Source organism: Streptomyces sp. NPDC088707 (assembly GCF_044752725.1).
Lineage (GTDB): Bacteria > Actinomycetota > Actinomycetes > Streptomycetales > Streptomycetaceae > Streptomyces.
In genome coordinates, this window is record NZ_JBIVLV010000008.1 from 173,015 (window position 1) to 287,831 (window position 114,817).

Genomic DNA, 114,817 nt, shown 5'->3' on the forward strand with positions numbered 1-114,817 from the left:
GTAACGGGTCAGCACGCTGGATTTCATGCCGTCGAGCGTAACGGCACGTTCCGGGCGATCTTCGCGCGGGTCTGCCCTCGCGGCGCGAGCGGCTACTTCTCCTCGAAGTCGTCCGCCGCGACCCGCAGCGGACGCAGCATCGCGAAGATCTCGGCGCACTCCTCCGCGTCGTACGCGCCGAGCCCGAACTCCATCTCCATCAGGTCGCGGGTGGCCGCCTCGACGACCTCGCGGCCCTTCTCCGTGATGGAGGCCAGCGTTCCGCGGCCGTCGTTCGGGTTGGGCCGCTTGTCGACGAGACCGGACCTCACGAGGCGGTCCACCGTGTTCGTCACGGACGTGGGGTGGACCATCAGCCGCTCGCCGATCTTGGACATCGGCAGCTCGCCGGCCTTCGAGAAGGTGAGCAGCACCAGGGCCTCGTACCGCGCGAAGGTCAGCCCGTACGGCTTCACGACGGCGTCGACCTCCGCGAGGAGGATCTGGTGGGCGCGCATGATCGAGGTGATCGCGGCCATCGAGGGGACCGGGCCCCAGCGCTTCTGCCAGAGTTCGTCGGCGCGGGCGATGGGGTCGAAGGGGAGACTGAGCGGCTTCGGCACGCGTCGACCTTACCGACTGGTCACATGCCGGTCAGCCCTGTCTCGCCTTTCGGTCGCCGACCGCCCCGGCCGGCCCGCGTCTCCGCCGTCGCCCCGGCGGCCCGCAGCTCGGCGGCGGCGGCGAGGAGGCAGACCGTGCCGAGGACGCCCGTACCGGCGACGACGGCGTGCACGGGGGCGAACTCGGCGGCGATTCCGGCCCCCGCCATGCCGATGCCCTGGACGGTCATCATGCCCGCGGTCATCAGGGTCATGGCCCTCCCCCGCTGCTCGTCGGGGACGGCGGCGACGAACCAGGCGTCGAGCCCGAGGGTGTACGCGCCGGTGGCGCCCGCCAGGAAGAGGGCGGCGGCCGCGAGGGGCACGCCGGGCTCGGGGGCGTACAGGAGGTAGGGCAGGACGCCGGTCACGGCGAGCGGCAGCACGATCCGGGAGCGGGTGGCCGCGTCGAGGAAGGACCCGGCGAACAGCTCGCCCGCGATGGTGCCGACGGGCAGCGCGCACATGAGGAGGCCGAGGGCGGCGGTGGAGACGCCGATCTCGTCGGCGTACGGGGCGGCCAGCGCCTCCGGGACGACGGCGAAGAGCGGCGGCACCCAGAACATCAGCATCAGGGCCCGCACCCGCCGGTTCCGCAGCACCGCCCAGGTGCCGGAGAGCCCGCTGTCCGCGGCCCCGGACGCCCGGGCGGGGCGGCGGACGGTGCCGAGCCGGAGCAGCAGCGCCGACACGAGGAAGGTGGTGGCGGTGACGGCGAGGGCGCCGCGCGGCGGGACGACGGTGAGCAGCACGCCGCCGACGGCGAAGCCGGTGAGGAGGGCGCTCTGGGAGACGATCCGCAGCAGGGAGCGGCCGAGGACGAAGAGGTCGCCCTCGCCGAGGATGTCGGCGAGGGTCGCCATGCGGGTGCCGTTGAAGACGGGCGAGACGACGGCGATGGCGCAGCGGAGCGCGAGCAGGACGGCGACGGGGGTGGCGGGGAGGACCATGAGCGCGACGCAGCCGGCGCAGAAGAGGTCGCAGACGACGAGGATCCGGCGGGGCGGGAGCCGGTCGGTGAGCCCGGCGAGCAGGGTGCCGCCGACGAGGTAGGGGAGGAAGCCGAGGGCGAAGGTGAGGGAGGAGAGGAGCGGGGAGCGGGTGAGGTCGTAGACGAGCACGGTGAGCGCGAGCTCGCTGACGACGACCCCGAGCAGCGAGAACAGATGCGCCACGAACACGACCCGGAACTCCCGCACCCGGAAGACGGCCCGGTAACCGGGGCCGGCAGAGACGGGGACGGGGGCGGGGCCGACCAGGGCGGGGGCGGCGGGGACGGGGGCGCGGCCGGCGGGGACGGGGCCGGCGGGCGTGCGGCCCACGGGTGCCTGACCGGTGGGCGCCGGACCGGGCGGGGGCGCGGGGGCGGTCGGCTCCGGTCCGGTACCGGGCAGCGCGGTGGTGGGGTCGTCGTGCTTCGGCATGGCACGCAGCGTGCCGTCGGCGACCGGGCCCGCCCTAGACTTTCGGACCCAGACGAATCTTCCGTCCCGTCTTCCGGAGGGCCCGTGCCGTACCACCTGCGTTTCGGCGAGGCCGACCCGCTGCGGATCCGGTTCGCGATCTCCCCGCTCTGGGAGACCCACTCCGCCGTGCGGGTCCTCGCCCGGCCCGGCAAGCAGGGCTACCACCTGCCGTGGATGCGGCGGATCGCGTCCGCCGCGCGGGAGCTCGACCTCGGGCCGCTGCATCTGCTGATGCCGCTGCACGGGCACAGTCCGGACTTCCTCTATCCACCGCCGCTGGGGCCCGCCGCCTCGTTCGAGGACGAGATGGCCGCCGTGCGGGAGACCGATCCGGCGCTGGCCCTCGACGACTTCGAGCGGGCGCTCGCGGAGACCCCGGGGGCGGCCGGGACGGCCGAGGGGCGGCGGCTGCTCGCGGATCCCGCCGGGGCGGTGCTGCGGCTGGCGGAGCTGCTCCAGGCCGCGTGGGAGGCGCTGATCGCCCCGGACTGGCCCCGGCTGCGGGCGCTCCTGGAGGCGGACGTGGCGTACCACTCGCGGCGGCTCGCGGAGGGCGGCCTCGAACGGCTCCTGGACGAGCTGCATCCGGCCTTCGCGTGGGACGCGGAGACCGCCACGCTGGAGGTCGCGTACCACGGCGAGCACATCCGTCCGCTGGACGGGCAGGGGCTCGTCCTGATGCCGTCGGTGTTCATCTGGCCGGACGTGGTGAGCGGTTTCGACCCGCCGTGGCAGCCGACGGTGGTCTACCCGGCCCGCGGGATCGGCGGGCTGTGGTCCGAGGCCGGGGACCGTACGCCGGAGGCCCTCGGACGGCTCCTCGGCCCGGTGCGGGCGGACGTCCTGTGCGCGCTCGCCGAGCCGATGGGGACGACGGCGCTCTCGCACCTCCTGGGCCGGGCCCCGTCCACCGTCTCCGCGCACCTCGCGGTGCTGCGGGACGCGGGACTGCTGACCTCGCGGCGGTACGGCCACCAGGTGCTGTACGAACGGACCCCGCTGGGGATCGCGGTGTCACAGCCCGGAAGCGGCTGACCGACATGTCACGATGACCCGGATCGTCCCGCCGTCCGTACGAAGCGCCGTGCTCGCCGTACCCGACCCTGGGGGGCCGGATGTCCCGCCGCACCGTCACCGCCGTGACCCTGACCCTCGTCTCCGCGCTGCTCCTGACCGGGTGCGGTGAGGGCGGCCCCCCGAAGGGCCCCGTCGGTCCGCCGTCCACGCGCGCCGAGACGACCCCCGCGAGCGGCTCGCCGTTCTGGGTCGACCCGGAGAGCGACGCGGCCAGGCAGGTGCGCCAGTACGAGGCGCAGGGCAGGGCCGAGGACGCGAGGATCCTGAAGCGGATCGCGGACCGGCCGGTCGCGGACTGGCCGGCCGGGGACGATCCCGTACCGGAGATCACCCGCGCGGCGCGGGGCGCGGCGGCGGAGAACCGTACGGCGGTGTTCGTCGCGTACAACATCCCGCACCGCGACTGCGGCCTGTACTCGGCGGGCGGCTCGCACGACGCGCAGGCCTACCGGGCCTGGATCGACTCCTTCGCCACCGCGCTCGGGGAGTCCTCGGCGATCGTCGTCCTGGAGCCGGACGCGGTGCCGCACATCGTGGACGGCTGTACCCCGGCCCAGCACCACGAGGAGCGGTACCGGTTGCTCGCCGGGGCCGTCGAGCGGCTCAAGCGGCAGCCCCGCACCCGGGTCTACCTGGACGCCGGCAACCCGGCCTGGATCGACGATCCGGGCAGGCTCGTGGAACCGCTGCGCCGGGCGGGGGTGGCCCGCGCGGACGGCTTCTCGCTGAACGTCTCCAACTTCCAGACGAACGACGCCGTGCGGCGCTTCGGCGCGACGCTTTCGGCGCTGCTGGGCGGCGCCCGCTTCACCGTGGACACCAGCCGCAACGGCGACGGCCCCCTCCCGGGCGACCGGGCGGAGGCCTGGTGCAATCCGCCGGGCCGGGCCCTCGGCGTACCGCCGACGGACCGGACCGGGGACGATCTGGTCGACGCGTATCTGTGGGTCAAGCGCCCCGGCGACTCGGACGGCCAGTGCCGGGGCGGCCCGGCCGCCGGCACCTGGTGGCCGGAGTACGCCCTGGGCCTGGCGCGCAGGGCGAAGTCGTAGGCCGCGGAGGCGGACTCAGTCCACCTGGATCCACTTCGCCTCGGACGGGATGCCGTTCGCGTCGGTGACGAAGAGCATGTACCAGCCGGGCGGCACGAGGGTCCGGTCCTTTGGTACGTCGACGGTGACCGTCGTCCCGTTCTGGCTCTGCGTCAGGCCGAGCTCCACCGAGCGCTGTTCGACGTCGGTGGTGTGGGTGACGGCACTGGGCCGCATGAGCCGGGCCTTGACGATCCGGCCGGCGTCCCTGGTCTTGAAGGTGGCGCGGCCGTTCTGGTCGAGTTCCTGCGGGCCCTCCCCCAGGACGGGCCGGTCGGCGCCCGCCTTGTGGAGATAGGGCGGGGTGAAGACCTCGACACGCTGCTCGAAGGTGCCGAGCCTGGTGTTGTCCTTGTCGTCGAAGAGCGGGTCGGAGCCGAAGGTGGCGACCCGGCCGTCGGGCAGCAGCAGCGCCTCGGAGTGGTAGTTGCGGCCGACGGTGGGTGCGGCGGCCGCGGTGAAGGCGTTGCTCCTCGGGTCGTAGAACTGCGCCTTGAGGATGTCGCTGCCGCCGCGGCCCCGGTAGTCCTCGGAGCCGCCGGTGGTGAGGACGGTGTCGTCGGGCAGCAGGACGCTGCTGAGGTAGCGGGTGCCCTGCGGGAGCGCCGGCCCGTCGGTGAAGACGGGGCTGTCCTGGGAGACGTCGACGATCGAGGTGCGGGCGGTCGACCTGGACGACTCGCCGACCCCGCCGCCGCCGAGGACCATGACCTTCTGGTGCTGGGCCGGGGGCAGGAGCAGGGAGGCGGAGGTCTCCAGCTGGTCGGGGTCGGTGAGCCCGCCGAGCTTGGTGAAGGTGTTCTTCCGAAGGTCCCACAGGCCCGGTTCGCGGCCCTTCCCGGCGGGCCCGTAGCCGGCGTTGGAGCCGGTGTAGAGGAGCTTGCCGCCCTTGGTGAGGAGGAGGGACGGGTAGGTGGGGAAGTAGCGGAAGGGGCCCTTGGACCACTTCTTGGTCGCGGGGTCGTAGATCTCGTTGTCGCCGGGGACGACGTCGCCGACGTCGTTGAGTCCGGAGACGGCGAGGACCTTGCCGTCGTCGAGGGTGACGAGGGTGGGGTACCAGCGGGCGTCCTTCATGGGGGCGACCGGGATGTACCTCTCGGCTCTCGGGTCGAACTCGTAGGCGCCCTTGATGCCCTGGAAGTCCTGCTTCTCGGTGGTGAGCTTCTGCGCGAGGCCGTAGACGTTGTCGGCGTCGTCGCCCTCGAGGCCGACGACCTCGTACTGCGCGGCCTCGGTGGTGAGGGCCTGTGGCCCCTCCTCGCGGGCCTCGACGAAGACCCGGGCCTCGGCGGCGGTGATCTTGGTCGTCCACGGCTTCATCTGGCCGCTCGCGAAGTACGAGATCTCGAACGCGCGCCGGGCCTTGGGGACGGTGACGTCGGCCTGGGAGACGTACTCGACCCCGGACGGCGAGCGGAAGACGGTGCCCTTCCTGAGGGTGACCGCCTTGTCGGGGCTCTCGTTCTTGACCCGCATGCCGCCGCCGGCCTTCTTGACCTCGCCGTCGAGGATCTCGTACCGCGCGGTGCCGCCGGCGACGAGCAGCCGGCCGTCGGGGAGCTGGGTGTGGCCGGAGCAGAAGAAGTCCACCGGGGTGGGGATCTTCTTGAAGGTGTTCTCGACGGGGTCCCAGAGGACGGTCTCGAAGGTCCCCGCGTCGAAGTTCTTCTGGCTGTTGCCGGAGCCGGCGATCAGCAGCACCTTGCCGGTGTGCAGCAGGGCCGCGTGGATGGCGTTGATCCGGTATCGGCCGGGGACCGGAACCTCGGTCCAGGAGCCGAACCGCCGCTGGTAGCCGGGCTGGGCGATCTTGTACGCGTGGTACTTCTCCTCGGCGAAGGAGACGGCGGCGGGGGCGTTGAGCGCCGCGAGGACCAGGACCGCCGCGCTGCCGAACAGGGTCTTCCTGAACTTCTTCGACGGCCGGTGGGCCATGGCTCAGTTCCCTCCGGTCGTCGTGGGGGCGGAGGTGGCGGGGGCGGTCGGCTGCGGGGCGGCGACCGCGGGGACGGCCTCGGCCCCTTCGCGGGCGTCGGCGAGACCGCGGGCCCGGACGCGGGCCCGGGCTCGCGCGCGGACGCGGAGCGCGCGGCGTCTGCCGAGGGCGGCGAGGACCCAGAGGGTGATCGGGGCGAGCGCGATGGCCAGGGCGAGGAGTGCCCAGGTGCGCATGGCCGCGTGGGTGTGCCCGAAGTGGACGGAGGCGGCGAGCGAGGCGATGAGGACGGCCGCCCAGAAGAGGTGGATACGGAAGGTCAGGATCCGGTCGGGGCTCGACTCACCGCCCTTGGGCGTGACGACGAAGCGGCCGCGGGTGCGGAGGACCGCCGAGCCGAGGGACATGAGGTAGATCGGGGCGGAGAACGCGGACATCGCCATGCCTGCGAGGCCGCCGGAGCCCTCGGGTTCGTGGGGCGAGACGTTGTGCCGCCGGTTCCAGAGGTAGAGGCCGATCTGGAGGGCGACGGCGTCGCTGTAGATCATCAGCCACACCGCGGTGGAGACCTGGGTGCCGGAGGCGCCGAACCAGAGGTAGAGGACGCTGCTGAGGATGCCGAGGAGCCAGTTGACCGCGGTCATCGGGTAGTAGGCGAGCATCAGGGTGTAGTTGAGGAAGCGGCCCGGCGGGGTACGGAAGGGCGCCTTCCAGTACTGCCTCACGATCGTCTCGTACGTGCCCCGGGACCAGCGGAGCTGCTGGGCGAAGAAGTCCGTCCAGGAGGCGGGGCCCTCGCCGACGGCGAGGACGTCGGGGGTGTAGACGGAACGCCAGTAGCGGCCGGTGCCGGGGTTCTTCCCGCGGTGCAGTTCGAAGCCGGTGGCCATGTCCTCGGTGACCGAGTCGTACAGGCCGCCGACCTGCTGGAGGGCGGAGATCCGGACCGCGTTGTTCGTGCCGACGAACATGGGCGCGTGGTAGCGGTTCCCGGCGCGCTGGATGAGGGCGTGGAAGAGGAACTGCTGGGACTCGGCGGCCTTGGTGACGAGGTTCGTGTAGTTGCCGTACACCTGCGGCCCGACGACGAAGGCGATGTCGGGGTCGCGGAAGTAGCCGAGCATCCGCTCCAGGAAGTCGGGGAGCGGGACGTGGTCGGTGTCGACGGAGGCGAAGTAGTCGTAACCGTCGCCGTGCACGGCGAGCCAGGCGTTGTAGTTGCCGTGCTTGGTCCGCGCCTTGTGGACGCCCTTCCTGCGGTTCCACTCGGGGACACCGGCCCGGGTGAAGTGGCGTACGCCCAGCTCGGCGCAGAGCGCCCTGGCCTCGGCGGAGTCGCCCTCGTCGAGGAGCCAGACGTCGAGGAGGCCGTCGTGCCGCAGCCGCGTGGCGCCCTCCAGGGTGCCGCGGACCATGGTGAGCGGTTCCTTGCCCGGGACGTACGTGGTGAGGAAGGCGACCCGGGTGCCCTTCTCCGCGTACACGGGTATCGGGTCGCGGGCGACCATGGTGGCGTGGGCGATCGCCGTGACGTTCACCAGCATGAAGAGGCAGATGAGCGCGATCGACACGAGCATCACGGTGTCGAGGTGGACGAGCCGGCGGTCGCCGCCCTCGCGGACGGTCCAGTGGCTGGGCCAGACGAGATAGGCCAGGAGCAGCGCCGAGAGGACCGGCGCGAGGCTCATCAGGAGGACGGCGCGTATGCGGTGCGGCTCCCTGGAGAGCAGACTCCGGTACCGCACCCGGTAGTTCTCGGGCTCGGGTTCCGTGAGCGGGCCGGCGAGTCGGCTGTAGGTGTCGTAGTCGTAGGCTCCCGGCCGCACGGCGCCTCCAGCTGCCTTCGAACGGATCGATATCCCAACGAAAGGGGCAAACGATCGGCGTGTCGACTGGAGTAGTCCGAGTGGGTTGGTCGAGCGGGTTGGTCTAGCGGGTACGGGCGCTCTGCCGCCGGAGCGTGTAGGTGACGGCCTTTCTGGCGACGGGGTTCAGCTCCTCCACGGCGGCCATCAGCGCGCCCAGCTGCTCCAGGGCCGCGAAGGCCGCCTCGGCGCCCGCCGGGTCGACGCCCTCGTACAGTTCGAGGCCGACGAAGGAGGCGCCGACCGCGCGGGCGAGCCCGGCGGGGTCGGTGAACTCGGCGAACGGGGTACCCGCGAGGACGCGGACGAGCACCTGCTCGATCTCGGTGATCCACAGGTCGAGACCCGCGACCGTGGCCGGCACCAGCCGGGGGTGCGCCTGCGCGCCGGCGAGCAGCTGCCCGAGGAAGGCGACATGGCCGGCCGCCCGCTCCTCCTCGTGCAGCTCGCGCCCGAAGGCGAGCAGCTCGGTGAGGCTGCCGACCGCGGCGAGCCGCTCGCGGTGCCGGGCGACCCGCTGCTCGGCGCCGTACCGGCAGGCCTCGGCGAGCAGGTCGTCGACGGAGCCGAAGTGGTAGAAGACGAGGGCCTGGTTCACCCCCGCGGTGGCCGCGATGGCGCGGGCGGAGGCCTTGGTGATGCCCTGCTCGACGAGGGTCCGCAGGGCGCCCGCGAGCAGCTTCTCCCGGGTCTCCTGGCTGCGCGCGTCCTGCCCCCGGGGCTCCCCCGCCCGCCGGTCCTTCACGTCCCCGCTCATGCCCGTACCTCCTCGCGCACCGGGCGCAGCCCCGCGCGCACCCCCCGGGATCGTAGGTCCATGTACTCGGCGACGAACGAACCCCGGTAGCCGAAGACGGGACCGAAGTACCTGTTCTCCACCCGGACGTCGATGTGGAAGCGGCCCGTGCGCTCGTCGAAGGACTCGCGCACCTCGGCACGGCCGCCGATCAGTTCCGGGACGCGCACGTCCAGCGGTCCCTCGCGGAAGCGGTGCTCGCCGGAGCGGATGAGGAGCGAGCCGTCGGGCTCGGCGGACAGGTGCAGATCGCTGGCGAGGTGCTGGTGGGTGCCGAGGTAGTCGAGGACGCAGTCGCGCTCGGGGCTGTGGACCATGGTGGCGTCGAAGCGGCGGGGGCCGCCGGGCAGGGCGAAGGTCCGGACGAAGGTGACGGTCTCGCGCCCGTAGGAGTCCGTGTACGGCACGTTCTCGATGGTGAAGGGCACGTCGCGGCCGGTGCGCGGCAGCAGGATGTTCCGCAGCCCGCCGACCGCGAGGAACGGCTTCACGAGGGCCCGGCCGTGCCAGATCCGGTCCATGACGCCCCGCCCGACGCACAGCTCCCCGCTCGCGAGCCCGACGGAGAAGCGCCGCCGGAGCTCGGGGTGCAGGCGCTCGAAGGCCGCGTCCCCCATGGCCGTGCGGAAGATCGAGGGCGCGGCGGAGGGCGCGGAAGGGGACACGGTCGCGGTCACAGCTGCTCCAGGGCGGCGAGGAGCCGGGGCTCCCGGGTGCGGGCGGGTGGGGTGCGCAGGCAGCGGCGGGCCGCCGGTGTGCGCGGCGAGGGCGGCACGAGCAGGGCGAGGCCGAGCCCGAGGACGGTGAGCGGCACGGCGGCGAGCGACACCGACCCCAGCGGCAGCGCGCTGGCCGCCCACGGCACGGCCACGAGCAGCACCCGGGCCAGGAGTTCGAGCAGCCAGCGGTTCCGGGAGCGCTCCGGGGTGATGCCCCGCTCGCACCAGAGCCGCAGCCGGTCGAAGGACCAGGCGGTGGCCCAGCCCATGAGGGGCCGGAACACGAGCCGGTCGGCGATGCGGCCGAGGCGGCCCCAGCGGGGCCGGTAGTCGTAGCCGGTGAGGAAGCGGACGCCGTCCGGGGTGGGGACGTAGCGCCAGTACCCGCTGCCCTCGGCGAGGAGCGAGAGCGGGTGCGGCGAGGCGAACCGGAGTGCGGAGACCCGGTCGCCGCCGGCCCGGTGGCGCTCCCCCGCGGAGACACCGGTGCCGGCGACGACCAGGAAGGGCAGGACGCGTGTCGCGTACCGGAAGTGCCGGGGCTCGCCCTCGGCGCGCGGAAGGTACGCGATCTCCGTGAACCGCAGGTCCCACCGCTGGTGGCGGGAGGGTTCCTGCGTGCGTTCCCAGAGCGTCTCCAGGTCCGCGCGGACCTGTGTCTCGATGTAGAGACCCATGGGGTGTTCTCCCGGCTCGTACGGCGTTTTGAGCGACTGCTCAAAACTGCCCCGCGGCTGAAGGTAGCCGATTTTGAGCAGTCGCTCAAGACGCATCTCCCGGCATGACGAAGCCCCCGGTCCCGCAGGGGGAACCGGGGGCTTCTCGTCGCACGGGCGGCGGACGGCGCACGGAGGACGCAGGGCGTAGGGACCGGCGTACGGAGGACGCACGGCGTACGGCGTACGGAGGACGCACGGCGTAGGGACCGGCGTACGGAGGACGGACGCCTGGGGCCTCAGCCCTCCAGATGCCGCTCCACCGTGGCGACCTTGCTGTGCAGACCGTCCGTGACACCGGGACGGATGTCGACCTTCATGACCACCGAGACGCGCGGGGCCCGCGCCTCGACGGCGGCGACCGCGCGCTTCACGACGTCCATGACCTGGTCCCAGTCCTCGCCCTCGACGGAGGTGAACATCGCGTCGGTGCGGTGGGGGAGCCCGGACTCGCGGACGACCCGGACGGCGTCGGCGACGTACGCGCCGACCTCCTCCCCCACGCCCAGCGGGGTGACCGAGAACGCGACGATCACGCCTTCACCGCGCCTTCGGCGGCCGCGGCGCGGGCACGGGAGGCGACGACCGCGTCCTGGGCCTCGCGCTTGAGCTTCCGCTCGGCGTAGAAGCCGCCCAGGGGGAGCACGGAGAGCACGAAGTAGAGGGCGGCGGTCCCGAGGCTCCACTTGGTCCGGTTCCAGGCGTCCAGCCAGAACAGGACGTAGAGGATGAACAGCACGCCGTGGATCGCGCCCATGACCGGCACCGCGTTGAAGTCCGTCGTCCGCTTGAGCACCGAGCAGACCAGCAGGAGCAGGAACGAGACGGCCTCCGGCGCGGAGACGAGCCGGAGCCGGTGGAGGGAGGAAGCGGTCTTGATGTCCACGGAGGGGGTCACCTTCGTTCGATCTTGTGAACGGATGCACAAGGGCCCGTCCATTGTGCACGCCGACTTTGCTGTCTCTTTATCCGGGTCCCCAGTACCTTCAGCGGGTGGCAACGTTCCGACTCCAGGGCAGCAAGGTGCTCGCCGTCTCCATGACCGGCGACGCCGTCAAGGCGAAGAACGGCTCGATGGTCGCCTACGACGGCCAGATGGCGTTCAAGAAGATGAGTGGCGGCGGTGAGGGCCTGCGCGGCATGGTCACCCGCCGGCTCACGGGTGAGCAGATGGAGGTGATGGAGGTACGCGGCCAGGGGACCTGCTGGTTCGCCGACCGGGCCTCCGAGATCAACCTCGTCTCGCTCCACGGCGACAAGCTCTGGGTCGAGGCGAGCAATCTGCTCTGCGCCGACGCGGGGCTGCGCACCGGCACCACCTTCACGGGTCTGCGCGGCGGGGCCACCGGCAACGGCCTCTTCACCACCACCGTCGAGGGCACCGGTCAGGCCGCGATCATGTCCGACGGCCCGGCGGTGGTGCTGCGGGTGACCCCGCAGTACCCGCTCCAGGTCGACCCCGGCGCGTACATCGCCCACCAGGGCAACCTCCAGCAGCACTTCCAGTCGGGTGTGACCTTCCGCACCCTCATGGGCGAGGGCGGCGGCGAGGCCTTCCAGATCCGCTTCGAGGGGGACGGTCTCGTGTACGTCCAGCCCAGCGAGCGGAACACGATCGGGGGGGATGTGTGAGCGTCGCACGCGCGGCCTCCGGGCCGCAGACGACGACGATGCCCGCACCTCCGCGCCGCGCGGGCGGAGAAGCGAACGAGGAGGACTGATGCCGTTCCGCGAGATCAACTCGAAGATGGTCGAGGCGACCGTCGTCCCCGGGCAGCGGATGTTCAGCCAGCGCGGCGCGATGCTCGCGTACCGCGGCGACGTCACTTTCACGCCGAACACGGCGGGCGGCCAGGGCGGCGTGATGTCGATGATCGGCCGCCGGGTGGCCGGCGAGGCGACGCCGCTGATGACCGTCGAGGGCAACGGCACCGTGATGTTCGGGCACGGCGGTCACCACATCCAGGTGATCGGGCTGACCGGCGACACCCTGTACGTGGAGGCCGACCGGCTCCTCGCCTTCGACGGCACCCTGGAGCAGGGCACCATGTTCATGGGCTCGCAGGGCGGGGTCATGGGCATGGTCCGCGGCCAGGTGACCGGCCAGGGCCTCTTCACCACCACCCTGAAGGGCCACGGCGCGGTGGCCGTCATGGCGCACGGCGGTGTCATCGAGCTGCCGATCACCCCGGGCCGCCCGGTCCATGTGGACCCGCAGGCGTACGTGGCCCACCACGGCGACGTACGGAACAAGCTCTCCACCGCGCTGGGCTGGCGCGACATGGTGGGGCGCGGCTCGGGCGAGGCGTTCCAGCTGGAGCTGAGCGGCAGTGGCGCGGTGTACGTGCAGGCCTCGGAGGAGAAGCTGTGACCGGTCCCGTGATCCACGACCCGACGACCCTCCCGTCGGACGACAACGTGAACCCGTACACCTTCTGCGTGGAGCTCAAGGGCTCCCAGTGGTTCCTGCAGAAGGGGAAGATGATCGCCTACTACGGGCGGATCGAGTTCAACGGCATCGGGCACGGCCGGCTGGACCGTCTGGTCCGGACGTCGTTCCACTCGCCGCTGCACGCGAGCGACTGGGTGGTGGCCGAGGGCAGCGGGAAGATGCTGCTGGCGGACCGGGCCTTCGACGTGAACTCGTTCGACCTCGACCAGGGCAATCTGACGATCCGTTCCGGCAATCTGCTCGCCTACCAGCCGACGCTGGCGCTGAAGCAGTCGATCGTGCCGGGCTTCGTGACGCTGATCGGCACGGGCAAGTTCGTGGCCGCGTCGAACGGCCCGGTGGTCTTCATGGAGCCGCCGATGCGGGTGGACCCGCAGGCCCTGGTCGGCTGGGCGGACTGCCCCTCGCCCTGCCACCACTACGACCACGGCTACCTGACGGGTGTGATGGGCGGCGTCCGCGCGCTGACGGGCATCGGCGGCACCTCGGGCGAGGAGCACCAGTTCGAGTTCGTGGGCGCGGGCACGGTCCTCCTCCAGTCGACGGAGATCCTGCTGGCGGACCGCGCGATCGGGGGACCGCCGGCCCAGCCGGGGGTGCCGGGGGGCCATGGATCGCCCGGTTCCGGCCAGTCTGTGCAAGGCTCGGTACCGCGACTTCCCGGCCAGCTCGGCGACCTCCAGCGCCGCTTCGGTCTGTGAGCGGTAGTCTGCGGAGGGTGACGTCTTCGAACGCACGCTCCCAGACTTCGTCAAGTATTCAACTTCTTAGGTAGAATCCATACATGGAGACCGAGACCGCCACCCCGTGGCTCACCGACGCCGAGCAGTGTGCGTGGCGCACATTCCTGGACGTCCAGAGGATGCTGACGTACCAGCTGGAGCGGGACCTCCAGCCCTTCGGCCTGACGATGAACGACTACGAGATCCTTGTGAACCTCTCGGAGTCGGCGGAGCGGCGGCTGCGCATGAGCGATCTGGCCGCGGCCACGCTCCAGTCGAAGAGCCGGCTCTCGCACCAGATCACCCGCATGGAGAACGCCGGACTCGTCCGGCGCGAGAACTGCGAGTCCGACCGCCGCGGACTGTACGCCGTGCTGACCGACGCGGGCATGGAGACCATGCACAAGGTCGCCCCGCACCACGTCGAGTCGGTGCGCAAGCACTTCATCGACCAGATCGGCCCGGACGCGCTCGGCGACCTGCGCGAGTCCCTGAAGCCGGTCGCGGACCAGCTGCGCGGCCGGCGCGGCAAGCCGTAGCGGCGGCCGCACCCGGCGGACCTGACGAAGTAGGGCCCCACCGGTCGTCCCGGTGAGGCCCTGATTCGTTCCCGTGGAGCCGGACGCCGCTCGGTTGCCTGGCAGACGCCGCTCAGTTGCCCGTCGGACGCCGCTCAGTTGCCCGTCAGGCTCGCGACCAGCTCGTCCGAGGCCGCGTACGGGTCGAGGTCGCCCGCCACGATCCGCTCCGCGAGCGCGTCCAGGCGCCGGTCGCCGTGCAGATCGCCGATCCGCTCCCGCAGAGCCGTGACCGCGATGGTCTCGACCTCGCGCGCCGCACGGGTCCGGCGGCGCTCCGCCAGGACCCCGTGCTCCTCCATCCAGGCACGGTGCTTCTCCAGGGCCTCCACGACCTCGTCGATGCCCTCGCCGCGCGCCGCGACCGTCTTGACGATCGGCGGCCGCCAGTCGCCGGGACCGCGTGCCTCGCCCAGGCCCAGCATGTGGTTGAGCTCGCGGGCGGTGGCGTCCGCGCCGTCCCGGTCGGCCTTGTTCACCACGTACACGTCGCCGATCTCCAGGATGCCCGCCTTCGCGGCCTGGATCCCGTCGCCCATGCCCGGCGCGAGCAGCACGACCGAGGTGTCGGCCTGGGAGGCGATCTCGACCTCCGACTGCCCGACGCCCACGGTCTCCACGAGGATCACCTCGCAGCCGGCCGCGTCGAGGACGCGGATGGCCTGCGGGGCGGACCAGGCGAGACCGCCCAGGTGACCGCGGGTCGCCATGGAGCGGATGTAGACGCCCGGGTCGGAGGCGTGGTCCGACATCCGGACCCGGTCGCCGAGGAGCGCCCCGCCGCTGAACGGCGAGGACGGGTCGACGGCCAGGACGCCGACCCGCTTGCCCGCCCGCCGGTAGGCGGAGACCAGCGCGGACGTCGACGTGGACTTGCCGACGCCGGGCGAACCGGTCAGGCCCACCACGTACGCGCCGCCGGTGAGCGGCGCGAGCGTCGCCATGACCTCGCGCAGCTGCGGGGACGCCCCCTCCACGAGCGAGATCAGCCGGGCCACGGCCCGCGGCCTGCCCTCCCGTGCCTGGGCGACCAGAGCGGGGACGTCCACCATGCGCTGAGCTCCTTGCCTGACCTTGCCGAGGTGACTTACTTGCCGGCGACGCGGACGATCAGCGCGTCGCCCTGACCGCCACCACCGCACAGGGCGGCCGCGCCGACGCCGCCGCCGCGCCGCTTGAGCTCCAGGGCCAGGTGCAGCACCACACGGGCGCCGGACATGCCGATCGGGTGGCCGAGCGCGATGGCGCCACCGTTGACGTTCACCTTCTCGGGCGTAACGCCGAGGTCCTTCATTGACTGCACGGCGACCGCGGCGAAGGCCTCGTTGATCTCGATCAGATCGAGGTCGTCGACGGTCAGACCCTCCTTCTTGAGGGCGTGCAGGATCGCGTTGGACGGCTGCGACTGCAGCGAGTTGTCCGGGCCCGCCACGTTGCCGTGGGCGCCGATCTCGGCGATCCACTCCAGGCCCAGCTCCTCGGCCTTGGCCTTGCTCATCACGACGACGGCGGCGGCGCCGTCGGAGATCTGCGAGGAGGTGCCGGCGGTGATGGTGCCGTCCTTGGCGAAGGCCGGGCGGAGCTTGCCGAGGGACTCGGCGGTGGTCTCCGCGCGGATGCCCTCGTCCTTGGAGAAGACGACCGGCTCGCCCTTGCGCTGCGGGATCTCGACCGGGGTGATCTCGGCCTCGAAGATGCCGTTCTTCTGGGCGGCGGCGGCGCGCTGGTGCGAGAGGGCGGCGATCTCGTCCTGCTCGGGGCGCTTGATACCCAGGCGGCTGTTGTGCTTCTCGGTGGACTCGCCCATCGCGATGTTCTCGAAGGCGTCGGTCAGACCGTCGTACGCCATGGCGTCGAGCATCTCGATGGCGCCGTACTTGAAGCCCTCGCGGGACTTCGGCAGCAGGTGCGGCGCGTTGGTCATCGACTCCTGGCCGCCGGCGACGACCACGTCGAACTCACCGGCGCGGATCAGCTGGTCCGCGAGCGCGATGGCGTCGAGGCCCGACAGACACACCTTGTTGATGGTGAGCGCGGGGACGTTCATGGGGATGCCGGCCTTGACCGCGGCCTGGCGGGCGGGGATCTGGCCGGCGCCCGCCTGGAGCACCTGGCCCATGATCACGTACTGGACCTGGTCGCCGCCGATGCCGGCCCGGTCGAGCGCGGCCTTGATGGCGAAGCCGCCGAGCTCGGCGCCCGAGAAGGACTTGAGCGAGCCGAGCAGGCGACCCATGGGCGTGCGGGCGCCCGCGACGATCACTGAGGTGGTACCGGTCGTTCCAGACATGAGGCACGGCCCCTAGGGATGAGGAGTGAACGAGGGTTTACCGCCAATGTACTGAGCGGCGGACCGCCGGGTCATCGGCCGGTCGGTGTGACGGCGCGCACGTTGCGTAACCACCGTCGCGGCGCTGCACTGGAGGCATGCTGACGCGAATCGACCACATCGGGATCGCCTGTTTCGACCTGGACAAGACTGTCGAGTTCTACCGTGCCACGTACGGTTTCGAGGTCTTCCACTCCGAGGTCAACGAGGAGCAGGGCGTCCGCGAGGCCATGCTCAAGATCAACGACACCTCGGACGGCGGGGCCTCTTACCTCCAGCTGCTTGAGCCGACCCGGGAGGACTCGGCGGTGGGCAAGTGGCTCGCCAAGAACGGCGAGGGGGTGCACCACATCGCCTTCGGTACGGCGGACGTGGACGGCGACGCGGAGGACATCCGCTCCAAGGGCGTCCGGGTCCTCTACGACCAGCCGCGGATCGGCTCCATGGGCTCCCGCATCACCTTCCTGCACCCCAAGGACTGCCACGGCGTCCTCACGGAACTGGTCACCTCGGCAGAGCCGTCGGCTGACCACTCCTCAGCGGAGCACTGACCTCCGGATTCCTGGCCCGGTAGAGTGGGCGACTCCGGGCCGGGGCCGGTCGGGGCCGCTCCGTGCGGCACCGTAGTCGGGATGTCAGGGTCGTCCGATCTGCCACGATTCCCCGGGGGTCCGTCCTCAGCCGTGAGGGGGCGGTGCTCGTTGGAGTTGCGACCAGGGTTGGGGTATCCCCTGCTCGAAGAGCTCGGGGAAGGATGGACCGCGCAGTGCGGGGCTACGAACGCCAGGAGAGCCACCGAGCTGAAGACGACCATCTCGCCAGGTTCGAAGCCGAGATGGACCGGCTGAAGACCGAGCGCGAGAAGGCCGTTCAGCACGCCGAGGACCTCGGATACCAGGTAGAGGTCTTGCGCGCCAAGCTCCACGAGGCGCGCCGCACCATCGCCTCCCGACCCGCCTACGACAGCGCGGACATCGGCTACCAGGCCGAGCAGCTGCTGCGGAACGCGCAGGCGCAGGCCGAGCAACTCCGCCAGGACGCCGAGCGCGAGCTCCGCGACGCCCGCGCCCAGACGCAGCGCATCCTCCAGGAGCACGCCGAGCACCAGTCCCGGCTCCAGGCCGAACTGCACAACGAGGCGGTCCAGCGCCGACAGCAGCTGGACCAGGAACTCAGCGAGCGCCGGCAGACCGTCGAGGCGCACGTCAACGAGAACGTCGCCTGGGCCGAGCAGCTCCGCGCCCGCACGGAGGCCCAGGCCCGCCGTCTGATGGAGGAGTCCCGCGCGGAGGCCGAGCAGGCGCTCGCCTCCGCCCGCGCCGAGGCCACCCGGCTCGCCGAGGAGACCAGCCGGCGCGTCGGCTCCGAGGCCCAGGCCGCCCGTGCCGAGGCCGAAGCGATTCTGCTGCGCGCCCGCAAGGACGCCGAGCGGCTCCTCGGCGCCGCCTCCAGCCAGGCACAGGAGGCCACGAGCCACGCCGAGCAGCTCCGCTCGACCACCGCCGCCGAGACCGACCAGGCCCGCCGCCAGGCCACCGAGCTCTCCCGCGCCGCCGAGCAGCGCATGCAGGAGGCCGAGGAGAAGCTGCGCGTCGCGCGCGCGGAGGCCGAGAAGGCCCTCAACGAGGCCAAGGACGCCGCCGCCAAGCAGCTCGCCACCGCCGAGTCGGTCAACGAGCAGCGCACCCGCACCGCGAAGACGGAGATCGCCCGGCTGGTCGGCGAGGCCACCAAGGACGCCGAGGCGCTCAAGGCCGAGGCCGCGGAGAAGCTGCGCGAGGCGACCGCCGAGGCGGAGAAGCTCGTCGCCGAGGCCTCCGAGAAGGCCCGCACGGTCGCCGCCGAGGACTCCGCCGCCGCGCTCGCCAAGGCCGCGCGCAACGCCGAGGAGATCCTCACCAAGGCGTCCGACGACGCCCGGGAGACCACCCGCAAGGCCTCCGAGGAGGCCGAGCGGATCCGCCGCGAGACAGAGGCGGAGATCGACCGGCTGCGCGCCCAGGCCGAGGAGCAGGCGGACGAGCTGCTCGGTTCGGCGAAGGACGACACCAAGGAGTACCGCGCCAAGACGGTCGAGCTGCAGGAGGAGGCCCGCCGGCTGCGCGGCGAGGCCGAGCAGCTGCGCGCCGAGGCCATCGCGGAGGGCGAGCGGATCCGCGGCGAGGCCCGCCGCGAGGCCGTCCAGCAGATCGAGGAGGCGGCCAGCAGCGCCGAGGAGCTCCTCACCAAGGCCCGTACCGACTCCGACGAGATGCGGACGAAGGCCGGCGCCGAGAGCGAGCGGGTCAAGTCCGAGGCCATGGAGCGCGCCCAGACGCTCCGGACGCAGGCCGAGGAGACCCTGGAGCGGACCCGCGCCGAGGCCGAACGGCTGCGCGCCGAGGCCGAGGAGCAGGCCGAGGCGGTCAAGGCGGCGGCCGAGGAGGCCGCGGCCGGGCTGCGCGCCGACGCCGAGCGGGCCGCAGAGGCCCGTCGTGCCGAAGCCGCCGAGGAGCTGACCCGGCTGCACACCGACGCCGAGGCGAAGGTCACAGCGGCCGGGGAGGAGCTCGCCGACGCGCGTGCCGAGGGCGAGCTGATCCGGCGCGAGGCCGCCGAGGAGACGGAGCGGCTGCGGACCGAGGCCGCGGAGCGCATCCGTACGCTCAGGGAACAGGCCGAGCAGGAGGCCGAGCGGCTGCGCGCCGAGGCCGCGTCGGACGCTTCCACCACCCGTACCGAGGCCGAGAACGCCGCCGGGCGGCTCCGCAAGGAGGCGGCCGAGGAGGCCGAGCGGCTGCGCTCGGAGGCCCAGGAGACCGCCGACCGGGTACGAGCCGAGGCCGCCGCCGCGGCCGAGCGGGTGGCCACCGAGGCCGCCGAGGCGCTGGCCGCCGCCCAGGAGGAGGCCGTCCGGCGCCGCCGGGAGGCCGAGGAGACGCTCGAGTCGGCCCGTTCCGAGGCCGGCCGGGAGCGCGAGCACGCCCGCGAGCAGTCCGAGGAGCTTCTCGCCGCGGCCCGCAAGCGCGTCGAGGACGCACAGGTCGAGGCCCAGCGCCTGGTCGAGGAGGCGGACGCGCGGGCGACCGAGATGGTCACCGCGGCCTCGCACACCGCCCAGGAGGTACGGGACTCGGTGGCGGGTCTGCGCGAGCAGGCCGACGAGGAGATCGCCGGGCTGCGCAGCGCCGCCGAGCACGCGGCCGAGCGGACGCGTTCCGAGGCGCAGGAGGAGGCGGACCGGGTCCGCGCCGACGCGTACGAGGAGCGGGAGCGGGCGTCCGAGGACGCCGCCCGCACGCGGACGCGTGCGCAGGAGGAGACGGACGCCGCGAAGGCGCTGGCCGAGCGGACGGTCGCCGACGCGATCGCCGAGTCGGAGAAGCTGCGGTCGGACACCGCCGAGTACGCGCAGCGGGTGCGCACCGAGGTGACGGACTCGCTCGCCGCGGCCGAGCAGGACGCGGCCCGCACCCGGGCCGACGCCCGCGACGACGCGAACCGGATCCGTTCGGAGGCCGCCGAGCGCGCCGAGTCGGTCGTCGGCGAGGCCCGTGCGGAGGCGGACCGGATCGCCGCCGAGGCGGAGCAGGTCCTGGACGAGGCCCGTCAGGCGGCGGACAAGCGCCGCAGCGACGCCGCCGAACAGGCCGACGCGCTCCTCGCGGAGGCGACCTCGGAGGCCGAGCGCCTCACCCGCGAGACGGCCGCCGAGGCCGAACGGCTCACCGCCGAGGCGGTCGAGCTCATGGAGACCACCGAGCAGGACGCCCGACGCCTCCGCGCCGAGGCCGAACAGGTCAAGGCCGACGGCGAGGCGCACGCGGAGGCGCTGCGGGCTGCCGCGGCCGCCGACGGCGAGCAGCTCCTCGACGAGGCCCGCAAGGCTGCCGACAAGCGCCGCAGCGACGCCGCCGAACAGGCCGACGCGCTCCTCGCGGAGGCGACCTCGGAGGCCGAGCGCCTCACCCGCGAGACGGCCGCCGAGGCCGAACGGCTCACCGCCGAGGCGGTCGAGCTCATGGAGACCACCGAGCAGGACGCCCGACGCCTCCGCGCCGAGGCCGAACAGGTCAAGATCGACGGGGAGGCGCACGCACAGGCCCTGCGGAACGCCGCCCTGGCCGACGGCGAGCAGGTCCTCGACGAGGCCCGCAAGGCCGCCGACAAGCGCCGCAGCGACGCCGCCGAACAGGCCGACGCGCTCCTCGCGGAGGCCACGTCGCAGGCCGAGCGCCTCACCCGCGAGGCGACCGCCGAGGCCGAACGGCTCACCCGCGAGGCCGCCGAACTCGCCGCTTCCGTCACGGCGGAGGCGCAGGCCGCGGCCGAGGCGACCGTGGGCTCCGCCCAGCAGGACGCCGAGCGGATCCGTACCGAGTCGGAGCGGCTCAAGGCCGACGCCGAGGCGGCGGCCGAGCAGATGCGCTCGGAGGCCCGCGCGGAGGCGGACCGGACGCTCGACGAGGCGCGGGAGGCCGGCGCCCGGAAGCGTTCGGACGCGGCCGAGCAGGCCGACCAGCTCATCGGCAAGGCCCAGGAGGAGGCGCTGCGCGCCACCACCGAGGCCGAGTCGCAGGCCGATCTGATGGTCGGCGCGGCCCGCAAGGAGGCCGAGCGGATCGTCGCCGAGGCGACCGTCGAGGGCAACTCGCTGGTGGAGAAGGCCCGTACGGACGCGGACGAACTCCTGGTGGGGGCACGCGGCGACGCGACGGCCATAAGGGAGCGGGCCGAGGAGCTGCGGAGCCGGATCGAGGGCGAGATCGAGGAACTGCACGAGCGGGCGCGCCGCGAGAGCGCCGAGCAGATGAAGACGGCGGGCGAGCGGGTCGACAACCTGATGAAGGCCGCGACGGAACAGCGGGCCGAGGCCGACGCGAAGGCCAAGGAACTCGTCTCCGAGGCGAGTTCGGAGGCGAGCAAGGTCCGTATCGCCGCGGTCCGCAAGGCCGAGGCGCTCCTCAAGGAGGCCGAGCAGAAGAAGGCCTCGCTGGTCGCCGAGGCCGAGGGCATCAAGGCCGAGGCCGAGCGGACGTTGGCGGAGGCTCGGTCCGAGGCGGAGAAGACGATCGAGGAAGGCCAGCGCGAACTGGAGGTGCTCGTGCGGCGCCGCAAGGACATCAATGCCGAGATCTCCCGTGTCCAGGACGTGCTGGAGGCGTTGGAGTCTTTCGAGACTCCGTCCGCCGGCGCCAAGTCCGCCGGAGCAGTGGGCGCCAAGGCGGGCGCGTCAGCGGGGTCCACTCGTTCGAGTGGCAAGCCCCAGGACGGCTAGCCACTCAAAAGGCTGGACATTCTCCAGATCAAACGGGCATACGCTCGATGACACGCCGCTTCGGCCCCTAGGATTCCCTCTAACACCTCACCGGTCTCATTCGACAGGAAACCCATGAGCGACACATCCTCCCCCTTCGGCTTCGAGCTCGTGCGGCGCGGTTACGACCGCGGTCAGGTGGACGACCGCATTACCAAGCTCGTGTCCGACCGCGACAGCGCACTGTCCCGCATCACCTCCCTGGAGAAGCGCATCGAGGAACTCCACCTCGAGACGCAGAACGCCCAGGCGCAGGTCACCGACGCCGAGCCGTCGTACGCGGGACTCGGCGCCCGGGTCGAGAAGATCCTCCGGCTCGCCGAGGAGGAGGCGAAGGACCTGCGTGAGGAGGCCCGTCGCGCCGCCGAGCAGCACCGCGAGCTGGCCGAGTCGGCCGCCCAGCAGGTGCGCAACGACGCGGAGTCGTTCGCGGCCGAGCGCAAGTCGAAGGCCGAGGACGAGGGCGTCCGCATCGTCGAGAAGGCGCAGGGCGAGGCCAACACGCTGCGCGCCGAGGCGCAGAAGGACGCGCAGTCGAAGCGCGAGGAGGCGGACGCCCTCTTCGAGGAGACCCGCGCCAAGGCCGCCCAGGCCGCCGCGGACTTCGAGACCAACCTGGCCAAGCGCCGCGAGCAGTCGGAGCGCGACCTGGCCTCGCGTCAGGCCAAGGCCGAGAAGCGCCTCGCGGAGATCGAGCACCGCGCCGAGCAGCTCCGCCTGGAGGCCGAGAAGCTGCGTACGGACGCGGAGCGCCGGGCCCGTCAGACGGTGGAGACCGCGCAGCGCCAGGCCGAGGACATCGTGGCCGACGCGAACGCCAAGGCCGACCGGATCCGCAGCGAATCGGAGCGCGAGCTCGCGGCGCTGACGAACCGCCGGGACTCGATCAACGCCCAGCTGACCAACGTCCGCGAGATGCTGGCGACGCTGACCGGTGCCGCGGTGGCGGCGGCCGGCTCGCCGATCGACGACGAGCGCCCGGCCGGTGTCCCGGCCCAGCAGTCCCGCTGACGCCCGTCACACGTACGCCTGTCACGCGTACGGCCGCCCCCCGTACGGCCGTCCGGGTCGTGACCGTCGACCTGACGCACAGCCGGTAACGAGTTCGTAGCGTTCCCCAGAACCCCCTGTCATTCCGGTGGCGGGGGGTTTTGCGCACCCGTAGGTTGGGACGCATGATCGAGCTTGAGGGCCTGACCAAGCGATACGGGGCGAAGACCGCGGTCGACCATCTCTCCTTCCAGGTGCGTCCTGGGGTGATCACGGGCTTCCTCGGGCCCAACGGGGCGGGCAAGTCCACGACGATGCGGATGATGCTGGACCTGGACAACCCGACGAGCGGGACGGTCCGGATCGACGGCAAGCACTACCGGGAGCTCGAAGAGCCGCTGAAGTACATCGGCGCACTGCTCGACGCCAAGGCCATGAACGGCGGCCGCTCCGCGTACAACAACCTGCTGTGCCTCGCGCAGTCGAACCGCATCCCGGAACGCCGGGTGGGCGAGGTGCTGGACCTGGTGGGCCTGACGCCGGTCGCGCGGAAGAAGTCGAAAGGTTTCTCCCTCGGTATGGGGCAGCGGCTCGGCATCGCTTCGGCGCTGCTGGGCGATCCCGAGATCCTGATGTTCGACGAACCCGTCAATGGTCTGGACCCCGAGGGAATTCACTGGATCCGCAATCTGATGAAGGCGTTGGCGGCCGAGGGCCGGACGATCTTCGTTTCCAGCCATCTGATGAGTGAAATGGCCCTGACAGCCGATCACCTGATCGTGATCGGACAGGGAAAGCTGCTGGCCGACACGTCGATGGCGGATTTCATCCAGGAGAATTCCCGGAGTTATGTACGGCTGCGCTCTCCGCAGCAGGAGCGGCTCCGGGACATGCTGCACGCGCACGGGTTCATCGCCGTCGAGGCGGGCAACGGCACCCTCGAGGTGGACGGGGCGACGACCGAGAAGCTGGGTGAACTCGCCGCCGAGAACGGGCTCGTCCTGCACGAGCTGAGCTCCCAGCGCGCCTCGCTCGAAGAGGCCTTCATGCAGATGACGGCGAGTGCGGTGGAGTACCACGCGCACGGCACCGATGTACACGGTGGCGCCCCGGCGCCCGGCCCCCAGTGGGGCACGACCTCCCAGGGAGCCTGAACGATGGCAGCGGTATCCGCGGTCCTGAAGTCCGAGTGGACCAAGATCCGGACGGTGTCGTCGACCGTCTGGACGCTGGCGAGCGCCCTGATCGTCACGGTGGCGATCGGCGCGGCGCTGTCCGCCGTGTTCAACTCCACCTTCGACGACCTCAGCGAGGTCGAGCGGGCCACCTTCGACCCGACTCTGGTCAGCTTCTTCGGGATGACCCTGGGGCAGCTGGCGATGGTGGTCTTCGGTGTCCTGGTGGTGGGGACCGAGTACTCCTCGGGCATGATCCGCACCTCCCTCGCGGCCGTGCCGCAGCGCGCGACCTTCCTCTTCTCGAAGGTCGCGGTGGCGGGCGGGCTCGCGTTCGCGGTGGGTCTCGCGACGAGCTTCCTCTCCTTCTTTCTGGGGCAGGCGCTGCTCGGCGAGCACCGGGCCTCGATCGGTGACGACAACGTGCTGCGGGCGGTGATCGGCGGCGGGCTCTACATGGGCCTCATCGCGCTGTTCTCCATGGGCGTGGCGGCGATGCTGCGCTCGTCGATGCTCTCGCTCGGCATCCTGATGCCGTTCTTCTTCCTGGTCTCGCAGATCCTGGCGGCCGTGCCCAAGGCCAAGGAGGTGGCCCGCTACTTCCCCGACCAGGCCGGATCGAAGATCATGCAGGTCGTTCCGGACGCCATGAACACGGAGGAGGCCCCGTACGGCCCGTGGGCCGGTCTGGGGATCATGGTGATCTGGGTGGTGGCCGCGCTGGCCGGCGGCTACCTGGTGCTGAAGAAGCGGGACGCCTGAGGGCTCGCGGGTTCGGGCGTCGGGGCCCCTAGGGGGACCCTGACGTTCCCCCCAAGACCGCCCGGAGGTCGTCTCCACTTCGCCGGAACCGTCAATGGCTGGATAAGCTCCTAGCTCATACGGGGGGCTCCGGCCGACGGCCGCCACGCCCCGACCATGGTGCGACCGACCTGTCGATGGGGCTGGAGAATGATCGAGGCAGTCGGCCTGACGAAGCGCTACGGCGCCAAGACGGCCGTGTACAACCTTTCCTTCCAGGTGAGGCCGGGTGTCGTCACCGGGTTCCTGGGGCCCAACGGGTCGGGCAAGTCGACCACGATGCGCATGATCCTGGGCCTTGACCAGCCCACCGCCGGCCATGTGACGATCGGCGGCCACCCCTTCCGGCAGCTGCCGAACGCGCCCCGTCAGGTCGGCGCGCTCCTCGACGCGAAGGCCGTGCACGGCGGGCGGAGCGCGCGCAGCCATCTGCTGTCGCTCGCGCAGCTCGCCGGCATCCCGGCGCAGCGCGTCGACGAGGTCCTCGGGGTCGTCGGCCTCCAGGACGTGGCCAAGCGCCGTTCCAACGGCTTCTCGCTCGGCATGGGCCAGCGGCTCGGCATCGCGGCGGCGCTCCTGGGCGACCCGCAGGTGCTGCTCTTCGACGAACCGGTCAACGGCCTGGACCCGGAGGGCATCCTCTGGGTCCGCAACCTGATGAAGAAGCTGGCCGCCGAGGGGCGGACGGTCTTCGTCTCCAGCCACCTCATGAGCGAGATGGCCCTCACCGCCGACCATCTGATCGTGATCGGCCGCGGGCAACTGCTCGCGGACATGAGCGTCACGGACTTCATCTCGGCGAACTCCGCCGACTTCGCCCGGGTGCGGACCCCCCAGACCGATCCCGGTCAGCGGGAGAAGCTGACGGCGGCCCTCGTGGAGGCCGGCGGCCAGGTGATGTCGGAGCCGGACGGCGCGCTGCGGGTGACGGGCCTGCCGCTGCCGCGGATCAGCGACCTCGCGCACGACGCGGACGTACGGCTCTGGGAGCTGTCGCCGCACCAGGCCTCCCTCGAGGAGGCCTACATGCGCCTGACGCAGGGCGCCGTGGACTACCGCTCCACCGACGACCGGCTCGCGCACCTGCAGCCGCCGGTCCAGCCCGGCCACCCGGGGTACGGGACGCCGCCGCAGCAGCCGGTACCGCAGGACGTGCCGCAGCAGGGCTGGTACGCCCCGCCGCCGCCCGGGCAGAACCCGTACGCGGGGGCTCCCGGCCAGGCGCCCGCACCGGGCCCGTACGCCCCTCCGGCCGCCCCGCAGCAGGCCGCCCCTCAGCCGAGCGACACCACCAAGGACGCCCGATGACCGCCCCCGCCCAGCACCACGCTCCGGCGCCGCACTCCTACGTCTCTCCGATCCCGGTCCGCAGGGCGACCCTCGGTGACGCCCTCGCCTCCGAGTGGACGAAGATCCGCTCGGTGCGTTCGACGCTGTGGACGCTCGGCGTCATGGTCCTGCTGATGCTGCTCATCGGCCTGGGGGTGGCGGCGATCGCCGCGAGCTCCGAGGCCCCGATGGGCGACGAGTCCGCGCTCGGCTTCGGCTTCTTCGGGATGCTGCCGGCCTCGATCTGCGTGATCACCCTCGGCGTGCTGACCATCGCCTCCGAGTACGGCACCGGCATGATCCGTACGACCCTGACGGCCTGCCCGAGCCGGGCCCGGGTGCTCACGGCGAAGGCGATCGTCTTCTTCCTGCTCGTCTTCACGGTGACGACGGTGGTCGCGGCGCTCGTGGGGGCGGGGCAGGTCGCCCTGGTGGACACGGCGGACGCCCCGACGTCGGGCGAGTGGCTGCGGGCGACGGTCGGCGCGGGCGCCTACCTCGCGATGCTCGGGCTGCTCTCGCTGGCGCTCGGCACGGTGATCCGGCACTCGGCCGGTGCGATCACGGTGATGATCGGTGTGCTGCTGCTGCCGCTGGTGGCGGCCATGTTCATGTTCTCCGAGGCCCTGAAGTCGGTCCAGGAGTGGCTCTTCACGTACGCGATCCCCTCGCAGATGATCGCGCTGTACGCCGCGCAGCCGCCGTTCGGTGACGACGGCCCCGCGGGCTGGGAGCCGCTGCTGATCATGACCGGGGTCGCGGGGGTCGCGCTGGCCGGCGCGTACGCCCTGCTCAACAGCCGGGACGTGTAGCGCGGCTTACCGGCCCGGCCCGGCCCGGTTTCCCGGGCCCGGCTTCCCGGCTCAGTACTTCGGCGCGTTCCTGGACCGCTGCACCTTGCTGGTGCGGCGGTCCTTCGCGTTCCAGCAGGCCTTGTGCCAGTGCCGCCGGTCGTCCACTCCCCCGTACTCCGGCCAGGCGACCACGTGCGGGGCGCCGGGCGGGATCTCCTGGTCGCAGCCGGGGCAGCGGTAGCGCTTGCCGGGCGCGCTCGCCCCGGCGACGAGGCGGACGAACCACTCCTCGCCCTGCCAGGTCTCGGTACGCTGCACGCCGCCGTACCGGTCGCCGTGGTCGCCCGGCTGCTGTTCGGGCTTCTCGCCGCCTCGGGAACGGTTGTGGCGCGGGGACACGGGCACACCTCACGGGGTCGGGGAACACGGACCGTTCCCTCAAGCCTACGGGCCGCGATGCGGTGCCCCGGGCCCCGTCCGCGACGGCTTAGCCGAAAATCGCAAGAACTTCATGAACGGCCGTTGCCTTTGGCACGTGTCAGACGTTGGTGCCAGTGCGAGGCGAGTTACGCGTCGGCCGCAGAGGAGGCACAAGGCGATGCGCGTGGGTACGTTCGTTCTGGCAGCCCAGTTCCCGGGCCAGGGACAGGGTGAGGCCCTGCACCGGGCGGTGCGGACCGCCGAGGTCGCCGAGGAGGCGGGCCTCGACTCGGTCTGGCTGGCCGAGCACCACTTCGTGCCGTACGGGGTCTGCCCCTCGGCCGTGACACTGGCCGCGCTGCTCCTCGGCCGCACGCGAAGGCTGCGGGTGGGCACGGCGGTGAGCGTGCTGCCGAACGTCCACCCCGTCGCCCTGGGCGAGCAGGCGGCGCTGCTGCACCTCACCTCGGGCGGCAGATTCACCCTCGGGGTGGGCCGCGGCGGGCCCTGGGTCGATCTGGAGGTCTTCGGCGCGGGCCTCGGCGCGTACGAGAACGGCTTCCCCGAATCGCTCGACCTGCTGCTGCGCTGGCTCTCCGAGCCCCGCGTGGGCGCCGAGGGAGAACGATTCGCCTTCCGCGAGGTGGCGGTGGTGCCCCGCGCCGACGAGCTGATCGGCGGGGACCCGGCCCCGGAGGTCGTGGTGGCCTGCACGTCGCCGAAGAGTGTGCGGCTGGCCGCCGAGCGCGGACTGCCGATGCTGCTCGGGATGCACTGCGGAGACGAGGAGAAGGCCGAGATGGTCGCGGCCTGGGCGCGCTGCGCGCGGGAGACCGGGCGGGACCCGGACGAGATCGCGCGGATCGGTTCCCACCACGTCTCGGCGGGCGTGGCCCAACTCGCGGACCGGGGCGCGGACGCGGCCGAGGCACTCGTGAAGGCGATGCCGGGCTGGCTGAAGCAGGGCCTCGACGCGCATGTGACGGTCGACGGCCGGCACCGGGCGATGCGGGACCCCGTGGCGTACACGGAGCTGCTGTGCGGGCTGCACCCGGTGGGCACGCCCCGGCGCGCGGCGGACCGGCTGGCGGCGACGGCGGAGCGCACGGGCATCACCCGCTTCGCCCTGCTCGCCGAGGGCACGGGCGACCTCGCGTCGACCGAGGAGAACGTGCGGCGGCTCGGCGCGGAGGTCCTGCCGCTGCTCGTCTGACCGTACGGCCGCCGCTCCTTCCGACCGTACGGACGGAAGAGCGAACCGTACGGACTCTGGGCGGGGCTGTGCTGCCGCTCCGGCATCTCCGCGCGGTGATGCGCGTCGACACGCATCGATCGCGTCTCCCGCGATGCGGAGCGGCAGCACCATGTCTCAGCAGTCGCGCAGTTCCGGCGACTGGTTCAGCAGCTGCCCCCGTACGGACGTGAAGCGGGCGAGCCGCTCGTCCACCGACGGGTCCAGCGGGAAGACCGCCACCCGGTGGCAGTTCTGGAAGGCGAGACGCACCCCGAAATGCCGCTGCAGCGCACCACGAATGGCGTCGCTCGCGAGCGCGCGCAGCAGCTGACCACGTGCCTGCTCATTCGGCGGCGGCGTCTGGTTGTCGGCGAACTCTCCGCCGTCGACCTTCAGCTGAGCCACCAGAGAACTGATCATCTCCCATGCGTAGGGCAGGGAGGTCCGGACGCAGTCGACGAAGTCGGCTTCGTCGACCTCGCCTCGCTCGGCCTGTTCCAACAGTGCCGGTGAGACGTCGAGCGACATGGGTTCTCCTCTCGCGACCCCGCGGACGGGGTCTTGCGGGCAGGGCGAAGGCCGGGCCGCCCGACACGCAGCGTGCACGGACGACGACCTCCAGCTTCCACGGTAAGCGCGCAGTCCTGCACGCACCAGGAGATGGGGAGCACAACCGGCTGATAACCGACGGGTGTTCGGCTCAGGATCATGCCCCGAGGGGGTCCGGGTCATGCCCGAATCGCGCGGAAGAGCGCCCGTCTTGTAGCGTTGGCGACCATGCGTCTCGTCATTGCCCGTTGCTCCGTGGACTACGCGGGCCGGCTCACGGCCCACCTGCCCTCCGCGCCCCGTCTGATCCTCATCAAGGCAGACGGCAGTGTCTCCATCCACGCGGACGACCGGGCGTACAAACCGCTCAACTGGATGTCCCCGCCCTGCACCCTCAAGGAGGGTGCAGACGGCGAGGCGGGCGTCTGGACCGTGATCAACAAAGCGGGCGAGAAACTGATCATCACGATGGAGGAGATCCTCCACGACTCCTCGCACAAACTGGGCGTGGACCCGGGTCTCATCAAGGACGGCGTCGAGGCGCACCTCCAGGAGCTGCTCGCCGACCGCATCGAGACCCTCGGCGAGGGCTACACCCTGATCCGCCGCGAGTACCCGACCGCGATCGGCCCGGTGGACATCCTCTGCCGGGACTCGGACGGCGCGACGGTCGCGGTCGAGATCAAGCGGCGCGGCGAGATCGACGGCGTCGAGCAGCTGACCCGCTACCTGGAGCTGCTCAACCGCGATCCGCACCTCGCCCCGGTGCGGGGCGTCTTCGCGGCGCAGGAGATCAAGCCGCAGGCCCGGGTCCTCGCGACGGACCGCGGGATCGGCTGCGTGGTCCTGGACTACAACGCGATGCGGGGCATCGAGGACGACAAGCTGCGGCTGTTCTAGCGGGACGGCGGTGGCGGTACGGGGACGGCCCCGGGTGCGGTGAACGCGCCCGGGGCCGTCCCCGTCTCCGTACGCGGGTGCCCTCCGCTCCGTGACGCCCGTCAGGCGGGCGTCCGGGTGCCGGTGGCGTCGCCGGGGGCGGGCGGGCCGCCGAGGGACGAGGACGCGGAGATGCTGGGGCTGTTCTCCTCCGCCGGCGGAGTCGTGGGCGGGGTCGTCGTCGCCGGCGGCGTCGTGGTCGGCGGCGTCGTCGAGGGCGGGGTGCTGGGCGGTGTCGGCGGCGTCGTGCTCGGCGGCTTCGGGCTCGACGGCCTGGTCGTCGACGGCCGCGTGGTCGGGCTCGTCGGCGGGGCCGTCGTCGTGGTGGGCGGCACGGTCGTCGACGGGCTGTCCGAGGACGAGGGGGTGCCCGAGTCGTCCGGCGTGCCCGAGCTCGACGGGTCCGTCGGGTTCGACGTGGAGGTGTTCCCGGACGCGGAGGGGCTCGGGGAGCCGGAGCGGGTGGCCGCGCCGGTCGTGCCGGGCTCGGCCGTCTCGCCCTCGGCCGACTGCTCCTCGCCGTCGATGCCGTCGTCGGTGCTGTCGTCGGTGGCCGTGCTGTCGGAGGTGACGCGGTTGGTGGCCGGGTCCTCGCCGTTGCCCGAGGTGGCGCCGAGGGTCACGACGGTGCCGAGGACGGCGACGAGGAGCGCGCCCGCGCCGACGGCGGCGAGGTTCCGGCGCGCGCCGTTGATGATGCCGCCCCTGAGGCTGGGGCGGCCGGCGCCCTTCTCGGTGTCGGGGCGGGTGATGAGCGTCGGGCCCTCGTCGGCGAAGTCGGGGAACGCCGGCATCGGGGACTTCGCCGGGCCTCGCCCGGGTCCCCCGGACGGCGGGGTCGGGCCCGCGGCTCCCGCCGCCCCGGCCGGCGGCGGCGTCGGGAAGGGATCGGGGGCCGGTCGGCGTACGGGGCCGCGCAGGGAGGGAATGCCGCGGGGCGGCGAGACGGGCTCCTCGGCGCGGGCCGCGGCCGGGGCGGGGTGCTCCCCGGAGAGGTCGGCGACCAGGGCGAGCGCCCTGCGTCCCGCGACGGTGCCGCGCTTGTCGGCGAGGACGCCGCGCATGCCGATGGAGGCCTCCAGCTCCGCGCGGGCCCGCTCCAGGTTTCCGGCGCACAGCGCCAGGACACCGAGCTCGTGGTGGAAGTAGGCCTCCTCGGCGACCTCGCCGGTGAGCCGGGCGGCCTCCTGTCCGGCGCGCAGGGCCCGCTCCCAGGCGCCCCAGTGCAGTCCGGCGGCGAAGGCGGGCGCGGCGGCGCGGGCGAGCAGGACGGCGGTGGCGCGGTGCTCGGCCTCGGTCTCGGGGTCGTCTCCGGTGCCGGCGACGAGGGCGGACAGGGCGGCGAGCAGGGCGTCGGACTCGGCGGCGGCCCGTTCGGGTGTGACGGAGGGGTGGGCGACCCACCAGGCGTAGTGCTGGGCGACGGTGTGGGCGCGGTCGGCGGCCGCGTGGTCGGGCTCGTACCCCTGGGCGAGGAGCTGGGTGAGGACCCCGGCGGCCAGCCGGTAGCGGGGTCCGACCGGGGAGAGCAGGCCGCAGGCCCGCAGTTCGCCGAGGGCGGCGTCGGCGTGGGTGTCGCCGACGAGGGCCGGCAGATGGGCCTGGTGCGGGACCTCGCCGCCGAGGGCGACGGCGAAGCGCAGTGCCGTCTGGGCGGAGCGGCTGAGGCGGGAGGCGAGCAGGGCGGCGGGGGCGGCGCCCTCGCCGAGGCTGGGCAGGGGTATCTCGCGCAGTTCGACGTCGGGGTCCTCGACTCCGTCGAAGGCCGCCGCGGCGGCGGCCGCGGCCGCTTCGGGGTCGGTCGGCCCGAAGGCCTCCTCGAGGGCGCCGAAGGCGTCGAACTCGGCGGGGGTGACGCGGAGCCGGTCGCGCTGGCGGAGCAGGGCGCCGGCCTGGACGAAGCGGAGCGGCAGGCCCTCGGACTCGAACCAGAGGTCGCCGGCCCAGTTGGCCTCGTCGTCGGTGAGGGTGCGGCCGACCGCGCTCTCCAGGAGCTTGAGCGCGGCGCCGCGGCCGAGTCCGGCGAGGTGGATGTCCTCGACGTGGGAGTCGGCCGAGGGGGTGGGGGTGTCGGGTCCCGCGGCGAGCAGGAAGGCGCATTCGGGGGCGGCGGCGAGGAACTCGTCGAGGGCGGCGCCGCCGAACTCCAGGTCGTCGACGACCACGACGGCGCCGATCTCGCGGAGCCGTTCGTGGAGCACGGTGCGGCCGGGCCGGTGGTCCGGGGCGTACCGGACGGCGGCGAACAGCTCGTGGAGGAGTTCGGCCGGGGTGCGGTGGTGGCCGGAGAGCCGGACGACTCCGTCGGGCGCGAGGTCGGCGCAGTCGGCGGCGACGGCGTCGAGGAGGGCGGTGCGGCCGGATCCGGCGGGTCCGCTCAGGCGGGCGGAGCGGCCGCGGCCGAGGATGCCGACGAGGCGCTCGCGCTCCTCCTGGCGTTCGAGGAGGGGCAGCTCGGGCGCGGCCGGGCCCGGGGGTACGGGCGGGGCGGCGGCGCGGGCGGCCTCGGCGCGCTCCTCGGCGGTGCGGGGGCGGGGGGCCGCGGGTTCGTGGCCGGGCGGGCAGGGTTCGATCTCGCTGCCGTCGACCGGGTTGACGGTGACGAGCAGGTCGCCGGAGACGAGCCGGACGACGCGGGCACGCGCGGGTGCGGGGGCCGGGGCGGGGGTGCCGCGTCCCTGGCGGGCGTCGTCGCCCTCGCCGTCGTGTCCGTACTCCTCCGGCCCCCGGTTGATCGGGTCCATGGTCCAAGCCCCCAAGAAGCGGTGTCCGGTGCCCGCCGGGTGGGTCCGTCAATGTGCAGGCGACCGAACCCTAGACCGTGGTCAGGCGCTCGGGAACAGCTGGGGTGCCCAGGAGACCCAGTCGTCACGGTCTTGTGAGGATTGAGCGTGACGCCTGGTTCACACAGCTGCTTCACACGCGCGCCACCGCTGGTTGTCCCGCACCTGGCCGTCTCCGCTAGCGGACGGTGTCCCGCTCTCGGTCGGCCCCGCTCGCGGTCGGTGTCCCGGTCCCGGTCGGCCCCGCGCCGGGTGGTCACACCCGGGGCAGGGACTCCAGCGCGAGGCCGCCCTCGATGGCGAGGATGCGGTGCAGCTTGGTGGCGACGAGCAGCCGCTGCATCTGGGGTGGCACCCCGCGCAGGACGAGCCGTCGGCCGCAGCGGCCCGCACGCCGGTGGGCGCCCATGATGACGCCGAGTCCGGTCGCGTCCCAGGAGTCGAGACCGGTCAGGTCGAGCACCAGGTCGCCGACGCCGTCGTCGACGGCCGAGTGCAGGACGGTACGGGCGTCCGCCGCGCTCCGGACGTCGAGGCGGCCCCCGACGACCAGCTCGACATGGTCGCCCCTGATGTGCATATGCGCTCCCCGAGAGTGCTCCGTCTTCGCAACAACTGACTGCCGCACCGGCAGATACGTTGCGCCTTGTCAGCGAACCGATACCGAAATTCACCCCACGGGGTGAGGCGGGGTGGCGGGTACGGCTCAGTACTTGTAGAAGCCCTGCCCGCTCTTGCGGCCGATGTCACCCGCGTCCACCATCCGGCGCATCAGTTCGGGCACCGCGAACTTCTCGTCCTGGGACTCGGTGTAGATGTTGTTGGCCGCGTTCACCAGGATGTCGATGCCGGTGAGGTCGGCGGTGGCGAGCGGGCCCATGGCGTGGCCGAAGCCGAGCTTGCAGGCGATGTCGATGTCCTCGGCGGTGGCGACGCCGGACTCCTGGAGCTTGGCGGCCTCGACGACGAGGGCGGAGATGAGGCGGGTGGTGACGAACCCGGCGACGTCGCGGTTGACCACGATGCAGGTCTTGCCGACGGACTCGGCGAACTCCCGCGCGGTGGCGAGGGTCTCGTCGCTGGTCTTGTAGCCGCGGACGAGTTCGACGAGCTGCATCATCGGGACCGGCGAGAAGAAGTGGACGCCGACGACGGACTCGGGGCGCTCGGTGACCGCGGCGATCTTGGTGATCGGGATCGCGGAGGTGTTGGAGGCGAGGACCGCGCCGTCCTTGGCGATCTTGTCGAGCGAGCGGAAGATCTCGTGCTTGACGTCGAGGTTCTCGAAGACGGCCTCGACGACGATGTCGGCGTCGGCGACGGCGTCGAGCTCGGTGGTGGCGGTGATGCGGCCGAGCGCGGCCTCGGCGTCGGCGGCGTCCAGCCTGCCCTTCGCGACGAACCGGTCGTACGACGCCTTGATGCCGTCGGTGCCCCGGGTGAGGGCGGCGTCGGTGACGTCACGCAGGACGACGTCCCAGCCCGCCTGTGCCGAGACCTGTGCGATGCCGGACCCCATGAGTCCGGCCCCGATGACGGCGAGCTTCCTGGCCACGATGTTCCACCCCTTAACGCCTGTTCACTTCTGGCTCTCCGGCGGAGATTAGCGGTCGGGAGCCGCCGTGTGACCGTGAAGTAATGCGCGTCACGCCCTGTTTGACGGACGTCACACTCACAGCACCCCGTTCGGGCGCCTCCACGGTCGCGACATACCCCCGGGGGGTGGGTTCCGCGGGGTGGCGGTCGGACGGGCGCGCCCCGTCACCCCTCCCGTACCGCGTAGTTCAGCACCTTCTCGCTGAGCAGCTCCTCGATCTCGTCGAGCAGTACGAGCGCCTCGCGGGAGACGGCGGTCGCCCTGCCCCCGTCGGTCATCGCGCGGGTGATGTAGCCGACGACGGTGCTCTCGATCCAGGCGAGCTGCCCGCCGACGAGCAGCGGCAGCGGGTCCTCGGCGGCGGCGCCGGACTCCTCGCGGAGGGTGGTGACGACGGCGTCGTGGACCTGCTGCTGGACGTGGAAGAGCCGGGCCTTGAGGGTGGGGGCGTGCTCGATGACGTTCATGAAGGCGTCGAAGCCGTCCATGAGTCCGTACGCGGGTGACACGGCCCCGATGTCCTGGCGGAGTTCGCGCAGGACGGCGCGCGCGGCGGACTCCCCCCGGTCGCGGCCGCGGATCGCGCGGGCGAGGCGCTGGGTGACGCCGTCCATCCGGTCGAGGAAGAGGTCCTCCTTGGCCGGGAAGTAGTTGTACACCGTGTTGACGGAGACGTCCGCCGCCTCGGCGACGTCCGCGACGGTCACATGGACGAAGCCGTGCTCCAGGAAGAGCCCGGTCGCGATGTCCGAGATCCGCTGCTTCGTCTCGCGCTTCTTGCGTTCCCTGAGTCCCTCGGCCATGCCTCTCATCCTAGGCTCCCTGAAAGTTTGGCTCCTCCCCAATTTTGCTGACCATTGAATTTTGGGGACGTTGCAAAAATTCAGTGACTCTGTTTTCGTGGTCGCCATGCCCATCATCAGCACGGCCGGCCTCGCCCGGACCTTCACGACCAGGACCGGCCCCGTGGAGGCCGTCCGTGGCATCGACCTCACCGTCCGGCCCGGCGAGATCCTCGGACTGCTCGGCCCCAACGGCGCCGGCAAGACCACCACCCTCCGGATGCTCACCACGCTCCTGCCGCCCACCGGCGGCGCCGCCACCGTCGCCGGCCACGACCTCGTGCGGAACCCCGCCGCCGTCCGCCGCCGCATCGGGTACGTCGCCCAGTCCGGCGGCCTCGACCCCCAGGAGACCGTCCGCTCCGAGCTCGTCACCCAGGGCCGGCTCCACGGAATGAACCGGGCCCGCGCGACGGCCCGCGCCGAAGAGCTCGCGGCCGAGCTCGGGCTCACCGAACTCCTCGACCGCAGGACCCCGGCGCTCTCCGGCGGCCAGCGCCGCCGGCTCGACCTCGCCATGGGGCTCACCCACCGGCCGGAGATCCTGTTCCTCGACGAGCCGACGACCGGCCTCGACCCCGGCAGCCGCGCCGGCCTGTGGGCGCTGGTGCGGCGGCTGCGCGACGAGCACGGCACCACCGTCGTCCTGACCACCCACTACCTGGACGAGGCCGACTCCCTCGCCGACCGGCTGGTCGTCGTCGACAGGGGAACGGTCGTCGCCGAGGACTCCCCCGCCGGCCTCAAGGCCGCCCACGGCGCCGCCACCCTCCAGGACGCGTTCCTCGCCGTCACCGGACGCGGCCCGGCCCCCGTCGACACGACCCCCGCAGCCGTCTAGGACCTCCCGGTCCCCTCTCGTCCTCAGGACATCCGATAGGACATCCGATGCTTCTCCACGACACCGCGCTGCTCTTCGGGCGCTACGCCCGCCAGACCCTGCGCTCCCCGTTCCAGATCTTCTTCGGCGCCCTCATGCCGCTGCTCTACCTGCTGCTCTTCGGGCCGCTGCTCACCGGGCTGCCGCTCGGCGGCGAGGGCGACTCCTGGCAGGTCCTCGTCCCCGGACTCCTGCTCCAACTGGGTCTCTTCGGCGCCTCGTTCGCCGGCTTCTCGATCATCATGGAGAAGAACTGGGGCGTGTTCGACCGGATGCGGGTCACCCCGGTGAGCCGGCTCGCCCTGCTGCTCGGCCGGGTCCTGCGGGACGCCGCCCTCTTCGTCTTCCAGGCGGCGCTGCTCGTCCTGGTCGCCCTGCCGATGGGCCTCAGGGCGCCGCTCGCCGGCATCCTGATCGGCTTCGGCTTCGTCGCACTGCTCTCGGTGGCGCTGGCCTCCCTCTCGTACGCGCTCGCTCTGAGGCTGCGCACCCCGCAGGAGTTCGGACCCGCGATCAACACGCTCGCGATGCCGGCGATGCTGCTGTCGGGCCTGATGCTGCCGATGACCCTCGCCCCCGGCTGGCTGGACGTCCTCTCGCGCCTGATGCCGTTCCGCCATCTGGTGGACGCGGTCCGGGAGGCGTACATCGGGCACTACACGACACCGACACTGCTGTACGGGGTGCTCGTCGCCCTCGGCGTCGCGGCGCTCGCCGTGACGGTCGGCACACGGACGTTCCAGAAGGCCATCGCCTAACTAGGCTGGTCGCATGGTCAATCTGACGCGCATCTACACCCGGACCGGCGACCAGGGCACCACGGCGCTCGGCGACATGAGCAGGACCGCCAAGACGGATCTGCGGATCTCCGCCTACGCCGACGCCAACGAGGCCAACGCCGCCATCGGTACGGCGATCGCCCTCGGGCAGCTCGACGCGGAGGTCGTGAAGGTCCTCGTCCGGGTGCAGAACGACCTGTTCGACGTGGGCGCGGACCTCTGCACCCCGGTGGTCGATGACCCGAAGTACCCGCCGCTGCGGGTCGAGCAGTCGTACGTCGACAAGCTGGAGGCCGACTGCGACCTCTTCCTGGAGCCGCTCGACAAGCTGCGCTCCTTCATCCTGCCGGGCGGCACGCCCGGGGCGGCGCTGCTGCACCAGGCGTGCACGGTGGTCCGGCGGGCGGAGCGCTCGACCTGGGCGGCCCTGGAGGTGCACGGCGAGACGATGAACGCCCTGACCGCCACGTACCTCAACCGCCTCTCAGACCTGCTCTTCATCCTTGCTCGGACGGCGAACAAGGAGGTCGGGGACGTGCTCTGGGTCCCGGGCGGGGACCGCTGAGGCCTCTCCCTCCGGGGCCTTCCGCGGCCAGATCGCGTAGCTGAGCGCGATCAGGCCGTGGATGGCCGCCGTCCGCCAGGCGACGAGGATCCAGGCGTGGAGACCGTCGGTGTTCCCGTCCTCGCCGACGTACAGCGCGGCCAGGAGCAGCAGCGCCGAGGCGACGGCCGCCGCCGTCACCGAGCCCAGCCAGACCCTGCCCTCGTGGCGGGCGCGGGCCATCCCGTACCGCGGAGGCTTCGGGGGCCGGGGCGCGCCGCCGAAGCGGTGGGCGGCGTGGCCGTCGAGCCACTTCACGGTGCGGTGGCCGTGGCCGACGGTGTAGCCGATGTAGAGGGCGGCGAGGCCGTGCTTCCAGCTGGGGTCGGCGCCGTTCTTGAGATCGATCGCGGTGACGACGAGGAGCAGGACCTCCAGGAGCGGCTCGCAGAGCAGCAGCGCGATACCCGTCCGGGGCATCTTCAGGAGGTAGCGGGTGGCGAGGCCGGCGGCCAGCAGGACCCAGAAGCCGACCTCGCAGACGACGATCAGCGTGACGATCACGGCGGTTCCCCTTTCGGTACCCCCTCAGCGTCCCCCGGCGGACCGCCCGGATCGTCGTCGCCGATGACGAAGTGCGCCTACATCCTTCGACGGAGGAGCGGATCGGCCCGGACGGCGAGGCCCGGGGTCCGCGGGCCGTGTTGGATGGGAACGTGACACTCCCCCGACCGCACCGCACCGACCTGCTCATGGCCGCCGGCGGCCTCGCCGTCGGTCTGCTGATGTGGTCCTTCGGACTGCACACCCAGACCGACCGGCTGATCACCGCGCGCTGGGCGACGCTGATCCCGCTCTTCGTCATGGCCTCGATGGTGGCCCTGCGCCGGACGAGGCCGCTGACCGCCCTGAACGTCGGCACGGTCGCCCTCGTCGCGGACCAGTTCACCTACGGCACGCTCGTGACCGCGCTGATGTTCACGGACCTGGTCTACGCGGCCGTGGTCTACGGGACGTCCGCCGCCGCCCGGCGCATCCCGTACCTGACCGGGCTCATCACGATCGGCCTGACGATCGGCTTCCTCGTCTGGTGGCAGAACGCGATCGCCCTGGTCGTCGGCCTGATCACCGGCATGGTGTCGTTCCTGCCCGCGCTGACCGGAGCGGTCGTACGCAACCACCGCCAGGCCGCCGACGCCGCCCTCCTCCGCGCGGAGCAGACCGCGCTGCTCGCCGAGATGGACCGCACCCAGGCCGTCGTGGCCGAGCGGGCCCGGATGGCGCGCGAACTGCACGACATGGTCGCGAACCACCTCTCCGCCATCGCGATCCACTCCACCGCGGCGATGTCGATCGACGAACCGGCCACCACCCGGCAGGCGCTGACCGTGATCCGGGAGAACAGCGTGGCCGGCCTCTCGGAGATGCGGCGGCTCATCGGCCTCCTCCGGGACAGCAGCGGGGACTCGGAGCCGGCCGCCGCGCCCACGCTCGCCGGTCTGGACGCCCTGGTCGACCAGGCGCGGACCAACGCGCGGCCGAGCGGTCTCGTCCTCGTCCTGGAGGACGGCCGGGAGTCGACGGCGGGTGTTCCGGCGCCGGTGGAGCTGGCCGCGTACCGGATCGTGCAGGAGTCCCTGACGAACGCGCTCAAGCACGCGGCTCCGGGCGAGGTCCGGGTGGTGCTCACCGGCGGACGGGCAGCCCTTACGGTCGAGGTCACGAGTCCCCGCGGCGAGCGCCCCGGCCCGACCGCACCCGGTTCGGGCGCCGGTCTGGTGGGGATGCGGGAGCGGGTGGACCTGCTCGGCGGCGCCTTCGAGGCGGGGCCGGTGACCGACCGCGACGGGCGCAAGCAGTGGCAGGTCAGGGCGGAACTGCCCATGGACGTGAAAGACGAGGAGCGGGCATGACAGTGCGGGTGGTGGTCGCCGAGGACCAGTCCGCGGTACGGGCGGGGCTTGTGCTCATCCTGGGCAGCGCACCGGACATCGAGGTCGTCGGCGAGGCGGCGGACGGCGAGCGGGCGGTGGAGCTCGCCCGTGAACTCCGTCCCGATCTGGTCCTGATGGATGTGCAGATGCCCCGGATGGACGGGGTGACGGCGACCGGGATCGTCGTGTCGGAGGGCCTCGCCGACGTGCTGGTCCTGACGACCTTCGACCTCGACGCGTATGTCTTCGGGGCGCTGCGGGCGGGGGCCTCGGGCTTCCTGCTGAAGAACGCGGAGGCGCGGGAGCTGATCGAGGCGGTCCGGACGGTGGCGCGCGGCGAGGGCTTGATCGCCCCCGCGGTGACCCGGCGGCTGATCGCGGAGTTCGCGGCGACGGGCGCTCCGGTGCGGCCGGCGCCGAAGACGGACCCCTCCGTGCTCGACGTCCTGACGCCGCGGGAGCGGGAGGTCCTGTCGACGCTCGGCCAGGGTCTGTCGAACGCGGAGATCGCGGTACGGCTCGACATGGCGGAGGCGACGGTGAAGACCCACGTCAGCAAGGTGCTCGGGAAGCTGGCGCTGCGGAGCAGGGTCCAAGCGGCCGTACTGGCGCAGGAGTTGGGGGTCTGACGCAACATCGGCGACGTTGGTCTGGACCTCTTGACGATTGGTCCAGACCTTCCTACGCTCGCGGGGCGCGCGCATCTTCACGGACCACCGGACCACCCCCACCCATGTCCGTCCGCAACTTGAGGAGCACCGTTGAGCACTCAAGCACCGACGCGCAGAACAGGGTTCAGACACCGGGCCGCCGCCGGTCTCACCGCCCTGATCCTGCCCCTCGCCGCCATGGTCGGCCTCGCCACCCCCGCCGAAGCGGCCACCTCGGCCACCGCCACGTACACCAAGACCCAGGACTGGGGCACCGGATTCGGTGCCAGCTGGACCGTCAAGAACACCGGCACCACCACCATCAACTCCTGGACCGTCGAGTGGGACTACCCCGCCGGCACCTCCGTGACCTCCGCCTGGGACGCCACCGTCACCAGCTCCGGCACCCACTGGACCGCCAAGAACGTCGGATGGAACGGAACCCTCGCCCCCGGTGCCTCCGTCTCCTTCGGCTACAACGGTGCCGGCCCCGGCGCCCCCAGCGGCTGTAAGATCAACGGCGCCGCCTGCGACGGCACCAGCCAGCCCGGCGACAACGCCCCCTCCGCCCCCGGCACCCCCGTCGCCTCCGCCATCACCGACACCTCGGTGAAGCTCACCTGGACCGCGGCCACCGACGACAAGGGCATCAAGAACTACGACGTCAAGCGCGACGGCACCACCGTCGCCACCGTCACCGGCCTCACCTACACCAACACGGGCCTGACCGCCGGCACCGACTACAGCTACACGGTCGTCGCCCGCGACACCATCGACCAGACCGGCCCGGACTCCGGCGCGACTCCCGTCCGCACCACCGGCGGCGGTGGCGGCCAGCCGCTCCCCAACGCCGTGAAGATGGGCTACTTCACCAACTGGGGCGTCTACGGGCGCAACTACCACGTGAAGAACATCGTGACCTCGGGCTCCGCGTCCAAGATCACCCACATCAACTACGCCTTCGGCAACGTCACGGGCGGCAAGTGCACCATCGGCGACGCCTACGCCGACTACGACAAGGCCTACACCGCCGACCAGTCCGTCGACGGCGTCGCCGACACCTGGGACCAGCCGCTGCGCGGCAACTTCAACCAGCTGCGCAAGCTGAAGAAGGCCTACCCGAACATCAAGATCCTGTGGTCCTTCGGCGGCTGGACCTGGTCCGGCGGCTTCGGCCAGGCCGTGCAGAACCCGGCCGCCTTCGCGCAGTCCTGCTACGACCTCGTCGAGGACCCGCGCTGGGCCGACGTCTTCGACGGCATCGACCTGGACTGGGAGTACCCCAACGCCTGCGGTCTCTCCTGCGACACCAGCGGCGCCGCCTCCTTCAAGAACATGATGCAGGCCATGCGCGCCAAGTTCGGCCCCAGCTACCTGGTCACCGCGGCCGTCACGGCCGACGCCTCCGCGGGCGGCAAGATCGACGCCGCCGACTACGCGGGCGCCGCACCGTACATGAACTGGTTCAACGTCATGACGTACGACTTCTTCGGCGCCTGGGCGGCGCAGGGCCCGACGGCCCCGCACTCCCCGCTCACCTCGTACGCCGGCATCCCGCAGGCGGGCTTCAACTCCGCCGAGGCGATCGCCAAGTTCAAGGCGAAGGGCGTCCCCGCCAACAAGCTGCTGCTCGGGATCGGCTTCTACGGACGCGGCTGGACCGGCGTCACCCAGTCAGCCCCCGGCGGCACGGCGACCGGACCGGCCGCGGGCACCTACGAGCAGGGCATCGAGGACTACAAGGTCCTCAAGACCTCCTGCCCGGCCACCGGCACGATCGCGGGCACCGCGTACGCCAAGTGCGGCAGCAACTGGTGGAGCTACGACACCCCGGCCACCGTGAACTCGAAGATGAGCTGGGCCAAGAACCAGGGCCTCGGCGGAGCGTTCTTCTGGGAGTTCAGCGGTGACACCAGCAACGGCGAGCTCGTCGGCGCCATCAACACCGGTCTGAACTAACCCCCCACGGGGTCACGACGAAGCGGGGGCCGGCGCAGCACGCCGACCCCCGCTTCCTCACGCCCTACGCGAAGAACTCAGGCGACATTCACCCGCTGCCCGGGAGGCGCCGCCTCCAGCCAGGCCATGAAACCCGTCCGGGCGTCCTCGCTCATCGCGAGCTCCAGGCGGACGCCCTCGTACATACAGGGCTGGATCACCATGTCGGAGAGCAGCGCGAGCTCCTCCTCGCCCTCCGGCATCCGGCGCTCCAGGGCCACGATGGACGAACGCTCCAGGGTCCGGCGCGGTCGGGGCGCGTACGAGAAGACCCGGAACCAGGCGATCTCGTCACCGCTGTAGCGGGCGACGCCGTACACCCAGCCCTTGCCGCTCGGATCGGGCTCGTCCGGGACGTTCCAGTGCAGGGAGCAGTCGAAGGTGCCGCCGGCACGCTGGATCAGCCTCCGGCGCAAGCCGAAGACGAAGAGCCCGATCACCACCAGTGCGACGACCAGGCCGCACACGAGCAGAGCGAGGAACATCTTCACCGACCTCCTCGCTGCGTCCCGTAGCCGGCACCGCCGGCAGAACCGAATACAACCTGCATCTGCATCGCCTCAGCCGCGGCACGGTCTGGAAAATTCCAGCCGTGCCGCGGCTGAGGGCACTACTCTGCGCGGACCGTCAGCGGACCGCTACCGCGCGCAGCCGGACATCGGCGCGCCGCTCGGCGGCCGCGTCGGAATCCGACTTCGCACGCTCCAGCGCGCGCTCGGCGCGCTGGGCGTCGATCTCGTCCGCCAGCTCGCAGACCTCCGCGAGCAGAGACAGCTTGTCGTCGGCGAACGAGATGAATCCGCCGTGGACGGCGGCGACGACAGTCGCGCCCTCACTGGTACGGATGGTCACCGGGCCCGACTCCAGCACACCGAGCAGCGGCTGGTGGCCGGGCATGACGCCGATGTCGCCGGAGGTGGTACGCGCGATGACCAGGGTGGCCTCGCCGGACCAGACACTCCGGTCCGCGGCGACCAGCTCGACGTGCAGCTCAGCAGCCAAGGGTGGCTCCTCGGGTCACCACCCGGCGGTCGTGCCGGGTGTTGGGGTCAATTCTAGTGGGCGTGGTGAGGGGGGCGGGACCGGATCCCGCCCCCCTCGGGAGAGCACGGGGCTCAGGAGACGCCGAGCTCCTTGGCGTTGGCCTTGAGGTCCTCAATGCCACCGCACATGAAGAACGCCTGCTCGGGGAAGTGGTCGTACTCACCGTCGCAGATCGCGTTGAACGCGGCGATCGACTCGTCGAGCGGAACGTCCGAACCGTCCACACCGGTGAACTGCTTCGCCGCGTGGGTGTTCTGGGACAGGAAGCGCTCGACACGGCGGGCGCGGTGGACAACGAGCTTGTCCTCCTCGCTCAGCTCGTCGATACCGAGGATCGCGATGATGTCCTGGAGGTCCTTGTACTTCTGCAGGATTCCCTTGACGCGCGTGGCGGCGTCGTAGTGGTCCTGCGCGATGTAGCGCGGGTCCAGGATCCGGGACGTGGAGTCCAGCGGGTCCACGGCCGGGTAGATGCCCTTCTCGGAGATCGGACGGGAGAGAACCGTCGTCGCGTCGAGGTGGGCGAAGGTGGTGGCCGGAGCCGGGTCGGTCAGGTCGTCCGCGGGGACGTAGATCGCCTGCATCGAGGTGATCGAGTGACCACGGGTCGAGGTGATGCGCTCCTGGAGGAGACCCATCTCGTCGGCCAGGTTCGGCTGGTAACCCACCGCGGAGGGCATACGGCCGAGCAGGGTCGACACCTCGGAACCGGCCTGGGTGAAGCGGAAGATGTTGTCGATGAAGAACAGCACGTCCTGCTTCTGCACATCGCGGAAGTACTCCGCCATGGTCAGACCGGCGAGGGCCACGCGGAGACGGGTGCCCGGGGGCTCGTCCATCTGGCCGAAGACCAGCGCGGTCTTGTCCAGAACGCCGGCCTCCTCCATCTCCACCATGAGGTCGTTGCCCTCACGGGTGCGCTCGCCGACGCCCGCGAAGACCGACACACCGTCGTGCAGCTTGGCCACACGGACGATCATTTCCTGGATCAGAACGGTCTTGCCGACACCGGCACCACCGAACAGACCGATCTTTCCACCCTTGACGTACGGGGTGAGAAGGTCGACGACCTTCAGGCCGGTCTCGAACATCTCGGTCTTGGACTCGAGCTGGTCGAAGGCCGGGGCCTTGCGGTGGATCGTCCAGCGCGGCGCGTCGGCCACGGTGGACTCGTCCGCGTTCAGCACCTGACCCAGCGTGTTGAACACGCGGCCCTTGGTGACGTCACCGACGGGCACGGTGATGCCCGTGCCGGTGTCGGTCACCGGGGCCTGGCGGACCAGGCCGTCGGTGGGCTGCATCGAGATGGTGCGGACAACGCCGTCACCGAGGTGCTGGGCGACCTCGAGGGTCAGCGTCTTGGTCGCGCCCTCCTCGGCCGGGTCCGGAACCTGGACGTTCAGCGCGTTGTAGATCTCCGGCATCGCGTCGACGGGGAACTCCACGTCGACGACCGGGCCGATGACCCGGGCGACGCGGCCCGTGGCGGCGGCCGTCTCAACAGTGGTCGTCATTACTTGTCACTCCCCGCGGTCGCGTCGGCCAGGGCTGCGGTGCCACCGACGATCTCGCTGATTTCCTGGGTGATTTCGGCCTGGCGGGCCGCGTTGGCAAGTCGGGAGAGGTTGTTGATCAAGTCTCCCGCGTTGTCGGTCGCCGACTTCATCGCGCGGCGCGTGGCAGCGTGCTTGGAAGCAGCCGACTGGAGCAGCGCGTTGTAGATCCGGCTCTCGACGTACCGGGGCAGCAGGGCGTCGAGGACGTCCTCCGCCGACGGCTCGAAGTCGTACAGCGGACGAAGCGTGTCCGAGTCGCCCGCCTCCTTCGCCACCTCGTCGAGGCTGAGGGGCAGCAGCCGGGCCTCGACCGCGGTCTGCGTCATCATCGAGACGAACTCGGTGTAGACGATGTGGAGCTCGTCCACACCACCCTCGGCCGTGTCCTTCTCGATCGCCTCGATCAGCGGAGCCGCGATCGTCTTGGCGTCGCCGTACGAAGGCTGGTCCGTGAACCCGGTCCACGAGCCGGCCAGCTTCCGCTCACGGAAGTTGTAGTGCGCGATGCCACGACGGCCGACCACGTAGACGGTGACCTCGCGGCCCTCGCCCTCCAGCTTCGCCGTCAGCTTCTCCGCCGCCTTGATGGCGTTGGAGTTGAAGGCACCGGCCAGACCACGGTCGCTCGAGAGGAGCAGGACCGCGGCACGGATCGGGTTCTCCGCCTCGGTGGTCAGCGGGTGCTTGTCGTTCGCACCCGTGGCCACCGCCGTGACCGCGCGCGTCAGCTCGGTCGCGTACGGAGTCGACGCCTGCACCTTGCGCTGCGCCTTGACGACACGCGAGGCGGCGATCATCTCCATCGCCTTGGTGATCTTCTTCGTCGCGGTGACGGATTTGATGCGACGCTTGTAGACCCGGAGCTGCGCTCCCATGAGTCAGGTCCCTTCCGTCGTCACTTCGAGACGTTGACGGCGGCAGGAGCGTCCTCGCCCAGCAGCTTGCCGTCAGAGGTCTCGAACTGCTTCTTGAACTCCGCGATGGCGTCGCCCACGGCCTGCAGGGTGTCGTCGGACATCTTGCCGCCCTCCCGGATGGAGGTCATGAGGCCCGAGTGGTTCTGGCGGAGGTACGCCAGGAGCTCGGCCTCGAAGCGGCGGATGTCGGCGACCGGGACGTCGTCCATCTTGCCGGTGGTGCCGGCCCAGACGGAGACGACCTGGTTCTCGGTGGGCATCGGCTGGTACTGAGCCTGCTTGAGCAGCTCGACCATGCGCTGTCCACGCTCCAGCTGCGCCTTGGAGGCGGCGTCCAGGTCGGAACCGAAGGCGGCGAACGCCTCCAGCTCACGGAACTGGGCCAGGTCCACACGGAGGCGACCGGAGATCTGCTTCATCGCCTTGTGCTGGGCGGAGCCACCGACACGCGAGACCGAGATACCGACGTTCAGGGCCGGACGCTGGCCGGCGTTGAACAGGTCGGACTCCAGGAAGCACTGGCCGTCGGTGATGGAGATGACGTTGGTCGGGATGAACGCCGACACGTCGTTCGCCTTGGTCTCGACGATCGGAAGACCGGTCATCGAACCGGCACCCAGCTCGTCCGAGAGCTTCGCGCAGCGCTCGAGCAGACGCGAGTGCAGGTAGAAGACGTCACCCGGGTAGGCCTCACGGCCCGGCGGGCGGCGCAGCAGCAGCGACACGGCGCGGTAGGCGTCGGCCTGCTTCGACAGGTCGTCGAAGACGATCAGGACGTGCTTGCCCTGGTACATCCAGTGCTGGCCGATGGCGGAACCCGTGTACGGCGCCAGGTACTTGAAGCCGGCCGGGTCGGACGCCGGGGCGGCGACGATCGTCGTGTACTCGAGCGCACCGGCCTCTTCCAGGGCGCCGCGCACGGACGCGATGGTCGAGCCCTTCTGGCCGACGGCGACGTAGATGCAGCGGACCTGCTTGTTCACGTCGCCCGAGCGCCAGTTGTCGCGCTGGTTGATGATCGTGTCGACGCACAGAGCGGTCTTGCCGGTCTGACGGTCACCGATGATCAGCTGACGCTGACCACGGCCGACCGGCGTCATGGCGTCGACGGCCTTGTAGCCGGTCTCCATCGGCTCGTGCACCGACTTACGGGCCATCACGCCCGGGGCCTGCAGCTCGAGGGCGCGGCGGCCCTCGGTCGCGATCTCGCCGAGACCGTCGATCGGGTTGCCGAGCGGGTCGACGACGCGACCCAGGTAACCCTCACCGACACCGACGGAGAGGACCTCGCCGGTGCGCTGCACCGACTGACCCTCCTCGATGCCACTGAACTCGCCGAGGACGATCGCACCGATCTCGCGCTCTTCGAGGTTCAGCGCGAGACCGAGGGTCCCGTCCTCGAACTTCAGCAGCTCGTTCGCCATGGCCGAGGGAAGACCCTCGACCTTCGCGATACCGTCACCGGCCAGGCTGACCGTGCCGACCTCCTCGCGCGAGGCCGCGTCCGGCTGGTACGACTGGACAAAGTTCTCCAGTGCGTCCCGGATCTCCTCCGGCCGGATCGTGAGCTCCGCCATCTGGGTTCCCTGCTCTCCTTGTTGGGCCCGAAGTTTCTTAAGGGGTCTGGGGGCCGACCCCCAGGAATCTTCTGCAATCTCTGCACGGCCCAACCGGGCCGCTGGTGATGCTGTGTAGCTGTGATGCCTTGTGCTGGTGACGGTCGTCAGCCGGCCAGTCGACGGGTCGCCTCGTCGAGGCGCTCCGCGATCGATCCGTTGATGACCTCGTCGCCGACCTGCACCGTGATCCCGCCGAGGACCGCGGGGTCCACGTCCAGGTTCAGGTGCATCTCGCGGCCGTACAGCTTGGCGAGTACGGCTCCGAGGCGCTGCTTCTGCTGGTCCGACAGCGGCACCGCCGAGGTGACGACGGCGACCATCCGGTCCCGGCGCGCCGCGGCGAGCTTGGAGAGGGACTCGAGTCCCGCTTCCAGGCTACGTCCCCGGGGCTGGGTCACCAGACGGACGACCAGACGCTCGGTGGCGACGTTGGCCTTGCCGCCGAGCAGGCTGCGGAGCAGCTCGCCCTTGGCGGTGGCCGTGGCGGCCTTGTCCGTCAGCGCCGAGCGGAGCTCGGGGCTGGAGGACACGATCCGGCCGAAGCGGAACAGCTCGTCCTCGACACTGTCGAGGACGCCCGCCTTCTGCGCCGCGGTGAGGTCGGCCGTGTTCGCCAGCTCCTCGGTCGCGTCGACCAGGTCACGCGAACGCGACCAGCGGGAACGCACCAGGCCGGACACCAGGTCGACGGTCTCGCCGCCCACCTGACCGCTCAGGAGCCGCTGCGCGAGCTCGGCCTTGGCCTCGCCCGACTGCGCGGGGTCGGTCAGGACCCGACGCAGCGACACCTCGCGGTCGAGCAGCGTGGTGACTGCGGCCAGCTCGTCCGCGAGCTTCGTCGCGTCGGCCGACGTGTTGTCGGTCAGCGCGTCGAGGGACTCACGTCCGGCGGCCAGTGCCTCACGGCTCGCTCCGTTCATCGGACGGCCTCCGCCTTCTCCTCGAGCTCGTCGAGGAAGCGGTCGATCGTCCGGCTCTGGCGGGCGGAGTCCTCGAGGGACTCGCCGACCAGCTTGCCGGCCAGGTCGGTGGCGAGCTTGCCCACGTCCTGACGCAGCGAGGCAGAGGCGGCCTTGCGGTCGGCCGCGATCTGCGTGTGGCCGGCCGCGATGATCTCCTCGCGCTGGCGCTGGCCTTCCGCCTTCATCTCCTGGATGATCGCGGTGCCCTGCTCCGTCGCCTCCTGGCGAAGACGCGCGGCCTCGTGGCGGGCTTCGGCGAGCTGGGCCTTGTACTGCTCCAGCACGCTCTGAGCCTCGATCTGGGCCGACTCGGCCTTCTCGATGCCACCCTCGATGGCCTCGCGACGCTGCTCCAGAACCTTGTTGATGTTCGGGAGAAGCTTCTTGGCGAGGAAACCGAAGACGATGACGAAGGCGATCAGGCCGATGACGAGCTCGTCGAGATGCGGGATCAGAGGAGGCTGGGGCTCCTCCGCCTGCGCAAGAAGCAGCGCGTTCACATCAGTGCCTTCCGTAAAAGAATCGGGCTGTCGGTCCGGCTTACTGGTAGACGAAGCCCATGACGATGCCGATGAGGGCGAGCGCCTCACAGAACGCGAAGCCCATGATCTGGTTGGTGCGGATCAGGCCGGCAGCTTCGGGCTGACGGGCGAGCGCCTGCGTACCGTTACCGAAGATGATGCCGACGCCGACGCCGGGGCCGATCGCGGCCAGGCCGTAGCCGATGGACGCGACGTTGCCGACCACGTTCTCCTTGGCGCCGGCGGCGAGGTTGACCATGTCGAGAGCAGCGGACATGCCGTTACTTCCTTCTCTTTCAATGACCCGGTGGGGGTTGGCCACCGGACGACTGTTGGATTGGGGGTGAAGCTGCGATCCGGGACGGATCGGCTCAGTGGTGCTCGGAGAGCGCGCCCTGGATGTAGCTGCAGGCCAGGAGGACGAAGACGTACGCCTGGACGGCCTGGATGAAGAGCTCGAAGGCGGTCATCACGAGGACCATCACGAACGAGGCGCCGGCGTAGACGAAGCCCAGGCCGTTCATGAGGTACCAGGTGGCCAGCGAGAACATCACGATCAGCAGGTGACCGGCGAACATGTTCGCGAACAGTCGCACCGCGTGCGTGAAGGGCCGGATCAGCAGGTTCGAGAAGAACTCGAGGACGACGACCATCGGAAGGATCGCGCCGAGCGACTTGTCGTAGCCGACGATGTTCTTCCAGCCGCCGACGAAGCCGTGCTTCTTGAACGTCAGCGAGATCCACATGACGTAGACGATCAGCGCGAGACCGGCCGGGAAGGCGATCAGCGAGGTGACCGGGAACTGGGCGAGCGGAATGATCGACCAGAGGTTCATGATCCAGACGAAGAAGAACAACGACACCATGAAGGGGACGTACTTCTCGCCGTCCTTCTTGCCGATGATCTCGTAGACGATGCCGCGGCGCACGAAGTCGTAACCGGCCTCGCCAACCATCTGCAGCTTGCCGGGGACCAGCTTGGGCTTGCGGAAAGCGGCCCAGAAGAACCCGACGACCACGATGGAGCCCAGGAGGGCGAGCAGCATCGGCTTGGTGATCTCGATGCCCCCCACCGTCGCGATGGGCTCGTACATGAACGTGTGCAGGCCCGGCGCCGGGAAGCCACATCCACTGAAGATGTGGCAATCCGGGTCGAAGGCAAGCGTCTGGTCAGCACTCACCGCGGGCTCCTTCAGCGTGGCGCATAGGTACGGCAACCTCGTTGTGTCGGCGCGGCACGCAGCCGCGGGTCGGCACTGGACTGGTCTTACGGATAAGGGGGCGGCGGTTCGGCATCGAGCCTCGCGCTGGGACAGGCGTCTCGGATGCCCGCGCCCGCAGTGCCGCAGTTGGCACCGGACGATAGCAGGAAGCCGAACGCGGCTTTATCCCGGCCCTACCCTTCACGACTTCGACCCCGTGTTTCCGGGGTCGATGTACGTGATCTTGGCCTTCATGTAGGCACGGGCCTGTGCGGCGACCCACACCACGGTCGTCGCGAGCAGCGTGAAAGCGAAGGCCTTGAAGTCGAACAGCGTGGTGTTCTTGAGCAAGGCCAGGAAGATGAAGAGCACCAGCAGCTGGGCCGTGTAGAGCATGAGCCCCATGGCCTGGAACAGATGCGGGAGCGACTTCGCCGTCCGCTGCAGGACGACCTGCCCGATTCCCATGAAGAGGAGCACGACCAGGGTGCCGACGACGGCGCCGAGCGCGCCCTTGCCACCGGCGACCACAGCGCTGACGACCGTGGCGATCGCGCCGACGGCAGCGGTGGGGATGACGGTGTGCAGAAGGATGCGTGCGTCGTTGGACGGCATGGCGGTGTCTCCGCTTGCTGGAGGGGGCGATGGTGTCGTCAAGGACGAGCGTAAGCCCGGTCCGAGGTGGGTCTCGGGGCCAACAGACCGTCGCACTACGGTCTTTCGGCACTGTCGCCGGGTCTCGTGAACGGTATCACAAACTATTTGAATAGGTCTTTACCCATAAGGTGTGCCAACAGTCACACATGAGAGTTACCCCGCGCGTGTGTGCGCGACGGCGCGACGCCTTGTCTGCTATTGGCCGCGTATGCGGCCTTCGTCAACTCGGCGTTCCGGCCTTCCGCCTGTCGGTGAAGCGCCCGCGGTTGCCGATGGCGGTGGCGCCGTTGATCCCCGCCGGCACCGGAATCCGCTCCTCCTCGACCACGACCGGCTCCGCAGCGGCCTCCGTGACGGGAACCCTCTTGCGGCGCCGGTAGCGGGGCGGTACGACCGACTCGGCCCAGCGGGGCGCGCGCGGGGTGAAGCGCGGCAGCAGGAGCAGCACCAGACCGATCGCGCTGAGCGCGACGACGCAGAGGACGATCCACATCGACGCCGAGTGGACCGAGTACGCCAACGTCCCGAAGGCGATGAGCGCCGACCAGAAGTACATGATCAGGACCGCGCGGCTGTGCGAGTGCCCGATCTCCAGGAGCCGGTGGTGCAGGTGGCCGCGGTCGGCCGCGAACGGCGACTGGCCCTTCCACGTACGGCGCACGATCGCGAGGACCAGGTCCGCCATGGGGATCGCGATGATCGTCAGCGGCAGCACCAGCGGGATGAAGACCGGCAGGGCGGCGTGCGTGGCCTGACGGGTCGAGCCCTCGAAGATCTTCAGCGCGTCCGGGTCGACCTGCCCGGTGATCGAGATGGCCGAGGCCGCCAGGATCAGACCGATGAGCATCGAGCCGGAGTCGCCCATGAAGATCCGCGCCGGGTGCATGTTGTGCGGCAGGAAGCCCAGGCACATGCCCATGAGGATGACGGTGAACAGCGTCGCGGGGGCGGCGGCCTCGATCGTGTAGCCGTACCAGAGGCGGTACGCGTACAGGAAGAAGGCGGCGGCGGCGATGCAGACCATGCCGGCCGCGAGACCGTCGAGGCCGTCGACGAAGTTGACCGCGTTGATCGTGAGGACGACCAGGGCGACGGTCAGGAGCGTGCCCTGCCACGGGGTCAGCGAGACGACGCCGACACCCGGGATCGGCAGCCACAGGATCGTCAGACCCTGCGCCACCATGACGCCCGCCGAGATCATCTGCGCGCCCAGCTTGATCAGGGCGTCCAGCTCGAACTTGTCGTCCAGGACGCCGATCAGCCAGATCAGGGCGGCACCGGAGAGCAGCGCGCGCGGCTCGTTGGAGAGCTCGAAGACGCTGTTCAGGTTCTGCAGGTGGTCGGCGACGAGGAGTCCCGCGCACAGCCCGAAGAACATGGCGATGCCACCGAGCCGCGGAGTCGGTTCTCGGTGTACGTCTCGGGCACGGATCTCCGGCATCGCCCCGGTCGCGATGGCGAACTTCCGCACCGGACCGGTGAGCAGATAGGTCACCGCGGCCGTGACACAGAGCGTCAGCAGGTAATCACGCACGGGCTGCCCCACAGGTTTCGCTGGCCATCTCAGCCCCACACCCTAGCCGTGCCGTCCATGTGCTTGGAGACACCTGCACCCCGCGAACGGTTGCACGGCGACTTTCCGTGACCCCGCCTCAGCCTCCATACGGGGGAAATCGCCCGGTCAGCCCCCGTACCTCCGCCCGTACCCGGGCCGTCTCACCGGGATCGTCACGCAGAGCCGCGGTGAACAGAGCGGCGATCCGCGCCATCTCCGGGGCTCCCATGCCCTGGGTGGTGACGGCGGCGGTGCCGAGCCGGATCCCGCGCCCCTCCCCGTACGGGAGCGCACAGGTGTCGAGGACCATGCCGGCGGCGGCCAGCCGGGCGCGTGCGGTGCGGCCGTCGACACCGAGGGGCGCGGGGTCGGCGGTGATGAGGTGGGTGTCGGTGCCGCCGGTCGTCAGCGCGAAGCCCTCGGCGGCGAGCGCGGCCGCGAGCAGCCGCGCGTGCTCGACCACCTGATGGGCGTACGCGGTGAACGCCGGGGTGGACGCCTCGCCGAAGGCCACCGCCTTCGCCGCGATGGTGTGCATCTGGGCGCCGCCCTGGGTGAACGGGAAGACGGCCCGGTCGATCCGCCCCGCGAGCTCCTCCCCGCACAGGAGCATCCCGCCGCGCGGCCCGCGCAGCACCTTGTGGGTGGTGGCGCAGACGACGTCGGCGTACGGGACGGGGCTGGGGGCCGCTCCCCCGGCGACCAGGCCGATGGGGTGGGCGGCGTCGGCGATGAGATAGGCGCCGACCTCGTCGGCGATCTCACGGAAGAGCGCGTAGTCGAGGTGCCGGGGGTACGAGATGGAGCCGCACACGATCGCCTTGGGGCGGTGGTGGCGGGCGAGCGCGGCGACCTGCTCGTAGTCGACGAGTCCGGTCTCGGCGTCGACGCCGTACGGGACGAAGTCGAACCAGCGCCCGGAGAAGTTGGCGGGCGAACCGTGGGTGAGGTGTCCTCCGTGGTCGAGACCCATGGCGAGCACCGTGTCACCGGGCCTGAGAAGGGCCGCGTACGCCGCCAGGACGGCCGAGGAGCCCGAGTGCGCCTGGACGTTCGCGTGGTCGGCGCCGAACAGCGCGGTGGCCCGTTCCACGGCGATCCGCTCGGCGGCGTCGGCGTACTCGCAGCCACCGTGATGACGTGCGCCGGGATAGCCCTCGGCGTACTTGTTCGCGAGCGGGGAGCCGAGGGCGGCGAGAACGGCGGGCGAGGTGAAGTTCTCGGCGGCGATCAACTGCAGGCTGTCGGCCTGCCGCCGCGTCTCACCGAGCAGCACGTCGGCGATCTCCGGGTCCTGCCGGCGCAGGACGTCGAGAGCCTCATCGGGGGGAGCGGTGACCGACATGTCACCAATGTAGACACGCACTCCCCCACGCGCCCGGTGAACGACGGGCAGACACCGCACGAACGCCGGTCGCGCCCCCGACAGGAGTCAGTCGCGCGCCGAGACGCCCGTCAGTGCCGTGACCACCGGGTCCAGCGCCTGGTCGAGCCCCTCCTCCCGACGCGCCCCTCGCACCGCTCGGCCCCGAGGGGGCCTCCCGGGCTTCGGGCCGCTGCGCCGGACTCCGTCCGGCGGACGCGGTCGGGGGACCGGGCCGTCAGCCTCGCGCCGAGACGCCCGTCAGTGCCGTGACCACAGGGTCCAGCGCCTGGTTGATCTCGTCGCCGATCGAGCGGAAGAACGTGATGGGGGCCCCGTAGGGGTCGTTGACCTCGTCCGCGTCCACCGAGGGGGCGAGGAGCCACCCGCGTAGAGCCGCTGCCGCGCGGACCAGGGCACGCGCGCGTTCCACCATGCCCTCGTCGCGCGCGTCCGGGAGCGTCGCCGGGTCGATCGCGCGGACCAGGCGGGTGAACTCCTTCAGGGTGAAGGTGCGCAGGCCGGCCGAGTGGCCCATCGAGATGACCTGGGCCCGGTGGTCGCGGGTCGCCGTCAGGACCAGGTCCGCGCGGATGACGTGCTCGTCGAGGAGCTCACGCCCCACGAAGCCGCTGTAGTCGGCGCCGAAGTCGGCGAGGACCAGTTCCGCGTTGGCCTCCATCGGAGCGCCCTCGTGGCCCCAGGTACCCGCGCTCTCCACGATCAGGCCGCCGCCGAGAGGGTCGCCGAGGCGGTCGCTCAGGGCATGCCGGGTCAGCCGCTCGGTGATCGGCGAGCGGCAGACGTTGCCGGTGCTGACGTGGAGGATGCGGAAGGTGTTGCTGTCGTCGAACCCCGCTATGCCACGCCCCTCAGGGGCGGTCAATTCGCCACCTCGAGGTCGGGTACGACCTTCCGGAGCTCCTCCGGCGAGAGCGCGCCCTCGCGCAGCAGCACCGGCACCCTGCCCGTGACGTCGACGATGGAGGACGGGACGATGCCGGGCGTCGGGCCGCCGTCCAGGTAGACGGAGACGGAGTCGCCGAGCATCTGCTGGGCCGCGTCGCAGTCCTCCGGGGACGGGTGTCCCGTGAGGTTCGCCGACGAGACGGCCATCGGGCCGACCTCGGTGAGCAGCTCGATGGCGACCGGGTGCAGCGGCATGCGGATGGCGACGGTGCCCCGGGTGTCGCCCAGGTCCCACTGCAGGGACGGCTGGTGCTTGGCGACGAGGGTGAGGGCGCCGGGCCAGAAGGCGTCGACGAGCTCCCACGCCTGCTCGGAGAAGTCCGTGACCAGGCCGTGGAGGGTGTTCGGGGAGCCGATGAGCACGGGCGTGGGCATGTTGCGGCCCCGGCCCTTGGCGGCGAGCAGGTCCGCCACGGCCTCGCTGCTGAAGGCGTCCGCCCCGATCCCGTACACGGTGTCGGTGGGCAGCACGACCAGCTCGCCCCGGCGGACGGCGGACGCGGCCTCGCGCAGACCGGTCACACGGTCGGTCGCCTCGTTGCAGTCGTATCGCCGTGCCATCAGTTCCCGGCCTCCTCGTACGCGTGGTTCGTCATGGCGGTCATGCCGGTCATGGCATGGCCTTGCGGGCGGTCGCGAAGCGCGGCCGGTTGTTCAGGTCCGGGTGGTCGGCGGCGTCGGCCCAGCCGGCCTCTTCGTTGAAGATCCACGGCACCTGCCCGCCCTGGGTGTCCGCGTGCTCGATGACGACGAGGCCGCCGGGACGGAGCAGCCGGTGGGCGGTGCGCTCGATGCCGCGGATGGTGTCGAGGCCGTCCTCGCCGGAGAAGAGGGCCATCTCCGGGTCGTGGTCACGGGCCTCGGGTGCCACGTACTCCCACTCGGTGAGCGGGATGTACGGCGGGTTGGAGATGACCAGGTCGACCTGGCCGTCCAGCTCGGGCAGCGCGCTGAGCGCGTCGCCCTGGTGGACGGTGACGCGGGAGCCCTCGGCGTTCTTGCGCGTCCACACGAGCGCGTCGTCGGAGAGCTCGACCGCGTGCACGCGCGAGCGCGGCACCTCCTGGGCCATCGCGAGGGCGATGGCGCCGGAGCCGGTGCAGAGGTCGACGATGAGGGGTTCGACGACGTCCATCGCGCGCACGGCGTCTATGGCCCAGCCGACGACCGACTCGGTCTCCGGGCGCGGCACGAAGACCCCGGGCCCGACCTGGAGTTCCAGGTACCGGAAGAACGCCCGGCCGGTGATGTGCTGGAGCGGTTCGCGGGCCTCGCGGCGGGCGACCGTCTCCCAGTAGCGGGCGTCGAAGTCCGCGTCCTTGACGTTGTGCAGCTCCCCCCGCTTGACGCCGTGCACGAACGCGGCGAGCTCCTCCGCGTCGAAACGCGGTGAGGGAACGCCGGCGTCGGCCAGCCGCTGGGTGGCCTGGGCCACCTCGGCAAGCAGCAGGTTCACGCTGGTCCTCCGTGGTGCGGGGTGGGGCTTACGGAACTGACGCCACTTACGCCGCGGCGAGCTTGGCAGCCGAGTCGGCGTCGACGCACGCCTGGATCATCGCGTCCAGGTCGCCGTCGAGCACCTGGTCGAGGTTGTACGCCTTGAAGCCGACGCGGTGGTCCGAGATCCGGTTCTCCGGGAAGTTGTACGTACGGATCTTCTCGGACCGGTCGACGGTGCGGACCTGGCTGCGACGGGCGTCGGCGGCTTTGGACTCCGCCTCCTCCTGCGCGGCGGCGAGCAGCCGGGACCGCAGGATACGCATGGCCTGCTCCTTGTTCTGGAGCTGGCTCTTCTCGTTCTGGCAGGAGGCGACGATGCCGGTCGGCAGGTGGGTGATGCGGACGGCGGAGTCGGTGGTGTTGACCGACTGGCCGCCGGGGCCCGACGAGCGGTAGACGTCGATGCGCAGGTCGTTGGCGTGGACCTCGACCTCGACCTCCTCGGCCTCGGGCGTGACGAGGACGCCGGCGGCGGAGGTGTGGATGCGGCCGGCGGACTCGGTCGCGGGCACGCGCTGCACGCGGTGCACCCCGCCCTCGTACTTCAGGCGCGCCCAGACGCCCTGGCCGGGCTCGGTGGCGCCGTTGCCGCCCTTGGTCTTCACGGCGACCTGGACGTCCTTGTAGCCGCCCAGCTCGGACTCGGTGGCGTCGATGATCTCGGTCTTCCAGCCGACGCGCTCGGCGTACCGGAGGTACATGCGGAGCAGGTCGCCGGCGAAGAGGGCGGACTCGTCGCCGCCCGCGCCCGCCTTGATCTCCAGGATGACGTCCTTGTCGTCGCTCGGGTCGCGCGGGACGAGGAGCAGGCGGAGCTTCTCGGTGAGCTCCTCCCGGTCCTTCTCCAGCTGCTTGACCTCGGCAGCGAAGTCGGGATCGTCGTGTGCCAGCTCGCGGGCGGTCTCGATGTCGTCACCGGTCTGCTTCCAGGCCCGGTAGGTGGCGACGATCGGGGTCAGCTCGGCGTAGCGCTTGTTCAGCTTGCGCGCGTTCGCCTGGTCGGCGTGGACCGAAGGGTCTGCGAGCTTCGTCTCGAGGCCGGCATGCTCGCCGACCAGTTCCTCGACCGCCTCGAACATCGGGGGCTCCTGGGTTTTTCGTCAGTTGCTACGGGACGGCAAAGCGCCGGTCCCGGCCACCCGCGCGGGGCGACCGTGGACCGGCGCAGGGGCTCGCTACTTGGCGGAGCCGGCCTTGCCGAAGCGGGCCTCGAAGCGGGCGACGCGGCCGCCGGTGTCGAGGATCTTCTGCTTGCCCGTGTAGAACGGGTGGCACTCGGAGCAGACCTCGGCACGGATGGTGCCGTCGGTCAGGGTGCTCCGGGTGGTGAACGACGCGCCACAGGTGCAGCTGACCTGGGTCTCGACGTACTCGGGGTGAATCTCGCGCTTCAAGGTGTCTCCTAGTTTCGGGAGGGCTCCGGGTCGCTTCCGCGGGTCGCGGCAAACGTGAACCGGGGCCGACGTACCAGTCTGCCAGGACCGGCCGCATCTCCCCAAACCGGGGTGGCGGCGAAAGTATTCCTGACCGGCCTCGGGCGGCGGGTCACCGTGTTCCCCACGGCGAGCCGGGCGCCCTTCCACGGCGCCTCCGGGCGTTACTTCACGATGCCGTCGGCCTGGCCGGTGGCCGCGTCCTTCGTCGCCGACGCGGGGATCGGCAGGTCCTTCTTCAGGGCCGTCCAGACCTGCCGCGACTGGGCTTCCAGGGGGATGACGCGGTTGGGGTCCCGGGGGTCGTACTCGACGGGCAGGGTGACCATGTGGACGTTCTGGGCGCCGATGCCGGTGAGGCTCTTGGCGAAGCCCATCAGCTCCTGGACCGAGTCGAGTTCGGAGTCGGGGGTGATGGCCTTGGTGGCGGCGTCGGCGAGGTCGAGGAGCTTCTTCGGGTTGGTGAGGACGCCGACGTCCTTGACCTGGTTCATGAAGGCCTTCATGAAGGCCTGCTGGAGCTGGATGCGGCCGAGGTCGCTGCCGTCGCCGACGCTCTTGCGGGTCCGGACGAGGCCGAGGGACTGCTCGCCGTCGAGGGTGTGGGTGCCCGGCGCGAGGTCGAGATGGCTCTTGCTGTCCTTGATGGCGGTGGTGGTGGTGATCTCCACCCCGCCGAGCCTGTCGATGAGCTTCTTGAAGCCGGTGAAGTCGACCTCGATGTAGTGGTCCATGCGGATGCCGGACATCGACTCGACGGTCTTGACGGCGCAGGCGGGGCCGCCGACCTCGTACGCCGTGTTGAACATGGCCCGCTTCTCGGCGGCGACGGCGGCGCCCTGCGTGTCGGTGCACTTCGGGCGGTCGATGAGGGTGTCGCGGGGTATGGAGACCACGCTGGCCTTCTTGTGGCCCTCGTAGACGTGGACGACCATCGCGGTGTCGGAGCGGGCGCCGCCCTCGTCCTTGCCGTAGGCGCCGTTGTCGCCGGAACGGGAGTCCGAGCCGAGGACGAGGATGTCCATGGAGCCGTTGTCGACGTCGTCGGGGCGTTCGGTGCCCAGCTGCGCGTTGATGTCGACGGTCTCGAGGTTGCCGTCGAGCTTGAAGTAGACGTATCCGAGGCCGGTGCCGCCGAGGACGAGGACGGCGAGGGCGCCCGAGGCCAGCACGACCGCCCTGCGGCTGCGCCTGGCGGGCTGCTTGCGGCGGCGGCCGCTTCCCGCGCCGCCTATTCGGCCGCTCTTGCTCTGCTCGGTCATCGCCATCCCTCGGGCCCTAGGTTCACCATATGTGACGGTGAAGCACCCGAAAGGGTTGCATACGGGCCTGTGAGGTTTCGGTGAGCTCAGGGCCGTACAGCACTGAGCCCACCGTGCGGGGCACGGTGGGCTCAGTGGTTCACGCAGGTCACGACAGGGTTACGGGGCCGGGGCCACGTCCTTGCCGTACGGCCGGCGCATGACGCAGATCACACGTCAGTCGTCGTTCTTGCCGCCAGGCGTCGTCTTCTGGATCTGGAGCAGGAACTCGCCGTTCGACTTCGTCTGCTTCATCTTGTCGAGCAGCAGCTCGATCGCCTGCTGCTGGTCGAGCGCGTGCAGCACGCGACGCAGCTTCCAGGTGACGGCGAGCTCGTCGCTGCCGAGCAGGATCTCTTCCTTACGCGTACCCGAGGCGTCGACGTCGACGGCCGGGAAGATGCGCTTGTCGGCGAGCTTCCGGTCGAGCTTGAGCTCCATGTTGCCGGTGCCCTTGAACTCCTCGAAGATCACCTCGTCCATGCGCGAGCCGGTGTCGACCAGCGCGGTGGCCAGGATGGTCAGCGAGCCGCCGTCCTCGATGTTGCGCGCCGCACCGAAGAAGCGCTTCGGCGGGTAGAGCGCGGTCGAGTCGACACCACCGGACAGGATGCGGCCGGAGGCCGGCGCCGCGAGGTTGTACGCGCGGCCCAGGCGGGTGATCGAGTCGAGCAGGACGACCACGTCGTGACCCAGCTCCACGAGGCGCTTGGCGCGCTCGATGGCCAGCTCGGCGACGGTGGTGTGGTCCTCGGCCGGACGGTCGAAGGTCGAGGAGATGACCTCGCCCTTGACCGACCGCTGCATGTCGGTGACCTCTTCCGGACGCTCGTCGACCAGGACGACCATCAGGTGGCACTCGGGGTTGTTGTGCGTGATCGCGTTGGCGATCGCCTGCATGATCATGGTCTTGCCGGTCTTCGGCGGGGCCACGATCAGACCGCGCTGGCCCTTGCCGATCGGCGACACGAGGTCGATGATCCGCGTGGTCAGCACACCCGGGTCGGTCTCCAGACGGAGCCGGTCCTGCGGGTAGAGCGGGGTCAGCTTGTTGAACTCGGGGCGGCCGCGGCCGGAGTCGGCGGCCATGCCGTTCGCCGAGTCCAGGCGGACCAGCGCGTTGAACTTCTCGCGGCGCTCGCCCTCCTTCGGCTGGCGCACGGCACCGGTGACGTGGTCACCCTTGCGCAGGCCGTTCTTGCGGACCTGGGCGAGGGAGACGTACACGTCGTTCGGACCGGGCAGGTAGCCGGAGGTCCGGATGAACGCGTAGTTGTCGAGGATGTCGAGGATGCCCGCGACGGGGATCAGGACGTCGTCGTCGGCGACCTGCGGCTCGCCGGCCTGGAAGTCGTCACGGCCACGACGCCCACGGCGGTCGCGGTAGCGGCCGCGACGCCCGCGGCGACCGCCGGCCTCGTCGTCGTAGTCGTCCTGCGGGCCGGCCTGCTGGCCGCCCTGCTGACCCTGGCCCTGGACCTGCTGACCCTGACCCTGGCCCTGGCCGCCCTGGCCGCCCTGGCGCTGGCGCTGGCCGCCCTGGCCACCGCCCTGCTGCTCGTCGCCCTTGCCGCGGTCGCGCTGACGGTCACGGCGGTCGCGGCGCTCGCCACGCTCCCCGCGCTCGCCACGCTCGCCGCGGTCACGGCGGCCACGGCCCTCGGCGCCGTCGACGGCGGCCTCGGCCTTGGCGTCGGCACCCGCGTCGGCCTTGGCCTCGGTACGGGCCTCGGTCTTCACGGCCTGCGCGGCCTCGGCCTTGGTCTCGCCCTCCGGCGAACCGGCGGGGGCGGTGGCACGGCGACGACGACGCTCGCCCGCGGGCTGGTCGTCGGAGGCCGGCTGGCCCGGGATGTCGATCTGCTGCTGGGCGACGGCCTTCTCGGCCTTCTCGGCCTTGGGCTCGGCGGCCTCGGCAGCGGTCTCACCCGTACGGGTCTTGGCGGTGGTGCGGCGCTTCGGCTTGGTCTCGGCGGCGTCGGCGGTCTTGGCGGGGGCGGCGGAGCCGCCACCGGCCTGCGCCTCCTTGATGACCTCGATCAGCTGGCTCTTGCGCATCCGCGCGGTGCCCCTGATGCCGAGGCCGGACGCGACCTGCTGCAGCTCGGCCAGGACCATGCCCTCGAGGCCGGTGCCGGAGCGGCGGCGCCGTGCGGTGCCGCCGGTGGCAGCACCTGCGGCGGGCGCGGCGGCGTCGACACTGCTGTCGGCAGTCACGCCCATCAGATCGGTGGTGTCGCTCACGAAGGGTCCTTCCCTGGAGCGGACGTCGGCCATCTGGCTCGGCGACCGGTTGTGCTGTCCGGCAGCGGTCCCGTGTTGGGTGGACCGTGTCCGGGGCGGTGGTCCCGCCGGGTACGGCGGAGAGAAAACGTGCTGGGGTCCGGCCCGAGCGCCCCCTGCTCGGCCCTCGCGAGGAAAGAAGAGCGAGGGGTGTCGTGCCGGTTCCGGAGCGTGCTCGAAACTGCTCAGGCAGGCTGCTCAGGCAGTTGGGGAGGCTCCCGGAAGAATCGGTGGTCCCTGATGGGGACACTCAGCACCGCGCCACAAAGGCGCCGGGTGCTGACTTGAGGTTAACACTACCGGCTCCAACAAACATTCCCCCTCTCCCTCACCGGCAATCTCCTGTCCCGGACGCTGCCCGGCGTCCGGCCGCCGCGCGCCTAGGGCGCCAGCGGAAGGACGCACGCTCCGGACGCGTCGAGGTCGAGCCGGTTCGCGGCCCAGCCCTCACCCGCGAGGCGGGCGACCTTGTCTGCCGTCCCGTGTTCGGCCAGCGCGAGGACCGTGGGGCCCGCGCCGGAGATGACCGCGGGGACGCCGTCCGCCCGCAGCCGGTTCACCAGGGCGATGCTGTCGGGCATCGCGGGAGCCCGGTACTCCTGGTGCAGCCGGTCCTCGGTGGCCGCGAGCAGCAGCTCGGGGCGGCGGGTCAGGGCCTCGACGAGGAGGGCGGCGCGCCCGGCGTTGGCCGCGGCGTCCACGTGCGGGACGGTGCGCGGCAGAAGTCCGCGGGCGGTCTCGGTCAGCACCGGCTTCCCGGGCACGAAAACCACCGGAACGATGGAATCCGAGGGATCCATCCTGATCGCCCGCGCGGCACCGGACTCGGTCCAGGCGAGCGTGAATCCGCCGAGCAGACAGGCGGCGACGTTGTCGGGGTGACCCTCGATCTCGGTGGCCAGCTCCAGGAGGGCGGCCTCGTCGAGTTTGGCGTCCCCGCCTATGGTCACGGCGCGGGCGGCGACGATCCCTGCGCAGATGGCGGCGGAGGAGGAGCCGAGGCCGCGGCCGTGCGGGATGCGGTTGGCGCAGACGACCTCCAGGCCGCGCGGCTGTCCGCCGAGCAGGTCGAAGGCGGTGCGCAGGGAGCGTACGAGCAGGTGGCTCTCGTCGCGCGGGAGCGTCTCGGCGCCCTCACCGGCGATGTCGACGTGCAGCCCGGAGTCGGCGACACGGACGACGACGTCGTCGTAGAGGCCCAGCGACAGGCCGAAGGCGTCGAAGCCCGGACCGAGATTGGCGCTGGTGGCGGGGACGCGCACCCGTACGGCGGCGGCGCGGAACGCTGGACCGGCCATCGCTCGATGATCTCCTTGATTGCGACAACGGGTTGTTCTGGAACAGCGGGTGTTTCAGAGGGTGTTTCAGAGGGTGGTTCGGCGGGTGTTCCAAGAGAAGTACGGGGAACCCGGGGGCCGTTTCAGCCACGGAGGCGACAACGGCAACAACACCGCGCATATGCGTCGGGGCGGGTTCGGTACAGCCTATCGAAGGAAGGTTCTGCCGCGACATAGGGCGCACAGGAGGCGCACGATGCGTGTCGCGAGCCAACCTGTGCGCCTATGTACGTTCCTGATCGGGTTTCGATCAGCACGCTTCCCCGCGCGGAGGGGTGAGGATCAGGCCAGACCGAGGCGCTCGGCGGCGGCGACCGCGTCGACCGGAACGGTGACCGGCTGCGGCGCGCCGGCGACGGCCCAGTCGGGGTCCTTGAGCCCGTTGCCGGTGACCGTGCAGACGATCCGCTGGCCCGGGTCGACCTTGCCCTGGGCGGCGGCCTTCAGCAGACCGGCGACCGAGGCGGCCGAGGCGGGCTCGACGAAGACGCCCTCCTGCGCGGCCAACAGGCGGTAGGCCTGCAGGATCTCACGGTCCGTCACCTCGTCGATGAAGCCGCCCGACTCGTCGCGCGCGGCGATCGCGTAGTCCCACGAGGCCGGGTTGCCGATGCGGATCGCGGTGGCGATCGTCGACGGGTCCTTGACGACCTCGCCGCGGACCAGCGGGGCCGAACCGGAGGCCTGGAAGCCCCACATGCGGGGACGGTGCGTCGCGAGGCCGTCCGCCGCGTACTCGCGGTACCCCTTCCAGTACGCCGTGATGTTGCCGGCGTTGCCCACGGGCAGGACGTGGATGTCGGGCGCGTCGCCCAGCATGTCCACGATCTCGAAGGCGGCGGTCTTCTGCCCCTCGATGCGCACCGGGTTGACCGAATTGACCAGCGCCACCGGGTAGTTCTCGGAGAGGCTGCGGGCCAGGGTCAGGCAGTCGTCGAAGTTGCCGTCGACCTGGAGGATCTTCGCGCCGTGCACGAGGGCCTGGCCCATCTTGCCGAGCGCGATCTTGCCCTGCGGCACGAGGACCGCCGAGACCATACCGGCGCGGACCGCGTAGGCCGCGGCCGAGGCGGAGGTGTTGCCGGTGGAGGCGCAGATGACGGCCTGCGCCCCCTCCTCCTTGGCCTTGGTGATGGCCATGGTCATGCCCCGGTCCTTGAAGGAGCCGGTGGGGTTGGCGCCCTCGACCTTGAGGTGCACCTCGCAGCCCGTGCGCTCGGAGAGGACCTGAGCGGGTACGAGCGGCGTGCCGCCCTCACGGAGCGTGACGACCGGCGTCTTGTCCGTGACCGGAAGGCGGTCCCGGTACTCCTCGATGATGCCGCGCCACTGGTGGGTGCCCTTGTGGGTCATGGGTCCTTACTCCCCTTCAACACGCATGATGCTGGCGACACCGCGCACGGTGTCGAGCTTGCGCAGCGCCTCGACGGTCCCCGAAAGGGCGGCGTCGGGCGCGCGGTGGGTGACGACGACGAGGGAGGCCTCGCCGTCCTTGCCCTTCTGGCGCACCGTATCGATGGATACGCCGTGCTCGGCGAAGACCGTCGCGACCTGGGCGAGCACGCCCGGCTTGTCGGCCACGTCGAGACTGATGTGGTACCGCGTGACGACCTCGCCCATGGAGCTCACGGGCAGCTGGGTGTACGCGGACTCGCCGGGGCCCGTCGCCTCGTTGAGACGGTTGCGGCAGACGGCGACGACGTCGCCGAGTACGGCCGAGGCGGTCGGCGCGCCGCCCGCCCCGGGGCCGTAGAACATGAGCTGCCCGGCGGCGTCGGCCTCGACGAAGACCGCGTTGTACGCCTCGCGGACGGAGGCCAGCGGGTGGCTGAGCGGGATCATCGCCGGGTGCACGCGCGCGGTGACGGACTCGCCGTCGGCGGCGCGCTCGCAGATGGCGAGCAGTTTGATGGTGCAGCCCATCTGCTTGGCGGAGGCGAAGTCGGCGGCGGTGACCTCGGTCATGCCCTCGCGGTAGACGTCGTCGAGGCGCACGCGCGTGTGGAAGGCGATCCCGGCGAGGATCGCGGCCTTGGCGGCGGCGTCGAAGCCCTCGACGTCGGCGGTGGGGTCGGCCTCGGCGTACCCGAGAGCGGTGGCCTCGTCGAGCGCCTCGGAGTAGCCGGCCCCGGACGTGTCCATCTTGTCGAGGATGAAGTTGGTCGTGCCGTTGACGATGCCCATCACGCGGTTGATCTTGTCGCCGGCGAGGGACTCGCGCAGCGGGCGGATGAGCGGGATGGCGCCGGCGACGGCGGCCTCGTAGTAGAGGTCCTGGCCGTGCTCCTGGGCGGCGGCGTAGAGGCTCGCGCCGTCCTGGGCGAGCAGCGCCTTGTTCGCCGAGACGACGGAGGCGCCGTGCTCGAAGGCGGTGGTGATGAGGGTGCGGGCCGGCTCGACCCCGCCGATGACCTCGACGATCACGTCGATGTCCCCCCGTTTCACGAGGGCGGTGGCGTCGGTGGTGATCAGCTCCGCGGGGATGCCCTCGCGGACCTTGTCCGGGCGGCGGACCGCCACGCCGGCGAGCTCGACCGGGGCGCCGATGCGCGCGGCGAGGTCGTCGGCGTGCGTCGTCATGATGCGCGCCACCTCTGAGCCGACCACTCCACAGCCCAGCAGCGCCACCTTCAGCGGACGCGTACGCATCATCCGACCTCTTTCTCGTCCTACTTCGTATCTCTACGTTCGAGTCTCTGCGGTTCTCGACGGTGGAACCAGTCTCACTCACCGGACGGGGGTTTCCGCCCCTCGTCCGGATCCTGAGACATCTATTTCATCACTCGACTATTTCATCACCCGACGTCGAGACGCAGGAGATCTTCCTCCGTCTCGCGCCGCACGATGACCCGCGCCTCGCCCTCGCGGACGGCGACGACGGGAGGCCGGAGCGCGTGGTTGTAGTTGCTGGCCATGGAGCGGCAGTACGCACCGGTGGCCGGCACGGCGATGAGGTCGCCGGGCGCCAGGTCCGAGGGCAGGAAGGCGTCCCGTACGACGATGTCGCCGCTCTCGCAGTGCTTGCCGACGACCCGGGAGAGCATGGGCGCGGCGTCGCTGGTCCGCGAGACGAGGCTGACGCTGTACTCGGCGTCGTACAGCGCGGTGCGGATGTTGTCCGACATGCCGCCGTCGACGCTCACGTACGTCCGCAGCCCTTCGAGCGGCTTGACGGTGCCGACCTCGTACAGCGTGAAGGCGGTGGGCCCGACGATGGCACGGCCGGGCTCGACGGAGATCCGAGGCGTACGGAGCCCCGCGGCCTCGCACTCCCGCGTCACGATCTCGTTCAGCGCCTTGGCGATCTCGTACGGCTCGCGCGGGTCGTCCTCGGAGGTGTACGCGATGCCGAGGCCGCCGCCGAGGTCGATCTCGGGCAGCTCGACACCATGCTCGTCCCGCACCTCGGCGAGCAGCTGGACGACCCGCCGCGCGGAGACCTCGAAGCCGGCCATGTCGAAGATCTGCGAGCCGATGTGCGAGTGGATGCCGATGAGCTCGAGCCCGTCCAGCTTCAGCGCGCGGCGCACGGCCTCCGCGGCCTGTCCGCCGGCGAGCGCGATGCCGAACTTCTGGTCCTCGTGGGCGGTGGCGATGAACTCGTGCGTGTGGGCCTCGACGCCGACGGTCACGCGGATCTGCACGCGCTGGCGCCTGCCGAGGGACTGCGCGATGTGCGCGACGCGCACGATCTCCTGGAAGGAGTCGAGAACGATCCGTCCCACGCCGGCCTCGACGGCCGTGCGGATCTCGTTCTCGCTCTTGTTGTTGCCGTGGAACGCGATGCGCTCGGCGGGCATCCCGGCGGAGAGGGCGGTGGTGAGCTCCCCGCCGGAGCACACGTCGAGGTTCAGCCCCTCTTCCTTGAGCCACCGCACGACGGCCCGGGAGAGGAAGGCCTTCCCGGCGTAGAAGACGTCGGCGTCCTTGCCGAAGGCCTCGGCCCAGGCGCGGCAGCGGGCGCGGAAGTCGCTCTCGTCGAGGAAGTAGGCGGGGGTCCCGAACTCCTCGGCGAGCTCGGTCACGCTCAGCCCCCCGACGGTGGCGACACCGCGCTCGTCCCGCTCGACGGTCCGGGACCACACCTTGGGGTCGAGGACGTTCAGGTCGGCGGGGGGCGCGGTGTAGTGACCCTCGGGAAGGACGTCGGCGTGGCGAGGGCCTGCGGGATGGGCGGAACGACTCATGTCTGAACTCTTTCAAATCCGTTCGGGTGCGCTGATGCCGAGCACGGAGAGGCCACCGGCGAGCACCGTCCCGGCGGCTTCGGCGAGCGCGAGCCGGGAACGATGGGCGGCCGAGGGTTTCTCGTCGCCGAGCGGCAGAACGGTGTGCTGGAACGCGAGCAGCGCGTCGGCGGTGGCTTCCAGGTGCCGGGCGACCCGGTCGGGGGCGCGGTGGCGGGCGGCGGTGAGGAGGGCGACGGGGTGGTCGCCGAGGACGCCGAGAAGTTCGGGTGCGTGGACGGGGGTCTCGTACGCGGGCTCGAATCCGAGCTGAGCGGCGTTGACGAGCAGCCGCCGGACCCGCGAGTGGGCGTACCGCACGCGGAAGAGGGAGTTGCGCTCGTGCTGGACGAGAAGGGGAGGCCCGTCGAGGGGCCGGTCCTGGGGGGCGGGCCGGAGAAGGGCCCAGCGGGCGGCGTCGACACCGAGGGTGTGGGGGTCATAGGCGCCGGGGTGAACGTGGATCCGCTCACCGGCCGGCACGCGGGTCGGCTCGCCGGTCTCCTCGCGCGCCCAGTCACCGGTCGGCTCCCCGGTCGCGTCGTCCTGGTCGAACCCGGCGTCGGCGCCCTGGGTCCGGAGGAGGCGGGGGCCGAACCCGGCGTCGGCGCCCTGGCTGCGGAGGAGCCGGACGACGGTCTGGGTGACGAGCAGCGCACGCGACTCTGTCAGGTCGGCGAAGCGGACGGTGACCCCGGCGAGGGCGGTGCCGCTCCCGTACGCGTCCCCGGCCTCGCGGACGGCCCGTACGAGCTCGCCGCCGGCGTCGGGCCGCAGGGTGAAGTTGAGGAAGCCGGGGCCGGTGACGTCGACCGCTTGCAGCCCCGGGGCGTCACGGAGGCGTTCTTCCAGGATCCCGGCGACGTCGAGGGCGGTGCGTCCGGCGGACCGGGCGAGGGTGAGGGCGACGTTGCTCGCGTACTCGCCGACGCCACCGGGCCGAGCCCGCTCGACCTTGACCGTCGGGGGCACGTCGACCCGCAGCGCACCGTCGTCGACCGCACGGCGCACGGCGTGCAGCACGGTGAGGGAGAGGTCCGCGGGGGTCACGGGACAAGCGTAGGGGAGGAGGGGGGGCGGAACGCGAACCGGTTTCGCCATGCGGTCACCCGGGGCGGGGACGGGGCTGGCGGCCGGACGGCCGAGCGTGCTCAGTGCGGACGGCCGAGCGTGCTCAGTGCGGACGGCCGAGCGTGCTCAGTGCGGACGGTGGGTGCTCCCGGCGCGTCGGGGATCCTGGCAGCCGTCGACTGCGGCCGGGTCCTCTCCCCCGTCGGGCCCGCCCCCCTCGGACCGCTCGCGCCGCTCGCGGTGCATCAGCTGCCGGATCACACGGACGAGCTCGGCGGGCTCGAAGGGCTTGGCGAGGAAGGCGTCGACGCCGGAGGCGACCCCACCGGACACCTCATGCTCACCGCAGGCACTGATGATCGCGACGGGGAGGTGGCTGGTCCGGGGATCGGCCCGCAGCCGCTCGGCCGTCTTGATCCCGTCCAAGCGGGGCATGACGACATCCAGGGTGACGACATCAGGACAGACCCGATGTACGACATCCAGACACTCGGCACCATCGGCCGCGGTCACGACCTCGAACCCCTCGAGTTCGAGATTGACCCTGATCAACTGCCGGATCACCTTGTTGTCGTCGACAACGAGCACCCGACCGGACGCGCCTGACACACGAACGAGAGTAGGCCGCCCCCAACGGCCGCGTCCGGGTTTTGCCCACTTCTGACCCGTGCGGGGGACCCAGCCCCTGGTGACACCCCGGAAATACCTGTTCACAGCCACTCCCGCAGAGCTGGTAGGGTTCTACCCGTCGCCGCCGAACGCGGCGGACGCCCCCGTAGCTCAGGGGATAGAGCAACGGCCTCCGGAGCCGTGTGCGCAGGTTCGAATCCTGCCGGGGGCACTTCGCAGGAAGTGCCACACAGACCCCGTGATCAGCGGAAACGCTGAGCGCGGGGTCTTGTTGTGTGTGGAGGTGGGTGCCTGCTGAGCTGCCCCGTACGTGGGGCGGCCGTCGGGGGACCGGGCGCGTATTTCCTCGCCGGTCAGGTGCCCGTGTCGTCGGGGAAGACGTACTCGTGCCACGCCAGGTCCCGCCACAGCTCCTCGATGGATCGGGCCTTCGAAGCCCTGGTCCGCTCTGGTCTGTCGGAACCAGTCGCCGGATCACTCTGGTACGGACCCGTCTGCGTCCTCGCGTTGCCGCCCGTCCTCGTCCCCTCCCCCGGCTGTCCTCATGTCAGCGCAGCGGAAGGGGCGGCGGTCGAACTGCATGGGGGGAGCCGTTCGTGGTGCCGCTCCTTGCCTTCCGCCTGGCGGTATTACCCTTTGGCCGGGGGGCTTTCGGGTGGTCAGGGGGAACTGTGGCGGGAGAGTCCGTGTCCAGGCGTACCGCCAAGAAGGTTGAGCGGGTGTGGCGCGAGGGGGTCGCGCTGCTTCGGCTGGGGCAGTTCGATGCCGCCGCCGTTCGGTTCACCGAGGTGCTGGAGTACGACCCCACGGCCGCCGACGCCTGGTTGGGGCTGCACGCCACCGGGCGGTCCCAGGCCGAGGCCGTCGACGCCATGGGGCGGTACCGGCATTCCTTCGGCGCGCTGCGGAACAAGTGTGCGCTCACCGTGCGTTCCCGGTTCGACCTCGGCGTCTACGTCACCTTCCGGCTGGAGACCTCGCGCGACCTCTGGCTCGCCGGCATGGCGCAGCAGCTCGCCGCGGGGCGCGTCGACGAGGTCGAGCCCGCGCTCCTCACCGCCGTCCTCGACTGCGACGAGACGCGGTTCCTCTGCACCCGTCACGCCTACCTCAAGCAGAACTGGCCGCTGGTCCTGGAGTACTCGCGGGGTATCGAAGCTCCCTTCCTGCGCGACGAGGCCCAGTTGTACGTCGGGTACGCGCTCGCCCGTCAGCGCGTCTTCCACGAGGTCCTCAACACCATGGCGCCCCTGCCCCGGGTACTGGGCCGGGGCGGGAGGTTCGACGGCGAGGTCGCCTATCTGCGCGGGCTCGCCCACGAAGGCGTCGGGGACGGCCGGGAGGCGCTGCGGCAGTTCCAGTACGCGTTCCGCTGCTTCCCCGGTCTCGCCGACGTCGCCCAGCGTGCGCAGGCCCATGTTCCCGTCCCCGTCCCCGTCCAGGTTCCCGTTCCCGCCTCAAACGGGGCGCCCGCCGGGTCCCCCGAGGCGAGCACCACCGCCGCGGACCTGCGGCTCGACGAGGCGCTCGCGCGGCTCGACCGGATGATCGGGCTCGAACCGGTCAAACGGCAGGTGCGGACCCTCGTCGCCCAGCTGCGGATGGCCACGGTCCGCAGGGAGCAGGGCCTGCCGACGACCGCCGGACCTCAGCACTTCGTCTTCGCCGGTCCCCCGGGCACCGGCAAGACGACCGTGGCCCGCATCATCGGCGACATCTTCGCCGGGCTCGGCATGCTGGAGACGGGGACACTCGTCGAGACCTCGCGGGTCGACCTCGTGGGCGAACACCTCGGCTCCTCGGCCATGAAGACGAAGGCCGTCATCGACTCCGCCCTCGGCGGTGTCCTCTTCGTCGACGAGGCCTACGCGCTCCACAACACCGGGTACTCCGGCGGCGACGCCTTCGGCAAGGAAGCCCTACAGGTGCTGCTCAAGCGGGCCGAGGACGACCGCGACCGGCTCGTCGTCATCCTGGCCGGATACCCGGACGAGATGGCCGAGCTCCTCGCCACGAATCCCGGCCTCACCTCCCGCTTCAGTACGCGGATCGACTTCCCCTCGTACTCGGCGGCGGAACTCCTCGAGATCGCCCACGGTGTGCTGGAGGCACAGGGCGACGTCGTGGACGAGGACGCCGCCGCCGTCCTCCACTCCCATTTCCTGAGCGTCGTACGGGACGGACTCGTCGACCGGTTGGGCAACGGCCGGCTCGCCCGTGAGCTCTGCCGCAAGGCCGCCTCCTCCCGCGACCTGCGCCTCTACGACACCCACGGCGGCGCCACCCCCAGCCGGGACGACCTCACCACCGTGCGCGTCGCCGACGTCAACACCGCGTACGAGGAGCTGCGTTCGGCCGGCGGCCCTCCTTCCCGGTGACCGCGACCTACCGGGCGGGGAGGGATGGGGGGCGGGGGTGGGGACGGTGGTCGGACCGTGAGCCGCCTTACGCCGTGCGCTTGCGTGGCGTCGCCTTCTTCGCCGTGGCCTTCTTGGCCGTGGTCTTCTTCGCCGCCGCCTTCTTCGTCGTCGCCGTGCTCTTCGTCGCCGTGCTCTTCGTCGCCGTCTTCTTCGTTGCCGTCTTCGCCGTCGACTTGCGCGCGGGCGCCGCCGTCTTCTTCGCCGCCGTCTTCGACGTGGACTTCTTCGCGTCCGTCGCCTTCGGCGCACGCGCCGCCCGTGGCTTCAGCGGCGTGACCTCCGCCGCCCCCTTCCCGTCCCCTTCCTCCTGCTCGCCCCTGGCCTGCTTCGCCGCCCTCACGCTGTTCTCCAGGGCCGCCATCAGGTCGATGACCTGGCCGCCGCCGGGCTCTTCGCCCGCGGTCGGGGGCGCGACGCCCTCGCCGCCCTCCGCCTTCGCCGCGATCATCTCCTCGACCGCCGTGCGGTAGTCGTCGTGCAGGGTGCTCATGTCGACCTCGCCCAGCGTGGCCATCAGGGCGTCCGCCAGGTCGAGTTCGGCGTCCCGTACACTCACCGGGTTCTCCGGGGCCACGCCCTCCGGCGCGCGGATCTCGTCCGGCCAGAGCAGGCCGTGCATGGCGATCACGTCGTCCACGACCCGGAGCATCCCCAGGCGCTCCCGGCCCCTGAGCGCGTACTTGGCCACGGCCACCTTCTCGCTGCGCTTCAGCGCCTCGCGGAGCAGGGTGTACGGCTTGGCCGCCGGGACGCCGTTCGCCGAGAGGTAGTACGCGGCGTCGATCTGCAACGGGTCGATGTCACCGGCCGGTACGAAGGCGACGATCTCGATCGTCTTCGCCGTGGGGAGCGGCAGCGAGGCCAGGTCCTCCTCGGTGATCGGGATCATGGTCCCGTCGGCGTCCTCGTACGCCTTCCCGATCTCCGCCTGCGGGACCTCCTCGCCGTCGAGCTCGCACACCTTCTTGTAGCGGACCCGGCCGCCGTCCTCGGTGTGGATCTGCCGGAAGGAGACGGACCGGCTCTCGGTGGCGTTCACCAGCTTGATCGGGATGCTGACCAGGCCGAAGGATATGGCGCCGTTCCAGATGGATCGCACAGGTGTTCCCTTCGAGTCGGGCCAGGACGTTTCAACATCCCCCGATTTGTCCTTAATCGTGGGATTCTCATCGTATGACGCCTCTCACAGAGGTGGAGGGGCGGCGCCTGGCGCTCAGCAACCTGGACAAGGTGCTCCACCCGGTCACCGGCACCACCAAGGGCGAGCTGCTCCACTACTACGCGACCGTCGGGGCCGCGATCCTGCCGCATCTGCGCGATCGCCCGGTGTCCTTCCTCCGCTATCCGGACGGTCCCGACGGGCAGCTCTTCTTCACGAAGAATCCGCCGCCCGGCACACCCTCCTGGGTGAGGACCACCCCCGTGCCACGCTCCGAGGACCCCCGGGCCCGGCAGGTGGTCGTCGAGGACCTCGCCTCGCTCATGTGGGCCGCGAACCTCGTCGTGGAGTTCCACACGCCCCAGTGGCGGGCCTCCTCCCCCGCCGTCGCCGACCGGCTCGTGTTCGACCTCGACCCCGGGCCTCCCGCGACGGTCGTCGAGTGCTGCCGCGTCGCCCTCCACCTGCGCGAACGGCTCGCCGCCGACGGTCTCGACGCCTTCGCCAAGACCTCCGGCTCCAAGGGGCTTCACCTGCTCGTCCCGGTGGTGCCCACGCCGTCCCCGCTCGTCTCGGCGTACGCGCGCAAGCTCGCCGTCGAGGCGGAGGCCGCGCTGCCACGGCTCGTCGTGCACCGGATGGCCCGGGCGCTGCGGCCCGGGAAGGTCTTCGTCGACCACAGCCAGAACGCCGCCGCGAAGACCACCGCCACCCCCTACACCCTGCGGGCGCGACCCCTCCCCATGGTCTCCGCGCCCGTCACGTGGGAGGAGGTCGAGGAGTGCGCCGGGGACGCCGCGGACCCCGACTCCCTCGTCTTCCTCATGGATGACATCGCGCCACGTCTTGAGCGGTACGGGGATCTCCTTGCGCCACTTTTCGCGCCCGAGCGGGCAGGGGACGTGCCGTGAACCGGGCGGCGGACGCCCTCATGAACGGGGCCGGGGGCGCGCCATGAACGGGGCCGGGGCGCACGCCCGGGGCGTGGGTGGTGATGCCGCGAGCCCCGGTGGCGGCGCTGCCGGCGGCGCTCGTGGCGGGCCCGGCGCGGCTCCGGGCGGGCCCGGCGGGACTCCGGGCGAGCCTGGCGGGACCTGCGGTCCGGGAGCGCCCGCGGCCGTTGGCACTCCGGGCCACGGCCGCCCCTCGCCCCGCACCCGCACCCGCACCCCCGGATCCGGCTCCGACTCCGGCTCCCCGTCCGCCTCCGCCTCCGGCTCCGGCAGTGGCTCTGGCCCCGGTCCCGACCCCGGTCCCGGTCCCGACCCTGGTCCCGGTCCCGACCGTGGCTCCGGCTCCGGCTCCGGCTCCCGCACCGGCTCCGGCGCCGGTCCCCGCCGTCGTCCCCGCATCAGCTCCGACCCCGGCCCCGACCCCGACCCCCGCTCCCGGCCCCACGACCTCGTGCTTCTTCCGCCCGTCGACGTCATGCGGCCCCGCTCCGCCGACGAGATCCCCGCGCAGGGAAGGCCGCCCCGGGAGCTCCAGTACTCGCTCAAGCTCGATGGGTTCCGCGCCCTCGCCTTCGTCCTCGGGGACGGGAAGGTCGTCCTCCAGTCGCGTTCCCGTCGCGACCTCGCGCCCGAGTTCCCCGGGATCGCCGCGCACCTGCGTGACCAGCTGCCGCCCGGGATCGTCCTCGACGGCGAGCTGTGCGCCTACCGGGACGGGCGGCTGAGCTTCACCGACCTGCTGCGTTCCCCCGCCGACCGGGCGCGGGCCGGCGTTCCCGTCTCGTACATCGCCTTCGACCTGCTCGCCGTCCCGGGGCGCGACGTACGGGCGCTGCCGCTCCGCGACCGGTGGGAGCTCCTCGGCACGGCCCTGATCGACGCCGAGCCGCCGCTCCAGCGGGTGCTCGCCACCCAGGACGAGGAGACCGCGCGCGGCTGGTTCCGCGATCTGCGGGACGCGGGGGTCGAGGGGATCGTCGTGAAGTCCCTGACCTCCCCCTATCGGGCCGGCTCCACCTGGGCCTGGCGGAAGATCCGGCACGTGGAGACGAGCGACGGCGTGCTGCTCGGTGTCGTCGGGCCGCCCGACCGGCCCCGGGCCCTGGTCGTACGCCTCGCGGACGGCCGTACGGTCTCCACCTCGCCCCGGCTCACCCCGGCGCAGTCGCGCGAGGTCGGCGCCCTGGCCGGGGACCGCGCCGGGCCGCTCCTCCAGGACCCGGAGCACGGGCCGGTGAGGTGGATCGACCCGCCGCTCCCCGTCGAACTGCGGCAGCTCGCCGTGCGGCAGCGGCAGGAGAACGCGACCTTCGTCCGCGTCCGGTCCGAGGGGTAGGCGACCGGCCTACCCCCCTCCCGGGGTGGGCACTGAGTGCAACTGGCCCACTGCGCACCGCACATGGCGCAAAGAGACCGCAACTGGGGGTCTACGCGCGCCCGGTGTTGCCGGTAAGGCCTTGCTGCCCGTCCCGTGGTGCACACTTGCTGCCTGGTACAGGGCTCACGGGGAAGGCGGCCTGGCAAATGCTGACGGGGATCGAGGAGGTCGACTGGGCCTCGTTGGGGCACGCGTACGGCCCCGCGGACGACGTGCCGGAGCTGCTCCGCGGACTCGCCTCCGCCGATCCCGCCGAGCGGGAGACGGCTCTCGACGGCATGTACGGGGCCGTGCACCACCAGGGCGACGTCTACGACTCCACCCTCGCCTGCATCCCCTTCCTCCTCGAACTCGTCGCCGATCCCGCCGTCCAGGACCGCGGCTGCATCGTCGAACTGCTCACCAGCATCGGCGGGATCGAACTCGACGACGACGAGGAACTGGACGAACTCGACCCGGAGGACGGGGAGTTCATCCCGGCCGCGAACTACGCGATGGCCGCCGCCGCGATCGCCGCCGGCGCCGACGTCTTCCTCGGGCTCGTCTCCGACCCCGACCCGGAGGTGCGGCTCGCCGCGCCCTGCGCGCTCGCCTCGCTGCACCCCGAGCCCGCGCGGGTGCTGACCCTGCTGCGGGAGCGGCTCACCGTCGAGCGGGACACCGAGGTACGGCTGGCCCTGGTCGCCGCCGTCGGACGGATCGCCCTGCGCCACGCGTCGCTGCGGGCCGAGACCGTCGACTGGCTGGGCTGGCTCGCCCGCGCCGCCCAGGACCCGGGCCTCCGGCTCGCGGCCCTCGCCCAGCGGGCGCGCTGCGCGCCCGGCGACATCCCCGACGACATCGTGCCGTGGGTCACGGGGCTCCTGGAGGAGATCAGGACCTCGGCGCTGGGGCCGGCCGCACCCGGCACCGAGCGCGCCGCGACCCCGACCCTCATCGGGCAGGTCCGCGAGCTCCTGGAGGAGCACGCCGCCGGCCGGCCCGCCCCCTGGACGGAGGAGCTGCTCAGGACCCTGCACGCGGCGCTCGACGACCGGGTCGACGACCGCATCGCGCTCATCCTGGCGCAGCTGCGCAGCCCGGACTGGGGGCAGCGTTCGGACGCGATCTGGTTGTGCGGCGGGCTGATACGGATCTGGCGGGGGCGGTACGAGGAGGTCGTCCGGCTCGTCGGCGCCCAGCTCAACGATCCCGAGCCGCGGCTCAGGGAGGCCGCGACCTCGTTCCTGGAGCGTCTCTTCGAGCTGGGCGCGCCCGCCGCCGACGCGCTCGCCGCCCGCCTCGCCGTGGGCGCGAGCCCCGGCACCGGCGCCGCTCCCGGCAGCGGTGCCGATCCGGGCCGCGGCACCGCCACCGGCTCGCGCGGCGGCAGTGGCGGCGGCCTCGGCGGCAGCCCCCAGAACGGCTTCGTGGGGCGGTCCGGGCGCGACGGCGCCCTCCTCGCCCTCGCCCGCGCCGGGGACACCCGCGCCGTACCGCTGCTCGCCCGCGCCCTGGAGGAGCGCGAGGTGCGGCGCGAGCTGCTGTACGCGATGGACGGCCTCGGGCCCTCCGCCGCCATGCTGGCTCCGCTGCTGCGCCGCCGGCTCGCCGAGGTCGAGCTCGACGAGCGGCTGTACGACCGGGCGGCGCCCCTGCTCTACGCCCTCGCGGCGGTACGGGGCTCCCAGGCCGTGCCGGAGGTCCTGCGGGTCCTGCGCGGCGCGCCCGCGAACCGGCGCGACTGGGTGCGCGAGTCCGCGCTGCGGACCCTGGCGGCGTTCGGGCCCGCGGCCCAGAAGGCCGTACCGGACATCCGCGGGCTCCTCGCCGCCGAGTCGGCCACCGTCGCCACGGCGGCGGCGCGCGCCCTGTGGGCGGCCGAGGGCGATCTGGGTGAGGTCCTGACCGCTCTGGAGCGGTGGCTCCGACCGGGCGCGTCGGGCGCGGACTGGTGCTCCGCCGCCCAGGCCCTCGGTGAGATCGGCCCGGCCGCCGCCTCGACGGCCCTCGCCCTCGGACCGGGTCTGGCCTCGCGGGACCTGTGGGTACGGGTCCGGAGCGCCGCGGCCCTGTGGCGGGTGTCCGGGGACGCGGCGGCGGCGCTGCCGGTGCTGCTCGCGGCCTGGGAGGAGAACCGGCACGCGCGCGTGGACGTGGCCGAGTGCCTGGCGGAGATGGGACCGGCGGCCTCGCAGGCGCAGCTGGTGATCCTCACCGAGCTGACCCGCCGGCGCCGTCACAACGCCCGCGAGGGCGCCTCGGGCAGCCATGACATCCACCTCGACGAGAAGTTGCTCACGGTGTGCCGGGCGGCCCTCGCGCGGATGGAGCGGGGCGCTTTCTAGGCGGTGGACCCGGCCGGCGGGGCCGCGTGACCGGCCGGTGAGCCACCCGGACCCGGCCGGCGGGGCCGCAGACCCGGCCCGCGAGGCCGCGGGATCCGGCCCGCGGGGCCACGGCGCACGGCCGACGCCGCCGTAGAGCCCGCCGGCGGGGAGAGCGGTTCCGGCCGGTGGGAGGGTGAGCGCCGGCGAACCGACCGGGTGCGTCGCCGAGCGGACCCGGTGCACGCCGAGCGGACCCGGTGCACGCCGAGCAGACCTCGTGCACCGTCGAGCGGACCGGGCCTACGAGTAGACAAAAAGGACTTCCCTCCGAATAAGGTCTACTGGAAGCGGACCAGGAACGGTTCCGCCGCCCCGGCCGCCCCGGCCGCCCCACCGATCGACCCGTACGAGGAGCAGTGTGAGACCGCGCGGAGTGCAGCTCGCCGCCGTCGGCGTCCTGTGCGCCCTCGTACTGGGCGGCGCCACCGGCTGCGGACGCAACGAGGGCGGGCTCCAGAGCGCCGGGGCCACACCCACCGCCGCGGGGCCCGTACGGCTCTGGCCCGACCTGCCGCCCGCCACGGACCCGCCGGTCGACTACGGCGAGTCCGACACCGAGCGCGTCCCCGGCATCAAGGTCGCCGACAACGACGTCCACGCCGTCGACGCCGTCGCGGTGGTCGGCGCCGAGGTACGCGCCCACCCCGACACGTACAGCGGTGGCGACGGGCTCTACGAGGAGACCGCCCGCGCGATCAGGGCCTGCGCCACCGCGCCGGCCGCCTGCCCGGTCATGCGGCCGTACTACCGCGACCTCACGGGCAACGGCCGGGACGAGCTGATCGTCGGGATCCGGATGCCGGACCAGCAGGTCGGCGTGCGCGTCTACCTCGCGGAGAACGGCGGGCTCACCCGCATCATGGCCACCGTCGACCAGGTCATCAGCGTGGAGCTGGCCGGCCGGGACCTGATCATGCGGGTCAGTTCGGCGGGCATCCCCGGGTACGAGTACCGCACCGCCTGGTCCTGGGACGAGCAGCAGCACAGCATGCTGCCCACCCGCGACGAGATCGTCCGGGTGAAGCCCGGCCGCACCGCGCCGCCGACCGTCCCCGCGCCCCGCCTGGTCAGCCCGACCCCCGCCCCGGGGTCGGCCTCGACGCCGCTCCCCCTCCCGCTCCCGCCGGACGTGGCCGTTCCCGCCGAGCCGAGCCCGTGAGGGCGCCCCGGCTGCCCGCCTGGACCGCGACCCTGACCTGGAAGGCCGCCGTCTTCATCGCGGTGATGTGCTGCGCCCTGGCCGCGCTGCTCGGCATCCTCGTCCATGTGTCGGTGACCGGTCAGACCGTGAACGACTCCCGGGAGAAGGCCCTCGCGCGGCTCACCGACGTCACCCGGCTCTACGAGGCCGGCGAGCCGCTGCCCCGGTTCGCCGGGGTCGACCCGCCCGGGCTCCCGCCCTCGCTCCACGCGCTCGCCGTGCGGGGCGAGCGCGGCACGGTGGTCGCCGACGACCGGGGCCGGCCGACGATGTGGGCGGCGGGCCCGGCGGACGGCCGCGCCCTCGCCGTACGCCTCGACTACACCCAGAGCGCCGAGACGATCGACGCGCTCGACCGCTCGATCCTCGGCTCGTCCGTCCTCGCGATCGGGGCGACGCTGATCGTGGGCGCCTTCGCCGTCACCCGGGTCACCCGGCGGCTGCACCTCACCGCGCAGGTGGCCCGCCGGATCAGCGCCGGCGATCTCGACGCGCGCGTCGACGACCCCCGCACGAAGGACTCCTCGCGCCCCCAGGACGAGGTGGCCACGGTGTCCGGGGCGCTCGACACGATGGCCTCCTCGCTCCAGCGCAAGCTGCAGAGCGAGCAGCGGTTCACCGCCGACGTGGCGCACGAGCTGCGCACCCCGCTCACCGGGCTCTCGGCGGCGGCCGAGCTGCTGCCGGAGGGACGGCCGTCGGAGCTCGTACGGGACAGGGTGCGGGCGATGCGCGGGCTCACCGAGGACCTCCTGGAGATCTCACGGCTCGACGCCCGCAACGAGACCGTCGACCTGGCCGTCCACGAACTCGGCCCGCTCGTCGAGCGGGTGGTGCGCGCCTCGGGCACCGAGACCGAGGTGCGGGTCGTGCGGGACGCGACGGTGGAGACGGACCGGCGGCGGTTGGAGCGGGTGCTGGGCAATCTGATCGCCAACGCGCACAAGCACGGGGCCCCGTCGGTGGTCCTGACGGTGGACGGTCCCGTGGTGTCCGTACGGGACCACGGGCCCGGCTATCCGGCGTATCTCCTGGAGTCGGGGCCGCAGCGGTTCCGTACCGAGAGCGGGGGCAAGGGGCACGGCCTCGGGCTGACGATCGCCGTGGGGCAGGCGGAGGTGATCGGCGCCGAGCTCGTCTTCGCCCGCGCCGCCGACGGCGAGGGCGCCGAGGCCCGGCTGCGGCTGCCGGAGTACGTGAGCCTCGCGGACCCGCCGCCGGAGGACTGACGGCGCCGGCGGCCCGCCCGGCACGTCCGCGCCGCCCGAAGGGCCGCGCCTCCCGGAAGGGCCGGGGCCGCCCGGTGCAGTCGGAAACACGCGGAACAGAACCGCGCCACACGGCACACCGTCACACAAAAGGGACATAGGGCATACCGCTTGCTACGTTGCGGCCATGACCGCACCGCGCACGGACGCTCCCCCGCCCGGGGTACGCATGCCGAAGCGCCGCGGCGTGGAACTCTCCCTCCTCGTCTGCGCCGTCCTCATCTGCGTCTACGGATACGCCGAGGTCGGCCTCGCCCGCAGCGGGGCCGTACCGCCGGATGCCGCGCGCTACGGGGCCGGGCTCGGTCTGCTCGCGCTCGTCGCCCATCTCGCGGTCCGGTTCCGCGCCCCGTACGCCGATCCCCTGCTCCTGCCGATCGCGGTCCTGCTCAACGGCCTCGGCCTGGTGCTGATCTACCGGCTCGACCTGGAGACGCCGAAGGACCAGGCGGCGACGACGCAGCTGATCTGGTCGACGCTCGGGGTCGCGCTCTTCATCGTGGTCGTGCTGGTGCTCCGCGACCATCGCGCGCTCCAGGGGTACGCGTACGTGTCGGTGGCCGCCGCGCTCGCCCTGATGATCCTGCCGATCTTCTTCCCGGCGGTGAACGGCGCCAAGATCTGGATCCGGCTCGGCGGCCTCTCCTTCCAGCCGGGCGAGTTCGCCAAGATCCTGCTCGCGGTGTTCTTCGCCGCGTACCTCGCCGCCAACCACAACGCGCTCGCGTACACCGGCCGCCGGATCTGGAAGTTCCAGTTCCCGACCGGACGGGTGCTGGGGCCGATCGTGGCGATCTGGCTGCTGAGCGTCGGTGTGCTCGTCCTCGAACGGGACCTCGGCACCTCGCTGCTCTTCTTCGGCCTCTTCGTGATCATGCTGTACGTGGCGACCGGCCGGACCGGCTGGATCGCCGTCGGGCTCGTCCTCGCCGCCGCCGGGGCCTTCCTCGTCGGCTCGCTCGAACCGCATGTGCACAGCCGGGTGCAGGACTGGCTCGACCCGTTCGCCTCGATCCGGGCGGGGGACGGGCCCGGGCAGCTCGCCCAGTCGCTCTTCTCGTTCGCGGCCGGCGGGATGCTCGGCTCGGGGCTCGGTCTCGGCCATTCCGTCCTCATCGGCTTCGCCACCAAGTCCGACTTCATCCTGGCCACGGCCGGCGAGGAGCTGGGGCTCGTCGGCCTGACGGCGCTCTTCCTGCTGTACGCGCTGCTCGTCGCCCGCGGCTACCGCGCCGGCCTCTCGCTGCGGGACCCGTTCGGACGGCTCCTCGCGATCGGGCTCGCCTCGATCGTGGCGCTCCAGGTGTTCGTGATCGCGGGCGGGGTGATGGGGCTGATCCCGCTGACCGGGATGGCGATGCCGTTCCTGGCACAGGGAGGGTCGTCGGTGGTCACGAACTGGGTGATCGTGGCGCTCCTCATCCGGGTCAGCGACTCGGCGCGCGCCCCGCAGCCGGACGACGCCGACACGGGGACGCTCGCTCCGGTGAAGGAGGGGGCCACGTGAACCGGCCGCACTCCACGGAAGGAACCACGTGATCCGCTACGCCCGGCGGGCCGCCGCGCTCTGTCTCGTCCTCCTCGTCGCGCTCCTCGTCAACTCCGCGCGCGTGATGGTCTTCGAGGCCGAGTCGCTCGACGACAACCCGGCCAACCGGCGCATCGCGATCAACCGGTACGCGCAGCCGCGCGGCGAGATCGTCGTCGACGGGAGGCCGGTCACCGGCTCCCGGGACAGCGGGCAGCAGTTGCGCTGGGAACGGACCTACCGCCAGGGCCCGTTGTACGCCCCGCTCACCGGGTACTCCTCGCAGACGTACGGCACGACCCTCGTCGAGCACGCCGAGGACGCGATCCTGGCCGGCACCGATCCGATGCTGGCCCCGCTGCCGCTCTGGAACGACCTGACCCGGGGGCGGCAGCCCGGCGGCGACGTCGTGACGACGATCCGCGCCTCGATGCAGGAGGCGGCCTTCCGGGGACTCGACGGCAAGCGGGGCGCGGTCGTGGCGGTCGAGCCGCACAGCGGCCGCATCCTGGCGCTGGTCAGCTCACCCTCGTACGACCCCGGCGTCCTCTCCGGTACGGGCCGGGCGGTCAAGGACACCTGGAGGCGGCTCACCACCTCGCCGAACCAGCCGATACTGAACCGGGCGCTGCGGCAGACGTACCCGCCGGGATCGACGTTCAAGATCGTGACGGCCGCGGCGGCGCTCGACGCGGGGGTGGTGCGGGACGTGGACGCGCCGACGGACACCCCGGACCCGTTCATCCTGCCCGGCACCCGCCAGGTGCTGCCGAACGAGGCGAAGGGCTGCGGCGACGCGTCCCTCGCGTACGCGATCCAGTGGTCGTGCAACACGGTGATGGCCGGCCTGGGGGTGGAGGTGGGCCTGGAGGGGATGGTCGACGCGGTGGGGAGGTTCGGCTTCAACGACACGGCGCTGCGGGTGCCGTCCTGGGTGGCCAAGTCCAACTTCGACCGGGAGATGAGCCCGGACCAGCTCGCACTGTCCTCGATCGGGCAGTTCGACACGACGGCGACGCCGCTCCAGATGGCGATGGTGGCGTCGGCGGTCGCCAACAACGGGGAGATCGCCCAGCCGTACCTCGTCGACCGCACGACGACCTCGGGCGGGACGACGATCGACCGGACGGGCCGCCGCAGTTACCGGCAGGCGGTGAACCCCGCGACGGCGATGCAGCTCCAGCGGCTGATGGTGAAGGCGGTGACGGAGGGGACGGGGACGAACGCGGCGATCCCCGGGGCGCGGGTCGGCGGCAAGACCGGCACGGCCCAGCACGGCTTCGGCAACACCGGTACCCCGTACGCCTGGTTCATCGCCTGGGCGCAGGCGGAGGACGCGGCCCAGCCGGCGGTCGCGGTGGCGGTGGTCGTCGAGGACGCGGAGGCGTCCCGCACGGACATCAGCGGGGGCGGCAGCGCGGCGCCGATCGCACGGGCGGTGATGGAGGAGGCGCTGCGGCTGGAGGAGGAGGCGCGGGGGTAGGGGGTCTGCCAGAAGGCAGCCCCACGGGGCCGCCCCCGGGGCCGTGGCACTCGCGCTCTCCGCCCCCCGCGACCTGGGCACCCGCGCTCTCCGTCCCCCGCGGCGTGGGCCCTCGCGCTCTCCGCCCCCTGTCCTCGTCAGCCGCCCGAGCCGGTCGCCCGAACCGGATGCCCGCGTCAGCCGCCCGAGCCGGTCGCCCGAGCCGGTCGCCCGCGTCGGATACCCGCGTCAGTTGCCCGCGTCGGCGATCGGCTTGCGGATCTCCGCGCGGATCTTGGCCGTCTTCTCGGCGAGGTCGGCCAGGTCGATGTCCTTCGGGTCGGCCGTGGCCTCCCCGGCGCCGACGAGAGCGATGGCGGCGGCGGTGTTCTCGTCGCCCCAGGCGCACATGGGCAGCGTCGTCGTGCTCAGTCCGTCCCTCGACGTGGTGACCTGGCAGCTGACCGTCACGCCGTACCCGGCGGGGGTGAAGTCCGTGGGCTTGACGACGAGCTTGGAGCCCTTGTCCGTGGCGGCCCCCTTGAGGATGGACGACCGGGTGGTGCCGGGGTTCTTGATCTGCCCGTACAGCCCGGAGAGGACGAGGACGGACTCGTCCTCGCCGCTGTACTGCCCGACCGCCGCCGTCGCGTCCTTCACGGTGAAGTCGGGGGTGTCCTCGATCTCCTTGCCCTGGCTGTCGGAGAGGTCGGAGACGAGGGTGAACTCACCGTCGAGGACGGTCTGCGGGACGACCAGCTTGTGCGTCGCCGCGGGGAAGGGACCCGTGACGCTGTCGAGACCGGCCTTGACCCCGTAGCCGATGCCGCCGACCACGACCAGGGAGCCGACGACGATGGCGACGATCGCGCCGGCCGAAAGCTTCTTCTTCGGCGGCGGTCCCATGGGCGGCTGCCCCCAGCCGCCGGGGCCGGGCGCCGGGCCCGCCGGGTACTGCGGCGGAACACCGTGCTGGGGGTAGGCCTGTTGGGGGTGGCCCGGCGGAGGGAAGCCCTGCGGGGGGCCGTACGGGCCGGGCTGCTGCGGGGGCGGCACCGGCCCGCCGTACGGGGTGTGGGGCGGCCCGCTCGGCACCGGCCCGCCGTACGAGTTGTGGGGTGGCTGGTTCGGCGGTGGCGGCATGGTCATGACGAGCACGCTACGTCACCCGTACGACAGCCCGTTCTTCCGGGGACTCAGACCTGCGCCGCCCCGTCCGCGATCGCCTCCGCGACCTCCGCCACCCGGTCCTGCTCCTCCTTGGCGAAGCGCTCCGCGTCGAGCTGCTCCGCGATCTCCTCGTCCTGGGTCATGAGGAGGTCGAGGTTGGAGTCGCCGAGGTCGAAGACCCCCATGTCGAGGTAGGCCTTCTGGAGGCGTTCGCCCCAGAGGCCGATGTCTTTCACGCAGGGGACGATCCGGCTGAAGAGCAGCTTGCGGAAGAGGTGCAGGAACTCGCTCTGCTCGGTCAGTTCCTCCGCCTCCTTCCGCGGGATGCCGAAGTTCTCCAGGACCTCGACGCCGCGCAGCCGGTCGCGCATCAGATAGCAGCCCTCGATGACGAACTCCTCGCGCTCGCGGAGTTCGGCGTCGGACAGCTGCCCGTAGTAGTCGCGCAGGGCCATCCGGCCGAAGGCGACGTGCCGGGCCTCGTCCTGCATCACGTACGCGAGGATCTGCTTGGGCAGCGGCTTGTCGGTGGTGTCGCGGATCATGCCGAAGGCGGCGAGGGCGAGGCCCTCGATGAGGACCTGCATGCCGAGGTAGGGCATGTCCCAGCGGGAGTCGCGCAGGGTGTCGCCGAGGAGGCTCTGCAGGTTGTCGTTGATCGGGTAGAGCATGCCGATCTTGTCGTGGAGGAAGCGGCCGTAGATCTCGGCGTGCCGGGCCTCGTCCATGGTCTGGGTGGCCGAGTAGAACTTGGCGTCCAGGTCGGGGACGGACTCGACGATCCGGGCGGCGCAGACCATGGCGCCCTGCTCGCCGTGGAGGAACTGGCTGAACTGCCAGGAGGAGTAGTGCCGGCGCAGGTCGCCCTTGTCCTTCTCGGTCATCTTCGCCCAGTGGCGGGTGCCGTGGAGGGTGAGGACCTCGTCGGGGGTGCCGAGGGGGTCGTACGGGTCGACCTCCAGCTCCCAGTCGATCCTGGTGGCGCCGTCCCACTGCTTGTCCTTGCCCTTCTGGTAGAGGGCGAGGAGGCGTTCGCGGCCGGCGGCCTCCATGTCGTATTCCCAGGAGAAGCGGGCGGCGCCGGCGGCGGGGACCTGCCAGCTCGGGGTGGACGGGGCCGTGGTGTAGAGGTCGCGCGTCGACACTGACGCCTCCTTGGGGGTCGGGCCTTTCCCGTGGTGCGAGTCCTGTGGCCAGGCCAGGCTCACACGCTGGTAGACGGATCGTCAACAAGTCGCGCACAAGGGATTGACGGCGCTACTGACGGGCAGTCTGATAAATGGCGACCATCGGTAACGTCACGCCGTCGCGACGAGCACAGCGAGGTGCGCACCCATGACCCCCTTCACCGGGTCCCCGGCGACCACGAAGCCCACGGAGCCGGACTTCAGCCTCCTCAGGGACGCCCTGGGGCCGCTGCGCGACCGGGAGCAGGTCGCCGAACGACTCCTGGAGTCCTCCCGCAAGCACTCCTACGACCCGGACGTCGCACTCGACTGGGACGCGCCGTTCGAGGACGGCAAGTGGTTCTGGCCGCCCGAGCTGCTCTCCCTGTACGACACTCCGCTGTGGCGCACGATGTCGGAGGAGCAGCGGATCGCGCTCTCGCGCCACGAGGCGGCGTCGCTCGCGTCGCTCGGCGTCTGGTTCGAGATCATCCTGATGCAGCTGCTGGTCCGGCACATCTACGACAAGTCGCTGACCAGCCATCACGTCCGGTACGCGCTGACCGAGATCGCGGACGAGTGCCGGCACTCGATGATGTTCGCGCGGCTGATCCGGCAGGGCGGGACACCGGCGTACCCGGTGCCGAGGCTCTACCACAACCTCGCACGCCTGCTGAAGACCGTGTCCACGACCCCGGGCTCGTTCGCCTCGACGCTGCTCGGCGAGGAGATCCTCGACTGGATGCAGCGGCTGACGTTCCCGGACGAGCGGGTGCAGACGCTGGTGCGCGGGGTGACCCGCATCCATGTGGTCGAGGAGGCACGGCATGTGCGCTACGCCCGCGAGGAACTGCGCCGCCAGATGGTGACCGCGCCGCGCTGGGAGCAGGAGTTCACGCGGGTGAGCTGTGGAGAGGCCGCGCGGGTGTTCTCGACGTGCTTCGTGAACCCGCAGGTGTACGAGGCGGTCGGCCTGGACCGGCGGGAGGCGGTCGCGCAGGTGCGGGCGAGCGGGCACCGCCGCGAGGTCATGCAGTCCGGCGCGCGGCGCCTGACGGACTTCCTGGACGACATCGGGGTGTTGCGCGGGGTGGGGCGCCGGTTGTGGCGGTCGTCCGGGCTGCTGGCCTGACGAGCGCGGTTGCGGCTGGGGTTGGGGCTGCGGTTGGGGTGGGGGCTGCGCGCTGCGGCTGCGGTTGGGCGTCCACCCACCGCCCCGTGTGGCCGTTCGTCCCCGCCCCGGCGCGGCCGCAGTGAGGCGCGGCGCAGGGCGTATGGAGCCCCGGACGGGGCGGTGCCGCGCCCGGCACGAAGACCCAGGCAGGGCGGCGGCGCAGGTCGTGCGGGGCCTCGGGCGGGGCGGAGGGTGCCGCTACGCTGCGGAGCATGACTGCCGCCGCCACCCCCGCGTACCGCAGGCTCAGCGTCGAGGCACGCCGCGGCCAGCTCCTCGAAGCCGCCCAGGAGCTCTTCGCCCACCGCACCCCCGAGGACGTCTCCCTCGACGACGTCGCCGAGGCGGCCGGCGTCTCCCGGCCCCTCGTCTACCGCTACTTCCCCGGCGGCAAGCAGCAGCTCTACGAGGCTGCCCTCCGCTCCTCCGCCGACGCCCTGAACCACTGCTTCACCGAGCCCCCGGTCGGGCCGCCCACCGAGCGGCTCGGCCGGGTGCTCGACCGCTATCTGACCTTCGTCGACGAGCACGACGCCGGTTTCAGCGCCCTCCTCCGCGGCGGGAGCGTCGCCGAGACCTCCCGTACCACCGCGATCGTCGACGAGGTCCGCCGCGCCGCCGCCGAGCAGATCCTCGTCCACCTCGGCGTGGACCGCCCCGGCCCCCGCCTCAACATGTTGGTCCGCACCTGGATCGCCGCCGTGGAAGCCGCCTCCCTCATCTGGCTCGACGAGGACAAGCGGCCTCCGGCCCGCGAGCTGCGGGAGTGGCTCGTGGACCATCTCATCGCCCTCCTCGCCGCGAGCACGGCCAGCGACGAGGAGACCGCGCGCGTCGTCGGACGCCTCCTCGCCCAGGAGACGCCCGAGGGCCCCGTGGCCCGGCTGGCCCGCCGGGTGATCCCGGTGGTCGGCGAGGCCGCCCACCTGCTCTGAGCCGGATTCGAAGCCGGAAGGGACACTGGAGGGGTGAGAAGCCAGAACACCTCCTTCCGTGGCGGCCCCCTCGACGGCCGGGTCCTGCCGATCCTGCTCGGCCCGACCGGCCACCCGCCGAAGTGGTACGAGATCCCGGTCCCGGCCCACGACGGGAACCCGCCGACCCTCCACACCTACCGCCGCGAACCCGCGGGCTACACGAAACGACTGGGCCTCCAGCGCGGCTGGGTCTACGCGTACGCCCCCGAGGGCCGCGAGCGTCGCGAGCTGAAGTGGCCGTGGTCGAAGCCGGGCACCGGCGCGACCCCGCCCCGGGACGGTGCTGCGCCGAACGAGTGAGGACGCCGGACTCACCCACGTTCGTCCGGTCATCACATGAAGTGACACGTCATCATCCCCGTGGAGGTGATGACGTGCCGCGAGGACTGCTGCGTACGGTCTGCACGGCGGCCCTGGCCGCCGTGACCGCCCTCACCGGCGTCCTCCCCGCGGGCGCCGCCGCCCCGGAGCCGCCTTCCGATCCCCCGGTGGAGGCGCCGATCGCCTGGGCGGATCCCGCCGAGGAACCGGTGGAACCGGTCGACCCGGAGGCAACCACGGCACCCGAGGTGCCCGTCTCGCCCACGGCCGAGGCGGCGACCTCGCAGGACCCTGCCGAACCTGTCACCCCCGAGCCACTCGACGCGCCCGTCACCCCCGACGCCCCCGACTCCCCCGTCACCTCCACCGCTCCGAGCGATCCCGCCCCTCCCGCCACCGACGACGACGCCTCCGCCCTCCCTCCCCCCGGCGGCGACTCCGTCACCGCGCTGCTCACGCGGATGCGGACGCTCTACCGGCAGGCGGAGGAGGCGACCGAGCGTTTCAACGCCGCCGACGAGGCCCTGAAGCTCCAGACCGCCGACACCAGGCGGGTCACCGCCCGGCTCACCGCCGCCCGTACCGCGCTGGCGCAGGGGCGGGCCGCGGCCGGTCGGATCGCCCGGGACCAGTACCGGGGCGGGTCCGAGTTCTCCTCCTACCTGCGCCTGCTGTTCGCGCCGGATCCCCAGTCGGTTCTCGACCAGGGGCATCTGATGGCGCGGGCCTCCCGGGACCGGGCATCGGCCGTGCCGCGGCTCGAGAAGGCCGAACGGCAGGCCGGCCGCCTGGCGAGCGCCTCCCGCAAGGCGCTCGACCGGCAGCAGACCCTCGCCGCCACGCAGCGCACACGGCGCGACGAGGTGCGGGCCCGGCTCGCGGAGGTCGAGAAGCTGCTCGCCGCGCTCTCTCCCGAGCAGTTGGCGCGGCTCACCGAGCTGGAGCGGGTCCAGACGGCGGGCGCGCAGCGCGAGCTGCTCGACTCGGGTGTCCTGGACGGCCGGCGCACCCCGTCCGCGGCGGGCGCGGAGGCGCTGCGGTTCGCGGTGGGCCAGATCGGCAAGCCGTACGAGTGGGGGGCGGAGGGCCCGGAGACGTACGACTGCTCGGGGCTCACCCAGCAGGCGTGGGCGGCGGCGGGCCTGGAGGTGCCGCGGACCAGCCAGGAGCAGTGGGCGACGCTGCCCCGGGTGCCGCTCGCGGAGCTCCGGCCCGGTGACCTGGTGGTGTACTTCCCCGGCGCCACCCATGTGGCGGTCTATCTCGGCGAGGGCCTGGTGGTGCAGGCGCCGCGGCCCGGCGGGAAGGTGAAGGTCTCGCCGATCGCGGCGAACCCGCTGATCGGGGCGGTGCGCCCGGATCCGGACGGGGAGGCCCTGGCCGCGTACACCCCACCGGCGCTTCCGGCGGGGGCGCGGGACGGCGGGGACGAGGGGTACGACCGCGACTGAGCGTCAACTCCGGGCGAGCGGTGCCTTCGTGTACGCGGACGGTTTCTGGCCCTTCGTGCTCACCGTCTCGACCGCCACCGGTGCGAAGGCCGCCGGGCCGGCCGCGCGTGCGCCGCTCGTGAGGCACCACGGAGGGGAGCGGCCGCAGGAGTTCCGGGCCTGTCCGCGGGCCGTGACCGACGTCGGCATCTCCCTGGGTCTCGGCGGGAGTGCTGACGCCGTGGGCGGTCCGCCGGGCGGAGGCCGCCGGGCGCTATGAGAAGAGCGAGACGAGCCCGTACACCCAGACGCCCACCATGACGACGGTGCCTCCGAGGGCGCCGGCGGCCGCGACCACTCCGGAGAGGGTCCAACCCCCGGGTTCCGGGGTGTCGGCCTCCTCGCCCCGGTCCGCCGCGTAGGAGTCCGGGTCGTCCCAGTCGACGGGGTGCCCGAGCCGCTCGGCGCATGCGGTCCGCACCGCGGCGAGCTGCTCGGCGGCGTAGGCGGTCGCCGCCAGCGCCTCGGGCCCGTGCCAGGCGAGGGCCTTCATCCGCCACCCGGGAGTCCCGTAGCGCTTCTCGAAGGCGGCGGTCTCCTCCGCGTCCCGGTCCTCTTCGAGGTACATCCAGCGCCCCGCCTGGGCCGCGTCCCCGTACAGCCGGTAGACCTCGGCGAGCCGGCGCCGCAGCGTCAGGTCGTACGGGAACGACGAGACCAGGCCGCGCAGCCGCTGCCGCGCCATGGGGACCCGCCCGGCGACGAGGTCGGCGTCCACGCGGGCAAGGGTGTGCGTCTGTGACATGGACACATGATCGGGCACGGGGCGGCGCACACTCGATCCGTTTTTCGACCGGCGCCGGGCGATCGATCCCGGGACCGGCCGTCCCGGGGCCGGCCATCCCGGGACGGCCGGCCCCGGAAAGCCGACGGCCGGCTCCCCCGGGCGTGAGTCCGGGTGCCGGCCGTCGAAGGACCCGTGCGCGGGTCAGCCGCCCGCGACCTCCGCCAGGTACGCGTTCGTCTTCTCCGGGTCGAAGAAGAAGTTCTCGAAGTCCGACGGGTCGTTGAAGCCGTTCGCGAAGCGGTCGGCGACCGGCTGGAGCCCGCCCGCGGCGCCCAGGAGGTTCAGGACGTGCTCCGGCGGGGGCGCCAGCATCGCGTTCGTCCACTTGGTGACGTACTGGGCCGTCTGCCAGTAGCGGTCGAAGGCCGACCGCATCCACTCCTCGTCGAAGGGCTTGTCGCCCTGTTCGAAGATCGCGGCCAGGTACGCGGCCGCGCACTTCGACGCCGAGTTCGAACCCTGGCCGGTGACCGGGTCGTTGGCCACGACCACGTCCGCGACGCCGAGGACCAGGCCGCCGCCGGGCAGCCGGCCGACCGGGTTGCGGACCGTGGGCGCGTACCGGCCGGCGAGGGTGCCGCCCGCGTCGGTCAGTTCGACCTTGGTGGCCCGCGCGTACTCCCAGGGCGTGAACTTCTCCATCAGCTCCAGGGTCAGCGACAGGTGCTCCGCCGGGTCCTTGACGCCCTTGAAGGCGTCGAGCGGGCCGCCGGGTACGCCCTCCCAGAAGAGGATGTCCGCGCGGCCGCCCGTCGTCAGCGTCGGCATGACGAACAGCTCGCCGACGCCCGGGACCACGTTGCACCGCACGGCGTCGAACTCCGGGTGCTCCGGGCGCGGGCCGAGGCCGTGGACGTACGCGACGGCCAGCGCGCGCTGCGGCTCGCTGTACGGCGAACGGGACGCGTCCCGGCCGAACATCGAGACCAGCTCACCCTTGCCCGCCGCGACGAGCACCAGGTCGTAGCTGCGCGAGAAGTAGTCCAGGTCGCTGACGGCCGCGCCGTGTATCACCAGCTGGCCGCCGCGCTGGGCGAAGGTCTCCATCCAGCCGGCCATCTTGACCCGCTGGTCGACCGACTGCGCGTACCCGTCGAGCCGGCCGACCCAGTCGATCGCGCGGGACGAGTCGGGGGCGGCGACCGAGACGCCGAGGCCCTCGATGCGCGGCGCCTGGGACTCCCAGAAGTTGAGGCCGAGGTCCCGCTCGTGCTGGAGCGCGGTGTCGAACATGCACTGGGTGGACATGACCCGGCCGGCCCGGATCTCGTCCGCCGTCCGGTTCGACATGAGGGTGACCTCGTACCCCGACGACTGGAGTCCGAGGGCGAGCTGCAGACCGGACTGGCCGGCGCCGACTATGAGTATCTTCCGCATGGGTGGTGCTCCTGGCGTGACGGGGAGAGCTGAGCGATCTATTCGGGGGTGTGTTCCAGCGCGTGGGCGACCGTCGCGAGCAGGCTCTCGACGACGCTGTACCGCTTGCGCGCGTCCATGATCACCACGGGGACGTCCGCGGGCACGGTCAGCGCCTCCCTGACGTCGTCCGCCTCGAACAGCTCGGTCCCCTCGAAGTGGTTGACGGCCACGATGTACGGCAGTCCGCAGCTCTCGAAGTAGTCGAGGGCCGGGAAGCAGTCCGTGAGCCGCCGCGTGTCGGCCAGCACGATCGCGCCGATCGCCCCGCGCACCAGGTCGTCCCACATGAACCAGAAGCGCTGCTGTCCCGGCGTGCCGAAGACGTACAGCACCAGGTCGTTGTCGAGGGTGATCCGGCCGAAGTCCATCGCCACCGTGGTGGTGAGCTTGTCCGGCGTGGCGGTGAGGTCGTCGGTCCCCTCGCTCGCCCGGGTCATCAACGCCTCGGTCTGGAGCGGGGTGATCTCCGAGACCGCGCGCACGAAGGTGGTCTTGCCGACGCCGAAGCCGCCCGCGACGACGATCTTCGTCGCGATCGGGGCGCGGGTGTGGTCGAGCTGCCAGTCCTGCGCGCCGTCCTCGGCGTCGGGCTCGGCGGGGGCCGAAGCGGTCCCGGCCGGCGGGGTCGTATCTCGCCGGAACAGGTCGGCCGCGGGGGCCTGGGGCTGCGCGGGAATGCCCGTCACCGCCGGTGATCCGGTGTCGGCATCGGAGACGGCGGAGGCGTCAGAGACGACGGAGTCCACTCAGCACCCTTTCGAGGAGCGCGCGGTCGGGCTGCCCGGTGCCGTGACCGGTCCCGTACACACGGATCTTTCCCTGGTCGGCCAGGTCGCTCAGGAGCACCCGGACGACCCCCAACGGCATCTTCAGAAGCGCCGAGATCTCCGCGACCGTCCGCATCCGGCGGCAGATCTCGACGATGGCCCGCATCTCCGGCATCAGACCGCGGGCGCCCGGCCCGCCGTCCGTCAGGAGCTTGCGCACGGCGGGCGCTTCGAGCGCCGCCACGAAGGTCTCGACGAGCAGGACATGGCCGAAGCGGGTACGCCCGCCGGTCAGCGAGTACGGGCGTACGCGCGCGGGGCGGCGTCCATCTCCTCGTACGGGCAGCCGGTGGGCGTGGAACCCCGAAGAAAGTGACGTCACTGGGTGCTCTCCATCGATTTGCGCAGCTCGCTGCGGACTTCGGGGGTGAGTACGTGACCGGCGCGGCCCACGAAGAGCGCCATGTGGTAGGCCACCACGCTCATGTCGCAGTCGGGCGTGGCGTGGACGCCGAGCAGCGAGCCGTCGCTGATCGACATGACGAAGACGCTGCCCTCCTCCATCGCCACCATGGTCTGCTTGACCCCGCCGCCGTCCATCAGGCGGGCGGCGCCGATGGTCAGGCTGCCGATGCCGGAGACGATGGTGGCCAGGTCGGCGCTGGAGCCGCGCGGCCCGTTCGGACGGCCGGCTTCGGCGGCGGCCGTCGTGCTCTGCTGGGCGGCCGGGTCGGACGAGAGCAGCATCAGGCCGTCGGAGGAGACGACGGCGACCGAGTGGACCCCGGGCACCTCCTCCACCAGATTCCCCAGCAGCCATTGCAGGTTGCGGGCTTCCGTGCTCAGTCCGAACGTTCCCGTCGCAGTCAACTGCGTGCCTCCTCGACTGTGTCCCCCGTCATCTCCTCTGTACGTGCAGTCTTTACGTCATCTATCCGCGCCGTCTCCATCTCCGCCTCCACGTCGCGGCGCCCGGCCTTGGCACCCTGGTGGAAGCCGCCGAGCCGGCGGCGCAGGGCATCCGCGTCCACGCCGCCCTGGCGGGGGGGCGTGGAGCCGGAGCCGGCGGGGCGGACCACCTGCGGGGTGCGCTTGGGCAGGCCCTTGTCGGTGAGGCGCTCCCCCTGCGGGGTACGCGGCCCGGGAACCGGCTGGTCGGTGACCGGCTCGGGGGCGGCGGGAGTCTGCGGAGCCGGCTCCTCGTGGTGGGCGGGAGCGGTGACGTCCGCGGCGCGTTCGTGAACGTCCGGCTCCGGCGGCGGGTCGGGCAGCCGGACCTGGAGCGTGGTCTCGGAGACGCTCTCACCGAGGGGGGCGGGCTCGGGCTGGTACGCAGGGTTCTGCGGCTCGGGCGCGTACGCGAACCCCTGCGGTTCCGGCGCGGGCGAAAGGTCCTGCGGCTCGGGCGCGTGCGGCGTCCGGGCCTCCGCCTCGTACGGCGCCTCCGCCTCGTACGGCGCCTCCGCCTCGTACGGTGCCTCCGCCTCGTACGGTGCCGTCGGCTCCTCCGACGGCTCGCGCACCGGCTCCTGGTCCCGCTGCTCCCGCGCCGAGGTCGCCTCGGCCTCCAGGAACGCCCGCTCCGCCGCCTCGACGAGGGGGTCGCGGTTCCGGGACGGCAGCGTGTTGGAGTTGGCCTCCGCGGCCGAGCCGGGCAGGTGGAGCGTGGGCGCCCCGCCCGCCACCCGTACCGGCTCCGTCACGGTGGTCGGCAGGGCGGTGGGGAGCAGGGGCTGCGGCAGGACCACGACGGCCGCCGTGCCACCCGGCTGCTGCTCGCGCAGCTCGACGCGGACACCATGGCGTGCGGCGAGCAGGGCGATGACCCGCATGCCGAGGCCCTCGCCGTCGAAGGCCCCGGGGTCGGCCTCGGCCAGGCGCGCGTTGAGCTCGGCGAGCCGGGATGCGGTCATGCCGATGCCCGCGTCCTGCACGGAGAGCATCACCTCGCCGGACTCCAGGAGCCAGCCGGAGAGCTGGACCTCGGCGTCGGGCGGCGAGAAGGAGGTGGCGTTCTCCAGGAGTTCGGCGATGAGGTGGCTCAGGTCGTCCGCGGCGAAGCCGGCGACCTGGGCGTGCGGCGGCAGGGACTGGATGGTGACCCGCTCGTACCGCTCGATCTCGCTGACGGCGGCGCGCAGCACGTCGACCAGCGGGACAGGACCGGCGTGGCCGTGGACGTGCTCGTGCCCGGCGAGGACCAGGAGGTTCTCGCTGTGGCGGCGCATGACGGTCGCCATGTGGTCGAGCTTGAAGAGGGTCGCGAGGCGGTCCGGGTCCTGCTCGCGCTCCTCCAGCTTCTCGATGACGCCGAGCTGTCGCTCGACGAGGCCCAGGCTGCGCAGCGAGAGGTTGACGAAGGTGTGGTGGACCGTGCTCCTGAACCGTTCGAGGTCGGCGGTGAGGAGCGCGACCTGCCCCTGGAGTTCGGCGCGCTGGGTGGCGAGCTCGGCGCCGAGGGCCTCTTTGGCGGCGACCAGGTCGGTCCGGTCGTCGGTGAGGCGCTCGGTGTGCGCGGCGAGGCCGGCGAGCTTGCCGTGCAGGGTGTTGAGGGAGCGCACGACCTGCGCGAACTCGTCGTTGCGGCCGGTGAAGCGGACCGGCTCCCCGGCGCCGGGCTCGGGGGCGGCGGCGAGCCGGGCGGCGCCGAGCCGGAGGACGGCGAGCGGGCGGGTGAGGGTGCGGGCGACGTACGTGGAGATGCCGATCGCGACGATCAGACAGCCGCCGAGGAAGGCGATGCGCAGTTCGAGCGCGGTGACGTCGTCGTCCCGGACGGCGGCGAAGTGCTCGACCCGCTCGGCGGCGAGCCGGGACTCGACGCCGCGCATCTGCTCGATGCGGGCGGACAGCGCTGACTCCAGGCCGGCCGGGTCGGTCTGGCGCTCGGTCTCCGTCAGCCGGGGCTGGTCGGTGAGGGAGGCGAGGGAGCGCTCGGCACTCTTGACGTCGGGGCCGGCGACGGTCGTGGCGATCGCGTCGCGGGCGGCGGCGCCGGCGGCCTGGTCGAAGTCGCCGAGCGCGGCGAGCTCACGGACCCGGGCCTGCTGGGCGGCGGCGGTGAGGGCGTCGCGGGCGCGGTCGGCCTCGGCGGCGCCCTCGGGGACGTCGGGGACGTAGGTGCCGGTCCCGGCGTCGTAGTGGACCTCGCCGGTGGGCTCGGGCTGCGGCACGGAGAGCGCGGCGAGGAGCAGGCCGCGGGTGGCGGAGGCCTGTTCGACGGCGCGGGCGAGGGCGGCGGGGGCGCGGGTGGCTTCGGTGAGCGCGGTGTCGGAGGCGCGGGCCGGGGTCCTGTCGGCCAGCTCGTCGGCGAGGGCCTGGAGCTTGGTGATGATCTCCGAGTACGCCCGGTGGGCCTCCAGGGCCGTGCCCTTGCCGGTGAGGGCGGACCGGCGGACGGAGGGGACGCCGGCGAGGTCGCGGCGGAGCTCGACGGAGGCGGCGGGCCGGATCTCGTCGATCTGGCGGTCGACGCGGGTGGAGCGGGTGCTGGTGACCTGGCGCTTGTGCTGGGCGTCGCCGGTCTGGTTGTCGCGGCCCGCGGCGATGTACGCGACGACCTCGTCGCGCTCGTCGGCGAGCGAGTGGGCCAGGGTGACGGCCTGCCGGTCGAGTTCGGCGAGGGTGACCAGGCTCTGGGAGTCGTTGAGCTCGGTGGAGGCGGCGAGGACCGAGGGCGCTCCGGCCACGAGGACCGTGATGCCGACGAGGGCGACGCCGGCGACGAGACGGTTGCGGACGCGCTTGGGGCGGCCGGTGGGGGCGCTGCCTGCGAAGGTGCTGGCGTTGGGGACGCTGCCGGTGGGCGCCGCGGCGCCGTCCGGGGTCGGCACCGCACCGGGGGTCTGGCTCCGCGTGCCGTTCTTGCTCCGAGGCCGCTTCATCTGCACCGGTGCTCGCATTCTTGATTCGTCCACCCACAAAGCAGAGGTGACGGCCGGTCACATGGAGCGCCCCCACCCCTGGTACGGCTTCCGACCATTCCAGCGCTTCTGGGAAGGGGACGCGCATCGGCCGCTCCGCCACCCGAACGAGTGAACAACACTCCTGAGTTGGCGAACAACTTCTCCGGGCGGGCCGAGGAGGCCCCGGAGGACCCTCGGTTGGATCTTCCGCGCGGGCTTTGGCAGGATGCCCGCCCGCAGCTTCCCGGAGCCCGCGGCTCCGGCCGCCCGGGGGCCTCCGCCGGGTTGGTACAGGCCATTTCCGCATGTTTGCAGGTCCGGTGAAGACGCACACCGGGAACGTCCGCCGCTCCGGGCACACTGGTCGTCATGCGCAGCGACGTCGCCACCCTCCCCGGCAGCCCCGAACGCCCCAACGAGGACTGGGTGGCCGCCGCCCTGACCGCCTCGGGACGCGGGGGAACCGTCGTCCTCCTCGACGGCGTCACACCGCCGGCAGGTGATGACGGTTGTGTGCACACGGTGCCGTGGTTCACCGCGCGCCTCGGCGGGTCTTTGACCGAACTGTCCGCTTCCCGCCGGGACATGCCCCTGGCCGAGATCCTGTCGCTGGCAATCCGCCGCACCGCGGACGCCCATCGGGACACCTGTGACCTTTCTCACGTACGCACGCCGCAGGCGACGGTGGTGCTCGTCCGCTGGGACGAGACCGCGGTCGAACACCTCGTCCTCTCCGACTCGGTGCTCCTCCTGGAGTCGCCGGACGGGGCCGTACGGGCCGTGCTGGACGACCGGCTCGACCGCGTCCCCGACGAGATCCTGCGGTCCCTGGCGGCGACGGACCGGCTGCGGAACCGGGAGGGCGGCTTCTTCACGGCGGCGGCCGACCCGGCGGTCGCCGGGCGGGCGGTGACGGGGACGAGCCCGCGCGCGGAGGTGCGGGCCCTGGCGGCGCTCACGGACGGGGCGAGCCGCTGGGTGGAGCTGTTCGGCGAGGGCGACTGGGCGGAGTGCTTCGGCGTGCTGCGCAAGGAGGGCGCGCTCGGGCTGCTCCACCGCGTGCGCGCCCTGGAGGCGGCGGACGAGTCGGCCGGCGGGACGCGCCGCTGGAAGCTGCACGACGACGCGACGGCGGCCCTGGTGGAGCTGGGCACCGGCTGAGCGACGGCGGCCCTGGTGAAGCCGGACGCCGGCCCAGCGACGGCTGCCCTGGTGAAGCCGGACGCCCGCTGAGTGACGGCGGCCCTGGTCGAGCCGGACGGCCGCCCAGTGACGGCGGCCTGGTCGAGCCGGACGGCCGCCCAGCGACGGCAGCCTGGTCGAGCCGGGGCCGCAGAGCGCGCGCGGACCACGCCGACCCGCTCAGCCCTCGGATCGGACGTTGAAGTGGTTCAGGAGGCGGGCGAGTTCGGAGACCTCGGCGCGGTCCCAGTCGGCGAGCTTGCGGACGTACCGCTCGCGCCGCGCGTCCCGGACGTGCCGGAAGCGGTCCCGGCCCTCCTCGGTGAGCCGGACCAGCGAGGCGCGTCCGTCGGCGGGGTCGGGGTCGCGGGCGACGAGCCCGAGGTCTTCGAGGGCCCGGAGCTGACGGCTCATGGTCGCCTTGCCGACCCCGAAGTACCCGGCGAGTTCGGTGGCCCGCTGGGGGCCGGCGTCGTCGAGCCGTACGAACAGGCCGTAGGCGGCGGGTTCCAGTTCGGGGTGGACCTCGCGGGCCATCTCGCCGGACTGGGCACGGGCGCGGCGCAGGAAGACCGCGAGCTCGCGTTCGAGTGCGAGGAACACCGGGTCGACCCCGCCGGTCGGGGCGTGGGGCACGCCGCCGACGGTCGGCGGGACCCCGCCTTCCTCTCCCGTACCGCTTCCGTGCACGTCAGCACCTCTCACAGGTTCTCCGGCGACCCGCCGACGGCTTTCCGGCCGCTGAAAGTTTCTTTCGGCCGAGGCCATCGCCGCAGCTCCTCCAGTATTTCGCAGGCGTAGACCAACGGCGGTATCCGGGACCCCTTCCATGGGCCGGGTCTACGTGCGTAGCGTCGTCCACGGCGCCTGAGCTGACATGTCCACACCATGTCTGGCCGAACGGGCGTCCAGGACCGTCGACCCCGCTCCCCCCACCGATCCTTTCGGAGGCACGCAATGCGTGTGCACAGATCCGGAACGACCCTCGCCGGCGCCGCACTCGCGGCCCTGACCCTTCTCATCCCCCTCGCCGCGTCCGCCGGAGCCGCCCAGGACCCGGGCGTCCGCCAGACTCCGCCGCGCGGCTCCGCCAGCATGGGCATGGGCGTCCTCGCGCACGACGGACGCGGCAGCGCCCCCGGCGGCACCTCCGCCCAGGCCGTCCAGACCGAAGGCGTGGACGTCTCCAGCCACCAGGGCAACGTCGCCTGGTCCACCCTGTGGAACAGCGGCGTCAAGTGGGCCTACGTCAAGGCGACGGAGGGCACCTACTACAAGAACACCTACTTCAACCAGCAGTACACCGGCTCGTACAACGTCGGCATGATCCGGGGCACGTACCACTTCGCGACCCCCGACACGACGACGGGCGCGGCCCAGGCCGACTACTTCGTCGACAACGGCGGCGGCTGGTCGAAGGACGGCAGGACGCTGCCGGGGGTGCTCGACATCGAGTGGAACCCGTACGGCGCGACCTGCTACGGCAAGACCCAGGCCGGGATGGTGGCCTGGATCCGCGACTTCGTGAACCGGTACAAGGCCAGGACCGGCCGGGACGCCGTCATCTACACGGCGACCAGCTGGTGGACCCAGTGCACCGGCAACTCCTCCGCCTTCGCCGCGACCAACCCGCTGTGGATCGCGCGGTACGCCGCCTCCGTGGGTGAACTCCCGGCCGGCTGGCAGTACTACACGATGTGGCAGTACACCTCCTCCGGCCCGACGGTCGGCGACCACAACCACTTCAACGGCGACCTCTCACGGGTGCAGGCGCTCGCCAACGGCTGACGTCCCCCGCACAGGGCGGCCCCCGGGCGTGCGGCGCCCCGGGGGCCGCTTCGGCTTTTCCGGCCCTCCCCCTTGCCTATTGGTATGGACCAATGCGAGGCTCAACGGCGATCGCCCGGGATTCAACTTCCGTGCGTTCAGCGCGCGTTGCTCGTCCGTCCTCCCCCACGCACGAGAGAGAGCCCCCGCATGCAGTCCACCCGCCGCACCGCCGCCGGCGTCGCCGCCCTGTCCGCCGCCGCAGCCCTCGTCACCCTCACCCCCACCACCGCCAGCGCCCACGGAGCCGTCTTCAACCCCGTGAGCCGCGTCGCCGCCTGTTACGCGGAGGGCCCCGAGACCCCCAGGTCGCAGGTGTGCAAGGACCTCGTCGCCGACTCCGGCACCCAGCCGCTCTACGACTGGAACGAGGTCAACATCGCCAACGCCGCCGGCCAGCACCAGGCCCTCATCCCGGACGGCAAGCTCTGCTCGGCGAACCGCGAGAAGTACCGGGCGCTCGACTGGGCACGCACCGACTGGCCGGCGACGGCGGTCGCGGCGGGCAGCTTCGCCTTCAAGGTCCGGGTGACGGCCGCCCACTCCGGCACCATGACCGTCTACATCACCAAGCCGGGCTTCGACCCCACGCAGCCGCTGAAGTGGTCGGACCTGGACACGACCCCCGTCGCCGTCTACAACACCACCCGCACGGCGACCGACGGCTACTACAACTTCACGGGCAACCTCCCCGCCCGCACCGGCCGCCACATCGTCTACAAGGTGTGGCAGCGCAACGACAGCCCCGAGGCCTTCTACAGCTGCTCGGACGTCACCTTCGGCGGTGCGGCCGCGCAGCCGGCCGCGGCGAAGGCCCAGGCACCGAGCGAGGCGAAGATCGCGGCGGGCGCGTCCCTCTCCACCGTGAGCCACGCGGGCCACGGCGGCGACGAGCAGGCCCCGGCCCTCTCCGCCGAGACGGCCGAGACCCCCACCTCGCCGCTGCCCATGGCCCTCACGGGCGCGGGCGCCCTCGCCGCCTTCGGCGCGGGCAGCCTGCTCCTGGGCCGCCGCCGCAACGCGTCGGCCTCCTAGGTCCTGTCGTCAAACTCCCGTCGTCGCCCGAAGGGCGGCCCCGCGGCGTCAGGTGCGTGCTCTCGGCGTGCCGGGCGCAAGTCCTCGTACTGGACGTACTCGGGCTTGTGCCCGGTGCGGCGAGAGCGCGTGCGTGGCGTCGCGGGGCAGACGGGAGTTCGACGACAGGGCCTAGGTCCCTCCGGAACCGTCCGGCTCCCGGGGCGCGGTCCCGAGAGTCCTAGGAGCCGGTCGCGGCGAGTGGGAAGAGGGCGGTGAGCCGGGGTATCGCCACCCCCTCCGGGCGGGACCCCCGGCGCTCGCCACCCTCCTCCCACTCCCCCTCGAAGTCCCCCTGGAGCTCGTCCGCGAGCTCCTCGGCGCGCTCGTCCACGGCGTCGTCGAACTCCTCGCCGTGGTCGTCCTCCTGGCCGGTCAGCTCGTCGTACGCGTCCTGCGCCACGTAGTCGAGCTCCTCCCACTCGGGCCACTCGTCGTCGTCCCACTCGCTCCTGTGCCGGCCCACCAGGGCCCGGATCCCCGGCACGTCGGCCAGCGCGTCAGGGTCGGCGACGACCGACTCGTACACCTTCCGCCCCTGCCCGACCAGCCAGAGGGTGAAGTAGTGGAAGCCGTCGTCGCTGCAGGATCCGCTCTCGATCCGGTCCGCCGCCCGCCACAGCGCGCGCGTGCCCGCGACCTCGCACGCGTCGTCGAGGCGGACCTGGAACTCCACGCTCTCGGCGGCCGGACGCCGGAGCAGCTCCCTGCGCAGCCACTCCGTCTTCTCCTCCAGGTCCTCGGTGCGGCGGCTCAACTCGTCGATGAGAGCCCAGAAGGCGTCTTCGTTCATGCGTACGAGCATGACACCCCCGGCTGACATCCGGGTGACGAATTACCCGCGCGTATCACCTGCGCGTATGCGCACGCACGGGACACGACGGAGCGGGGTGCCCCCTGTCGAGGGCACCCCGCTCCACCGCTCCGTACCGGAGCCGTACGGGAGTTACGCCGCCGCCACGCCCACCGGCACCGCCGCCGGCGCCAGGGCGATCTCCAGGACCTGGCGTACGTCCGTCACCGGGTGGACCTCCAGCTTCTCCAGGATCTCGGCCGGGACGTCGTCCAGGTCGGCCTCGTTCCGCTTGGGGATCACGACCGTGGTGATGCCCGCCCGGTGCGCGGCGAGGAGCTTCTGCTTCACGCCGCCGATCGGCAGGACCCGGCCGGTGAGGGAGACCTCGCCGGTCATGGCCACGTCCGTACGGACCAGCCGTCCGCTCAGCAGGGAGGCCAGCGCGGTCGTCATGGTGACGCCCGCGCTCGGGCCGTCCTTGGGGACCGCGCCCGCGGGGAAGTGGATGTGCACGCCCCGGTCCTTCAGACCGGTGACGGGCAGTTCCAGTTCCGCGCCGTGCGAACGGAGGAAGGAGAGCGCGATCTGTGCCGACTCCTTCATCACGTCGCCCAGCTGGCCGGTGAGGGTCAGCCCGGCGGCGCCGGTCTCCGGGTCGGCCAGCGACGCCTCGACGAAGAGGACGTCACCGCCCGCGCCGGTCACGGCGAGCCCGGTGGCGACACCCGGCACGGCGGTACGGCGCTCCGCCGGGTCCTGGGCCGACTCCGGCACGTGGTGCGGCCGTCCGATAAGCTCGCGCAGGTCGTCGGGGCCGACCGTGAACGGCAGTTCCCGGTCGCCCAGTTCGTGCTGGGCCGCGACCTTGCGGAGCAGCCGGGAGATGGCCCTCTCCAGGGTGCGTACGCCCGCCTCCCGGGTGTACTCGCCGGCCAGTCTGCGCAGGCTCGCGTCCTCCAGGACGACCTCGCCGGGCTCGAGGCCCGCGCGCTCCAGCTGCCGGGGCAGCAGGTGGTCACGGGCGATGACGACCTTCTCGTCCTCGGTGTAGCCGTCGAGCCTGACCAGCTCCATCCGGTCGAGCAGGGCCTCCGGGATGGCTTCGAGGACGTTGGCCGTGGCCAGGAAGACGACGTCCGAGAGGTCGAGTTCGACCTCCAGGTAGTGGTCGCGGAAGGTGTGGTTCTGCGCCGGGTCGAGGACTTCGAGGAGGGCCGCCGCGGGGTCGCCGCGGAAGTCGGAGCCGACCTTGTCGATCTCGTCGAGCAGGACCACCGGGTTCATGGACCCGGCCTCCTTGACGGCCCGCACGATCCGGCCGGGCAGGGCGCCGACGTAGGTCCTGCGGTGGCCGCGGATCTCGGCCTCGTCCCGGACGCCGCCGAGGGCGACCCGGACGAACTCGCGTCCCATCGCGTGCGCGACGGACTCGCCGAGCGAGGTCTTGCCGACGCCGGGCGGGCCGACGAGGGCGAGGACGGCTCCGCCGCGGCGGCCTCCGACCACGCCGAGGCCGCGCTCGGCTCGGCGCTTGCGCACCGCGAGGTACTCGGTGATCCGCTCCTTCACGTCGTCCAGGCCGGCGTGCTCGGCGTCGAGGACGGCGCGGGCGCCGCGGATGTCGTACCGGTCCTCGGTCCGCTCGTTCCAGGGGAGTTCGAGGATCGTGTCCAGCCAGGTGCGGATCCAGGAGCCCTCGGGGGACTGGTCGCTGGACCGCTCCAGCTTCTCGACCTCCTTGAGGGCGGCCTCGCGGACCTTCTCGGGAAGGTCGGCGGCCTCCACGCGGGCGCGGTAGTCGTCGGACTCGTCGCCCTCGGCCTCGCCGTTGAGGTCGCGGAGCTCCTTGCGGACGGCTTCGAGCTGGCGGCGGAGGAGGAACTCGCGCTGCTGCTTGTCGACGCCCTCCTGGACGTCCTTGGCGATGGTCTCGGCGACGTCCTGCTCGGCGAGGTGCTCGCGGAGCTGGGCGGTGGCGAGCTTGAGGCGGGCGACCGGGTCGGCGGTCTCCAGGAGCGCGACCTTCTGCTCGACGGTGAGGAAGGGCGAGTAGCCGGAGTTGTCGGCGAGGGCGCCGACGCCGTCGATCTGCTGGACGCGGTCGACGACCTGCCAGGCACCGCGCTTCTTGAGCCAGCTGGTGGCGAGCGCCTTGTACTCCTTGATCAGGTCGGTGACCTGACCGGGCAGCGGTTCGGGCAGGGTCTCCTCGACGGTGCTGCCCTCGACCCACAGGGCCGCGCCGGGTCCGGTCGTGCCGGCGCCGATGCGCACGCGGCCGAGGCCGCGGATCAGGGCGCCGGGGTCGCCGTCGGACAGTCGTCCGACCTGCTCGACGGTGCCCAGGACGCCGGTCCCGGCGTAGGTCCCGTCGACGCGGGGCACGAGCAGCACCCGCGGCTTGCCCGCGCCGGGCCGCGCGGCGGCCTGGGCGGCCTCCACCGCGGCGCGTACGTCGTTGTCGGACAGGTCGAGCGGCACCACCATTCCGGGCAGCACGACCTCGTCGTCAAGCGGCAGCACGGGCAGAGTGAGCGGCACGGACGGCTTGGAGTCAGCCATGATCTCCCCTTCGGCAGTCAAGTTGAGCTATGCCGACTCAATGCATGTGAGCCCATGAATGTTCCCGGACGTCCGTTCGCTCTGAGCGATCACCCTCGCCCAGGCCACTTCCGGCCGATGTAATAGCTGCATGGATATTGGAGCTCTTACATCGGCGTGGGTGGCGGGCTGGACCGTCTCCCGGGGGACCCCGGCCGCCGTCCACGAGCCCTGGGGTCACCGGATCGAGGTGGGGCTGCCCCGGCACGTCGTGCGGCATGTGCTGCCCGCCCCCGACGCGGCCACGGTCGGCGCGCTCTGCGCCCGGCTGACCACCCCGTACAGCTGGCTCAAGATCATGGCCGGGCCCGAGGACGCGCACGCGTGGATCACGGAGGGCTGGACGGTCCCCGACGACCCCGGCTTCATGATGGTCAAGCCGCTGGACCCCGGCGCCCGGCCGGCCCCGCCCGAGGGGTACGCGCGGACCACCGAGGTCCGCGACGGTGTCATCCGGGTCCGCGTCCTGGCGCCCGACGGCACCCTCGCCGCCCGCGGCCAGATCGCCCCGACCGGTTCCACGGCCGTCGCCGACCAGATCGAGACCGACTCCGCGCACCGGCGGCGCGGGCTCGGCGCCAACGTCATGCGCACCCTGGAGGCGGCCGCCGCCCAGGCAGGCGCCGAGACCGGGGTGCTCGCCGCGACCACGGACGGCCTCGCGCTGTACGACTCGCTCGACTGGCGCTACCGGGGACCGCTCACCGGCATCGTCCGGGACGGCGGCGGGACGGGGACCGGCTGACGGTCGGGTCCGGGCGCCGGGTGCGCGGGGAGGGGGCCGGGGGCAGGAGGGGGCCGGGGGCAGGAGGGGGCCGGGGGCAGGAGGGCGCCGGGGGCGAACCTGACCGTCCGGCTGCGCGCGGTGCCCGCCGACCGGCATGCTCGGTCCATGGTGAGAGGCATACGGGGAACGTGGTGCGGAACCCTGCTTCTGGCGGGGCTCCTGATCGTCGGTACGAGCGGCTGCGGGCCGGAGACACCGGCCGAACCGGGCGGGCCGCCGTCGGGGACGAGCGGACCCGCCGAACCGGGCGCCACGGCGACGACCACGGCCCCGGGAACCACGACGGTGCCGGGCACCACGACGCCCCCGTCAGCCACGACGGTCCCAGGCACCACCACGGCTCCCGGCACTCCCACGGAGGCTGACCCCCGACCCGCCGAGGTCCTCGTCGAGGTCGTCGTCAACGGCGGCCTCGCCGGTGTCCGCAACAAGCTCGTCGTCCACTACGACGGCTCCTGGACCAGCCGCTCCGGCACCGAGGAGCCCCGCACCGGGCGGCAGACCCGCGCAGAGGCAGCCGAGCTCCGGGCGGCCCTGGAGGACCCCGCGTACGCCCGGGTCCCGGAACGGCCGACGGGCGACCCGGTCTTCGACGGCTTCCAGTACTACGTGACGTACCGCCACCGCCTCGTCGTCTCGGGCGACGGCGAGCGCCCGGCCGCGCTCCAGCGGGTCTTCGCCGCCCTCCCGGAGGGCGGCCCGCCGACGAACCCCTGAGCCGGTCCGCCGCACTCCCCAAGCGGCACCGGCACCGGCACCGCCACCGGCACCAGCACCAGCACCAGCACCAGCACCAGCACCAGCACCAGCACGGAGAACCGATCCGGGGCACGCGCGCGATAGAGAAGGCGTGAGACTGTTGCGCCCCGCAGGGGGAGGCCCCTCCGGGGGCGACGAGGACGACGACACGGCGCTCCTGCGCGCGGTCGCCCGGGGGGACTCCGAGGCGCTCGCCGTGCTCTACGACCGCCACGCCGGCTGGCTGCACGCCCGCCTCGCCCGGCGCTGCCCGGACGAGGAGACCGTACGGGAGGTCCTCCAGGACACCTTCGTCACGGTCTGGCGCTCGGCCGGCGGCCACCGGGGCCGGGGCGAGGCCGGCGGCTGGATCTGGGTCATCGCGGCCCGGCGCCTGGTGGACGCGCAGCGGGCCAGGGCCCGCGCGGAACGCGTCGTGGAACGGGCGGTCGAACACGCCGCCGTGCCCGCGGAGCCCTCCGCCGCCGCGTCCTCCGCCGAGGACCGGGTGCTCGCCGGACTGGAGTACGGGGAGGTGGGCGCGGCCCTCGACCGGATCTCGCCCGAACTCGCCGAGGTCCTGCGGGCGACCGTCGTCGACGGCCTGACGACCCGTGAGACCGCCCGGCTCCTCGGCATACCCGAGGGCACGGTCAAGACCCGCGCCCTGCGCGCCCGCCGCGAACTGCGCGCCGCGCTCGGGGCGGCCCACCCCGGCGGCCCACACGCCCTGGGAGGCACCGCATGACGACAGGACTCCCCCCTGCGGACGGCCCCGGGAGCTCCGGGCTCCCCTGGCACGTCTCCGACGCGCTCGCGCGCCGGTACGCCGACGGGTCCGCCCCCGAGACCGACGCCTGGTCGCTGGAGAAGCACGTCGAGTCCTGCGCGGGCTGCGCGGGCCGCGTCTCGGCCGCCGTGCGGGCCGGAACGGCCGGCCCGGTCCTCGCGAGCGTCCGCGCCGAGCTGCTGGCGTCCCTCGGACCCGGCCGGGCGCCGGCGGGCGCCCGGGCCGTACGCCCGGCTTCCCCCGACCGCCGGACCGCACCCACCGCGTCCCTCGGACGCCGGTTCACACCTGGCGCGCCCGGCGGGTCCGGCGGGTCCGGCGGGTCCGGGCCGTCCGGTGCGTCCAGCGGGTCCGGCAGGTCCGGGCCGTCCAGCTCATCCGGCAGGTCCGGCTCGTCCGGCAGCCGCCGTTTCGCAGCCGCCGCCTTCCTCGGGCGCCGCCCCGAATCCCCCGCCTTCCTCGGGCGCCGCCCCGAATCCCCCGCCTTCCTCGGGCGCCGCCCCGAATCCCCCGACTCCCGAGGGCGCCGACCCGAATCCGCCGACTCCCCCGGCCCCCGGACCGCCTCCGCCTCCCCCGCCCCCGCCCCGCGCGCCCCCTCCCCCCTCGGCCGGTGGGCCCGGCTCTGGTGGGCCGTCGGGCCCGCCCTCCGCGGGTCCTGGGTGGTGGCCGTGCTGCTGGTCGTCGGCGGGGCCTTCGGGCTCGCCCACGGGGCCGGGGTCATGGCGGCGCGGGGTCTGCTGCTCGCCCTCGCGCCCGTCCTTCCGCTCGCCGGTGTCGCCGTCTCCTACGGACGTCACGCCGACCCGCTGTACGAGATCACCGCCGCCACCCCGTCCGGCGGGCTGCGGCTGCTGCTCACCCGTACCGCCGCCGTCCTCGCCGTCTGCGTACCGCTGCTGACCGCGGGCGGTGCGCTGCTGCCGCCGGTGGCCGGTTTCCCGGGGGCCGCCGCCTGGCTGCTTCCCGGCCTGGCGCTGACCCTGGCCACGCTCGCGCTCGGCTCGTTCGTGGGCTGCCGGGCGGCGGCCGCGACGCTCGGCGGCGGGTGGCTGCTCGCCGTCACGGGTCCGCTGCTCGGCCCCGCCGACACGGCCGCCTCGGCCACCACGCTCGCTCCGTACTTCTCCGGCCCCGCCGCCCAAGGGGGCTGGGCCGCCGCCGCGCTGGCCTGCGCGGCCCTCCTCGCGCTGCGGCGCCGTTCCTTCGACCACCTGGAGTCCCGGTGAACGCCTCGACCGCCGTCGCGGTGAGCGGACTGACCGTCCGCCACCGCCGTACCGTCGCCCTCGACCGGCTCGACCTGTCCCTCGGTCCCGGCGTCCACGGCCTGCTCGGCCCGAACGGCGCCGGCAAGACCTCGCTCATCCGGGTCCTCGCGACCGTCGCAGCGCCCTCCTCCGGCCGGGTGGAGCTGCTCGGCGGGGACGCGACCAGTCACCGCGAACGCATCGGCATCCGGCGCCGACTCGGCTATCTGCCCCAGGACTTCGGCTACTACCCGGCCTTCACCGTGCGGGAGTTCGTGGCCTACGTCGCCTGGCTGAAGGAGGTGCCGGCCGCCCGCGTCCCGGCGGCCGTGGAGCACGCGGTGACCCGGGTCGGGCTCGGCGACCGGATCGACGCGAGGATGAAGACGCTGTCGGGCGGCATGGTCAGGCGCGCGGGAATCGCCCAGGCCATCGTGAACGAACCGGAGTTGCTGCTGCTCGACGAGCCGACCGCGGGCCTCGATCCGGAGCAGCGGGTCGATTTCCGCGCCCTGCTGAAGGAGTTGGGCACGGAGGCGACGGTGGTGGTCTCCACGCACCTGGTGGAGGACGTGGCCGCGGCCTGCACCGACGTCGCCCTCATCGAGTCGGGCCGCCTCGCCTTCCAGGGTTCGACGGCCGAACTCACGGACCTCGGCGGGGAGTCCGCCGACGGCGACGACTCCACGACGCACGCCGTGGAGCGCGGCTACACGGCCGCCCTGCACGCCCACCGGGCCCCCTCGGACGCCGCGAAGGGAGCACTCCGGTGACCGCCACCCTCACCCCTCCCCCGCCCCGTACCGCCGCACGGACCGCCCGTGCGCCGAGGCCCGTCCTCATCGAGCTGCGCCGTGGGCTCGGCCCCTGGACCGGCGTCGCCGTCCTCCTCACCGTCCTCCTGACGATGTACGGCAAGGCGCCCGGCTGGCAGGGACGCTGGGCCGACGCCACGAACCTGCTGCACGTGGCCGCCGGGCTGCTCGCCGGACCGCTCGCGCTCGCCGCGGGCTGCTGGCAGGGCGGCCGGGACCGGCGGCGCGGGACGCTGGACCTCTGGGAGTCCGTGCCCCGCCCGCCGCTCCGCCGCCTGTTCGTCGCGGTCGCCCCGTCCGCTCTCTGGCCGGCCGCGGGGGTGCTCCTCGCCGACGCCGTCTGTCTTCTCGCGACCTGGGCGTACGCCTCCGGCGGCCGCCCCTTCCTCGAACTCCTCGCCGCCGACGCGGTCGCCGTCGCCGCCCTGGGCGCGTTCGGTCATGTCGTCGGGCGAACGGTCCGCTGGCGGCTGACGGCACCGCTCCTGGGCATCGTCGGGTACGTCGCGCTGGGAGTCGGCGCGTACAGCCAGGGGCCCGCCCGCTGGCTCGGCCCCGCCGCCGAGCACCAGTTCCTCTGGGACCGGCCGGTCTGGTGGTTCGGTCCGGTGTCGATGGCGTGGACGGGCGGGCTCGCGCTCGCCTTCCTGCTGGCGTACGGGCTCCGCCGGGCGCGGCTGCGGCCGCTCGCCCTGGTCCCGCTCGCCGTGGCGGTCGCCGCCGCCGCGCTGATCCTGCGCCTGCCGACGGACCAGGGCCCGTGGCGTCCGGACCCGGCTCTGGCCCGCCCGCTCTGCGACGACGGCACGCCGCAGATCTGCCTCACGGCCGTGGACGAACGCCTGCTGCCCGAGGTGTCGGCGGCGCTCGCCCCGCTCAACGCCCGCCTCAAGGGGCTGCCCGGCGCCCCGGTGCGCTGGGTCGGCGGCCCGTTCGGACCCCCTCTCCCCGGGGACGTGGAACTGCCCGACGCGGCGGCGGACGCGGTGCGCGGCCGGCTCCCTCGCCCGGATCTGTATCTGAACTCGGCGGTGTCCTGGCTGTTCTCGGACACCTGCCGACCGGGGGACAACACCGGTCCGCACGCGGAGCGGGCGAGCATCATCAACCTCGCCGTCATCGAGTGGCTGGCGCCGACACCCGAGGGCTACGGGCCCGATCCGACCGCCGCCCAGCCGTACATCGACCGGCTCCACGCCAAGTCCCCTGCCGCCCAGCGCGATTACCTGGGCCGCTATCTGGCGGCGAACACCTGCCACCCCGACGAGGTGCCGGTGCCGTGAACCCTTCCGCCCTGCTCTATCTGCGCTCCCGCGCCCTGCCCGGCGCCCTGGCCGCCCTCGTGGGAACGGCGGCGGCCGCCGCCTGGGCGGCCTGGTGGCTGGAGTCGCTGCCCGACTTCGACCACGCGGCGCGGCTGCCGGTCGTCGTCCTCGGCCCGCTGCTCGCGGCCGCCGCGATCGGCACCAGTCTCCACACCCCGAGCGACGAGCTGGACCGTACCGCGGTACGCGCGTGGTGGCCCCGCCGTCTCGCCCATGTGCTCGCCCCGGCCGTTCTCGCCGTCGTGCTGCTCGCCCTGGCGGTGCCGGGGCACGCGGAGGAGTTCGGCGCGCTCGCCGCCGTACGCAACACCCTGGGGCTCGTGGGGGTGACGGCGGCCGCCTCGGCCGTCGTCGGCGCCCGGCTGAGCTGGCTGCCGTCGGCCTTCTTCGTGGGCACGGTCTATCTCGCGGCCCCGCCCGCCCCGGGCGGCGGGGCGCAGTGGTGGGCCTGGGTCATGCAGCCCGGCCCCCAGGCGGGGGCGTGGACGGTGGCGGTCGGCGCGCTCGTGGCGGGCACGGGCCTGTACGCGTGGCGGGGCGCGCGGCGGTTGACGGGCGAGTCCTGAGGCCCCGCGCGCCCTCAGGCCGGCACCCCTGACGCGCAGTCAGCGTCCTCGCGGTGAGGCCGGTATCCGTGAGGTGAGGTCGGTTCCCGTGAAGTGACCGGGTGACTTCGAAGTGCCTTCTTCCCCGGTTCTCCGCCGTGCCGCAGGATTTCCCCATCGACCGGGAATCCCGCGGCACGGCTTTCTCCTTGTGTCGCGCCCGCCGCACGAATGCGGCCGATTCCCCACGACCATTCCTTCGCGTACAAGGAGTAATTCCGTGTCCACTCAGAAATCCCCGTCGAGAAGCAATGCGGACCGTATGAGCGGACGTGCCTGGGGCGTGCTGTTCGTGCTGTGCGGCGCGATCTTCCTCGAGGGCATCGACGTGGCCATGCTCAACGTGGCCCTGCCGTCGATACGCGAGGACCTGGACATGTCGACCGGCATGCTCCAGTGGGTGATGAGCGCGTACGTACTCGGCTACGGCGGGTTCATGCTGCTGGGCGGCCGGGCCGCCGACCTGTTCGGACGCCGCCGGATGTTCGTCCTCTGGCTCGTGGTCTTCCTGCTCTTCTCCGGCCTCGGAGGGTTCGCCACCGAGGGCTGGATGCTGATCGTCGCCCGCTTCGTGACCGGTGTCGCCGCCGCGTTCATGACCCCGGCGGGTCTGTCCATCATCACCACGAGCTTCGACGAGGGCCCTCAGCGCAACAAGGCCCTGCTGGTCTACTCCGGCACCGCGGCCGGCGGCTTCTCGGTCGGCCTCGTCGTGGGCGGCCTGCTGGCCGCCGTCGACTGGCGCTGGGTGTTCTTCGCGCCGGTCGTCCTCAGCCTCGTCATCCTGATCGCGGCGATCTCCCTCATCCCCGCCTCGCCGCGCCCGGACCGCGCCGGCCAGGGCGTCGACCTGGCGGGCTCGGTCAGCGTCACCGGCGGCATCCTGCTCCTCGTCTTCGGCGTCGAGCGCGCCGCGCACGTCTCCGTGGCCACGACGATCGGCACGGTCGCGGCGAGCCTCGTGCTGTTCCTGGTCTTCGTCGCCGTCGAGCGCAGGTCGTCCTCGCCGCTGGTGCGCCTGGGCATCTTCCGCACCGCCTCGCTGGTCCGCGCCAATCTGGCAGGGCTGCTCTTCGCCGCGGGCTTCTTCGGCTTCCAGTTCATCGCGGTGCTCTACCTGCAGGAGCTGCGCGGCTGGTCGACCCTGCAGACCAGTTTCGCCCTGATCGTCATCGGTGTGGACGCGGTCCTCTCCCCCACCCTCACCCCCCGTCTCGTGGCCAGGTTCGGCAACGCCCGGGTGATCTTCGGCGGTCTGCTCCTGGCCGCCCTGGCGTACGCGCTGTTCCTGCCGGTCGGCGCCGACTGGACGTACCCGGCGATGTTCCCGAGCCTGATCGTCCTGGGCCTGGCCTTCTCCCTGGCCTACGGGCCGCTGACCATCGTCGCCACCGACGGCGTCGCCGAGGAGGAGCAGGGCGTCGCCGGCGGTCTGCTGTACACGTCCTTCCAGTTCGGCGCCGCGCTGGGGCTGTCCGCCGTCGCCGCGGTGAACATCGCGGCCACGGACGGCACCTCGCCGACCGCGCTGCTCGACGGCTACCGGGCCGCCCTGGTGGTGCCGCTCGTGGCCGCGCTCGTCGCCGCGTTCATCAGTGCCTTCGGTCTCCGCGGCCGGGCGGGGGCGACGGGCGGCGACGCCGGACCCGTGCCCGCGGACCTTCCCCGTACGACCGAGCGCGTGGACGCGGCACGGTAGTTCCCGTACGGAATTCCGCACCGCATTCCGTACCGCGTTCCGTACCCCCGAGAAAGGGCTCGACATGACAGCCCGCGTGGAATCGTTCTCGGCGCGGCAGGGAACGGGAGTTCTCTCGCACGGCCGTGCGACCCCTCTCCCGTGTCGAAACGCGTTTGTCCCCACCGCCGTCCCCGCGCCAGGATGGCCGGGGGCCCGACTGCCGAGCCGAGAGCGGAGCGACCGACCATGCCAGGAACCGTCACCCTCGACCGCCGTGAAGGACCGTACGGAGAGGTCGTCCTCCGCCGTCGCGACGAGCACTACGAGATCATCGCCAACGGCACCTTCCTGATGGACACCTCCGACGGGCGCTCCGAGCGGCTCCTGATCGACGCGGCGCAGGCCGCGCTCCCCGAGCGGTCCCGCGCCGGCGCGGCGATCCTCGTCGGCGGTCTCGGCGTCGGCTTCTCGCTCGCCCACGCCGCGGCCGACCCCCGCTGGGGCCGGATCGCGGTCGTCGAGCGGGAGGAGGCGATCATCGACTGGCACCGCCAGGGGCCCCTCGCCGCCATCTCCGGGGCCGCGCTCGCCGATTCCCGGACCGTGATCCTGCACACGGACCTGGTGGACCACCTCCGCACCTCCCCCGACACCTACGACGCCCTCTGCCTGGACATCGACAACGGGCCCGACTGGACGGTCACCGAGGACAACGAATCCCTGTACGCGGCCGAGGGTTTGGCGGCCTGCGCGGCCCGGCTGAACCCCGGCGGAGTGCTCGCCGTCTGGTCCGCCCGACCCTCCGTCGATTTCGAAGGGTCCTTGCGGAATGCCGGATTCAGCGGGGTACGGACGGAAGAGATCCCCGTTGCCCGGGGCGTCCCCGACGTGGTTCACCTCGGCGTCCGTCCCGAGTAAGTCCTGGATAGCCGGGACGCCGCCGGTACCTCTAGGCTGCAGAGCCGACATCGGCGACGCGAGGCGGGGCAATGGAGCAGACACACACCACTCACCACGGTGCGGCGGCCACTCCGGGTGCCCAGCGCCGGGTGCTCGTGGTCGAGGACGACGCCACGATCGTGGAGGCGATCTCCGCTCGGCTGCGCGCCGAGGGCTTTCTCGTCCAGACCGCGACCGACGGCCCCGCGGCCGTCGACGCGGCCGAGGCATGGCAGCCGGACCTGATGGTCCTCGACGTGATGCTGCCCGGATTCGACGGCCTCGAAGTGTGCCGCCGGGTCCAGGCCCAGCGGCCCGTCCCGGTCCTCATGCTGACCGCCCGGGACGACGAGACCGACATGCTGGTCGGTCTCGGGGTGGGCGCGGACGACTACATGACCAAGCCGTTCTCGATGCGGGAGCTGGCCGCCCGGGTGCACGTGCTGCTCCGCCGGGTGGAGCGGGCCGCACTGGCGGCCGTGACCCCGCGCAGCGGCATCCTGCGGCTCGGCGAGCTGGAGATCGACCACGCGCAGCGGCGGGTCCGGGTGCGGTCCGAGGACGTGCACCTCACCCCGACCGAGTTCGACCTGCTGGTCTGCCTGGCGAGCACCCCGCGGGCGGTCCTCTCCCGCGAGCAGCTGCTCGCCGAGGTGTGGGACTGGGCGGACGCCTCGGGCACCCGGACCGTGGACAGCCACATCAAGGCGCTGCGCCGGAAGATCGGGGCCGAGCGGATCCGCACGGTCCATGGCGTCGGCTACGCGCTGGAGACCCCGGCGCTGTGAGCCGGCGGAGGCCCGGGTGGCCGAGGGAGCTGCGGGGACCGGACGGCGGGGTACGCCGGCCGCGCCGGATCGCGATCTCGATCAAGACCAAGCTGGGCACGCTGGTCGTCGGTGCGGTCCTGCTGACCTCCGGGCTCGCGCTGGTGGCGATCCGCACGTCCACGGAGTTCCGGTACATCACGATCTTCGCGATGATCGCGACCCTGCTGATCACCCAGTTCGTGGCGCAGTCCCTGACGGCGCCGCTGGACGAGATGACCACGGTGGCCGGGACGATCTCCCGCGGGGACTTCACCCGGCGGGTGCGGGGCGCGGACCGGCGTGACGAGCTGGGCGACCTGGCGTCGACGATCAACCGCATGGCGGACGACCTGGAGGCGGTGGACCGGCACCGCAAGGAGCTGGTCGCCAATGTGTCGCACGAGCTGCGGACCCCGATCGCCGCGCTCAGGGCCGTACTGGAGAACGTCGTGGACGGGGTCTCCGAGGCGGATCCGGAGACGATGCGGTCGGCGCTGAAGCAGACCGAGCGGCTGGGCCGGCTGGTGGAGACGCTGCTCGACCTGTCACGTCTTGACAACGGTGTCGTGGCACTGAGGGCGAGCCGTTTCGAGGTCTGGCCGTATCTGTCGGGAGTTCTGCGCGAAGCGAACCTGGCCGCCTCGCAGCGCGGCCTCTCCTCCTCCTCGGGCCTGCACAACCGGACGGACGTCCATCTGCATCTGGACGTGTCGCCGCCCGAGCTGGTGGCGCACGCGGACGCGGAGCGGCTGCACCAGGTGATGGCGAACCTGATCGACAACGCGGTGAAGCACTCGCCACCGCACGGCCGCGTCACGGTCCGGGCCAGGCGCGGCCCGTATCCGGACTCCCTGGAGCTGGAGGTCGAGGACGAGGGTCCCGGCATCCCGGAGGCGGAGCGGCACAGGGTCTTCGAGCGGTTCAACCGGGGCACGGCCCCGCACCGGCAGGGCCCCGGGAGCGACGGCGGCACGGGGCTCGGCCTCGCGATCGCCCGCTGGGCGGTGGATCTGCACGGCGGCGGGATCGGGGTGGCCGAATCAGCACGTGGATGCCGCATCAGAGTCACTCTTCCGGGCAGCCTTCCCCCAAGAGATTGACGTAGGGTTCGAACCGGAGCGGCCCGTTCTGCGTGTGGAGGAGAGAGACCTCCGCGCACGTGAGCGGGGACTGGTCAGAGGTGCGGTCGAAGGCGGCCGTGCCTGCACTTCCCCCTACCCTCACACATGCGGAACCACGCTTGTTTCCCGCCATTCACGGCCCCGAAACACCCCGTCAAGTGTGACTTGCGCGACGTTGGCGCTCCCCGCCTGCACCTCCCGGCCGGACAGGCGTAGCCTTTATTTCCGCTGTCCATCACCTTGTGAAGCGGAAGAGGGCGGTTGCCGCCGTGTCGTCTCAGTCCCCCAGTACCCCGAGCTCCCCGACCGACCAGGACGGGCAGGGCAAGAGCCCCGCAGCCGCCTTCGGTGCCAATGAGTGGCTCGTCGACGAGATCTACCAGCAGTACCTCCAGGACCCGAATTCGGTCGATCGTGCCTGGTGGGACTTCTTCGCCGACTACAAGCCCGGAGCGTCGGAGACCCCGACCGCCCCGGCTTCCACCACGCCGAGCGCCCCCGCGGCGCAGCAGGCGGGCCCCGCACAGGCCTCGCCTGCCGCTCCCGCGGCCGTTCCGGCTCCCGCGCCCGCTCCGGTCGCGGCTCCGGCCCCCGCGGCCGCCCCGGCGCCTGTGAAGGCCTCCGCGGCCCCTGCCGCGCCGGCCGCCGCCAAGCCCGCCGCCGCGCCCGCCCCGGCCAAGGCCGCTCCGGCCGCCGCCAAGCCCGCGGCCGAGACCCCGGCCGGCCCCGAGCTGATCACGCTGCGCGGTCCCGCCGCCGCGGTCGCGAAGAACATGAACGCCTCGCTGGAGGTGCCGACGGCCACGTCCGTCCGCGCCGTCCCGGTGAAGCTGCTCTTCGACAACCGGATCGTGATCAACAACCACCTGAAGCGCGCCCGGGGCGGGAAGATCTCCTTCACGCACCTGATCGGCTACGCGATGGTGCAGGCGATCAAGGCCATGCCGTCGATGAACTACTCCTTCGCGGAGAAGGACGGCAAGCCGACCCTGGTCAAGCCGGAGCACGTGAACTTCGGTCTCGCGATCGACCTGGTGAAGCCCAACGGCGACCGCCAGCTCGTCGTCGCGGGCATCAAGAAGGCCGAGACGCTCAACTTCTTCGAGTTCTGGCAGGCGTACGAGGACATCGTCAAGCGGGCCCGCGTGGGCAAGCTGACGATGGAGGACTTCACCGGCGTCACGGTCTCCCTGACCAACCCCGGCGGCCTCGGCACCGTCCACTCCGTCCCGCGTCTGATGCCCGGACAGTCGGTCATCATGGGCGTCGGCTCGATGGACTACCCGGCCGAGTTCCAGGGCACGTCGCAGGACACCCTGAACAAGCTGGGCATCTCGAAGGTCATGACCCTGACCTCGACGTACGACCACCGCGTCATCCAGGGCGCCGCCTCCGGCGAGTTCCTGCGCGTCGTCGCCAACTTCCTCCTCGGCGAGGAGGGCTTCTACGACGACATCTTCAAGGCCCTGCGCATCCCCTACGAGCCGGTCCG

At 72.1% G+C, this 114,817-nt stretch carries 104 protein-coding genes and 1 tRNA gene (2 of these 105 cut by a window edge); 49 read left to right on the plus strand and 56 right to left on the minus strand.

Annotated elements, in window-relative coordinates; genetic code table 11:
* The 3 genes from ACIP84_RS24315 to ACIP84_RS24325 all read right to left on the minus strand — a co-directional run.
* On the minus strand, positions 1–27 hold the 5' portion of the coding sequence (locus tag ACIP84_RS24315) for a DUF3817 domain-containing protein (protein WP_055601175.1). 306 nt of this gene lie to the left of the window's left edge; the window shows 27 of its 333 coding nt (coding positions 1–27); the start codon lies at positions 25–27; its stop codon lies beyond the left edge, outside the window.
* A gap of 65 nt (positions 28–92) precedes the next feature.
* Positions 93–602, minus strand: coding sequence for a MarR family winged helix-turn-helix transcriptional regulator (locus ACIP84_RS24320; RefSeq protein ID WP_030321172.1), 510 nt, complete (start codon positions 600–602; stop codon positions 93–95).
* A 20-nt stretch (positions 603–622) separates the two neighbouring features.
* Positions 623–2,065: an MFS transporter gene (locus ACIP84_RS24325; RefSeq protein WP_401800222.1), complete on the minus strand. Its 1,443-nt coding sequence runs from the start codon at positions 2,063–2,065 to the stop codon at positions 623–625.
* 84 nt (positions 2,066–2,149) lie between these two features.
* Here ACIP84_RS24325 and ACIP84_RS24330 point away from each other — a divergent pair, with 84 nt between their 5' ends.
* Both ACIP84_RS24330 and ACIP84_RS24335 read left to right on the plus strand, forming a co-directional pair.
* Positions 2,150–3,142 (plus strand): DUF5937 family protein, encoded by a 993-nt coding sequence (locus ACIP84_RS24330; RefSeq protein ID WP_401800225.1) that lies wholly within the window; start codon positions 2,150–2,152, stop codon positions 3,140–3,142.
* A gap of 80 nt (positions 3,143–3,222) precedes the next feature.
* On the plus strand, positions 3,223–4,236 hold the full coding sequence (locus tag ACIP84_RS24335; RefSeq protein WP_401800228.1) for a glycoside hydrolase family 6 protein: 1,014 nt from the start codon (positions 3,223–3,225) through the stop codon (positions 4,234–4,236).
* Between the two features lie 15 nt (positions 4,237–4,251).
* On the opposite strand, the gene ACIP84_RS24340 is transcribed toward ACIP84_RS24335, so the two are convergent.
* The 7 genes from ACIP84_RS24340 to ACIP84_RS24370 form a co-directional block, all read right to left on the minus strand.
* Positions 4,252–6,213, minus strand: a complete 1,962-nt coding sequence (locus ACIP84_RS24340; protein ID WP_401800229.1) for a galactose oxidase-like domain-containing protein — start codon at positions 6,211–6,213, stop codon at positions 4,252–4,254.
* A 3-nt stretch (positions 6,214–6,216) separates the two neighbouring features.
* Positions 6,217–8,040 carry a cellulose synthase catalytic subunit gene (locus ACIP84_RS24345; protein WP_355957699.1) on the minus strand — a complete coding sequence of 608 codons (1,824 nt, stop codon included), beginning with the start codon at positions 8,038–8,040 and terminating at the stop codon, positions 6,217–6,219.
* A 103-nt stretch (positions 8,041–8,143) separates the two neighbouring features.
* Positions 8,144–8,836, minus strand: a complete 693-nt coding sequence (locus tag ACIP84_RS24350) for a TetR/AcrR family transcriptional regulator (RefSeq protein ID WP_401800232.1) — start codon at positions 8,834–8,836, stop codon at positions 8,144–8,146.
* Positions 8,833–9,492 carry a DUF4166 domain-containing protein gene (locus tag ACIP84_RS24355; RefSeq protein ID WP_355957867.1) on the minus strand — a complete coding sequence of 220 codons (660 nt, stop codon included), beginning with the start codon at positions 9,490–9,492 and terminating at the stop codon, positions 8,833–8,835. The genes ACIP84_RS24350 and ACIP84_RS24355 overlap by 4 nt, the downstream gene beginning before the upstream one ends.
* 56 nt (positions 9,493–9,548) lie before the next feature.
* Positions 9,549–10,271: a hypothetical protein gene (locus ACIP84_RS24360; RefSeq protein ID WP_401800234.1), complete on the minus strand. Its 723-nt coding sequence runs from the start codon at positions 10,269–10,271 to the stop codon at positions 9,549–9,551.
* 278 nt (positions 10,272–10,549) lie between these two features.
* Entirely contained in the window at positions 10,550–10,846 is a 297-nt protein-coding gene (locus ACIP84_RS24365; protein ID WP_355957692.1) for an MTH1187 family thiamine-binding protein, read from the minus strand.
* Entirely contained in the window at positions 10,843–11,196 is a 354-nt protein-coding gene (locus ACIP84_RS24370) for a DUF3817 domain-containing protein (RefSeq protein ID WP_401800236.1), read from the minus strand. The genes ACIP84_RS24365 and ACIP84_RS24370 overlap by 4 nt, the downstream gene beginning before the upstream one ends.
* A 107-nt stretch (positions 11,197–11,303) precedes the next feature.
* Between ACIP84_RS24370 and ACIP84_RS24375 the strand changes: the two genes are divergently transcribed.
* The 4 genes from ACIP84_RS24375 (at position 11,304) to ACIP84_RS24390 (ending at position 14,023) form a co-directional block, all read left to right on the plus strand.
* Positions 11,304–11,942 carry an AIM24 family protein gene (locus tag ACIP84_RS24375; RefSeq protein WP_355957687.1) on the plus strand — a complete coding sequence of 213 codons (639 nt, stop codon included), beginning with the start codon at positions 11,304–11,306 and terminating at the stop codon, positions 11,940–11,942.
* A gap of 88 nt (positions 11,943–12,030) precedes the next feature.
* Positions 12,031–12,681, plus strand: a complete 651-nt coding sequence (locus ACIP84_RS24380) for an AIM24 family protein (RefSeq protein WP_055602106.1) — start codon at positions 12,031–12,033, stop codon at positions 12,679–12,681.
* Positions 12,678–13,463, plus strand: coding sequence for an AIM24 family protein (locus ACIP84_RS24385; RefSeq protein WP_355957683.1), 786 nt, complete (start codon positions 12,678–12,680; stop codon positions 13,461–13,463). Before ACIP84_RS24380 ends, ACIP84_RS24385 begins: the two co-directional genes overlap by 4 nt.
* An 83-nt stretch (positions 13,464–13,546) precedes the next feature.
* Positions 13,547–14,023, plus strand: a complete 477-nt coding sequence (locus ACIP84_RS24390) for a MarR family winged helix-turn-helix transcriptional regulator (RefSeq protein ID WP_266969361.1) — start codon at positions 13,547–13,549, stop codon at positions 14,021–14,023.
* A 134-nt stretch (positions 14,024–14,157) separates the two neighbouring features.
* On the opposite strand, the gene meaB is transcribed toward ACIP84_RS24390, so the two are convergent.
* Positions 14,158–15,114, minus strand: a complete 957-nt coding sequence (meaB, locus tag ACIP84_RS24395) for a methylmalonyl Co-A mutase-associated GTPase MeaB (protein WP_355957680.1) — start codon at positions 15,112–15,114, stop codon at positions 14,158–14,160.
* A 35-nt stretch (positions 15,115–15,149) separates the two neighbouring features.
* A complete protein-coding gene (locus ACIP84_RS24400; RefSeq protein ID WP_355957677.1) occupies positions 15,150–16,352 on the minus strand; it encodes an acetyl-CoA C-acetyltransferase in 1,203 nt (400 codons plus the stop codon).
* A 137-nt stretch (positions 16,353–16,489) separates the two neighbouring features.
* On the opposite strand from ACIP84_RS24400, the gene mce reads away from it, so the two are divergent.
* The 7 genes from mce (at position 16,490) to ACIP84_RS24435 (ending at position 26,794) form a co-directional block, all read left to right on the plus strand.
* Positions 16,490–16,942 carry a methylmalonyl-CoA epimerase gene (gene mce / locus ACIP84_RS24405; RefSeq protein ID WP_055602101.1) on the plus strand — a complete coding sequence of 151 codons (453 nt, stop codon included), beginning with the start codon at positions 16,490–16,492 and terminating at the stop codon, positions 16,940–16,942.
* 215 nt (positions 16,943–17,157) lie between these two features.
* Positions 17,158–21,648 carry a polarized growth protein Scy gene (scy, locus tag ACIP84_RS24410; RefSeq protein WP_401800537.1) on the plus strand — a complete coding sequence of 1,497 codons (4,491 nt, stop codon included), beginning with the start codon at positions 17,158–17,160 and terminating at the stop codon, positions 21,646–21,648.
* Positions 21,649–21,762: 114 nt separating this feature from the next.
* Entirely contained in the window at positions 21,763–22,698 is a 936-nt protein-coding gene (locus ACIP84_RS24415) for a cellulose-binding protein (protein ID WP_030321132.1), read from the plus strand.
* 164 nt (positions 22,699–22,862) lie between these two features.
* Positions 22,863–23,831 carry an ABC transporter ATP-binding protein gene (locus tag ACIP84_RS24420; RefSeq protein WP_401800242.1) on the plus strand — a complete coding sequence of 323 codons (969 nt, stop codon included), beginning with the start codon at positions 22,863–22,865 and terminating at the stop codon, positions 23,829–23,831.
* A 3-nt stretch (positions 23,832–23,834) separates the two neighbouring features.
* A complete protein-coding gene (locus tag ACIP84_RS24425) occupies positions 23,835–24,614 on the plus strand; it encodes an ABC transporter permease (protein WP_401800245.1) in 780 nt (259 codons plus the stop codon).
* A 189-nt stretch (positions 24,615–24,803) separates the two neighbouring features.
* Entirely contained in the window at positions 24,804–25,961 is a 1,158-nt protein-coding gene (locus tag ACIP84_RS24430) for an ATP-binding cassette domain-containing protein (RefSeq protein WP_401800247.1), read from the plus strand.
* The gene (locus ACIP84_RS24435) at positions 25,958–26,794 is read left to right on the plus strand and encodes an ABC transporter permease (protein WP_355957652.1); all 837 of its coding nucleotides are present in this window, start codon (positions 25,958–25,960) and stop codon (positions 26,792–26,794) included. The genes ACIP84_RS24430 and ACIP84_RS24435 overlap by 4 nt, the downstream gene beginning before the upstream one ends.
* A 51-nt stretch (positions 26,795–26,845) precedes the next feature.
* On the opposite strand, the gene ACIP84_RS24440 is transcribed toward ACIP84_RS24435, so the two are convergent.
* The gene (locus tag ACIP84_RS24440; RefSeq protein WP_355957650.1) at positions 26,846–27,175 is read right to left on the minus strand and encodes an ATP/GTP-binding protein; all 330 of its coding nucleotides are present in this window, start codon (positions 27,173–27,175) and stop codon (positions 26,846–26,848) included.
* A gap of 199 nt (positions 27,176–27,374) precedes the next feature.
* Between ACIP84_RS24440 and ACIP84_RS24445 the strand changes: the two genes are divergently transcribed.
* The gene (locus ACIP84_RS24445; protein WP_401800250.1) at positions 27,375–28,409 is read left to right on the plus strand and encodes an LLM class flavin-dependent oxidoreductase; all 1,035 of its coding nucleotides are present in this window, start codon (positions 27,375–27,377) and stop codon (positions 28,407–28,409) included.
* A 156-nt stretch (positions 28,410–28,565) separates the two neighbouring features.
* Here ACIP84_RS24445 and ACIP84_RS24450 read toward each other — a convergent pair whose 3' ends face one another.
* Positions 28,566–28,958, minus strand: coding sequence for an SCO5389 family protein (locus tag ACIP84_RS24450; RefSeq protein ID WP_015036224.1), 393 nt, complete (start codon positions 28,956–28,958; stop codon positions 28,566–28,568).
* Between the two features lie 249 nt (positions 28,959–29,207).
* Here ACIP84_RS24450 and nucS point away from each other — a divergent pair, with 249 nt between their 5' ends.
* Positions 29,208–29,879 carry an endonuclease NucS gene (nucS, locus tag ACIP84_RS24455; RefSeq protein ID WP_401800253.1) on the plus strand — a complete coding sequence of 224 codons (672 nt, stop codon included), beginning with the start codon at positions 29,208–29,210 and terminating at the stop codon, positions 29,877–29,879.
* Between the two features lie 101 nt (positions 29,880–29,980).
* Here the strand turns inward: nucS and ACIP84_RS24460 are convergent, their stop codons facing one another.
* From ACIP84_RS24460 to ACIP84_RS24475, 4 genes are all read right to left on the minus strand, one after another.
* On the minus strand, positions 29,981–32,662 hold the full coding sequence (locus ACIP84_RS24460; RefSeq protein WP_401800255.1) for an ATP-binding protein: 2,682 nt from the start codon (positions 32,660–32,662) through the stop codon (positions 29,981–29,983).
* A gap of 295 nt (positions 32,663–32,957) precedes the next feature.
* Positions 32,958–33,281, minus strand: a complete 324-nt coding sequence (locus tag ACIP84_RS24465; protein WP_015036221.1) for an STAS domain-containing protein — start codon at positions 33,279–33,281, stop codon at positions 32,958–32,960.
* A 126-nt stretch (positions 33,282–33,407) separates the two neighbouring features.
* Positions 33,408–34,256, minus strand: coding sequence for a 3-hydroxyacyl-CoA dehydrogenase family protein (locus ACIP84_RS24470; protein WP_401800258.1), 849 nt, complete (start codon positions 34,254–34,256; stop codon positions 33,408–33,410).
* A 206-nt stretch (positions 34,257–34,462) separates the two neighbouring features.
* The gene (locus ACIP84_RS24475) at positions 34,463–35,101 is read right to left on the minus strand and encodes a TetR/AcrR family transcriptional regulator (RefSeq protein WP_401800261.1); all 639 of its coding nucleotides are present in this window, start codon (positions 35,099–35,101) and stop codon (positions 34,463–34,465) included.
* A gap of 106 nt (positions 35,102–35,207) precedes the next feature.
* On the opposite strand from ACIP84_RS24475, the gene ACIP84_RS24480 reads away from it, so the two are divergent.
* Genes ACIP84_RS24480 through ACIP84_RS24490 form a run of 3 tightly spaced genes read left to right on the plus strand, consistent with a single transcriptional unit; the run spans position 35,208 to position 37,364 of the window.
* Entirely contained in the window at positions 35,208–35,981 is a 774-nt protein-coding gene (locus tag ACIP84_RS24480) for an ABC transporter ATP-binding protein (protein WP_401800263.1), read from the plus strand.
* A gap of 47 nt (positions 35,982–36,028) precedes the next feature.
* Positions 36,029–36,778, plus strand: coding sequence for an ABC transporter permease (locus tag ACIP84_RS24485; protein WP_401800266.1), 750 nt, complete (start codon positions 36,029–36,031; stop codon positions 36,776–36,778).
* A gap of 13 nt (positions 36,779–36,791) precedes the next feature.
* Positions 36,792–37,364: a cob(I)yrinic acid a,c-diamide adenosyltransferase gene (locus ACIP84_RS24490; protein ID WP_401800268.1), complete on the plus strand. Its 573-nt coding sequence runs from the start codon at positions 36,792–36,794 to the stop codon at positions 37,362–37,364.
* On the opposite strand, the gene ACIP84_RS24495 is transcribed toward ACIP84_RS24490, so the two are convergent.
* Entirely contained in the window at positions 37,284–37,907 is a 624-nt protein-coding gene (locus tag ACIP84_RS24495) for a hypothetical protein (RefSeq protein WP_401800271.1), read from the minus strand. The two genes, ACIP84_RS24490 and ACIP84_RS24495, sit on opposite strands and share 81 nt — an antisense overlap.
* 152 nt (positions 37,908–38,059) lie before the next feature.
* On the opposite strand from ACIP84_RS24495, the gene ACIP84_RS24500 reads away from it, so the two are divergent.
* The 3 genes from ACIP84_RS24500 (at position 38,060) to ACIP84_RS24510 (ending at position 41,886) form a co-directional block, all read left to right on the plus strand.
* Positions 38,060–39,256: a histidine kinase gene (locus ACIP84_RS24500; RefSeq protein WP_355957623.1), complete on the plus strand. Its 1,197-nt coding sequence runs from the start codon at positions 38,060–38,062 to the stop codon at positions 39,254–39,256.
* On the plus strand, positions 39,253–39,906 hold the full coding sequence (locus ACIP84_RS24505; protein ID WP_355957620.1) for a response regulator transcription factor: 654 nt from the start codon (positions 39,253–39,255) through the stop codon (positions 39,904–39,906). The genes ACIP84_RS24500 and ACIP84_RS24505 overlap by 4 nt, the downstream gene beginning before the upstream one ends.
* Before the next feature lie 132 nt (positions 39,907–40,038).
* Positions 40,039–41,886, plus strand: coding sequence for a glycosyl hydrolase family 18 protein (locus ACIP84_RS24510; protein WP_401800278.1), 1,848 nt, complete (start codon positions 40,039–40,041; stop codon positions 41,884–41,886).
* Positions 41,887–41,963: 77 nt separating this feature from the next.
* Here the strand turns inward: ACIP84_RS24510 and ACIP84_RS24515 are convergent, their stop codons facing one another.
* The 25 genes from ACIP84_RS24515 to ACIP84_RS24635 form a co-directional block, all read right to left on the minus strand.
* Positions 41,964–42,410: a DUF2550 domain-containing protein gene (locus ACIP84_RS24515; protein ID WP_073913206.1), complete on the minus strand. Its 447-nt coding sequence runs from the start codon at positions 42,408–42,410 to the stop codon at positions 41,964–41,966.
* A 142-nt stretch (positions 42,411–42,552) separates the two neighbouring features.
* A complete protein-coding gene (locus ACIP84_RS24520) occupies positions 42,553–42,927 on the minus strand; it encodes a F0F1 ATP synthase subunit epsilon (protein ID WP_053648591.1) in 375 nt (124 codons plus the stop codon).
* 113 nt (positions 42,928–43,040) lie between these two features.
* Positions 43,041–44,483 (minus strand): F0F1 ATP synthase subunit beta, encoded by a 1,443-nt coding sequence (gene atpD / locus ACIP84_RS24525; protein WP_030321098.1) that lies wholly within the window; start codon positions 44,481–44,483, stop codon positions 43,041–43,043.
* Positions 44,483–45,400, minus strand: a complete 918-nt coding sequence (locus tag ACIP84_RS24530; RefSeq protein WP_401800283.1) for a F0F1 ATP synthase subunit gamma — start codon at positions 45,398–45,400, stop codon at positions 44,483–44,485. The genes atpD and ACIP84_RS24530 overlap by 1 nt, the downstream gene beginning before the upstream one ends.
* Positions 45,401–45,420: 20 nt before the next feature.
* The gene (gene atpA / locus ACIP84_RS24535; RefSeq protein WP_030321094.1) at positions 45,421–47,019 is read right to left on the minus strand and encodes a F0F1 ATP synthase subunit alpha; all 1,599 of its coding nucleotides are present in this window, start codon (positions 47,017–47,019) and stop codon (positions 45,421–45,423) included.
* 146 nt (positions 47,020–47,165) lie between these two features.
* Positions 47,166–47,981, minus strand: coding sequence for a F0F1 ATP synthase subunit delta (locus ACIP84_RS24540; RefSeq protein WP_355957610.1), 816 nt, complete (start codon positions 47,979–47,981; stop codon positions 47,166–47,168).
* Positions 47,978–48,523: a F0F1 ATP synthase subunit B gene (locus tag ACIP84_RS24545; RefSeq protein ID WP_030321090.1), complete on the minus strand. Its 546-nt coding sequence runs from the start codon at positions 48,521–48,523 to the stop codon at positions 47,978–47,980. The genes ACIP84_RS24540 and ACIP84_RS24545 overlap by 4 nt, the downstream gene beginning before the upstream one ends.
* 40 nt (positions 48,524–48,563) lie before the next feature.
* Positions 48,564–48,821 carry an ATP synthase F0 subunit C gene (gene atpE, locus ACIP84_RS24550; protein ID WP_093874070.1) on the minus strand — a complete coding sequence of 86 codons (258 nt, stop codon included), beginning with the start codon at positions 48,819–48,821 and terminating at the stop codon, positions 48,564–48,566.
* A gap of 94 nt (positions 48,822–48,915) precedes the next feature.
* Entirely contained in the window at positions 48,916–49,725 is an 810-nt protein-coding gene (atpB, locus tag ACIP84_RS24555) for a F0F1 ATP synthase subunit A (RefSeq protein WP_319309821.1), read from the minus strand.
* A 222-nt stretch (positions 49,726–49,947) separates the two neighbouring features.
* Positions 49,948–50,361 (minus strand): hypothetical protein, encoded by a 414-nt coding sequence (locus ACIP84_RS24560; RefSeq protein WP_355957603.1) that lies wholly within the window; start codon positions 50,359–50,361, stop codon positions 49,948–49,950.
* Positions 50,362–50,623: 262 nt separating this feature from the next.
* Complete coding sequence (locus ACIP84_RS24565; RefSeq protein WP_355957599.1) at positions 50,624–51,937, minus strand: MraY family glycosyltransferase; 1,314 nt, start codon at positions 51,935–51,937, stop codon at positions 50,624–50,626.
* A 118-nt stretch (positions 51,938–52,055) separates the two neighbouring features.
* On the minus strand, positions 52,056–53,303 hold the full coding sequence (gene glyA / locus ACIP84_RS24570) for a serine hydroxymethyltransferase (RefSeq protein ID WP_355957596.1): 1,248 nt from the start codon (positions 53,301–53,303) through the stop codon (positions 52,056–52,058).
* A gap of 256 nt (positions 53,304–53,559) precedes the next feature.
* Positions 53,560–54,207 carry a protein-tyrosine-phosphatase gene (locus ACIP84_RS24575; RefSeq protein WP_355957592.1) on the minus strand — a complete coding sequence of 216 codons (648 nt, stop codon included), beginning with the start codon at positions 54,205–54,207 and terminating at the stop codon, positions 53,560–53,562.
* Entirely contained in the window at positions 54,204–54,851 is a 648-nt protein-coding gene (locus ACIP84_RS24580; RefSeq protein WP_355957589.1) for an L-threonylcarbamoyladenylate synthase, read from the minus strand. The genes ACIP84_RS24575 and ACIP84_RS24580 overlap by 4 nt, the downstream gene beginning before the upstream one ends.
* Before the next feature lie 49 nt (positions 54,852–54,900).
* The gene (gene prmC, locus ACIP84_RS24585) at positions 54,901–55,746 is read right to left on the minus strand and encodes a peptide chain release factor N(5)-glutamine methyltransferase (protein WP_015036198.1); all 846 of its coding nucleotides are present in this window, start codon (positions 55,744–55,746) and stop codon (positions 54,901–54,903) included.
* A gap of 46 nt (positions 55,747–55,792) precedes the next feature.
* A complete protein-coding gene (gene prfA / locus ACIP84_RS24590) occupies positions 55,793–56,869 on the minus strand; it encodes a peptide chain release factor 1 (RefSeq protein ID WP_055599287.1) in 1,077 nt (358 codons plus the stop codon).
* A gap of 96 nt (positions 56,870–56,965) precedes the next feature.
* Positions 56,966–57,184: a 50S ribosomal protein L31 gene (gene rpmE / locus ACIP84_RS24595; RefSeq protein WP_055599288.1), complete on the minus strand. Its 219-nt coding sequence runs from the start codon at positions 57,182–57,184 to the stop codon at positions 56,966–56,968.
* A gap of 203 nt (positions 57,185–57,387) precedes the next feature.
* On the minus strand, positions 57,388–58,485 hold the full coding sequence (locus tag ACIP84_RS24600; RefSeq protein ID WP_401800292.1) for an LCP family protein: 1,098 nt from the start codon (positions 58,483–58,485) through the stop codon (positions 57,388–57,390).
* Positions 58,486–58,701: 216 nt separating this feature from the next.
* A complete protein-coding gene (gene rho, locus ACIP84_RS24605) occupies positions 58,702–60,768 on the minus strand; it encodes a transcription termination factor Rho (RefSeq protein WP_401800295.1) in 2,067 nt (688 codons plus the stop codon).
* 419 nt (positions 60,769–61,187) lie between these two features.
* A complete protein-coding gene (thrB, locus tag ACIP84_RS24610) occupies positions 61,188–62,105 on the minus strand; it encodes a homoserine kinase (RefSeq protein WP_401800298.1) in 918 nt (305 codons plus the stop codon).
* Between the two features lie 321 nt (positions 62,106–62,426).
* On the minus strand, positions 62,427–63,497 hold the full coding sequence (thrC, locus tag ACIP84_RS24615) for a threonine synthase (RefSeq protein ID WP_355957573.1): 1,071 nt from the start codon (positions 63,495–63,497) through the stop codon (positions 62,427–62,429).
* Positions 63,498–63,503: 6 nt separating this feature from the next.
* A complete protein-coding gene (locus tag ACIP84_RS24620) occupies positions 63,504–64,796 on the minus strand; it encodes a homoserine dehydrogenase (protein WP_355957570.1) in 1,293 nt (430 codons plus the stop codon).
* Positions 64,797–64,939: 143 nt separating this feature from the next.
* A complete protein-coding gene (gene lysA, locus ACIP84_RS24625) occupies positions 64,940–66,331 on the minus strand; it encodes a diaminopimelate decarboxylase (RefSeq protein WP_355957567.1) in 1,392 nt (463 codons plus the stop codon).
* 12 nt (positions 66,332–66,343) lie between these two features.
* Complete coding sequence (gene nrtL, locus ACIP84_RS24630; RefSeq protein ID WP_401800301.1) at positions 66,344–67,420, minus strand: ArgS-related anticodon-binding protein NrtL; 1,077 nt, start codon at positions 67,418–67,420, stop codon at positions 66,344–66,346.
* Between the two features lie 147 nt (positions 67,421–67,567).
* A complete protein-coding gene (locus ACIP84_RS24635) occupies positions 67,568–68,161 on the minus strand; it encodes a response regulator (protein ID WP_401800303.1) in 594 nt (197 codons plus the stop codon).
* A gap of 49 nt (positions 68,162–68,210) precedes the next feature.
* Here ACIP84_RS24635 and ACIP84_RS24640 point away from each other — a divergent pair.
* Positions 68,211–68,282 (plus strand) — tRNA-Arg (locus ACIP84_RS24640).
* 475 nt (positions 68,283–68,757) lie between these two features.
* Entirely contained in the window at positions 68,758–70,449 is a 1,692-nt protein-coding gene (locus ACIP84_RS24645; protein ID WP_401800306.1) for an AAA family ATPase, read from the plus strand.
* A gap of 67 nt (positions 70,450–70,516) precedes the next feature.
* Here ACIP84_RS24645 and ACIP84_RS24650 read toward each other — a convergent pair whose 3' ends face one another.
* Positions 70,517–71,590, minus strand: a complete 1,074-nt coding sequence (locus ACIP84_RS24650; RefSeq protein WP_401800307.1) for a Ku protein — start codon at positions 71,588–71,590, stop codon at positions 70,517–70,519.
* 74 nt (positions 71,591–71,664) lie between these two features.
* Between ACIP84_RS24650 and ligD the strand changes: the two genes are divergently transcribed.
* The 7 genes from ligD to ACIP84_RS24685 all read left to right on the plus strand — a co-directional run bounded on the left by ligD (position 71,665) and on the right by ACIP84_RS24685 (position 81,830).
* Positions 71,665–72,561 carry a non-homologous end-joining DNA ligase gene (gene ligD / locus ACIP84_RS24655; RefSeq protein ID WP_401800310.1) on the plus strand — a complete coding sequence of 299 codons (897 nt, stop codon included), beginning with the start codon at positions 71,665–71,667 and terminating at the stop codon, positions 72,559–72,561.
* A gap of 517 nt (positions 72,562–73,078) precedes the next feature.
* Positions 73,079–73,939 carry a DNA ligase gene (locus ACIP84_RS24660; RefSeq protein WP_401800313.1) on the plus strand — a complete coding sequence of 287 codons (861 nt, stop codon included), beginning with the start codon at positions 73,079–73,081 and terminating at the stop codon, positions 73,937–73,939.
* A gap of 188 nt (positions 73,940–74,127) precedes the next feature.
* Positions 74,128–76,308, plus strand: coding sequence for a PBS lyase (locus ACIP84_RS24665; protein WP_401800316.1), 2,181 nt, complete (start codon positions 74,128–74,130; stop codon positions 76,306–76,308).
* A gap of 400 nt (positions 76,309–76,708) precedes the next feature.
* Positions 76,709–77,509, plus strand: a complete 801-nt coding sequence (locus ACIP84_RS24670) for a hypothetical protein (RefSeq protein WP_401800319.1) — start codon at positions 76,709–76,711, stop codon at positions 77,507–77,509.
* Positions 77,506–78,780 carry an ATP-binding protein gene (locus ACIP84_RS24675; RefSeq protein WP_401800322.1) on the plus strand — a complete coding sequence of 425 codons (1,275 nt, stop codon included), beginning with the start codon at positions 77,506–77,508 and terminating at the stop codon, positions 78,778–78,780. Before ACIP84_RS24670 ends, ACIP84_RS24675 begins: the two co-directional genes overlap by 4 nt.
* A 166-nt stretch (positions 78,781–78,946) precedes the next feature.
* Entirely contained in the window at positions 78,947–80,326 is a 1,380-nt protein-coding gene (locus tag ACIP84_RS24680; RefSeq protein ID WP_355957537.1) for an FtsW/RodA/SpoVE family cell cycle protein, read from the plus strand.
* A gap of 28 nt (positions 80,327–80,354) precedes the next feature.
* Entirely contained in the window at positions 80,355–81,830 is a 1,476-nt protein-coding gene (locus ACIP84_RS24685; RefSeq protein ID WP_401800324.1) for a penicillin-binding transpeptidase domain-containing protein, read from the plus strand.
* A 228-nt stretch (positions 81,831–82,058) separates the two neighbouring features.
* Here ACIP84_RS24685 and ACIP84_RS24690 read toward each other — a convergent pair whose 3' ends face one another.
* On the minus strand, positions 82,059–82,958 hold the full coding sequence (locus tag ACIP84_RS24690; protein WP_401800326.1) for a hypothetical protein: 900 nt from the start codon (positions 82,956–82,958) through the stop codon (positions 82,059–82,061).
* 47 nt (positions 82,959–83,005) lie between these two features.
* Entirely contained in the window at positions 83,006–84,124 is a 1,119-nt protein-coding gene (locus ACIP84_RS24695) for a ferritin-like domain-containing protein (protein WP_355957528.1), read from the minus strand.
* A gap of 190 nt (positions 84,125–84,314) precedes the next feature.
* Here ACIP84_RS24695 and ACIP84_RS24700 point away from each other — a divergent pair, with 190 nt between their 5' ends.
* The 4 genes from ACIP84_RS24700 (at position 84,315) to ACIP84_RS24715 (ending at position 88,068) form a co-directional block, all read left to right on the plus strand.
* On the plus strand, positions 84,315–85,277 hold the full coding sequence (locus tag ACIP84_RS24700; RefSeq protein WP_401800329.1) for a diiron oxygenase: 963 nt from the start codon (positions 84,315–84,317) through the stop codon (positions 85,275–85,277).
* Positions 85,278–85,531: 254 nt separating this feature from the next.
* Complete coding sequence (locus ACIP84_RS24705) at positions 85,532–86,254, plus strand: TetR/AcrR family transcriptional regulator (RefSeq protein ID WP_355957522.1); 723 nt, start codon at positions 85,532–85,534, stop codon at positions 86,252–86,254.
* A 33-nt stretch (positions 86,255–86,287) separates the two neighbouring features.
* Entirely contained in the window at positions 86,288–86,596 is a 309-nt protein-coding gene (locus ACIP84_RS24710; RefSeq protein ID WP_209496802.1) for a hypothetical protein, read from the plus strand.
* A 74-nt stretch (positions 86,597–86,670) separates the two neighbouring features.
* Positions 86,671–88,068, plus strand: coding sequence for an NlpC/P60 family protein (locus ACIP84_RS24715; RefSeq protein WP_401800331.1), 1,398 nt, complete (start codon positions 86,671–86,673; stop codon positions 88,066–88,068).
* Between the two features lie 253 nt (positions 88,069–88,321).
* Here ACIP84_RS24715 and ACIP84_RS24720 read toward each other — a convergent pair whose 3' ends face one another.
* The 6 genes from ACIP84_RS24720 to ACIP84_RS24745 form a co-directional block, all read right to left on the minus strand.
* Entirely contained in the window at positions 88,322–88,852 is a 531-nt protein-coding gene (locus tag ACIP84_RS24720) for a DUF6584 family protein (RefSeq protein ID WP_401800333.1), read from the minus strand.
* A 183-nt stretch (positions 88,853–89,035) separates the two neighbouring features.
* Positions 89,036–90,271 (minus strand): styrene monooxygenase/indole monooxygenase family protein, encoded by a 1,236-nt coding sequence (locus ACIP84_RS24725; protein WP_401800336.1) that lies wholly within the window; start codon positions 90,269–90,271, stop codon positions 89,036–89,038.
* 38 nt (positions 90,272–90,309) lie between these two features.
* Complete coding sequence (locus ACIP84_RS24730; RefSeq protein ID WP_401800338.1) at positions 90,310–91,059, minus strand: GTP-binding protein; 750 nt, start codon at positions 91,057–91,059, stop codon at positions 90,310–90,312.
* The gene (locus ACIP84_RS24735; protein ID WP_266969239.1) at positions 91,040–91,462 is read right to left on the minus strand and encodes a DUF742 domain-containing protein; all 423 of its coding nucleotides are present in this window, start codon (positions 91,460–91,462) and stop codon (positions 91,040–91,042) included. Before ACIP84_RS24735 ends, ACIP84_RS24730 begins: the two co-directional genes overlap by 20 nt.
* A complete protein-coding gene (locus ACIP84_RS24740) occupies positions 91,459–91,950 on the minus strand; it encodes a roadblock/LC7 domain-containing protein (protein ID WP_030320968.1) in 492 nt (163 codons plus the stop codon). The genes ACIP84_RS24735 and ACIP84_RS24740 overlap by 4 nt, the downstream gene beginning before the upstream one ends.
* The gene (locus ACIP84_RS24745) at positions 91,947–94,982 is read right to left on the minus strand and encodes a nitrate- and nitrite sensing domain-containing protein (protein ID WP_401800341.1); all 3,036 of its coding nucleotides are present in this window, start codon (positions 94,980–94,982) and stop codon (positions 91,947–91,949) included. The genes ACIP84_RS24740 and ACIP84_RS24745 overlap by 4 nt, the downstream gene beginning before the upstream one ends.
* Before the next feature lie 372 nt (positions 94,983–95,354).
* Between ACIP84_RS24745 and ACIP84_RS24750 the strand changes: the two genes are divergently transcribed.
* A complete protein-coding gene (locus ACIP84_RS24750) occupies positions 95,355–96,146 on the plus strand; it encodes a hypothetical protein (RefSeq protein WP_401800343.1) in 792 nt (263 codons plus the stop codon).
* A 201-nt stretch (positions 96,147–96,347) separates the two neighbouring features.
* On the opposite strand, the gene ACIP84_RS24755 is transcribed toward ACIP84_RS24750, so the two are convergent.
* Positions 96,348–96,803: a MarR family transcriptional regulator gene (locus tag ACIP84_RS24755; RefSeq protein ID WP_355957502.1), complete on the minus strand. Its 456-nt coding sequence runs from the start codon at positions 96,801–96,803 to the stop codon at positions 96,348–96,350.
* A 321-nt stretch (positions 96,804–97,124) separates the two neighbouring features.
* On the opposite strand from ACIP84_RS24755, the gene ACIP84_RS24760 reads away from it, so the two are divergent.
* Complete coding sequence (locus ACIP84_RS24760; RefSeq protein ID WP_355957499.1) at positions 97,125–97,955, plus strand: lysozyme; 831 nt, start codon at positions 97,125–97,127, stop codon at positions 97,953–97,955.
* Positions 97,956–98,144: 189 nt separating this feature from the next.
* Entirely contained in the window at positions 98,145–99,029 is an 885-nt protein-coding gene (locus ACIP84_RS24765; RefSeq protein ID WP_401800345.1) for a lytic polysaccharide monooxygenase, read from the plus strand.
* 220 nt (positions 99,030–99,249) lie between these two features.
* Here the strand turns inward: ACIP84_RS24765 and ACIP84_RS24770 are convergent, their stop codons facing one another.
* Both ACIP84_RS24770 and lon read right to left on the minus strand, forming a co-directional pair.
* The gene (locus ACIP84_RS24770; RefSeq protein WP_401800348.1) at positions 99,250–99,861 is read right to left on the minus strand and encodes a DUF4240 domain-containing protein; all 612 of its coding nucleotides are present in this window, start codon (positions 99,859–99,861) and stop codon (positions 99,250–99,252) included.
* Between the two features lie 153 nt (positions 99,862–100,014).
* Positions 100,015–102,426, minus strand: a complete 2,412-nt coding sequence (lon, locus tag ACIP84_RS24775; protein ID WP_355957490.1) for an endopeptidase La — start codon at positions 102,424–102,426, stop codon at positions 100,015–100,017.
* Positions 102,427–102,556: 130 nt separating this feature from the next.
* Between lon and ACIP84_RS24780 the strand changes: the two genes are divergently transcribed.
* The 12 genes from ACIP84_RS24780 to ACIP84_RS24835 form a co-directional block, all read left to right on the plus strand.
* Entirely contained in the window at positions 102,557–103,210 is a 654-nt protein-coding gene (locus ACIP84_RS24780) for a GNAT family N-acetyltransferase (protein ID WP_401800350.1), read from the plus strand.
* A 147-nt stretch (positions 103,211–103,357) separates the two neighbouring features.
* Positions 103,358–103,969, plus strand: coding sequence for a hypothetical protein (locus tag ACIP84_RS24785; protein ID WP_401800352.1), 612 nt, complete (start codon positions 103,358–103,360; stop codon positions 103,967–103,969).
* A gap of 133 nt (positions 103,970–104,102) precedes the next feature.
* Positions 104,103–104,738 (plus strand): RNA polymerase sigma factor, encoded by a 636-nt coding sequence (locus ACIP84_RS24790; RefSeq protein ID WP_355957480.1) that lies wholly within the window; start codon positions 104,103–104,105, stop codon positions 104,736–104,738.
* The gene (locus ACIP84_RS24795; protein WP_401800355.1) at positions 104,735–106,009 is read left to right on the plus strand and encodes a zf-HC2 domain-containing protein; all 1,275 of its coding nucleotides are present in this window, start codon (positions 104,735–104,737) and stop codon (positions 106,007–106,009) included. The genes ACIP84_RS24790 and ACIP84_RS24795 overlap by 4 nt, the downstream gene beginning before the upstream one ends.
* Positions 106,006–106,803 carry an ABC transporter ATP-binding protein gene (locus ACIP84_RS24800; RefSeq protein ID WP_355957474.1) on the plus strand — a complete coding sequence of 266 codons (798 nt, stop codon included), beginning with the start codon at positions 106,006–106,008 and terminating at the stop codon, positions 106,801–106,803. Before ACIP84_RS24795 ends, ACIP84_RS24800 begins: the two co-directional genes overlap by 4 nt.
* Entirely contained in the window at positions 106,800–108,128 is a 1,329-nt protein-coding gene (locus tag ACIP84_RS24805; protein WP_401800357.1) for a hypothetical protein, read from the plus strand. Before ACIP84_RS24800 ends, ACIP84_RS24805 begins: the two co-directional genes overlap by 4 nt.
* Positions 108,125–108,736: a hypothetical protein gene (locus ACIP84_RS24810; protein ID WP_401800358.1), complete on the plus strand. Its 612-nt coding sequence runs from the start codon at positions 108,125–108,127 to the stop codon at positions 108,734–108,736. Before ACIP84_RS24805 ends, ACIP84_RS24810 begins: the two co-directional genes overlap by 4 nt.
* Positions 108,737–109,037: 301 nt before the next feature.
* Positions 109,038–110,474 (plus strand): MFS transporter, encoded by a 1,437-nt coding sequence (locus tag ACIP84_RS24815; protein WP_401800360.1) that lies wholly within the window; start codon positions 109,038–109,040, stop codon positions 110,472–110,474.
* Positions 110,475–110,702: 228 nt separating this feature from the next.
* Positions 110,703–111,374: a spermidine synthase gene (locus ACIP84_RS24820; RefSeq protein ID WP_355957463.1), complete on the plus strand. Its 672-nt coding sequence runs from the start codon at positions 110,703–110,705 to the stop codon at positions 111,372–111,374.
* Between the two features lie 71 nt (positions 111,375–111,445).
* A complete protein-coding gene (locus ACIP84_RS24825) occupies positions 111,446–112,183 on the plus strand; it encodes a response regulator transcription factor (protein WP_030207163.1) in 738 nt (245 codons plus the stop codon).
* 29 nt (positions 112,184–112,212) lie between these two features.
* The gene (locus ACIP84_RS24830) at positions 112,213–113,304 is read left to right on the plus strand and encodes a HAMP domain-containing sensor histidine kinase (protein ID WP_355957860.1); all 1,092 of its coding nucleotides are present in this window, start codon (positions 112,213–112,215) and stop codon (positions 113,302–113,304) included.
* 290 nt (positions 113,305–113,594) lie between these two features.
* Positions 113,595–114,817: the beginning of a multifunctional oxoglutarate decarboxylase/oxoglutarate dehydrogenase thiamine pyrophosphate-binding subunit/dihydrolipoyllysine-residue succinyltransferase subunit gene (locus tag ACIP84_RS24835; RefSeq protein WP_401800363.1), read on the plus strand. Its footprint extends 2,596 nt past the window's final position; the window shows 1,223 of its 3,819 coding nt (coding positions 1–1,223); its start codon is at positions 113,595–113,597; its stop codon lies off the right edge, out of view.

Coding starts and splice junctions, on each gene's coding strand:
- ACIP84_RS24425 (WP_401800245.1), top strand. CDS start 23,835: ATGGCAGCGGTATCCGCGGTCCTGAAGTCCGAGTGGACCAAGATCCGG.
- ACIP84_RS24505 (WP_355957620.1), top strand. CDS start 39,253: ATGACAGTGCGGGTGGTGGTCGCCGAGGACCAGTCCGCGGTACGGGCG.
- ACIP84_RS24465 (WP_015036221.1), bottom strand. CDS start 33,281: ATGCACATCAGGGGCGACCATGTCGAGCTGGTCGTCGGGGGCCGCCTC.
- ACIP84_RS24690 (WP_401800326.1), bottom strand. CDS start 82,958: ATGACCATGCCGCCACCGCCGAACCAGCCACCCCACAACTCGTACGGC.
- ACIP84_RS24445 (WP_401800250.1), top strand. CDS start 27,375: ATGCGCGTGGGTACGTTCGTTCTGGCAGCCCAGTTCCCGGGCCAGGGA.
- lon (WP_355957490.1), bottom strand. CDS start 102,426: ATGGCTGACTCCAAGCCGTCCGTGCCGCTCACTCTGCCCGTGCTGCCG.
- ACIP84_RS24420 (WP_401800242.1), top strand. CDS start 22,863: ATGATCGAGCTTGAGGGCCTGACCAAGCGATACGGGGCGAAGACCGCG.
- ACIP84_RS24490 (WP_401800268.1), top strand. CDS start 36,792: ATGGTCAATCTGACGCGCATCTACACCCGGACCGGCGACCAGGGCACC.
- ACIP84_RS24400 (WP_355957677.1), bottom strand. CDS start 16,352: ATGTCTGGAACGACCGGTACCACCTCAGTGATCGTCGCGGGCGCCCGC.
- ACIP84_RS24540 (WP_355957610.1), bottom strand. CDS start 47,981: ATGAACGGAGCGAGCCGTGAGGCACTGGCCGCCGGACGTGAGTCCCTC.
- ACIP84_RS24825 (WP_030207163.1), top strand. CDS start 111,446: ATGGAGCAGACACACACCACTCACCACGGTGCGGCGGCCACTCCGGGT.
- ACIP84_RS24325 (WP_401800222.1), bottom strand. CDS start 2,065: ATGCCGAAGCACGACGACCCCACCACCGCGCTGCCCGGTACCGGACCG.
- ACIP84_RS24355 (WP_355957867.1), bottom strand. CDS start 9,492: ATGGGGGACGCGGCCTTCGAGCGCCTGCACCCCGAGCTCCGGCGGCGC.
- ACIP84_RS24600 (WP_401800292.1), bottom strand. CDS start 58,485: ATGACCGAGCAGAGCAAGAGCGGCCGAATAGGCGGCGCGGGAAGCGGC.
- glyA (WP_355957596.1), bottom strand. CDS start 53,303: ATGTCGGTCACCGCTCCCCCCGATGAGGCTCTCGACGTCCTGCGCCGG.
- prfA (WP_055599287.1), bottom strand. CDS start 56,869: ATGTTCGAGGCGGTCGAGGAACTGGTCGGCGAGCATGCCGGCCTCGAG.
- ACIP84_RS24450 (WP_015036224.1), bottom strand. CDS start 28,958: ATGTCGCTCGACGTCTCACCGGCACTGTTGGAACAGGCCGAGCGAGGC.
- atpA (WP_030321094.1), bottom strand. CDS start 47,019: ATGGCGGAGCTCACGATCCGGCCGGAGGAGATCCGGGACGCACTGGAG.
- ACIP84_RS24705 (WP_355957522.1), top strand. CDS start 85,532: ATGACTGCCGCCGCCACCCCCGCGTACCGCAGGCTCAGCGTCGAGGCA.
- ACIP84_RS24815 (WP_401800360.1), top strand. CDS start 109,038: ATGAGCGGACGTGCCTGGGGCGTGCTGTTCGTGCTGTGCGGCGCGATC.
- ACIP84_RS24415 (WP_030321132.1), top strand. CDS start 21,763: ATGAGCGACACATCCTCCCCCTTCGGCTTCGAGCTCGTGCGGCGCGGT.
- ACIP84_RS24680 (WP_355957537.1), top strand. CDS start 78,947: ATGACCGCACCGCGCACGGACGCTCCCCCGCCCGGGGTACGCATGCCG.
- lysA (WP_355957567.1), bottom strand. CDS start 66,331: ATGAGTCGTTCCGCCCATCCCGCAGGCCCTCGCCACGCCGACGTCCTT.
- ACIP84_RS24620 (WP_355957570.1), bottom strand. CDS start 64,796: ATGATGCGTACGCGTCCGCTGAAGGTGGCGCTGCTGGGCTGTGGAGTG.
- ACIP84_RS24460 (WP_401800255.1), bottom strand. CDS start 32,662: ATGGACCCGATCAACCGGGGGCCGGAGGAGTACGGACACGACGGCGAG.
- ACIP84_RS24380 (WP_055602106.1), top strand. CDS start 12,031: ATGCCGTTCCGCGAGATCAACTCGAAGATGGTCGAGGCGACCGTCGTC.
- atpE (WP_093874070.1), bottom strand. CDS start 48,821: ATGTCCGCTGCTCTCGACATGGTCAACCTCGCCGCCGGCGCCAAGGAG.
- ACIP84_RS24390 (WP_266969361.1), top strand. CDS start 13,547: ATGGAGACCGAGACCGCCACCCCGTGGCTCACCGACGCCGAGCAGTGT.
- ACIP84_RS24765 (WP_401800345.1), top strand. CDS start 98,145: ATGCAGTCCACCCGCCGCACCGCCGCCGGCGTCGCCGCCCTGTCCGCC.
- thrB (WP_401800298.1), bottom strand. CDS start 62,105: ATGGCCGGTCCAGCGTTCCGCGCCGCCGCCGTACGGGTGCGCGTCCCC.
- ACIP84_RS24780 (WP_401800350.1), top strand. CDS start 102,557: ATGGATATTGGAGCTCTTACATCGGCGTGGGTGGCGGGCTGGACCGTC.
- atpD (WP_030321098.1), bottom strand. CDS start 44,483: ATGACGACCACTGTTGAGACGGCCGCCGCCACGGGCCGCGTCGCCCGG.
- ACIP84_RS24480 (WP_401800263.1), top strand. CDS start 35,208: ATGCCCATCATCAGCACGGCCGGCCTCGCCCGGACCTTCACGACCAGG.
- ACIP84_RS24360 (WP_401800234.1), bottom strand. CDS start 10,271: ATGGGTCTCTACATCGAGACACAGGTCCGCGCGGACCTGGAGACGCTC.
- ACIP84_RS24485 (WP_401800266.1), top strand. CDS start 36,029: ATGCTTCTCCACGACACCGCGCTGCTCTTCGGGCGCTACGCCCGCCAG.
- ACIP84_RS24530 (WP_401800283.1), bottom strand. CDS start 45,400: ATGGGAGCGCAGCTCCGGGTCTACAAGCGTCGCATCAAATCCGTCACC.
- ACIP84_RS24770 (WP_401800348.1), bottom strand. CDS start 99,861: ATGAACGAAGACGCCTTCTGGGCTCTCATCGACGAGTTGAGCCGCCGC.
- ligD (WP_401800310.1), top strand. CDS start 71,665: ATGACGCCTCTCACAGAGGTGGAGGGGCGGCGCCTGGCGCTCAGCAAC.
- mce (WP_055602101.1), top strand. CDS start 16,490: ATGCTGACGCGAATCGACCACATCGGGATCGCCTGTTTCGACCTGGAC.
- ACIP84_RS24785 (WP_401800352.1), top strand. CDS start 103,358: ATGGTGAGAGGCATACGGGGAACGTGGTGCGGAACCCTGCTTCTGGCG.
- ACIP84_RS24725 (WP_401800336.1), bottom strand. CDS start 90,271: ATGCGGAAGATACTCATAGTCGGCGCCGGCCAGTCCGGTCTGCAGCTC.
- ACIP84_RS24720 (WP_401800333.1), bottom strand. CDS start 88,852: ATGTCACAGACGCACACCCTTGCCCGCGTGGACGCCGACCTCGTCGCC.
- ACIP84_RS24580 (WP_355957589.1), bottom strand. CDS start 54,851: ATGGCACGGCGATACGACTGCAACGAGGCGACCGACCGTGTGACCGGT.
- ACIP84_RS24700 (WP_401800329.1), top strand. CDS start 84,315: ATGACCCCCTTCACCGGGTCCCCGGCGACCACGAAGCCCACGGAGCCG.
- ACIP84_RS24745 (WP_401800341.1), bottom strand. CDS start 94,982: ATGCGAGCACCGGTGCAGATGAAGCGGCCTCGGAGCAAGAACGGCACG.
- ACIP84_RS24560 (WP_355957603.1), bottom strand. CDS start 50,361: ATGCCGTCCAACGACGCACGCATCCTTCTGCACACCGTCATCCCCACC.
- ACIP84_RS24475 (WP_401800261.1), bottom strand. CDS start 35,101: ATGGCCGAGGGACTCAGGGAACGCAAGAAGCGCGAGACGAAGCAGCGG.
- ACIP84_RS24340 (WP_401800229.1), bottom strand. CDS start 6,213: ATGGCCCACCGGCCGTCGAAGAAGTTCAGGAAGACCCTGTTCGGCAGC.
- ACIP84_RS24760 (WP_355957499.1), top strand. CDS start 97,125: ATGCGTGTGCACAGATCCGGAACGACCCTCGCCGGCGCCGCACTCGCG.
- ACIP84_RS24350 (WP_401800232.1), bottom strand. CDS start 8,836: ATGAGCGGGGACGTGAAGGACCGGCGGGCGGGGGAGCCCCGGGGGCAG.
- ACIP84_RS24660 (WP_401800313.1), top strand. CDS start 73,079: ATGCGGCCCCGCTCCGCCGACGAGATCCCCGCGCAGGGAAGGCCGCCC.
- ACIP84_RS24665 (WP_401800316.1), top strand. CDS start 74,128: ATGCTGACGGGGATCGAGGAGGTCGACTGGGCCTCGTTGGGGCACGCG.
- ACIP84_RS24335 (WP_401800228.1), top strand. CDS start 3,223: ATGTCCCGCCGCACCGTCACCGCCGTGACCCTGACCCTCGTCTCCGCG.
- ACIP84_RS24435 (WP_355957652.1), top strand. CDS start 25,958: ATGACCGCCCCCGCCCAGCACCACGCTCCGGCGCCGCACTCCTACGTC.
- ACIP84_RS24430 (WP_401800247.1), top strand. CDS start 24,804: ATGATCGAGGCAGTCGGCCTGACGAAGCGCTACGGCGCCAAGACGGCC.
- thrC (WP_355957573.1), bottom strand. CDS start 63,497: ATGACCCACAAGGGCACCCACCAGTGGCGCGGCATCATCGAGGAGTAC.
- ACIP84_RS24515 (WP_073913206.1), bottom strand. CDS start 42,410: ATGTTCCTCGCTCTGCTCGTGTGCGGCCTGGTCGTCGCACTGGTGGTG.
- ACIP84_RS24820 (WP_355957463.1), top strand. CDS start 110,703: ATGCCAGGAACCGTCACCCTCGACCGCCGTGAAGGACCGTACGGAGAG.
- nucS (WP_401800253.1), top strand. CDS start 29,208: ATGCGTCTCGTCATTGCCCGTTGCTCCGTGGACTACGCGGGCCGGCTC.
- ACIP84_RS24750 (WP_401800343.1), top strand. CDS start 95,355: ATGCGCAGCGACGTCGCCACCCTCCCCGGCAGCCCCGAACGCCCCAAC.
- meaB (WP_355957680.1), bottom strand. CDS start 15,114: ATGGTGGACGTCCCCGCTCTGGTCGCCCAGGCACGGGAGGGCAGGCCG.
- ACIP84_RS24795 (WP_401800355.1), top strand. CDS start 104,735: ATGACGACAGGACTCCCCCCTGCGGACGGCCCCGGGAGCTCCGGGCTC.